The sequence below is a fragment of the Curtobacterium sp. PhB170 genome, from assembly GCF_003752345.1.
Lineage (GTDB): Bacteria > Actinomycetota > Actinomycetes > Actinomycetales > Microbacteriaceae > Curtobacterium.
Genome location: NZ_RJUM01000013.1, coordinates 1 through 110710, shown reverse-complemented (window position 1 = coordinate 110710; position 110710 = coordinate 1). Strand labels below are relative to the sequence as shown.

At 69.6% G+C, this 110710-nt stretch carries 114 protein-coding genes and 1 tRNA gene (1 of these 115 cut by a window edge); 71 read left to right on the top strand and 44 right to left on the bottom strand.

Going from position 1 to position 110710, the window contains the following annotated elements; genetic code table 11:
• The 4 genes from EDF40_RS16120 to EDF40_RS16105 form a co-directional block, all read left to right on the top strand.
• A protein-coding gene (locus tag EDF40_RS16120) for a signal peptidase II (protein ID WP_148053888.1) crosses the window boundary here: on the top strand, nt 1-210 show its end. The gene continues 282 nt to the left of window position 1, outside the view; only the last 210 of its 492 coding nucleotides appear in the window; its start codon lies beyond the left edge, outside the window; its stop codon occupies nt 208-210.
• A complete protein-coding gene (locus EDF40_RS16115) occupies nt 207-944 on the top strand; it encodes a cytochrome c biogenesis CcdA family protein (protein ID WP_099051938.1) in 738 nt (245 codons plus the stop codon). Before EDF40_RS16120 ends, EDF40_RS16115 begins: the two co-directional genes overlap by 4 nt.
• A gap of 131 nt (nt 945-1075) precedes the next feature.
• Nucleotides 1076-1423 (top strand): helix-turn-helix transcriptional regulator, encoded by a 348-nt coding sequence (locus tag EDF40_RS16110; protein WP_056120623.1) that lies wholly within the window; start codon nt 1076-1078, stop codon nt 1421-1423.
• Nucleotides 1420-2058 carry a cation diffusion facilitator family transporter gene (locus tag EDF40_RS16105; RefSeq protein WP_056120626.1) on the top strand — a complete coding sequence of 213 codons (639 nt, stop codon included), beginning with the start codon at nt 1420-1422 and terminating at the stop codon, nt 2056-2058. Before EDF40_RS16110 ends, EDF40_RS16105 begins: the two co-directional genes overlap by 4 nt.
• A gap of 94 nt (nt 2059-2152) precedes the next feature.
• On the opposite strand, the gene EDF40_RS16100 is transcribed toward EDF40_RS16105, so the two are convergent.
• Genes EDF40_RS16100 through EDF40_RS16090 form a run of 3 tightly spaced genes read right to left on the bottom strand, consistent with a single transcriptional unit; the run spans nt 2153 to nt 5119 of the window.
• Nucleotides 2153-2632: a DUF4396 domain-containing protein gene (locus tag EDF40_RS16100; RefSeq protein WP_200938397.1), complete on the bottom strand. Its 480-nt coding sequence runs from the start codon at nt 2630-2632 to the stop codon at nt 2153-2155.
• A 31-nt stretch (nt 2633-2663) separates the two neighbouring features.
• The gene (locus tag EDF40_RS16095) at nt 2664-4865 is read right to left on the bottom strand and encodes a cation-translocating P-type ATPase (RefSeq protein WP_056120631.1); all 2202 of its coding nucleotides are present in this window, start codon (nt 4863-4865) and stop codon (nt 2664-2666) included.
• Complete coding sequence (locus EDF40_RS16090) at nt 4862-5119, bottom strand: heavy-metal-associated domain-containing protein (protein WP_260213519.1); 258 nt, start codon at nt 5117-5119, stop codon at nt 4862-4864. Before EDF40_RS16090 ends, EDF40_RS16095 begins: the two co-directional genes overlap by 4 nt.
• 50 nt (nt 5120-5169) lie before the next feature.
• On the opposite strand from EDF40_RS16090, the gene EDF40_RS16085 reads away from it, so the two are divergent.
• The 7 genes from EDF40_RS16085 to EDF40_RS16055 all read left to right on the top strand — a co-directional run bounded on the left by EDF40_RS16085 (nt 5170) and on the right by EDF40_RS16055 (nt 10387).
• Nucleotides 5170-5889 carry a hypothetical protein gene (locus tag EDF40_RS16085; protein ID WP_148053887.1) on the top strand — a complete coding sequence of 240 codons (720 nt, stop codon included), beginning with the start codon at nt 5170-5172 and terminating at the stop codon, nt 5887-5889.
• Between the two features lie 38 nt (nt 5890-5927).
• Nucleotides 5928-6242: a metal-sensitive transcriptional regulator gene (locus EDF40_RS16080; RefSeq protein WP_056120637.1), complete on the top strand. Its 315-nt coding sequence runs from the start codon at nt 5928-5930 to the stop codon at nt 6240-6242.
• A 95-nt stretch (nt 6243-6337) separates the two neighbouring features.
• Complete coding sequence (locus tag EDF40_RS16075; RefSeq protein WP_056120640.1) at nt 6338-6799, top strand: hypothetical protein; 462 nt, start codon at nt 6338-6340, stop codon at nt 6797-6799.
• Nucleotides 6800-6903: 104 nt separating this feature from the next.
• Entirely contained in the window at nt 6904-7506 is a 603-nt protein-coding gene (locus tag EDF40_RS16070; protein ID WP_111058305.1) for a DUF305 domain-containing protein, read from the top strand.
• Between the two features lie 258 nt (nt 7507-7764).
• Nucleotides 7765-8562: a M23 family metallopeptidase gene (locus EDF40_RS16065; protein ID WP_148053886.1), complete on the top strand. Its 798-nt coding sequence runs from the start codon at nt 7765-7767 to the stop codon at nt 8560-8562.
• Nucleotides 8559-9899 (top strand): peptidoglycan DD-metalloendopeptidase family protein, encoded by a 1341-nt coding sequence (locus tag EDF40_RS16060; RefSeq protein ID WP_185003148.1) that lies wholly within the window; start codon nt 8559-8561, stop codon nt 9897-9899. The genes EDF40_RS16065 and EDF40_RS16060 overlap by 4 nt, the downstream gene beginning before the upstream one ends.
• Before the next feature lie 83 nt (nt 9900-9982).
• Nucleotides 9983-10387: a four-helix bundle copper-binding protein gene (locus EDF40_RS16055; RefSeq protein WP_123340867.1), complete on the top strand. Its 405-nt coding sequence runs from the start codon at nt 9983-9985 to the stop codon at nt 10385-10387.
• A gap of 160 nt (nt 10388-10547) precedes the next feature.
• On the opposite strand, the gene EDF40_RS16050 is transcribed toward EDF40_RS16055, so the two are convergent.
• Entirely contained in the window at nt 10548-10901 is a 354-nt protein-coding gene (locus EDF40_RS16050) for a metalloregulator ArsR/SmtB family transcription factor (protein WP_123340866.1), read from the bottom strand.
• Between the two features lie 116 nt (nt 10902-11017).
• Between EDF40_RS16050 and EDF40_RS16045 the strand changes: the two genes are divergently transcribed.
• From EDF40_RS16045 to EDF40_RS16025, 5 genes are read left to right on the top strand one after another with little or no spacing between them, the layout of a single operon-like run.
• Nucleotides 11018-12421, top strand: a complete 1404-nt coding sequence (locus EDF40_RS16045; RefSeq protein ID WP_123340865.1) for an FAD-dependent oxidoreductase — start codon at nt 11018-11020, stop codon at nt 12419-12421.
• Nucleotides 12421-13824, top strand: coding sequence for an arsenic transporter (locus tag EDF40_RS16040; protein WP_123340864.1), 1404 nt, complete (start codon nt 12421-12423; stop codon nt 13822-13824). Before EDF40_RS16045 ends, EDF40_RS16040 begins: the two co-directional genes overlap by 1 nt.
• Before the next feature lie 20 nt (nt 13825-13844).
• A complete protein-coding gene (locus EDF40_RS16035) occupies nt 13845-14261 on the top strand; it encodes an arsenate reductase ArsC (RefSeq protein WP_123340863.1) in 417 nt (138 codons plus the stop codon).
• A gap of 20 nt (nt 14262-14281) precedes the next feature.
• Nucleotides 14282-15679, top strand: coding sequence for an NAD(P)-binding domain-containing protein (locus EDF40_RS16030; RefSeq protein ID WP_123340862.1), 1398 nt, complete (start codon nt 14282-14284; stop codon nt 15677-15679).
• A complete protein-coding gene (locus tag EDF40_RS16025) occupies nt 15664-16089 on the top strand; it encodes a low molecular weight phosphatase family protein (protein ID WP_260213518.1) in 426 nt (141 codons plus the stop codon). The genes EDF40_RS16030 and EDF40_RS16025 overlap by 16 nt, the downstream gene beginning before the upstream one ends.
• A gap of 505 nt (nt 16090-16594) precedes the next feature.
• Here the strand turns inward: EDF40_RS16025 and EDF40_RS16020 are convergent.
• Together EDF40_RS16020 and EDF40_RS16015 are read right to left on the bottom strand one after the other, a co-directional pair.
• A complete protein-coding gene (locus EDF40_RS16020) occupies nt 16595-17029 on the bottom strand; it encodes an ASCH domain-containing protein (protein ID WP_221180496.1) in 435 nt (144 codons plus the stop codon).
• Entirely contained in the window at nt 17002-18522 is a 1521-nt protein-coding gene (locus EDF40_RS16015) for a GNAT family N-acetyltransferase (RefSeq protein WP_148053884.1), read from the bottom strand. The genes EDF40_RS16020 and EDF40_RS16015 overlap by 28 nt, the downstream gene beginning before the upstream one ends.
• 318 nt (nt 18523-18840) lie before the next feature.
• Between EDF40_RS16015 and EDF40_RS16005 the strand changes: the two genes are divergently transcribed.
• A complete protein-coding gene (locus EDF40_RS16005) occupies nt 18841-19932 on the top strand; it encodes a hypothetical protein (RefSeq protein WP_123340858.1) in 1092 nt (363 codons plus the stop codon).
• A 505-nt stretch (nt 19933-20437) separates the two neighbouring features.
• Here EDF40_RS16005 and EDF40_RS15995 read toward each other — a convergent pair.
• From EDF40_RS15995 to EDF40_RS15965, 7 genes are all read right to left on the bottom strand, one after another.
• Nucleotides 20438-21205 carry a hypothetical protein gene (locus tag EDF40_RS15995; protein ID WP_148053883.1) on the bottom strand — a complete coding sequence of 256 codons (768 nt, stop codon included), beginning with the start codon at nt 21203-21205 and terminating at the stop codon, nt 20438-20440.
• A gap of 266 nt (nt 21206-21471) precedes the next feature.
• On the bottom strand, nt 21472-21723 hold the full coding sequence (locus EDF40_RS15990) for a hypothetical protein (RefSeq protein WP_148053882.1): 252 nt from the start codon (nt 21721-21723) through the stop codon (nt 21472-21474).
• Nucleotides 21720-22583: a hypothetical protein gene (locus EDF40_RS15985; protein ID WP_123340854.1), complete on the bottom strand. Its 864-nt coding sequence runs from the start codon at nt 22581-22583 to the stop codon at nt 21720-21722. Before EDF40_RS15985 ends, EDF40_RS15990 begins: the two co-directional genes overlap by 4 nt.
• Before the next feature lie 51 nt (nt 22584-22634).
• A complete protein-coding gene (locus tag EDF40_RS15980; RefSeq protein ID WP_123340853.1) occupies nt 22635-22943 on the bottom strand; it encodes a hypothetical protein in 309 nt (102 codons plus the stop codon).
• Nucleotides 22940-23971, bottom strand: coding sequence for a hypothetical protein (locus EDF40_RS15975; RefSeq protein WP_148053880.1), 1032 nt, complete (start codon nt 23969-23971; stop codon nt 22940-22942). Before EDF40_RS15975 ends, EDF40_RS15980 begins: the two co-directional genes overlap by 4 nt.
• Nucleotides 23943-24224, bottom strand: coding sequence for a hypothetical protein (locus EDF40_RS15970; RefSeq protein ID WP_123340851.1), 282 nt, complete (start codon nt 24222-24224; stop codon nt 23943-23945). The genes EDF40_RS15975 and EDF40_RS15970 overlap by 29 nt, the downstream gene beginning before the upstream one ends.
• Nucleotides 24225-24255: 31 nt before the next feature.
• A complete protein-coding gene (locus EDF40_RS15965; protein WP_123340850.1) occupies nt 24256-24828 on the bottom strand; it encodes a hypothetical protein in 573 nt (190 codons plus the stop codon).
• A 288-nt stretch (nt 24829-25116) separates the two neighbouring features.
• Between EDF40_RS15965 and EDF40_RS18950 the strand changes: the two genes are divergently transcribed.
• Nucleotides 25117-25959, top strand: a complete 843-nt coding sequence (locus EDF40_RS18950; RefSeq protein ID WP_148061626.1) for a hypothetical protein — start codon at nt 25117-25119, stop codon at nt 25957-25959.
• Here EDF40_RS18950 and EDF40_RS19675 read toward each other — a convergent pair.
• Entirely contained in the window at nt 25890-26078 is a 189-nt protein-coding gene (locus EDF40_RS19675; protein ID WP_395862963.1) for a Helicase associated domain protein, read from the bottom strand. The two genes, EDF40_RS18950 and EDF40_RS19675, sit on opposite strands and share 70 nt — an antisense overlap.
• Before the next feature lie 841 nt (nt 26079-26919).
• On the opposite strand from EDF40_RS19675, the gene EDF40_RS15955 reads away from it, so the two are divergent.
• From EDF40_RS15955 to EDF40_RS15935, 6 genes are all read left to right on the top strand, one after another.
• Complete coding sequence (locus EDF40_RS15955; RefSeq protein ID WP_123340848.1) at nt 26920-27738, top strand: TnsA-like heteromeric transposase endonuclease subunit; 819 nt, start codon at nt 26920-26922, stop codon at nt 27736-27738.
• Complete coding sequence (locus EDF40_RS15950) at nt 27735-29654, top strand: DDE-type integrase/transposase/recombinase (protein WP_148053879.1); 1920 nt, start codon at nt 27735-27737, stop codon at nt 29652-29654. The genes EDF40_RS15955 and EDF40_RS15950 overlap by 4 nt, the downstream gene beginning before the upstream one ends.
• Nucleotide 29655: 1 nt before the next feature.
• On the top strand, nt 29656-30780 hold the full coding sequence (locus tag EDF40_RS15945; protein ID WP_123340846.1) for a TniB family NTP-binding protein: 1125 nt from the start codon (nt 29656-29658) through the stop codon (nt 30778-30780).
• A 404-nt stretch (nt 30781-31184) separates the two neighbouring features.
• Complete coding sequence (locus EDF40_RS15940) at nt 31185-32687, top strand: zinc-ribbon domain-containing protein (protein ID WP_185003146.1); 1503 nt, start codon at nt 31185-31187, stop codon at nt 32685-32687.
• Between the two features lie 9 nt (nt 32688-32696).
• A complete protein-coding gene (locus EDF40_RS18945; RefSeq protein WP_148053878.1) occupies nt 32697-32897 on the top strand; it encodes a hypothetical protein in 201 nt (66 codons plus the stop codon).
• 44 nt (nt 32898-32941) lie between these two features.
• Nucleotides 32942-33670, top strand: a complete 729-nt coding sequence (locus tag EDF40_RS15935) for a hypothetical protein (protein WP_123340844.1) — start codon at nt 32942-32944, stop codon at nt 33668-33670.
• Here EDF40_RS15935 and EDF40_RS18940 read toward each other — a convergent pair.
• Together EDF40_RS18940 and EDF40_RS15925 are read right to left on the bottom strand one after the other, a co-directional pair.
• On the bottom strand, nt 33646-34809 hold the full coding sequence (locus EDF40_RS18940) for a hypothetical protein (RefSeq protein WP_148053877.1): 1164 nt from the start codon (nt 34807-34809) through the stop codon (nt 33646-33648). The genes EDF40_RS15935 and EDF40_RS18940 overlap by 25 nt on opposite strands.
• Nucleotides 34806-35660, bottom strand: coding sequence for a protein kinase domain-containing protein (locus EDF40_RS15925; RefSeq protein WP_123340842.1), 855 nt, complete (start codon nt 35658-35660; stop codon nt 34806-34808). The genes EDF40_RS18940 and EDF40_RS15925 overlap by 4 nt, the downstream gene beginning before the upstream one ends.
• Nucleotides 35661-35962: 302 nt before the next feature.
• On the opposite strand from EDF40_RS15925, the gene argG reads away from it, so the two are divergent.
• The gene (gene argG / locus EDF40_RS15920) at nt 35963-37405 is read left to right on the top strand and encodes an argininosuccinate synthase (protein ID WP_123340841.1); all 1443 of its coding nucleotides are present in this window, start codon (nt 35963-35965) and stop codon (nt 37403-37405) included.
• Nucleotides 37406-37528: 123 nt separating this feature from the next.
• Here argG and EDF40_RS15915 read toward each other — a convergent pair whose 3' ends face one another.
• Entirely contained in the window at nt 37529-38260 is a 732-nt protein-coding gene (locus EDF40_RS15915; protein WP_123340840.1) for an alpha/beta hydrolase, read from the bottom strand.
• On the opposite strand from EDF40_RS15915, the gene EDF40_RS18935 reads away from it, so the two are divergent.
• Genes EDF40_RS18935 through EDF40_RS15910 form a run of 3 tightly spaced genes read left to right on the top strand, consistent with a single transcriptional unit; the run spans nt 38259 to nt 39297 of the window.
• Nucleotides 38259-38477 carry a hypothetical protein gene (locus EDF40_RS18935; protein ID WP_123340839.1) on the top strand — a complete coding sequence of 73 codons (219 nt, stop codon included), beginning with the start codon at nt 38259-38261 and terminating at the stop codon, nt 38475-38477. The two genes, EDF40_RS15915 and EDF40_RS18935, sit on opposite strands and share 2 nt — an antisense overlap.
• Complete coding sequence (locus tag EDF40_RS19315; protein WP_159570266.1) at nt 38474-38641, top strand: hypothetical protein; 168 nt, start codon at nt 38474-38476, stop codon at nt 38639-38641. The genes EDF40_RS18935 and EDF40_RS19315 overlap by 4 nt, the downstream gene beginning before the upstream one ends.
• Before the next feature lie 41 nt (nt 38642-38682).
• Complete coding sequence (locus EDF40_RS15910) at nt 38683-39297, top strand: copper resistance CopC family protein (protein ID WP_123340838.1); 615 nt, start codon at nt 38683-38685, stop codon at nt 39295-39297.
• A gap of 237 nt (nt 39298-39534) precedes the next feature.
• Here EDF40_RS15910 and EDF40_RS15905 read toward each other — a convergent pair whose 3' ends face one another.
• Nucleotides 39535-40974 (bottom strand): MATE family efflux transporter, encoded by a 1440-nt coding sequence (locus tag EDF40_RS15905; protein WP_123340837.1) that lies wholly within the window; start codon nt 40972-40974, stop codon nt 39535-39537.
• Nucleotides 40975-41124: 150 nt separating this feature from the next.
• The gene (locus tag EDF40_RS15900; protein ID WP_123340836.1) at nt 41125-41562 is read right to left on the bottom strand and encodes a MarR family winged helix-turn-helix transcriptional regulator; all 438 of its coding nucleotides are present in this window, start codon (nt 41560-41562) and stop codon (nt 41125-41127) included.
• Between the two features lie 418 nt (nt 41563-41980).
• On the opposite strand from EDF40_RS15900, the gene EDF40_RS19310 reads away from it, so the two are divergent.
• Nucleotides 41981-42148, top strand: coding sequence for a hypothetical protein (locus EDF40_RS19310; RefSeq protein WP_159570252.1), 168 nt, complete (start codon nt 41981-41983; stop codon nt 42146-42148).
• Between the two features lie 40 nt (nt 42149-42188).
• A complete protein-coding gene (gene nadE / locus EDF40_RS15895) occupies nt 42189-43016 on the top strand; it encodes an ammonia-dependent NAD(+) synthetase (protein ID WP_123340999.1) in 828 nt (275 codons plus the stop codon).
• A gap of 70 nt (nt 43017-43086) precedes the next feature.
• Here the strand turns inward: nadE and EDF40_RS19305 are convergent, their stop codons facing one another.
• From EDF40_RS19305 to EDF40_RS15880, 3 genes are read right to left on the bottom strand one after another with little or no spacing between them, the layout of a single operon-like run.
• Nucleotides 43087-43509 (bottom strand): HipA domain-containing protein, encoded by a 423-nt coding sequence (locus EDF40_RS19305; RefSeq protein WP_260213525.1) that lies wholly within the window; start codon nt 43507-43509, stop codon nt 43087-43089.
• A gap of 23 nt (nt 43510-43532) precedes the next feature.
• On the bottom strand, nt 43533-44291 hold the full coding sequence (locus EDF40_RS15885; protein WP_185003143.1) for a type II toxin-antitoxin system HipA family toxin: 759 nt from the start codon (nt 44289-44291) through the stop codon (nt 43533-43535).
• A 50-nt stretch (nt 44292-44341) separates the two neighbouring features.
• Entirely contained in the window at nt 44342-44638 is a 297-nt protein-coding gene (locus EDF40_RS15880) for a helix-turn-helix domain-containing protein (RefSeq protein ID WP_123340833.1), read from the bottom strand.
• A 164-nt stretch (nt 44639-44802) separates the two neighbouring features.
• Between EDF40_RS15880 and EDF40_RS15875 the strand changes: the two genes are divergently transcribed.
• The gene (locus tag EDF40_RS15875) at nt 44803-46260 is read left to right on the top strand and encodes an SPFH domain-containing protein (protein ID WP_123340832.1); all 1458 of its coding nucleotides are present in this window, start codon (nt 44803-44805) and stop codon (nt 46258-46260) included.
• 34 nt (nt 46261-46294) lie between these two features.
• On the opposite strand, the gene EDF40_RS15870 is transcribed toward EDF40_RS15875, so the two are convergent.
• Together EDF40_RS15870 and EDF40_RS15865 are read right to left on the bottom strand one after the other, a co-directional pair.
• On the bottom strand, nt 46295-46684 hold the full coding sequence (locus EDF40_RS15870) for a hypothetical protein (protein ID WP_123340831.1): 390 nt from the start codon (nt 46682-46684) through the stop codon (nt 46295-46297).
• Between the two features lie 85 nt (nt 46685-46769).
• Nucleotides 46770-47729 carry a phosphotransferase gene (locus EDF40_RS15865; RefSeq protein WP_123340830.1) on the bottom strand — a complete coding sequence of 320 codons (960 nt, stop codon included), beginning with the start codon at nt 47727-47729 and terminating at the stop codon, nt 46770-46772.
• A 188-nt stretch (nt 47730-47917) separates the two neighbouring features.
• Here EDF40_RS15865 and EDF40_RS15860 point away from each other — a divergent pair, with 188 nt between their 5' ends.
• The 9 genes from EDF40_RS15860 to EDF40_RS15820 all read left to right on the top strand — a co-directional run bounded on the left by EDF40_RS15860 (nt 47918) and on the right by EDF40_RS15820 (nt 58226).
• Nucleotides 47918-49972 (top strand): MDR family MFS transporter, encoded by a 2055-nt coding sequence (locus tag EDF40_RS15860; protein ID WP_123293332.1) that lies wholly within the window; start codon nt 47918-47920, stop codon nt 49970-49972.
• Nucleotides 49973-50033: 61 nt separating this feature from the next.
• Entirely contained in the window at nt 50034-50618 is a 585-nt protein-coding gene (locus tag EDF40_RS15855; RefSeq protein WP_123340829.1) for a TetR/AcrR family transcriptional regulator, read from the top strand.
• 334 nt (nt 50619-50952) lie between these two features.
• Complete coding sequence (locus EDF40_RS15850; protein WP_123340828.1) at nt 50953-52290, top strand: enolase C-terminal domain-like protein; 1338 nt, start codon at nt 50953-50955, stop codon at nt 52288-52290.
• A gap of 75 nt (nt 52291-52365) precedes the next feature.
• Nucleotides 52366-53604, top strand: a complete 1239-nt coding sequence (locus EDF40_RS15845) for a sugar ABC transporter substrate-binding protein (RefSeq protein ID WP_260213517.1) — start codon at nt 52366-52368, stop codon at nt 53602-53604.
• Nucleotides 53605-53711: 107 nt separating this feature from the next.
• Entirely contained in the window at nt 53712-54689 is a 978-nt protein-coding gene (locus tag EDF40_RS15840; RefSeq protein WP_071292242.1) for a carbohydrate ABC transporter permease, read from the top strand.
• Nucleotides 54682-55599: a carbohydrate ABC transporter permease gene (locus EDF40_RS15835; protein ID WP_123340826.1), complete on the top strand. Its 918-nt coding sequence runs from the start codon at nt 54682-54684 to the stop codon at nt 55597-55599. The genes EDF40_RS15840 and EDF40_RS15835 overlap by 8 nt, the downstream gene beginning before the upstream one ends.
• A gap of 34 nt (nt 55600-55633) precedes the next feature.
• Complete coding sequence (locus tag EDF40_RS15830; protein ID WP_123340825.1) at nt 55634-56959, top strand: alpha-L-fucosidase; 1326 nt, start codon at nt 55634-55636, stop codon at nt 56957-56959.
• Nucleotides 56959-57279 carry an L-rhamnose mutarotase gene (locus EDF40_RS15825; RefSeq protein ID WP_123340824.1) on the top strand — a complete coding sequence of 107 codons (321 nt, stop codon included), beginning with the start codon at nt 56959-56961 and terminating at the stop codon, nt 57277-57279. The genes EDF40_RS15830 and EDF40_RS15825 overlap by 1 nt, the downstream gene beginning before the upstream one ends.
• Nucleotides 57276-58226, top strand: coding sequence for an aldo/keto reductase (locus tag EDF40_RS15820; RefSeq protein WP_123340823.1), 951 nt, complete (start codon nt 57276-57278; stop codon nt 58224-58226). Before EDF40_RS15825 ends, EDF40_RS15820 begins: the two co-directional genes overlap by 4 nt.
• Before the next feature lie 91 nt (nt 58227-58317).
• On the opposite strand, the gene EDF40_RS15815 is transcribed toward EDF40_RS15820, so the two are convergent.
• From EDF40_RS15815 to EDF40_RS15790, 6 genes are all read right to left on the bottom strand, one after another.
• A complete protein-coding gene (locus tag EDF40_RS15815; protein ID WP_123312075.1) occupies nt 58318-58596 on the bottom strand; it encodes a GlsB/YeaQ/YmgE family stress response membrane protein in 279 nt (92 codons plus the stop codon).
• Nucleotides 58597-58692: 96 nt separating this feature from the next.
• A complete protein-coding gene (locus EDF40_RS15810) occupies nt 58693-59370 on the bottom strand; it encodes a FadR/GntR family transcriptional regulator (protein ID WP_111086323.1) in 678 nt (225 codons plus the stop codon).
• Between the two features lie 87 nt (nt 59371-59457).
• Entirely contained in the window at nt 59458-60282 is an 825-nt protein-coding gene (locus EDF40_RS15805) for an SDR family NAD(P)-dependent oxidoreductase (RefSeq protein WP_123340822.1), read from the bottom strand.
• Entirely contained in the window at nt 60282-61151 is an 870-nt protein-coding gene (locus EDF40_RS15800; protein ID WP_123340821.1) for a fumarylacetoacetate hydrolase family protein, read from the bottom strand. Before EDF40_RS15800 ends, EDF40_RS15805 begins: the two co-directional genes overlap by 1 nt.
• 42 nt (nt 61152-61193) lie before the next feature.
• Nucleotides 61194-62033: an amidohydrolase gene (locus tag EDF40_RS15795; protein WP_221180495.1), complete on the bottom strand. Its 840-nt coding sequence runs from the start codon at nt 62031-62033 to the stop codon at nt 61194-61196.
• Nucleotides 62034-62436: 403 nt separating this feature from the next.
• Nucleotides 62437-62712, bottom strand: coding sequence for a glutaredoxin domain-containing protein (locus EDF40_RS15790; protein WP_123340820.1), 276 nt, complete (start codon nt 62710-62712; stop codon nt 62437-62439).
• Between the two features lie 49 nt (nt 62713-62761).
• Between EDF40_RS15790 and EDF40_RS15785 the strand changes: the two genes are divergently transcribed.
• The 6 genes from EDF40_RS15785 to EDF40_RS15760 all read left to right on the top strand — a co-directional run bounded on the left by EDF40_RS15785 (nt 62762) and on the right by EDF40_RS15760 (nt 68961).
• Nucleotides 62762-64450 carry an adenosylhomocysteinase gene (locus tag EDF40_RS15785; protein ID WP_185003141.1) on the top strand — a complete coding sequence of 563 codons (1689 nt, stop codon included), beginning with the start codon at nt 62762-62764 and terminating at the stop codon, nt 64448-64450.
• Entirely contained in the window at nt 64447-65898 is a 1452-nt protein-coding gene (locus EDF40_RS15780; protein ID WP_395862820.1) for an amidohydrolase family protein, read from the top strand. The genes EDF40_RS15785 and EDF40_RS15780 overlap by 4 nt, the downstream gene beginning before the upstream one ends.
• Nucleotides 65895-66401, top strand: coding sequence for a cupin domain-containing protein (locus EDF40_RS15775; protein WP_260213516.1), 507 nt, complete (start codon nt 65895-65897; stop codon nt 66399-66401). The genes EDF40_RS15780 and EDF40_RS15775 overlap by 4 nt, the downstream gene beginning before the upstream one ends.
• Before the next feature lie 82 nt (nt 66402-66483).
• Nucleotides 66484-67305: an ABC transporter substrate-binding protein gene (locus EDF40_RS15770; RefSeq protein ID WP_123340818.1), complete on the top strand. Its 822-nt coding sequence runs from the start codon at nt 66484-66486 to the stop codon at nt 67303-67305.
• Nucleotides 67306-67309: 4 nt separating this feature from the next.
• Nucleotides 67310-68188, top strand: coding sequence for an amino acid ABC transporter permease (locus EDF40_RS15765; RefSeq protein WP_123340817.1), 879 nt, complete (start codon nt 67310-67312; stop codon nt 68186-68188).
• Nucleotides 68185-68961, top strand: coding sequence for an amino acid ABC transporter ATP-binding protein (locus tag EDF40_RS15760; protein WP_123340816.1), 777 nt, complete (start codon nt 68185-68187; stop codon nt 68959-68961). Before EDF40_RS15765 ends, EDF40_RS15760 begins: the two co-directional genes overlap by 4 nt.
• 163 nt (nt 68962-69124) lie before the next feature.
• On the opposite strand, the gene EDF40_RS15755 is transcribed toward EDF40_RS15760, so the two are convergent.
• Complete coding sequence (locus EDF40_RS15755; RefSeq protein WP_123340815.1) at nt 69125-70090, bottom strand: NAD(P)H-quinone oxidoreductase; 966 nt, start codon at nt 70088-70090, stop codon at nt 69125-69127.
• Nucleotides 70091-70203: 113 nt separating this feature from the next.
• On the opposite strand from EDF40_RS15755, the gene EDF40_RS15750 reads away from it, so the two are divergent.
• Together EDF40_RS15750 and EDF40_RS15745 are read left to right on the top strand one after the other, a co-directional pair.
• Nucleotides 70204-70614, top strand: coding sequence for a hypothetical protein (locus EDF40_RS15750; RefSeq protein WP_123293354.1), 411 nt, complete (start codon nt 70204-70206; stop codon nt 70612-70614).
• Nucleotides 70614-71096: a hypothetical protein gene (locus tag EDF40_RS15745; protein ID WP_123340814.1), complete on the top strand. Its 483-nt coding sequence runs from the start codon at nt 70614-70616 to the stop codon at nt 71094-71096. Before EDF40_RS15750 ends, EDF40_RS15745 begins: the two co-directional genes overlap by 1 nt.
• A 74-nt stretch (nt 71097-71170) precedes the next feature.
• Here EDF40_RS15745 and EDF40_RS15740 read toward each other — a convergent pair whose 3' ends face one another.
• From EDF40_RS15740 to EDF40_RS15725, 4 genes are all read right to left on the bottom strand, one after another.
• Entirely contained in the window at nt 71171-72049 is an 879-nt protein-coding gene (locus EDF40_RS15740) for an aldo/keto reductase (RefSeq protein ID WP_123340813.1), read from the bottom strand.
• Between the two features lie 145 nt (nt 72050-72194).
• Nucleotides 72195-73442, bottom strand: coding sequence for an FAD-dependent oxidoreductase (locus EDF40_RS15735; RefSeq protein ID WP_123340812.1), 1248 nt, complete (start codon nt 73440-73442; stop codon nt 72195-72197).
• A gap of 237 nt (nt 73443-73679) precedes the next feature.
• On the bottom strand, nt 73680-74147 hold the full coding sequence (locus EDF40_RS15730; protein WP_111086304.1) for a DUF6264 family protein: 468 nt from the start codon (nt 74145-74147) through the stop codon (nt 73680-73682).
• A gap of 10 nt (nt 74148-74157) precedes the next feature.
• Complete coding sequence (locus EDF40_RS15725) at nt 74158-75030, bottom strand: CoA ester lyase (protein WP_111086303.1); 873 nt, start codon at nt 75028-75030, stop codon at nt 74158-74160.
• 140 nt (nt 75031-75170) lie between these two features.
• Here EDF40_RS15725 and EDF40_RS15720 point away from each other — a divergent pair, with 140 nt between their 5' ends.
• Together EDF40_RS15720 and EDF40_RS15715 are read left to right on the top strand one after the other, a co-directional pair.
• On the top strand, nt 75171-79043 hold the full coding sequence (locus tag EDF40_RS15720) for an ATP-binding protein (protein WP_123340811.1): 3873 nt from the start codon (nt 75171-75173) through the stop codon (nt 79041-79043).
• A 314-nt stretch (nt 79044-79357) separates the two neighbouring features.
• Nucleotides 79358-79942, top strand: a complete 585-nt coding sequence (locus EDF40_RS15715; protein WP_123340810.1) for a CDP-alcohol phosphatidyltransferase family protein — start codon at nt 79358-79360, stop codon at nt 79940-79942.
• 161 nt (nt 79943-80103) lie between these two features.
• Here the strand turns inward: EDF40_RS15715 and mscL are convergent, their stop codons facing one another.
• The 3 genes from mscL to EDF40_RS15700 all read right to left on the bottom strand — a co-directional run bounded on the left by mscL (nt 80104) and on the right by EDF40_RS15700 (nt 81546).
• Nucleotides 80104-80604 carry a large conductance mechanosensitive channel protein MscL gene (mscL, locus tag EDF40_RS15710; RefSeq protein ID WP_123340809.1) on the bottom strand — a complete coding sequence of 167 codons (501 nt, stop codon included), beginning with the start codon at nt 80602-80604 and terminating at the stop codon, nt 80104-80106.
• Between the two features lie 71 nt (nt 80605-80675).
• Complete coding sequence (locus EDF40_RS15705) at nt 80676-80960, bottom strand: FmdB family zinc ribbon protein (RefSeq protein ID WP_123293362.1); 285 nt, start codon at nt 80958-80960, stop codon at nt 80676-80678.
• A gap of 1 nt (nt 80961) precedes the next feature.
• Entirely contained in the window at nt 80962-81546 is a 585-nt protein-coding gene (locus tag EDF40_RS15700) for a 5-formyltetrahydrofolate cyclo-ligase (protein ID WP_123293363.1), read from the bottom strand.
• Between the two features lie 115 nt (nt 81547-81661).
• Here EDF40_RS15700 and galU point away from each other — a divergent pair, with 115 nt between their 5' ends.
• From galU to EDF40_RS15680, 4 genes are all read left to right on the top strand, one after another.
• Entirely contained in the window at nt 81662-82552 is an 891-nt protein-coding gene (gene galU, locus EDF40_RS15695; protein WP_123340808.1) for a UTP--glucose-1-phosphate uridylyltransferase GalU, read from the top strand.
• A gap of 87 nt (nt 82553-82639) precedes the next feature.
• A complete protein-coding gene (locus EDF40_RS15690; protein ID WP_111086296.1) occupies nt 82640-83299 on the top strand; it encodes a GNAT family N-acetyltransferase in 660 nt (219 codons plus the stop codon).
• A 73-nt stretch (nt 83300-83372) separates the two neighbouring features.
• On the top strand, nt 83373-84464 hold the full coding sequence (locus EDF40_RS15685) for a hypothetical protein (RefSeq protein ID WP_123340807.1): 1092 nt from the start codon (nt 83373-83375) through the stop codon (nt 84462-84464).
• 81 nt (nt 84465-84545) lie between these two features.
• Nucleotides 84546-84621 (top strand) — tRNA-Ala (locus EDF40_RS15680).
• 168 nt (nt 84622-84789) lie between these two features.
• On the opposite strand, the gene EDF40_RS15675 is transcribed toward EDF40_RS15680, so the two are convergent.
• Complete coding sequence (locus EDF40_RS15675; protein WP_123340806.1) at nt 84790-85173, bottom strand: hypothetical protein; 384 nt, start codon at nt 85171-85173, stop codon at nt 84790-84792.
• Nucleotides 85174-85283: 110 nt separating this feature from the next.
• Between EDF40_RS15675 and EDF40_RS15670 the strand changes: the two genes are divergently transcribed.
• Nucleotides 85284-86327 carry an amidase domain-containing protein gene (locus EDF40_RS15670; protein ID WP_185003139.1) on the top strand — a complete coding sequence of 348 codons (1044 nt, stop codon included), beginning with the start codon at nt 85284-85286 and terminating at the stop codon, nt 86325-86327.
• An 81-nt stretch (nt 86328-86408) separates the two neighbouring features.
• On the opposite strand, the gene EDF40_RS15665 is transcribed toward EDF40_RS15670, so the two are convergent.
• From EDF40_RS15665 to EDF40_RS15650, 4 genes are all read right to left on the bottom strand, one after another.
• Nucleotides 86409-87638: a hypothetical protein gene (locus tag EDF40_RS15665; RefSeq protein ID WP_185003136.1), complete on the bottom strand. Its 1230-nt coding sequence runs from the start codon at nt 87636-87638 to the stop codon at nt 86409-86411.
• Nucleotides 87639-87789: 151 nt separating this feature from the next.
• Nucleotides 87790-89652 carry a glycoside hydrolase family 2 protein gene (locus EDF40_RS15660; protein ID WP_123338468.1) on the bottom strand — a complete coding sequence of 621 codons (1863 nt, stop codon included), beginning with the start codon at nt 89650-89652 and terminating at the stop codon, nt 87790-87792.
• 87 nt (nt 89653-89739) lie between these two features.
• Entirely contained in the window at nt 89740-90195 is a 456-nt protein-coding gene (locus EDF40_RS15655; protein WP_123293369.1) for a MaoC/PaaZ C-terminal domain-containing protein, read from the bottom strand.
• Nucleotides 90196-90244: 49 nt separating this feature from the next.
• A complete protein-coding gene (locus tag EDF40_RS15650) occupies nt 90245-91705 on the bottom strand; it encodes a CHAD domain-containing protein (protein WP_123338469.1) in 1461 nt (486 codons plus the stop codon).
• Nucleotides 91706-91846: 141 nt separating this feature from the next.
• Here EDF40_RS15650 and EDF40_RS15645 point away from each other — a divergent pair, with 141 nt between their 5' ends.
• The gene (locus EDF40_RS15645) at nt 91847-93202 is read left to right on the top strand and encodes a phosphotransferase (RefSeq protein ID WP_123338470.1); all 1356 of its coding nucleotides are present in this window, start codon (nt 91847-91849) and stop codon (nt 93200-93202) included.
• Between the two features lie 102 nt (nt 93203-93304).
• On the opposite strand, the gene EDF40_RS15640 is transcribed toward EDF40_RS15645, so the two are convergent.
• Nucleotides 93305-93661: a DUF1844 domain-containing protein gene (locus EDF40_RS15640; RefSeq protein WP_173170823.1), complete on the bottom strand. Its 357-nt coding sequence runs from the start codon at nt 93659-93661 to the stop codon at nt 93305-93307.
• Between the two features lie 288 nt (nt 93662-93949).
• Here EDF40_RS15640 and infC point away from each other — a divergent pair, with 288 nt between their 5' ends.
• From infC to tyrS, 15 genes are all read left to right on the top strand, one after another.
• Nucleotides 93950-94645 (top strand): translation initiation factor IF-3, encoded by a 696-nt coding sequence (gene infC / locus EDF40_RS15635; protein ID WP_123293372.1) that lies wholly within the window; start codon nt 93950-93952, stop codon nt 94643-94645.
• Between the two features lie 60 nt (nt 94646-94705).
• Nucleotides 94706-94900 carry a 50S ribosomal protein L35 gene (rpmI, locus tag EDF40_RS15630; protein ID WP_111086286.1) on the top strand — a complete coding sequence of 65 codons (195 nt, stop codon included), beginning with the start codon at nt 94706-94708 and terminating at the stop codon, nt 94898-94900.
• A 27-nt stretch (nt 94901-94927) separates the two neighbouring features.
• Nucleotides 94928-95311 (top strand): 50S ribosomal protein L20, encoded by a 384-nt coding sequence (rplT, locus tag EDF40_RS15625; RefSeq protein WP_111086285.1) that lies wholly within the window; start codon nt 94928-94930, stop codon nt 95309-95311.
• 65 nt (nt 95312-95376) lie between these two features.
• Nucleotides 95377-96240: an RNA methyltransferase gene (locus tag EDF40_RS15620; RefSeq protein WP_123338471.1), complete on the top strand. Its 864-nt coding sequence runs from the start codon at nt 95377-95379 to the stop codon at nt 96238-96240.
• Nucleotides 96241-96307: 67 nt separating this feature from the next.
• Nucleotides 96308-97348 carry a phenylalanine--tRNA ligase subunit alpha gene (gene pheS / locus EDF40_RS15615; RefSeq protein WP_111086283.1) on the top strand — a complete coding sequence of 347 codons (1041 nt, stop codon included), beginning with the start codon at nt 96308-96310 and terminating at the stop codon, nt 97346-97348.
• On the top strand, nt 97348-99840 hold the full coding sequence (gene pheT, locus EDF40_RS15610; RefSeq protein ID WP_123338472.1) for a phenylalanine--tRNA ligase subunit beta: 2493 nt from the start codon (nt 97348-97350) through the stop codon (nt 99838-99840). The genes pheS and pheT overlap by 1 nt, the downstream gene beginning before the upstream one ends.
• Nucleotides 99841-99918: 78 nt before the next feature.
• Nucleotides 99919-101016 (top strand): N-acetyl-gamma-glutamyl-phosphate reductase, encoded by a 1098-nt coding sequence (locus EDF40_RS15605; protein ID WP_123293375.1) that lies wholly within the window; start codon nt 99919-99921, stop codon nt 101014-101016.
• Nucleotides 101013-102221: a bifunctional glutamate N-acetyltransferase/amino-acid acetyltransferase ArgJ gene (argJ, locus tag EDF40_RS15600; protein ID WP_260212487.1), complete on the top strand. Its 1209-nt coding sequence runs from the start codon at nt 101013-101015 to the stop codon at nt 102219-102221. The genes EDF40_RS15605 and argJ overlap by 4 nt, the downstream gene beginning before the upstream one ends.
• Nucleotides 102221-103273, top strand: coding sequence for an acetylglutamate kinase (gene argB / locus EDF40_RS15595; protein ID WP_123338473.1), 1053 nt, complete (start codon nt 102221-102223; stop codon nt 103271-103273). The genes argJ and argB overlap by 1 nt, the downstream gene beginning before the upstream one ends.
• A 50-nt stretch (nt 103274-103323) precedes the next feature.
• Entirely contained in the window at nt 103324-104493 is a 1170-nt protein-coding gene (locus EDF40_RS15590; protein ID WP_260212488.1) for an acetylornithine transaminase, read from the top strand.
• On the top strand, nt 104490-105452 hold the full coding sequence (gene argF, locus EDF40_RS15585) for an ornithine carbamoyltransferase (RefSeq protein ID WP_123338475.1): 963 nt from the start codon (nt 104490-104492) through the stop codon (nt 105450-105452). Before EDF40_RS15590 ends, argF begins: the two co-directional genes overlap by 4 nt.
• Before the next feature lie 9 nt (nt 105453-105461).
• Nucleotides 105462-106658 carry an argininosuccinate synthase gene (locus tag EDF40_RS15580; protein WP_123293379.1) on the top strand — a complete coding sequence of 399 codons (1197 nt, stop codon included), beginning with the start codon at nt 105462-105464 and terminating at the stop codon, nt 106656-106658.
• A 42-nt stretch (nt 106659-106700) separates the two neighbouring features.
• Complete coding sequence (gene argH, locus EDF40_RS15575) at nt 106701-108137, top strand: argininosuccinate lyase (RefSeq protein ID WP_123338476.1); 1437 nt, start codon at nt 106701-106703, stop codon at nt 108135-108137.
• A complete protein-coding gene (locus EDF40_RS15570; protein ID WP_123338477.1) occupies nt 108134-108829 on the top strand; it encodes a DNA-3-methyladenine glycosylase in 696 nt (231 codons plus the stop codon). Before argH ends, EDF40_RS15570 begins: the two co-directional genes overlap by 4 nt.
• 127 nt (nt 108830-108956) lie before the next feature.
• Nucleotides 108957-110270 carry a tyrosine--tRNA ligase gene (gene tyrS, locus EDF40_RS15565; RefSeq protein ID WP_123338478.1) on the top strand — a complete coding sequence of 438 codons (1314 nt, stop codon included), beginning with the start codon at nt 108957-108959 and terminating at the stop codon, nt 110268-110270.
• Nucleotides 110271-110710 lie beyond the last annotated feature (440 nt).

The window sequence follows — 110710 nt, the reverse complement described above, 5'->3', positions numbered from 1 at the left end:
GGTGCCGGAGGCAACCTCTGGGACCGCATCACCCGCGCCGATTCCGGGCCACTCACTGGCGAAGTCGTCGACTTCATCAACATCGACTGGTTCGCCATCTTCAACGTCGCCGACATCTTCGCCACCCTGGGGATCGCCGGATTCGCGATCCGCTTCCTGATGCCGGGCAGTCACAAGGACGAGCCCGCGCCCACGGAGTTATCAGCGTGAACGGCAACCCTTTCGCGGAAGCGATCCTCAGCGGACAGCTCCTGATCGCCGTGCCGGTCGCACTCCTGGCCGGGCTGGTGTCTTTCCTCTCACCATGCGTCCTCCCACTCGTCCCCGGGTACCTCGGCTTCATCGGCGGTGTCGCAGAGCAACGCCGCCGCAGCACGCTCACCCTGGGCGTGCTCCTGTTCATCCTCGGCTTCACCGTCATCTTCGTCGCCTACGCCGCCGCATTCGGCGCCGCCGGCTTCTGGCTGATCCGCTGGCGCGACCTGCTCACGCAGATCCTCGGCGGCTTCGTCATCATCATGGGACTCGTGTTCATCGGCCGCTTCGGGATCCTGCAGCGCACCCTCAAACCACGATGGAAACCGGCCACCGGCATCGCCGGCGCACCCCTGCTCGGGATCGTGTTCGGGCTCGGATGGACCCCCTGCCTTGGCCCGACCCTCACCGCGATCAACCTGCTGAGCCTGCAAGCCGCGAGCACCTGGAACGGCGTCCTGCTCGGCATCGCCTACTGCCTCGGACTCGGCATCCCCTTCCTCCTCCTCGCCCTTGGAACGACCTGGGCCACCACCGCGATCAGCCGCGTCAAACGGCACCTACGGACCGTGAACCTGATCGGTGGTGGCACGCTGATCCTCATCGGTGTCCTCATGGTCACCGGACTGTGGTCATCGCTGATGTACACGGTCGGCGCACACATCGGCCAGTACGTCACGCTCCTCTAACGCCCACGTGCAGCCCGCTACAACGCATGGTCGTCGGTGGCATCCCTATGAGCACGATCGAGCAAGCACCGCCCCAGAACCGGTAGCCCACCTTGAACGCACGAACCGCGCTACGCCGATATCATCGGCATATGCCGATCGTAGAAGCGCGGGGCGATCTTGCCGCGGTATCGCTGTTCCACTCTCTCGCAGACCCGACCCGTCTGCGCATCCTGCGCCGACTCCGCCAAGGGGAAGCTCGAGTGAGCGACCTCGTCACGGAGCTCGGTCTTGCTCAATCGACCCTCTCCGAGCACGTCGCATGCCTCCGCGACTGCGCTCTCGTGGAGGGGCGGGCGCAGGGCCGGCAAGTGTTCTACAGCCTCTCCCGTCCGGAGTTGATGGACCTCCTCGAGTCCGCGGAGACACTGCTGCAGGCCACCGGCTACCAAGTCGATCTCTGCGGCACCTATGGCTCGGACGCGAGGGCTGGCGAATGAGCACGCTCACCGAAACCGAAACGGAGCAGCTCACCCGACGAGGGCTCCGCCTCGCGCAGTTCACCGTCGCATACAACGTCCTCGAAGGAATCGTTGCCATCACGGCTGGGATCGCCGCAGGGCTCGTGTCCGTCATCGGGTTCGGTATCGACTCCGGAATCGAATCGATCGTCGCCGTGCTGGTGGGCATCCGCCTCGCCGCCAGGCTCCGTCACGGCGAAGCGGACGAGGGTAAGGAGCGCCGCACGTTGAAGTTCGTCGCTGTGACGTTCTTCCTCCTCGCCGCCTACGTCGTGATCGATGGCATCCGCAGTCTGATCACCCACGAAGCACCGGAGACCTCCCCGGTCAGCATCGTGCTGCTGGTCCTCTCGATCATCGTCATGCCAGTCCTCGCCGCGCTCAAGACCCGAGTCGGTAAGAAGCTCGGCGACCCGCTCATCCTCGCCGACGCTGCAGAAACTCGAATCTGTGTCCTCCTCAGCGTCGCGACCCTCATCGGACTCCTCCTCTACACCCTCACCGGCGCAGCCTGGCTCGACCCCGTCGCAGGATTCGTCATCGCTCTCTTCGCCATCCACGAAGGACGCGAAGCGTGGGAAGGCGAACTCGTGGAAGACGATGATGACGACTGAAACGACCGCCTCATAGCGACACAGAACGCCGCTCAAAAGCCGACACCAAGCGAAGCTGCTCTAATTTGGCGGGCGCGACGTCCAGTCGCTTCGATCAGTGGTGGCCGTGGACGACGGCGTGGCCGAGGCCGCGGCTGATCATCCACCGGTTCACCGGGGTGGTCACGATGAACGCGATCACCAGGGAGACCGCGAGGGAGCCCCAGAACAGCCAGTCGTTCAGCTGCGCGTCCATGGCGCCGGGAACCGCGACGATGACCGTGTTGTCGATGATCTCCATCACGGCGATCGACACCGTGTCGGCGGCAAGGGCGACCTTGAACGCGGCGGAGAAGCTCAGCCCGGACCGGACGACGCCGCGCATGGTGAGGGCGTAGCCGAAGATGAACGCCAGCACGATCGACAGGATGATCGTGCCGGTGTTGTGCAGGCCGGTCGCGGTGCCGATGACCATGCCAAGAACTTCACCGATCGCGCAGCCGGTGAGGCAGTGCAGGGTCGCTTGCGCGGCCATCGTCCACGTCGTCGTCCCGTGACCGCCGCCATGGTTCTGGTGGTTGTCATGGTTGGTCATGCTGTGGTGTTCATGGGTGTCCATGTCGCTCCTATCGGGTATGGAAGGTGCGGAGGCGGAGGCTGTTGCTGACGACGAAGACCGAGGACAGGGCCATGGCGGCGCCGGCGATCATCGGGTTCAGCAGGCCGGCCATCGCGAGCGGGATGGCGGCGACGTTGTAGGCGAAGGCCCAGAACAGGTTCACCTTGATCGTGCCGAGGGTGCGGCGGGCGAGCGCGATCGCGTCCGCGGCGGCGCTCAGGTCCGCTCGGATGAGGGTGATGTCGGCGGCTTCCATGGCCGCGTCGGTGCCGCTACCCATCGCGATCCCGAGGTCCGCGGCGGCGAGAGCGGCGGCGTCGTTGACGCCGTCGCCGATCATCGCCACGGACCGGCCTTGCTGCTGCAGCCGGGTGACGGTCCGGTACTTGTCTTCGGGGCGCACCTCGGCTTCGACGTTGTCGATGCCGACCTCGGCGGCGACCGTTCGGGCGACGTCTTCAGCGTCGCCGGTGAGCATGATCGTGCGCAGCCCCATGTCGTGGAGGCGTCGGATCGCGTCTGGGCTGGTCGGCGCGATGGTGTCCGCGACGCTGATGACGCCGCGGGCTGCGCCGTCCCATGCGACAACGACCGCGGTCGCGCCGCCCTGTTCCGCGGTCCGGACCGCGTCCGTGACCGCTTCCGGGATGGTGATGGCCCACTGGTCGGTCAACCACGCGGGGCGGCCGACGAGCACGAGGGTGCCGTTGACGACGGCTTGGACGCCGAGCCCGGCGGTGGACTGGAACGTGTCCGCGGTGGGGTGGTCGGTGGCGGCTGCGGTGATGGCGCGGGCGATCGGGTGTTCTGATCCTGCTTCCGCGGCGGCGGCGAGGGCGAGCACTCGGGTGTCGGTTTCCTCGGCGACGGCGGTCACCTGGTGGACGCTCATCTTGCCGGTGGTGACGGTGCCGGTCTTGTCGAGTACGACGGTGTCGATCCGGCGGGTGGCCTCGAGGACTTGGGGTCCGCGGATGAGAATCCCGAGCTGGGAGCCACGTCCGGTGCCGACGAGCAGCGCGGTGGGTGTTGCCAGCCCGAGGGCGCAGGGGCAGGCGATCACCAGGGTCGCGACGGCGGCGGTGAACGCGGCTTGCACGTCGCCGGTGAGCAGCAGCCACCCGATGAGGGTCAGCACCGCCAGGCCCATGACGATCGGGACGAACACGGCGGAGACCCGGTCGGCGAGGCGCTGCACCTCGGCCTTGCCGGTCTGCGCGGACACGACGAGCCGGCCGATGCGGGCAAGCTCCGTGTCCTGGCCGACGCGGGTGGCTTCGACGATGAGTCGGCCGCCGACGTTCACGGTCGCGCCGGTGACGGTGTCGCCGGGGCCGACCTCGACGGGGACTGCTTCGCCGGTCATCACGCTGGTGTCGATTGCGCTCGTGCCATCGGTGATGGTTCCGTCGGTGGCGATGCGTTCACCGGGACGGACCACGAACCGGTCCCAGACCTGCAGTGCTGCGGTCGGCACCTCGGTTTCGGCACCGTCTCGGAGCACCCGGGCAGTGGGTGCACCCAGGGCGAGGAGCGCCTGCAGGGCGGCGCCGGAGCGGTCCTTCGCGCGGGCCTCGAAGTACCGGCCGGCGAGGAGGAACACCGTCACCGCGGCGGCGACTTCGAAGTACGGTTCCGGAGCCGCGCCGGGGTGCGGGAACCAGGAGAACGCCATCCGCATCCCGATGTGCCCGGCGCCGCCGAACGCCAGCGCCCAGACGGACCACACGGTCGCGGCGGCGACGCCGACGCTGACGAGGGTGTCCATCGTCGCGGCCCCGTGCCGGGCGTTGATCGCGGCGGCACGGTGGAACGGCCACGCACCCCACACGGCGACCGGCAGTGCCAGCACTAGGACGGCCCACTGCCATCCTGAGAACTGCAGGACCGGGATCATCGACAGCGCCACCACCGGGACGGCGAGCACCGTGGACACGATCAGGCGTCGCCGCAGCGGCGCGAGTTCGTCGGTGTCCGCACCGGCCGGTTCGGGCAGGTGCGCGCCGTACCCGGCAGCTTCAACGGTCCGGATCGCGTCGTCGACAGCGAGGTCCGCGGGGAGCGTGACGGAGGCGCTTTCGGTGGCGTAGTTCACGCTCGCGGTCACGCCGGGCAGCTTGTTCAGCTTCCGCTCGATCCGGTTCGCGCACGACGCGCAGGTCATCCCCTCGATCGTCAGCTCAACCGGCGGGGTGCTGGTGGTGGTCATGATGCGACCAACGTGTAGCCGGCCTCCTCCACAGCGGCGGAGACTTCCTCCTGCGGCAGGTCGCGGGTGCTGGTCACTCGAGCGGTGGAGACACCGCCAACGTTGAGGTCGATTGTCACGTCCGTGACGCCCGGCACGGCGGCGAGTTCCTCGTTGACGCTCATCACGCAGTGCCCGCACGTCATGCCCGTGATGCCGTACGTGTTCGTCAGCTGCTCGCTCATCGTGGTGATCCCTTCGTCGTTCACGTTCATCATGTACCCTAGGGGGGTACCGTAGGGAGTGTAACGCCGGATGAGCGGATGTGTTCCCGATCCGCTCGACCGGCACCCGGAAAGAGGACGTGATGGCGACAAAGACTGATCGGCGCGAGCAGGCGCGGCAGAAAGCCGCTGACCGCAGAGCGGAGCAGCAGCGCAGCCGTACACGCCGGTGGTGGCTACTGGGCGCCGCCGTGGTCGTCGTCCTCGCCGCGGTCACCACGATCACGGTCACCGCCCTCACCCGTGGCGACGACTCGGCGCCGACGGCGTCCGGGGTGACGGCGGCACCGCCGTGGCCGGCCCCCGCGGATGCGCCGGCGCGGGCGAAGGCTGCGGGACTTGAGGTGGCGGGGATGGAAGGTGCGGCGCTGCACACCCATCAGCATCTGTCCGTATCGGTGGACGGGGAGCCGGTGGCGGTGCCGGCGAACATCGGCGTCGACGTGCAGCGGGGCGGCATGTCCGCACTGCACACCCACGACACCTCCGGCATCGTGCATGTCGAATCCGCGAAGGTGCAGCCGTTCACCCTCGGACAGCTCTTCACCGAGTGGAACGTGACCTTGCGCGACGGGCAGGTCGGCGGGTACGTCGACGGGAAGAACGACCGGCACGTCGCCGTGTTCGTCAACGGCACCCGCACCACCACGCCACTGCCGGATCTGGAACTGCAGGACCAGCAGGACATCGCCATCGTCATCACCCGCGGCGTCGGCACCCCGATCGCGCCGGCCCCGTTCGATTGGTCGACGGCGGCATGAGCGCCGCTACCGTAAACGGTGACCCCCGAGGAGCGTCCATGACCGACACCACCGCACCTGCTGCAGAGCACCACCACGGGTACATCACCGCGAAGGACGACTACCTCAAACGGTTGCGCCGCATCGAGGGGCAAGCCCGCGGCCTGCAGCGGATGGTCGATGAGGAGCAGTACTGCATCGACATCCTCACCCAGGTGTCCGCGATGACGAAGGCGCTGCAATCCGTCGCGCTCGGCCTGCTGGATGACCACCTCGCGCACTGCGTCACCGACGCCGTCGCCGAAGGCGGCGACGCGGCCGCCGTGAAGCTCAAGGAAGCCTCCGACGCGATCGCCCGCCTCGTGCGCGCCTAACCAGCTTCCCGCCCACCAGACGGGGCGGTTGTCCTCTCAGCGCTCGTCCTGCACCATAGAACCCGCACCCCGACCAGCCATCAGTACGGATCCGCATGCTCACCACCGCGAACACCACGCGCCGCCGCCTGCTGCTGCAGGCCACGGCGGTGCTGGCGTTGCTGCTGCTGGTCGGATTCACGGTCCTGATGCACAGCATGCTCGGCCACGCCACCACCGGCGATCACGCCATGACCGCCACGTCGAGCATGACGGCCGAACACGCTCACAGCGAGACGGCCGGGCACGATGCGCACGCTGCCACCCCAGCTGGCGCGGTGGTGAGCGTACTCAGTGACGCCGGCTGCGACGGCGGCCTGTGCGCGCTGATGTGTTCACTGATGGGGATGGCCTGCGCGCTGACGATCGCCCTGTTCGCGTGGGCGCTGCTGCGCACCCGGAACGGCGGGGTCCTCTACGTCCTCGCACGCCTCCTCGCCCTCGGGGACCGTGTCGCACGCCGCGTCGCGGCACCCAAGCCGCCATCACTGACGGCGCTGCAGATCATCCGTATCTGATCCATCCCCGGCGGGAGCGCTCCCTTCGGAAGCTCCCGCATGCCCAGAACACGGGCAGGTATTCGCCTGCCCGGAACACCTGACGCATTCACGGGAACGGATCCATGAACACCACCATCACGCGCACCCTCGCGGCCGCCGCCGCCCTCACCATCGGCCTCACCCTCGCCGGCTGCTCCACCAACAACGCCGGCTCCTCGGACAGCTCCTCCTCGTCGTCCTCGTCGGCGGCGTCGGCACACAACGACCAGGACGTCATGTTCGCGCAGCAGATGCTGCCGCACCACAAGCAGGCCGTTGAGATGAGCGACATGCTCCTCGCCAAGGGCTCCGACGTGGACGCTGACGTTGTCACCCTCGCCAAGCAGATCAAGGCGGAACAGGGGCCGGAGATCACGTCCCTGACCAGCTGGCTGAAGCAGTGGGGTGAGCCCACCGAAGCCTCCAGCATGTCGGGGATGGACCACTCCTCGATGTCGGGAATGATGTCCGACTCCGACATGGACGCCCTCGACAGCGCCTCCCCGGCGGACGCCGGGAAGCTGTTCCTGCAGCAGATGGTCGAACACCACACCAGCGCCGTCGACATGGCGGGGACCGAAGTCGACAAGGGCAAGAACACCGACGCGGTCGCGATGGCGAAGTCGATCGTGTCGAGCCAGACCGAGCAGATCAACCAGATGAAGGACATGCTCGCGTCGATGTGACCCCGGCCGCGGGTCGCGGCGGAGTCCCCCTTCCCTGCCGCGGCGCGCGACCGGCCTTCCCCCTCCCGCTCGAGCACCCCGCCGAGCGGCCCTGTTTCTTCTGACGGGATCATCCCCGTCCGCCGTTTTTCTTGGAGCCTGCCTGTGCCCCAGCAGCACCCCCACACCCCCACTGCCACGCCGCTGACGCGCCGCGAAGCCCTCGCCGCAGAACGCGCCACACCTCCCGCCCCGCGGCCGCCCCGCACCCGCACTGTCGTGAGTCGGCCGCCGCTGCCCGCCGTGACGGTGACCGCGCCGGCACCGACGCGGACGCTCCGTTCCCGGGCGCTGGCGGCAATCCCCCTGACCGGAGCTGCGGCAGCGATGGCGCTGTTCACCGCCGCAGCGCTTCCCGCGCAAGCATCCACCGGCCCCGCCGTCACCGTGCCCGGCGGCACCCCCGCCGCTGCCGGGCAGAGCTTCACCGCGACCGGGCTGACCGTGACGGTCAACCGGGACGGCTACACCGTCACCAAGCCCGCCGTGAAGCCGGTGATCACCAAAACCACCACGAACAGCGCCACGGCATCGGCGGGCAGCACGGCTGCGGTCGCGCCGACCGGGACGATCGTGAACACCGGCGCCGGCGATATCCGCTGGCCTATCGCCGGCAGTATCCGAGTCAGCTCCCCGTTCGGCCCCCGCCTGGCCCCGTGCGCGGCGTGCTCGTCGATCCACCAGGGCGCCGACATCACCCCCGGCGCCGGCACCCCCATCGGCGCCGTCGCCGCCGGCACCGTCCGGATCTCGGGCACCCACCCGGAGTACGGCCAGTACGTCATCATCGACCACCAGATCGACGGGCAGACGATCTCCACCCTCTACGCGCACATGATCTTCGGCTCCTCACCGCTGCGCGCCGGGCAGAGCGTCGCCGTCGGGCAGCTCGTCGGCCTCGTCGGCAACACCGGCGCCAGCACCGGAGCGCACCTGCACCTGCAGGTCATGCTCGGCGGCACCACCCCGATCGATCCCATCGCCTGGCTCACCACCAACGCCGGACGCACCTTGTGAGCGCGCCGCCCACCACACCCGAACAGCGCCGGCAGCACCGCCTCCGCACGGTGGGGCTCGTCCTCGCCGTCGCGGCCGGGTTCATCGTCCCGCTCACCACGCCCACACCAGCTCGAGCAGCGAGCTTTCCCACCTGGGACCAAGTGGAAGCCGCCCGCGGTAGCGAGCAGAGCAAACAAGCGCAGATCAGCACCCTGAACGGGCTGATCGACCAGCTGCAGAAGAAGACCCAAGCCGCCGCCGACCGGGCTGACGCCGCCGGGCGGACCTACCAGGCGGCGCAGGATGACCTCGATCAAGCCACCGCAGCGCACGCGAAACTCGCCGCGAGCACGACTGCCGCGACGACGGAATCCGAAGAGCTCGGCAGCACCGTCGGGCAAGTTGCCGCGGCCCTCACCCGACCAGGCGGCAGCGGCCTCGGTGCCGGCGCGATCCTCGGACAGGACGACCCAGATGCGTTCCTGCAGGGGTTGAGCATGTCGAGCAAAATCGGCGAGCAGGTCGATGGCCTCTACGCCCGCGCGAGCACCGCGGCGAAAACCGCCGGCGCCCTCGCCGCCCAAGCCCGCGTCGCGAAGACCGCCCGCACGAAGCTCGCGGACGCCGCGCAAGACGCCCTCGATGACGCCGTCGCCGCCAGCGACGCCGCGGCAGCGGCGGAGGCGAGCGAGCGGGAGAACGTCAGCACGATGCGTGCCCAGCTGGCGACGCTGCGCGATGATCGGCTCAGCATCGAGCAGGGCTATGAAGCAGGCGTCCGCGCCCGCGCTGCGGCCGCCGCGGCCGCAGCGAAAGCCGCCGCGGAGGCCCGTGCCCGCCAACAGGCAGCCGCCGCAGCCGCAGCTGCGTCGCGCCCTGCCGCGTCAGCGCCCGCACCGGCCGCCCCCGCTGCGGGCAGCACGCGTCCCAGTGGCAGCGGTACAGCGTCCGGGTGGACCCGACCGATCACCTCGTACAGCTTCTACCAGGCGTACGGGTACCGCATCCACCCCGTCTACGGCGACTACCGCCTCCACGCCGGAGCCGACTTCAGCGCCCCCTGCGGCACTCCGCTCTACGCCACCGCCGCCGGCACCGTCACCTACGCCGGACCCTACGGCGGCTACGGCAACATCATCATCATCGACCACGGCGGCGGCATCACCAGCGCCTACGCCCACGTCTACGCCACCGGCATCTACGTCCGCACGGGGCAAACCGTCGCCGCTGGCACCAACATCGCCGGCGTCGGCAACGCCGGCGTCTCCACCGGATGCCACCTGCACTTCGAGATCCGCAACAACGGCGTCGCCACCGACCCGATGGCCTTCCTCGCCACCCGAGGCGTCAGCTAAGCCCAAACCGGCCACCATGGCCCCCACACGTTCGACGTCAACCGACGCCGGCGAAACAGCAGTACCGACGGAAAGGATGACCCATGAGCACCACCACCGACATGCTCCGCACCTACCCGAAGGACCTCGGCGGCATCGACCAGACAGCTCTCGCCGCCTGCATCGACGCGTGCTTCGAATGCGCGCAAACCTGTACCGCCTGCGCCGACGCGTGCCTCGCCGAAGACATGGTCGCCGAGCTCACCAAGTGCATCCGCACCAACCTCGACTGCGCCGACATCTGCGCAACAACCGGCAACGTCCTCTCCCGCCACACCGGCTACGACGCCAACCTCACCCGCACGATCCTCGAGGCGTGCCTGGCCGCCTGCAAGGCGTGCGGAGACGAATGCGCACAGCACGCCGACATGCACGAGCACTGCAAGATCTGCGCCGACGCATGCCGCCGCTGCGAAGAAGCCTGCACCGCACTCCTCGCCCGCGTCTAAGCATTCGCCTCAAAACAGAAGGCCACCTTCGCACCAGGGTGGCCTTCTGCTTGCGTTCAGAGGATTACGGGGCTCGAACCCGATGAGGTCAGCACCGGTGCCAGCGGGGCTTGATCCAAGTCCAACGGCCGCACCAAGCCCGTCCGAAAGGTCGAGCGCGCTACTTCGTCGGTGCGGTGATGAGGCCGGCGAGGGTGTCGAGGGCGCCGGGAACGAGGGAGAAGTACGCCCACGTGCCACGCTTCTCGCGGCGCAGGATCCCGGCGTCGACGAGCACCTTGAGGTGATGCGACACGGTCGGCTGGGACAGCCCGAGCGGTTCCTGCAGGTCGCACACGCACGCCTCCGCACCGTCGTGCGCGGCGACCATCGAGATCAGCCGGAGCCGTGCCGGGTCGGCGATCGCTTTGAGTGACTTCGCGAGGACCTCGGCGGATGCCTGGTCCATGGCCTCGGTGGTGACGGGCGAGCAGCACGCGGTGACGTCCTGGATGGGAAGCAGCTCGATCGTCATGGGCTCATCTTCCCACGGACTTCGACACGCGTCTATATTTGCGTTCATCGATATCGACGTGCTTCGATGTAGGCGCCGGGTTCCGGCTCCCGCTCGATCCGTGAAGGACCAGCCTGATGACTCACCTCCTCGCCGTCGGTGGCAGCGACGCCGGTATCGCCGCGGCGCTCCGCGCCCGTGAACTCGACCCGTCGACGGATGTGACGGTGGTGCTCGCGGACGAGTTCCCGAACTTCTCCATCTGCGGCATCCCGTACTGGGTGTCCGGCGACGTCGCCACGGAAGGGTCCCTCGCGCACCGCACCCGCGCGGACCTCGAAGCCGCCGGCATGACCGTCCGCTCCTCCACGTGGGCTTCCGCCGTCGACGTCGACCGTCGTCGCCTCATGGTTACCTGCCCCGGCGGCGAGGAGGAGATCTCCTACGACGAGCTGCTGGTCGGCACCGGCGCCGAGCCGGTGCGCCCGGCTGGGGTCCCGTTCGGTGAACCGGGCATCCACCTACTGCACTCCATGACCGATGCGGAACAGGTCGTCGCTGCCCTCGAGCTGCTGCCGGCAGGGAGCCCGGTCGCGGTCGTCGGCGCCGGCTACATCGGCCTGGAGATGACCGAAGGGCTCGTCGCCCGTGGGTTCGACACGACACTGATCCAGCGCGGCCCGGAAGTGCTCTCCACCCTCGACCCGGAACTCGGTTCCCTCGTCACCGCGGAAGTCCGCCGCCACGGCGCAACCGTCCTGACGGGTTCCACCGTCACTGGGATTACCCCGGCAGGCGGTGGGCAGTGGCGCGTCGCCACCAGCTCGACCTCCGGTGACGCGGAGGGCACGTTCGCGCTCGTCGTGGTCTGCGTCGGTGTCCGCCCGGTCACGGACCTCGCCGTCGCCGCCGGCGCCCGGCTGGGCCACGCCGGCGCGATCGTCGTCGACGAGTCCATGCGCACCGGGGTGCCGCACGTGTGGGCTGCCGGTGACTGTGTCGTGACGCACCATCGCCTCCTCGGCACCACCTGGTTGCCGCTCGGGACGACGGCGCACAAGCAGGGCCGCGTCGCCGGGGAGAACATGCTCGGCGGCAGCAAGGTCTTCGCAGGTTCCGTGGGGACGCAGGTGGTGAAGGTGTTCGACCTCGTCGCCGCCCGCACCGGCCTCCGCCAGCACGAGACCGGCCCACTGGACGTGTCTCCGCTGACGCGGGTGACGGTGGCGGATGACCACAAGCGGTACTACCCGGGCGCCGTCCCGCTGACGATCAGCGTCACCGGCGACCAGGCCACCGGTCGGCTCCTCGGCGCGCAGATCGTCGGGCAGCGCACTGCGGAGATCAGCAAGCGCATCGACACGTTCGCCACCGCCCTCCACGCGGAACTCACCGTGGACGACGTCATCGACCTCGACCTCTCCTACACGCCGCCGCTCGGGTCCCCGTGGGACGCTGTGCAGGTGGCCGCGCAGGGCTGGGAACGCGCCGCCGCCGCGGCGAACCAGGCTGCAGTGAATCAGGCCGGGGTGACCGCCTGATGGTGTTGGCTGTGGTCGCGGCGGCGATCTTCGTCGCGACGCTCGTGGTGGTGATCTGGCAGCCCAAGGGCTTCCCGATCGGGTACACCGCGCTCATCGGCGCCGTCATCGCCCTCGCCACCACCGTCGTCGGCCTCTCCGACATTCCGACCGTTGTCGGGATCGTGTGGAACGCGACGTTGACGTTCGTCGCGGTGGTGTTGATCTCGTTGATCCTCGACGAGGCCGGGTTCTTCGAGTGGGCAGCGCTCCACGTCGCCCGCTGGGGTCGCGGCAACGGCTGGCTGTTGTTCGTCCTGATCGTCGGCCTCGGCGCGGTCATCGCGGCGGTGTTCGCCAATGACGGTGCCGCGTTGATCCTCACCCCGATCGTCGTCGGGATGCTCCGGGCACTGAACATGCCGCAGAAGGCGGCGCTCGGGTTCATCCTCGCCACGGGGTTCATCGCGGACACCGGCAGCCTGCCGCTGGTGGTGTCGAATCTGGTCAACATCGTCTCCGCTGACTACTTCCACCTCGGCTTCGCCGAGTACGCCGCCGTCATGATCCCCGTCGGCATCGTCTCCGTCTTGGCCTCCCTCGGCATGCTGCTGCTCTACTTCGGTAGGAGCATCCCGAAGCGGTACGACGTCCTCGCCCTCACCAGCCCCGCCGCGGCTGTGAAGGATCGGGCGACGTTCCGTGCAGGCTGGGTCGTCCTCGCGCTGCTGCTCGTCGGCTACTTCGCCGCCGACCCGCTCGGTGTGCCCCTCGCGGCCGTCGCTGGCGTCGGGGCGGTCGTGATCGTCGCCGTGGCGGCCCGGCAGCCCGCGTTCCTCTTCGCCCGCGCCCAGGCCGCACCGGTCCTGGTCACCACCGGCGGCACCGCCACCGTCCGTGACGCCGGTGGCGGTGCAGGGGCGCCGTTGGGGCGGGTGATTCCGGTGTGGAAGACGATCCGGGAGGCGCCGTGGCAGATCGTGCTGTTCTCCATCGGCATGTACCTCGTCGTCTACGGCATCCAGAACCAGGGCCTCACCGACCACCTCGCGACGCTGTTCGACGTGTTCGGTGACCACGGGGTCCTCGTCACCGCGCTCGGCGTCGGGTTCACCATCGCGATCCTCGCGTCCCTGATGAACAACATGCCCACCGTCCTCATCGCCGCCCTCGCCATCGGCGGAGCCGGAGCGACCGGGCTGACACACGAGGTGATGGTCTACGCCAACGTCATCGGCTCCGACCTCGGCCCGAAGATCACCCCCATCGGCTCCCTCGCGACCCTGCTGTGGTTGCACGTGCTGGAGAAGAAGGGCATTCACATCGGGTGGGGGCAGTACTTCCGCACCGGCATCGTCCTCACCATCCCCGTCCTCGCCATCACCCTCGCCGCCCTCGCCGGCTGGCTCACCCTCATCCACTGAACCCGAAAAGAGACACACCCATGAGTGACAAGCCCACGATCCTGTTCGTCTGCGTCCACAACGCCGGACGCTCCCAGATGGCCGCCGGCTACGCGCAGGCCCTCGGCGGCGACCGCGTCGAGGTCCTCTCCGCCGGCTCCGAGCCGAAGGACCAGATCAACCCGATCGCGATCCAGGCCATGGCCGAAGACGGCATCGACATCGCCGGCAACCAGCCAAAGATCCTCACCACCGACGCCGTCCGCGAATCCGACGCCGTCATCACCATGGGTTGCGGTGACGCGTGCCCGATCTTCCCCGGCAAGCGGTACGAGGACTGGGACCTCACCGACCCCGCCGGCCGCGGCATCGAGGACGTCCGCCCCATCCGCGACGACATCAAGCACCGCGTCCAGACGCTCCTCGCCGAGCTGCTGCCCACCGAAGCAACCGCGTAACGACCAGGAAGCCGCAGACCATGACGCTCACCCTCACCGTCCCACCCCGCACCGACGCGGACCGCCTCACCGGACTCCCCGTTGCGGTCATCGGCGCCGGCCCCGTCGGCCTCGCCGCCGCAGCGCACCTCCTCGAGCAGGGTCTCGACGTCGTGGTGTACGAAGCCGGCCCCAGCGTGGGCACGGCTGTCCGCGCCTGGGGACACACCCGCCTGTTCTCCCCGTGGCAATACGTCATCGACCCCGCCGCCCGCCGCCTGCTCGAACCCACCGGATGGACCGAGCCGCGGCCGTCATCGCTGCCGACCGGGCATGACCTCGTCGCGCAGTACCTCGAACCCCTCGCCGCCACACCCCAACTCGCGTCGGTGATCCGGTACGGCACCTGGATCGACGCGGTCTCCCGGCAGGGCATGGACCGCACCCGCTCCACCGGCCGCGCCGACACCCCGTTCCTGCTTCGCCTGCGCACCGGTGACACCACCAACACCGTCACCGCGCGCGCCGTCATCGACGCCTCCGGCAGGTACACGACCCCGAACCCCCTCACCGCGGCAGGGCTCGAACCCACCGGCATGCTGGGAACCCGGATCACGTCCGCCCTGCCGGACGTCCTCGGAGCGGATCGTGCCCGGTTCGCCGAGAAGCGAGTCCTCGTCGTCGGTGCCGGCCACTCCGCCGCCAACACCCTCATCAAGCTCGCCGCCCTCGCGAAAGAAGCACCCGGCACCGAAGTGCTCTGGGCTATCCGTAACCCGGGCACTGCACGGCTCGGCGCGGACGCCGCTGACGGGCTCGCCGCCCGCGGGCAGCTCGGGTCCACCGTCCACGGGCTGGTCGAGTCGGGACAGGTGCAGCAGATCGCGTCGTACGGGATTGACGACGTCCAGCCCACTGGTGGCCAGGTCACCGTCACGGGCCGCCGTGCCGGGGAAGTCTTCGCGATGACCGTCGACGTGATCGTGAACGCCACCGGGTTCCGGCCCGACCTCGACATGCTCCGCGAGATCCGCCTCGGCCTCGACGACATCGTCGAAGCACCCCGAGCGCTCGCACCGCTCATCGACCCGAACCTGCACTCCTGCGGCTCCGTGCCCCCGCACGGTGTCGCGGAGCTGGCGCATCCGGAGCCGAACTTCTTCATCGCCGGCATGAAGTCCTACGGCCGCGCCCCCACCTTCCTGCTCCTCACCGGCTACGAGCAGGTCCGCTCCATCGCCGCTGAGCTGGCCGGCGACCACCAGGCCGCCCGCGACGTCCAGCTCGTCCTCCCCGAGACCGGCGTCTGCTCCACCGACATCGGCGGGACCTCCTGCTGCACCACCCCACCCGCTACCGCCACTCCTGCCGCTGAGGATGCGGCCTGCTGCGCTACGCCCGAGCCGACCGCAGACAGCACCTCGTGCTGCACCAACTGACCGGACTCGCACCCGTGACCACGAAGCCGACCGTCCTGTTCATCTGCAAGCACAACGCCGGACGCTCCCAACTCGGCGCCGCCCTCCTCGAAATCGCGGCCCCCGACCGGTACACGGCCACCTCCGCCGGCATCACCCCGGCCGACGAGGTGAACCCCTCGATCGCCGCGGCCGTCGGCGAGCTCGGCCTCGACATCACCGGACGCGTCCCCCGGGGAGTGACGCCCGACCTGCTCGAACAGGCGGACATCGTCGTGCTCATGAAGCCCGACCTCGAACTCCCCGCCGACCCGCGCGGCACGGTCCTCGAGTGGTCGTTCCCCGACCCCACCTCCTGGTCACCAGAAGACGTGCGGCCGATGCGGGACGCCGTCGCAGAACGCATCGAGCGAGAGCTCCTGCAGCCGTAGCGACCGGCTTACCCGACACGAAGCGAAATCAGAAGCACGACACAGAGCGAAGCTGCTCACAAACCGATCAGCGCGACCCGACTCGGTCAGCGGCGCGCCAGGCCACGATGACGACTCGCGCGACGACTCTGGGCTGGCGGACCAAGCAGAGTCCCGGTACGCCTCCGCTCTCGGCCGCCTTCGGGCGGCAGCGCGCTCCTGCGTCAGGCGCAGGATTCGACTTCAGCGAACGGGACTGTGACCACGAACACCGAGATGCGTGTTGCTTGACGATCTGGCGCCGTTCGCGTCAGTGCTTTCGTTCCCCAGCCAGCTCGGGACGAACTTGGACACGCTCGACGAGTGCATGTCGTTACTGCACTGACATTGGCACTTGGCCGGACTGGTGACAAGCGGCTGCTTAAGTACGTCAAGTCGTTGATCCGCTCAGAGCTCAGCGCCGAACGCGTGCAGTGGGCTGAAGATCTTGCACACACCGGTCGAAGCGAACGTCTTCGCCGGGGTTCTAGGCGATCGCCATCGCCGCGCCGTGTGCCACCTGCGTGGGGCTTTCGCGGTGCACATAGTAGAAGCTCTGCGGAATCGAGCGAGCCAGTTCGGACAGCGGACGCGGCTGAACGTACCGAATGGCCTTGTCCACGACGAACGCGACCGCGTTCACCGTGGAGGCGTAGTACTCCCCGAAGCTGTGCCGGTCGATGACGCCTACGGCTCCGTATCGAGCCCAGATCCTCTCAGGAGCATCGACGACGGTTTCCCTGATGCGGAATTCGCCGACGATCTTCTGGACAGGCGCGGTGGCGTAAATGACGATCGTTTCGACGTCATCAGCAAGCTTGCGCTTGCGGAATTCGACTTGTTTTGTCCCCCGAAGAATTGCGTCGGCATATTCCGGGTGAATCGCCATAACCGCTACCCGCTCAATTGCTGGAGTACCCACGCTCGCCCTTCTTTGCTCGCAGCCTGTGTGATCGTCTGTGGCGGACCGTTCAGGACGCCCATCGCCACGAGTTCGTCGAGTGACCACGCCTCGTCCAGGAACCGGTCCTGACGGAACAGAACCGCGATGACGCCACTCTGACACATGCGGCTGACTTCCTCAGCCGTGTACACGGTGCGCCGTCCGACAAAGGAGAGCACGACTGACGGGTCGCTGCTTCGAAGGGTTTGCTCCACAACGCCGATCGCTCGGACCGCTCCGTGGCCGCCTCGGGCCCCTGCCGATCGGTAGAACAAGATGACCGAACCAGCAGGGAGGGACTTCCGGGTGGAGTTGCTGAGGTATGCCTTCCTGAGCGCGTTGCCGAACGGTCGTATCTCGACGTCGGAGAACCCTGGAAGGGTGAGGGTGCCATCTAGGCTCGGGCTGTCGGGGAACAGCCCCTCGTACCAGGTCGGCCGGATGGGAATGACGAACACGTCACTCGCACTCGCGACGGCTGGAGGGCCGTACCGGACGTGGTATGCCAGCGGGTCCGTTCGTGCGTCGGCGCCCGGCGTGAGGTTCTTTTCGAGGACCCACTCATCGTCGGTGCCAGGCAGCCGCCCCACGTTGACGAAGCCAAATGTGTCAAGGAAACGCATCAGCACCTGCTTGGCGTCGTCATTGATGACCGTCACGAAGAGCGCGTCGACGCGCTGAACATGTGCCCACTGGAGCACCGTCTTGAGGAGGAGCTCCCCGAGCTTCTCTCCCTCTGCACGGTCGTCGACTTTGAACGTGGAGATTTTCGTGAGTTGCCGTCCGGCCTGCAGCGGGTGGTCATCGTCTCGTTTGACGATCGCGATAGCTCGGTAGCCCCCGGATGCGTCTTCGACGATCCACACTCGACGAGATGGATCCGGAGCTACCTTGTTCCTAATCCAACTGTCGAACCCCGGGTAATCGCGACGAAGCGAGTCGAAAATCGGCTCATCGAGTCTCAGCTCGGCTGCCATCACCATCCGCACCTGCGGCGGCGCCGGCGGATCGTCTGGATGCAGCGTCCGGAGCAGCGCGAGCGCCTCCGCCGGCCGGAGGACCTGCTCCTCGAAGCCGAGCCGGGTAGCCCGTCGTATCAGGCGGCCGTCATTGGTCACAAAGTGCGTCGCCGCCCCGGCGGTCACCGCAGCGAGGAGCCGGACGTCTCGGAGGTCGTTCGAGCCGGGCTGCGGGTTCCCTGCCGCCTCAATGAGCTCGTCGGGGAGAGGAGGTTCGCCGATCCGTTCGTACTTCTCAAGCGCACGCAGGTTCGCTGCGCGGTGCTCGGGGTTGACGGTTTCCCGGAGGTCGTCGAAGTTCGCCGGATGAACGACAACATGATGCGCGTGTTCGCGAGCGAGGCGAAGAAACTGCGCGAGCGTGGACCGGTTCGCCTCCTCGCTTCCGTTGAAGGGCTCGAGAGTGATCACCGCGTTCGTGTCGAGGAGGAACCGCAGTCGTGGCGCAGCCATGCCCGTTCCCTCCGTCTGGACCTGATCTGAACGTAGCCGATCTGAGCACATTCTTGATGATCCTCCGTGGTGCGAGTTGCAAAGCCGCAGCAGCACTATCGTCGAACGAGAATCGGAGCCGCTTGCGATCACGTCGGTGCGACGCGAGCTAGCGACCGGTCACCCTCCTGCCTCGAACTCCTCACACAAGGGTCGTCATTGACGCTGCCGTTACAGATTTGGTGTAGCCATGACCCACCGATCCGATGTCGTCAAGTTCGCTCTATAGTGCGAGCGGAAAATCGCCCGGTCGCTTTCGATCCGATGTAGACTAGACGGATGTATCTCGGGATACGACCGGAAGGCGTTGCGCTCACGCCGGAGCAAGCGAAGTTGCTCGATGATGAGTTCTTCCTCGCAAATCCGCTTGAGCACTTTACCGCCAGGATTCATCTCCTCCTCGGCTCGGAGTTGACTGCCCCGACGAGGGACACCCATCCCAAGTTCTTTGAGGCCCTTGGGCTGGCGGGCGTCGACACCCTCCCCACCGCTGTGAAGCAGCGCGAGGACGTGCACCGCGCCATCGACGCTGTCGTGCTCCGCCACCAGTGCGCGGAAGCGCTGGAGCGATTCCTCTACGCTCTCACCGCTGCTCGACCACGAGGAGACGATGCCCCGTGCACCTGGTTAGCGATCGCCGATAGCCCCACCGGGATTCACGCCGTTGCTACAGCGACCAAACAGGCGTTTGATGAGGACGAGCAGCTCCTCCTCAAATTTCTATACCCCGCCGGGACGGTGATCACCGAAGACCTCGCATCCAGTTGCACAACGGCGCTGGCCTGGATCAACCACGCAACTCACCTTCTTCTCGACGACGAACTACCCGTCAACGCCGCATACAACAAGCTCAAGCACGGTCTCGCGGTCACAACACGAGACGACGTTCGGATTCAACTCATCTCCACTCAGCCCAACGCGGACGGGACCGTACCGCTCAGCGCCTTCGGCGAAGGCCGGTCTACGCCGATTTTCGACCGGCCGCTGGTCACTTACCTCACCCGGCCACGCACCAAAGGCAAGCAGCCACAGCCAGGTGTCGAAGCCGTCACGTTGCGAATCGACGTCCCGACGGTCCTCGCCGAGACCTGGATGATGGCGAACGTCTACGCTGCCCTCTTCCACGTGGCAGCGGTCAAGCATCACAACGGCGCTCCGCCCGACGGGATTGCGCCGCGACCCGCTCTCGTCGTCGATCGCACCCCCGACCGGGTTCTGCGAGGTCAACCACTCGGCTACCGCAGCCCGGTCACCCTGCCTAGCGAAGCGACAGGGTCCACTCGACCGGAAGGCCTCGCCCTCGCCGGGCGGTTCATCCCGATGAGAATTGACCTGAGCAGTCGACGCCGTGGGCGCATCGTGGAGGGCTAGAAGCCGTACCCGCGGCGCCCGCAGCTCGCCCGGTCAGCCGAGCGCCCCGCCGTGAGTAGTGATGACGTTCCTGCCGGCCCTCGCTTCGATGTCTCGGAGCATTCGGAAGCACCGCCCTGCGAGGCGCAGAGATGCTCCGTCGCACATAGGTGGTCCGAACCGAATATCAGTGCGGGTGCGCCATACGGGCGGACCGCCAGCGTCAGTCCTCGCTCGTACGATCCGTCCCGTGGGTCGTCGTCGTTCGAATGGTTGGGTGCCGCCGCAGCCGTTCTCGCCTCAGGAAGAGGCGCGAGGCGCGGACGTGCGGGAGCTTGAGCAGCCGATGCCGGTGTATGCCTGGTTCCAGCTGCCGGACAGGCTCATTCGCCGGGATGACGCGGTCGCGAGAAGCATGACGCACGACGCGGTCTGGGTGGAAGCGGGTCGTGGCGAGACGAAGCTTGCGGCGTGGGTTTGGAGGAGTTCGGTGAGGCATAGAGCTCCGGGGTGAGCGTGAGTGTCGTCAGCTAGGAAGGTTCCATCGGAGGTCGTACCCGGTGTCGGCGAGGAACCAGAGCCGGTTCCGAACCTCCTCGAGCGCGGCCGTGTCGTCGTCGGTGCGGGTGTCGGCGCGGAGGAGTGTGTTGGCGGTGATGATGTCGTCGGTGCGGTCTCGGTATCCGGCGGCGGTCGCGGTGGCGAAGATGCTTGGGTCGGCCGGGAGGATGAGTTCGGTCCCGGTAAGGTCCACGTTTTCGGGTTCGAATCCGAGGCTCGTCATGTCGATTAGTTTCGCGGTGAAGGCGACGAGCCGGTACGGCGTCGTCTTCCCGACGGTGATTGCCGGGTAACCGGGGCGACTCGAGATCCCTCGCCCGGAGATCAGACAGCCAGCGCTGATGAGTCGGTCCGCCTGCTCTGCAAGCGGCAGGTCGGACCGCCATCGAGACCGAATTCCGCCTGGACCCGGATAGCACGCGATGCAAAAGTCCACGAGCCCGCCGACTTCGCGGGATTCCCATCCGATGCTGGTGCGGTGCACGCGTTTCCCGAGCCGCGCGAGCGCGTCGTCCACCTGCCCGGGCGTGAATCCTCCACGCTCGACGAGCCCGTCGAAGGTTGCGCCGTTGACGGCGAGCATCCGTGCGACGGCGAAGGTGATGTAGATCGGTGCGGCGTCCTTCCACCGGTCGTGGACGCCGAGCACCTGTTTCCCGTCGATCCAGACGCGTCGGCGGTCGACGTCGACGAGCAGGACCGTCTCGGTCTGTTCCGCGAGCGCGATCTGCATCTGCATCACCGTGCGAGGAGCGAGCAGGAGCAATTCTGCCGGTGTGTCTGGTTCGCCGCGCGGGTTCCGGGTCGATGTCGGGAGGCGGGCGCGGCGGCCGTCGGCGAGGCGGATCGTGTCGTGCGACTCGACGACCGCGTGCAGGCCGGCGAGTTTGAGGACGGCGAGGGCGTCGGTGAGGTCCGCCGTCTCCCCGAGCCCATACGGGAGCGTGATTTGCGGGCGGCCGGCGTAGGCGTCGGCGACCCATTGCAGTGCGGGTCCCATCAGCGGCGCTCCTCGGGGGTGTCGGGGCGGATGAGGGCGATGAGCCAGCGGGCTTCGGTGAGGAACGGCTCCCAGCCGTCGCGGGTGTCGCCGTGTGCTGGTTCGCAGCGGTAGCCGCCGTCGCTGTCGGTGCTACTGACGACGACCTGCCGGAGCTCGGAGTCCGGTGGGTCACGGAAGTACATGTGTCCGTGCGTGCCGGCCATGTCGAACGCGACGGTGAGGAGGAACAGCTCTGGTCGGGTGGTCACCACCGCCACCGCCGTCCTCGGAACAGGGCGATGACGGTCGCGAGGGGCCGCCCTTGCCGCATCCAGTCCAGCGGTGTCAGGGGTACGTCGTCGACGCTGAGGAACTGCCGGGCTGTGGTCATGAACTCGGTCATCGCTGCCGCGTCGAGGAGCCGCTGCGGCGCTGCCGCGAAGAGGACGTCGAGGCCAGGCAGCAGGCTGGATGGGTCGCCGAAATCGGGCAGGGCGGGTTGGACGAGTTGCCAGTTGGGGATGCGTTCTTCACCGTTGAGGTCGAAGCTGGTCAGCCGGTTCGACCCGAACAGTTCCCCGACGTCGTCGACGCTGATCTGCAGGGCGGTGGCGGCTTCCGCTTCGGTGAGAGTCGTGTCGAGCAGGTGCCGGCGGATGCGTGCCTGCGTGGCCTGCCACCATTGCTCGGGCACGTCAGCACCATCAGTAGGAGCAACGCCGGGTGTGCGTGCGATTTGTTGGCCTTTGTCGGTGTAGGCCTGGAGCTGGTCGATGCTGACCTCACCGCGGGCGTACAGCCACAACTGGACCTGCCAGGGCATGTCGTCCGGGAACCCTTCGAGGTAGCCGGAGTGGATGACTTCCCGGACCGCTTTCTCCCGCTTCGCGACCTCGGACCCCGGGATCAGGAGGGTTTGGACGATGCGGTTCGCTTCCCGTGCCGCGGGGACGGTCAGGTCGGTGAGACGACGCCGGTTCCGGTCAACGAGCTCGTAACCGGGCTCCTTCTCAATGTGTTCGATCATGATCCGCGCCATCGACGCTTCCGGATGCTCGGTGTCCTCGAGGAGGACATGCCCCCACAGGATCCGGTCGTTCGAGAGGTGCAGGGAAACCAGACGCATCATCAGCAGTACCTCCAAGAAGTCGTAAGTGAGCGGGCCGGATCGGGGTGCGGGTCAGCTCGCCGGTGAGGTGGGTCGGGTCCGGCCGATGCGTTCCGGATGGTGGGTCAGGATGAACCGCATCAGACGGTCCGTTTCCGCCATCGCCGCATCCGACACGTCGCTCCCGGACGGGTCGGTGGTGGTAAGGCGAAACCATGGCTCCTCGCCTGCGTGATCGACCAGAACGGTCGCCCACAGCCCATCGGGATCGTTCGCGTCCGAGAAGATGGCGGCACCGAAAAACCGGACGTCGTCAAACGCCAACGTCAGAGACACCAACCGCAACACCACGGAACGGCTCTCGTTCGCTTCGTCGGTCATCGGACGTGCATCCAGCGGAGGTCATAAGCGGTGTCGGCGCGGAAGTGCAGCAGCGACCGCAGCCCGTTCACCGCATCCGTGTGCGTGTCCGTGTAGCCGTCCTGCCAGATGACGGACGCGGTGATGAACTCATCCGTGCAGCAGCCAAGGTTCGGCGGCGACAAGATCGTCGTGTCCTGCGGGACGAGGACCTTCACCGTCGCTTCGTCCACGCCGGCGGGCTCGTACCCGAGCGCTCCCATGTCGGGGTGAGTGGCGAAGAACGCCGTCAACCGGTTCGGCGGCACCTCAGCCCACGACAGGTGCGCCGCCCACCGGTCCGACATCACCCCGCCCAGTCCGATGAGCTCATCCGCCTGCTCGTCGAACGTCGCATCTCGCCTCCAGCAGGTGCGGATCCCGCCCGCACCCGGATACGCCGCAAGGACCCAGTCGATGAGATCGGTCAGGTTTTGGGCTTCCCAACCCAGGGGCGTGCGGACCACGTGCTCGCCGAGCGCCTCGAGCGCTGCGCGAACCTGCTCGACCCGGAGTCCGGTGCGGTCTGCGACGTCGTCGGTGCTGCCGCCGTCGACGGTGATGGTGCGGGCGATGGCGAACACGTTCCGCCAACCCGGCGTCGCATCCCGCTGCATCGATGACCCGGACACCTGCCGACCGTCCGCCCACACGCGTTGCCGTTTCCCATTCACCACCACCAGGTCCGGGTAACGCCGAGCCAGGGACAACACACCTCCTTCTGATCCGCCGGGCAAGACGATCAGATCCGCGTCGCGACTGTCCGGTACGCCGTCGGTGATGGTGGTCGTCGGGTCCGGTGTCGATAGGAACCCGGTCCGGCCGTCCTCGAACCGGAGCCGGTCAAACGCCTCCACCTTTGCCGGCATGCCGGCGGCGGCCAATGCGGTCAGTGTGTGAGTGATGTCGATCGTCCACCCGAGCCCGAACGGCAACGACAGAATCGTCTGCTCGTGTCGGATGTCCTGAACCCACTGCCGCTCATGCATCGTTACGCCCCGATTCGCCATCGGTTCGGCCGACCGCAGGAAGTTCTTTCAGTAGGCGCATCACTTCGGACGCTGGCCTCATCAGCGGACCCTTGACGTCCCCAAGAACCGTTCCGCTCAGCGAGGAAGACACCCACACGTCAGGGTCATCCTCGACGCGAACTTCGACGTGCCGCTGCAGGACCGCCGACTCCGTGATGTTCGCGAGGCTCATCCCCATCAAAACCGACGACACGACGGCGTCGAACCGCGCCGACAACGACAGCAGCCGCAACGGCGCCGGCTCGAACCGTGGCGCTCGACGGTTAGGCATCGCGGGCCAGCCGCGGGTCGTCCTCCGCCAGCCGTTCCAGGCCAAGACCGGACGCTTCGAGAATCGCGTCCTCAGACTCTTCCGTCGCCACGAAGGAGCCGATCTGGGCGTTGGCTGCGACAAGAACCCCGATACGGCTCCGTGCATCCAGCACCACTACGTCGACTTCCTCGTCACTGCAGTCCGAGGTGAGCTCTGGCTTCGACGGATGCAACGCCGGGAACTCGAGCTGCTGAGCCGGAGGGTGCCACTTCACGCCGACGCGCAGCACACGGCCGTCGGCATCGTTGCGGTAGAATATGGACCCAAACGGGTGCCCCATGTCGAGGGTGAGGTCCGCGCCGTACAACGTCCACCCGGCCGCGGCGTAGGACGAGTCCCATCGCTGCACGGTGAGCGCGCCAATGCCCATCCTCAAGCCCGGGATGAGGGCTTGCCCATCCTGCACGTCGGCGTAGAGCTCTTGCACGTTTGGGGGACTTTGATCGCGCATGCTCGACAGCGGGATGCGCCTCAGGCGTGGCTCGTACCCGGGTTGCGATTCGTGTTTGTGCGTGAACGTCATGTCGGTGGCTCCTTATCAGTTCGGTCCCGGTCTGCGCGGGTTCCGCGCTCTAGGCACTGTTTCGAGGCGTGATCCCCGCGCACCGGGTGTCGGAACTGCACTCCGTCACTCGGCGCTCGTCCAAGCGAAGATCGAACAGGGCACGAGCACAGCTCGCGATCAGTCGTGCGTGCTGCCGACGCTAGGGGCCCCTGGCGCGGTGCGACGGAGATCTCGCACGGTTGCGTCCGAAACGAGGAAAACCGGTGCCTGCGTGGAGGCCTTGCCGTGCAGCGGTATCGTCGGATCATGCGCGAGGAGGGCGACGTCGTCATCGGCGGGATGCGGTTCACGCGTGGCGACCTCCGTCAGACGGAGATGCGCCTCGAACAGTGGCTGTTCCAGACTGCGCCGGCCCTCTTCGCACATCGCCGAGGCAGCGCGACGTACTTGCTGTCTCATCCGCAGATTGGATCGTTCGCTCCGACAGCAGTGGTGATGACTGCAGCGCCACAATTGCTGGCCCAATACCAGCACGTGCCGGATCGCATCGAATCTCTCGAAATGGCGCAGGACGCGATGGAACCAACCTGGAGCTTGGCGCCAACAATAGGGATCAGCGAACGAGTCTTGATGACTCACCTAGCTGCGAGTGTGGAACGGTCCGTTGCAATACAAGTCGCCGCGATCGATCCGACTAAGGCAGCGGAACGAACGAACGGGGTAGTCGACCTCGTGGAGCAACGCGCAGTGTTGACAAGCGCACTGCTCCGACAGGTCCCTTGGGCGGAGGAGATTTCGCAATTGCTTGAAAGCCAGCAAATGTGGTGGTTGGTAGACGACCTTGAAGACTGGACTGTCGACCGCCCCTGGGAGCCGGCCGCTCCTGATCCCTACTTTGGTATCGGCACCAGATACGGCGCGCGTCTATGGCTGGTTGAACTCCTCTCTAGGGGACTGCGCTCCGGGACGGCTTGGCGGATGCCTGCCCAAGATCGTCGGCTCTCCGCGGCGCAACGGCATGAGACGGCGCGTCAATTCGCTGTCCTCCCCGCTCAGGAGAAGTATTGGGAAATGACCGGTCAAAGTATGCGGACCGTCGCGCCGCGCAACAGGCGTAGACGATACGGGCGCAATTCACCCGAGCGATAGGCCGCGCGCTGCTCCGCAGCCCATCGACCCAGAGACGCTTCCGATCGATCGAACGAACGTCGCTGCGGAGGTCGTCCGTTCTCCTCCCAGAACTCTTGATACGCCGCGAACTGCGCCATCCACCGGTCGTGCTGCGGCCGCCACACGAACCCCGGAATGCCCTCGAGACGTCGGATCTGATAGCTGCAATGGGTGGCCCGGATGGCTGCCCGCCGCTGGTAATTCAACCGGTCGATTAGTCTCTGCTCGATGTCTCGCGGCCGCGGGGACCTCGAAGACGGAACCGGCATCCGGCCTTCCTTCTGCACGAACGAATCGAGTCCGTGCACGAACTGCGTCCACCCCGCGATCGTGAGACTTGGCGCTGGACCGCCGATGTCTGCGAGGTAGTAGTCAAGACCACGCCGCTGATCGACGGAGAGGTCACTCCACGCGCGAGTGTGTAACTCCTCGTACTCGCTCTGCAGCGCTTGAACTTTTACGAACGGCTGACTGTGCGTCACTCGACGACTCCTCCCGGAGCCGCATCTCGGCTCCGGGATGCTTATGCGCGGATGTGCCGGCGCAGCGCTCGCTCGGGTCGCGACACGCCGAGATCGTCCAAGCGGTCGTCATCATCAATGCCCCCAGAACGGGACATCACGATTCAGTAACTGCGTGCGCAACCAAATCGATATGCCCCTTACACAGGGGGCCTGCAGGCATCACCGAGGACGAGCGAGCGCTGAGAAGAGCGTCGGGCAGGCCCGGCGGAGCACCTCGCGCCGAAACGAGGAACTGCGTGCCTGTCGTTCGACTTATCGTGTTTGACGCGCCGGAACGCGGACCTGAGTCACCGTGCCCGGCCGCTGACTCTCTCCCCGACGGCCGCACCGATGGCGGCCGTCCTCCGCCCGCACACTCGTTCGGTCCGCTCCCCCTCGCGGTCCGTTTCGTCGTGCCCGCTGACTGGATCGGAAGATGAGCCCACAACCCTTCAACTACGCAGGGATGCGTCCCACTGGCGTCGACAAAGCGCGCACCGGACGCCCACCACAGCGCGTGTTTGACGCCGCCTTCACGAGCGGACGACCGCATATTGCGTGGATGATCGGCGAGCGTTGGCATGCCGCCGTAGCGGACCCCGAAGCGCTCGAACGTGAGCTGTACAGCTCACGCCGCGTTCGCACCCCTCGCCGCTACACGAGCAAGCGCAGCCTCTCCGGCTTCTACTGGTTCTCCGGCAACGGCGACCACGTCTGGCACGAGAGCCTCAACGAGTCCAAAGTGCTCCGCAACCTCGACCATCGTGGCGACATCATCGCCATCGGCGCACAGCCTGCAACGGTCGTGTTTCCTGACAAGCACTGGCACGTACTCGACTTCATTGGACTGAACGGCTCCGGTCAGCAGATCGTCATCGACGTCAAGCTTGAGACCGACCTGACGAAGCCAAAGGTCGCTCTGCAGCTAGCGTCCACTGCAGCGATGTGCGAAGCCGTGGGTTGGGGCTACGAGGTACACGTCGATCTGCCTGTTCAGCACGAGCAGAACATGGAGTGGCTGGAACAGTTCAAACTGCCACGGCTCGCCCCACCGTTCGATGCGGTCGAGCGGCTTGAAGAGATCGCGCGTCCAGGAGAGCCGCTGATCGTCATCGAGGCGGCGCGTGCTCTGTCCCCGGGGTCGGACAAGGTCGGTCGAACCTGGATGTACAACCTCGTCTGGCGGCGCGTGCTCGATATGGACCTCACCGTCGCTGTTGGCGACGCATCGCCCGTGTGGATGGCTGCCGCATGAGGCCGACATTCAACATCGAGGACGACATCGAACTCGACGACGGCTTCTACCGCGTCCTTCAGCGCTCATCCTCGCTGGTGAAGCTTCTGCACCTGAAGCTCAAGCACGTCATCACCATCTCGCTCGCTGAGCTTCGGCTTCGCGCCGTGAACCTTGCCGCTCGAATCGTTTCGCGACCGGACAAGCTCGACGTGATGACGGACCTGGAGAAGATCCAGGTGTCGGAGCGCACGCGCCACATCGTCGAGCTCCTCACCGGAGTGTTTCCCGGAAAAGCGAAGCGAAACCCCGCGTACGACCCCGCAACGAATCTTGCTGACCGCGTCACGCGGAAGGCAGCCGAACTACACGTCTGCGAGCGAACTATCTGGCGTTGGAAGCGCCAGTTCGAGGAAGATCCGGAGACCGGGCTCGTCGACAGGCGGTGGTTTCGGCGCGGTCACGCCTACGCCAAGCTCACGCCTGCACTCAGCAAGGCCTTTGCCGCGGTTCTTGTCGACTACCCGGAGGAACCGACCGTTCCGCTGGCTCAACTCATTGAACAGACGAAGGCGAAGTACGTCGAGCTTCACCACCAGCTCGCCCCCAAGTTGGCGCCGGCAACTTGGTACAAGTACCTCAACTTCATGCGAGGCCGCACCAACCTCAAGGCCAGCGCCAAAGCTCGCCGATCAGAAGCACGTCGCCCGACTCGTCCCATGCTCACCCGCGTGCCAACCCGGCCTGGGGAACTCGTCGAACTGGATGCGACCCGCCTCGACGTCGAGTGCATCCTGCCTTCCGGTAGGGCGGGATTCCTCACCGTCTCCACGGCAATCGACGTCTGCTCCAGCGGTGTTCTCGCGTTCACCGTTGGCGCCTTCGGCACGCGTGGTACCGATCAAGTGGCGCTCATTGCGCAGATGGTCACGATGCCGGAAAGCCGGCACGGGCTCCTCGAAGCCCGCAGGCGACTGATGCAGGACCACCCCGACGCAGGGCTGCTTCCACCAGACGAATTCGAACGCCTCATCCTGCACAAGCCGTTCGTGTACCCGTCTCAGATGACGATGGACAACGGATCTGACTTCCAGAGCAACACCGTCTACAACGCCTCCCGCGCTCGCGGCATCAGCATCGTGTTCGCCTCACCCGGTCAGCCGACGACAAAGCCCCATGTCGAGCGGTTCAACGGGGAGATGAACAGAAGCTTCGCGGCAACCCACGCTGGGTACGCAGGGGACAGCGCTGTCAACAAGGGGCGCCGTAAGCACGACCTCCTCCCGTGGGATCTGCTCCTGCACCTCCTGTTCGACTGGATCTACGGCACCTACAACGCGACGCCAAGCAAGGGGCTTCACCCACTGCAGCCGGGGCGCAAGTTCTCGCCCTACGAGGTCATGGAGCAGGCGGAGGACATCGCTTCCTCGATCGTCGAGACGGCGCTCCCGTTGACTCCCGACGAGTTCGTTCGCAGTCTGCCGTCCGACACCCGGATTCTGTCGGATGCCGGTATCCGATTCGCCAACCATGACTACTGGAACGACGATCTGAATCCGCTTCGGACTGTGCAGACGATCACGCAGGGCCTGTCCGAGGGCGAGATCCGGTTCCATTTCGACCCGGACGTCCGGGACCGGATCTGGGCGATTGGTGCTGCCGGCGAACTCATCGAGTGCCGGATCCGAGGCATTGAGCTCTACGAGGCGCTACCGCACTCGACCGAGCGCGCCGCTGCGGCCCGACGCGCTCAGGACAAGGTCATCACCTCGACCATCACCAACCTCGTAACAGGCGGACCAGTCCGCCCCTGGGTCGCTCCGAAGGTGAGCCCAGACATCTACGAGGACGCGACCATCGGCGAGCTCGAGATCGAACTCGCCGCCATGAACCCCGGTGAGACCGGCCTGTTCGACCCCGACGAAGACCCGCTCTGACATGAAGGGAACCAAGCCAATGACAACAACACCTGCCTGGGTCAGGCCCGGCCGCAACTGGCGACGGGTCGACGGCCTCCTCGAGCACCTCCAGAGCCCGCCCCAGCGCCCGATCATCCTCGACGACGAAGCATTTGACGCGCTCTCGCCCGATGAACTCGCCCGGTACGACGCCGCGCGGATTCGGTTCATCTCCTCCGGGATCACTATCAAGACCAACGCCGCCGCGGAAGCGACCAAGTACGTCCGGATCGCTGGCGACTGCAATGACGGTGGTCGCTTCGGACTCCTCGTGAGCGGTCAGGCAAACACAGGGAAGACCACCCTGTGCGACGGCATCATGCGGTCGGAGTTCAACCGATTCGTCCGCCTGTTCCCGGGGGCAATCGACGAGGGGGCGATCCCAGTCGTCTTCGTCGAAGTACCGGCCGGCTCGAACGGGAAACAGTTCCTGCATGTCTTCCTCGACTTCTTCGGCCTTCACTATCGTGCGACCGAGACGCAGGTGCAGCTGCAGACTCGCGTGATCGATGCCCTCCAGCAGGCAGGCACCATCCTGGTCATCATCGACGAGATTCACCGCCTCAAGGGCAGGACAGCAGGACTGGGTGAGTCGATCGACGTGCTCCGCAGCATGACGCAAAGCGTCGACGCGACCTTCGTCCTCGCCGGCATCAAGCTCAACGATAACGCCCTCTTCCAAGGAGACCGCGGCGAGCAACTCGCCTCGCGCTTCAGCATGCTGCAGCTCGCACCAGCGGGTTACGCCGACCCGGACGAGAAGCGAGCGTGGGCCAATCAGATCCGAGACATCGAACAGGCGCTTCCACTTCGCCACCACAATGTCGGCGCTATGGCGAAGATCGCCGGCGAACTCCACAAGCGCACCAGCGGTTCCCTTCCAGCGCTGACACGCCTGCTCTACGCAGCCGCCACCGAGGCCATACGAAGCCGCAAGATCACCACCGAACAGATCGACCCGGACCTCCTGATGTCGCAGAAGCTCGACTACGCAAACCAGGCCGCTCGCGCAGCACGCAGCGCGAAGAAGAACGCACCGCTGACCCTGGGCTCGTACCTCGACGTGTACACCAGCGCTCCGGACGAAGCGGAAGCAGCAGCCTGATGATCGTTGAATCGGTGCGGAGGCTGCCGTTCCCGGTGCGACCTCGGCGTTACGAAACGCGGGACAGCTACTCCCGTCGTCTCCTCGCTCGGAACCTCGAATCAGAGGAACACCGACGAGAACGCATCCGGGATGCACGCCTCGGAACAGACCTCAGCGCGGAAGACACTTGGCGGGACCTCCTTCCCAGGCTCGCTGGACGCGACCTGCGTCACCTCGAACCGGGAGACAAGAGCACTGCGGATGGCGTTTACCTCCCGTCACGTGTCATGTGTGTGCTCTGTGCGCACGGCGCGTTCGTCGAGCAGCTGCCGCACTTCGATTCCCCCGTGTGCGTGAGGCACCGGCGCTGGGTCGGAGTATTCGGGGATCGTGAACACCAACGGCACGTAGGAGGCGACGCAGTGCACGCTGCCGTCCGGCTCGGTCGACTCATCCGTCGCCGTCGGGTCGATGCCCGGCTCTACAGAACGGTCGCTGCTGCCCTCACGACCGCGACCGGCACAGAGGTGGCAGGAGAGCACGAACGCGAAGTCTTCGAGGACGCTGTTGGACTGATGGCTGCAGTCACGACGAAAGACTTTGCCCTCAAGTTCTTCGACCCCGCGCAGCCGTGGCACGCGGCATACACCGAGCTCCAAACGGTCGTCGAGAGCATCTTGCAGCGGCCGGCAGCCCGACAGGTTCGGATCCTGTGGCTCTACCTTCGCCCCACCGCCGCCCACCTTCGCGCTCGGATCCTTCAGCAGGAGGCGAATACCGGAGCCGGGCGATTCGCGCACGACTACCCGCTGACTCCGTGGGTGCTGGCCCGCTACGGCGACTGGCGCGATCTGCCGCAGCCACACAGCAGCTACCTCGTCGCCTCGCGAGACACTGTGCATACCGCGTACGAGACGGGACTCGAGGTCGAACGCATTGTTGCGAGCGAAGACGGCAAGCCCGTCGTCGAAGTGATCTGCGCACGAGGTCACATCTGGGCGCGCCACCGTACCGTGCGCGCCAGCCTCCGTAAGGCTCCCCGATGCCCTTCGTGCCCAGTCCACCTGCCGACGCCAGGCAAGACTGACCTCGCCACCACCCACCCAGGGCTCGCATCGTCCTTCGACTACCGCGGTAACAACGGGCTCAGCGCCTGGGACATCAAAGCGGGCTCATCCGAGACCTACTGGTGGATATGCGCGAGCGGCCACCGATTCGACACGACAGCCTCCAACCGCACGTCCGCCGGCGTGAGCTGCCGATACTGCAACGGACGCGACGTTCTCCCTGGCTACAACGACCTCTGGACCACCGCCCCACACATCGCAATCGAATGGCATCCGGAGAACCTCGACAAGGTCTCGCGAACGTCCTCGGGCAGCAACCGGCCGGAGCGCTGGCTCTGCAGCCGCGGCCACGACGAAATCGACCGAGTCCGCGTCCGCGTGAACCGCGGCGGCTGCGACACCTGCCGGAAGTCAGTCCGTGCCGTACCGAAGAACAACCTCGCGGTCACGCACCCGGAAGTCGCTGCACTTTGGCACCCCACGGAGAACGGCGATCTGCTTCCCATACATATCACCCACGGCTCGCGCGAGCAAGTTGTCTGGATCTGCGACCAGGGGCACGCATGGAAGGGCCGCATCGACCGGAAGGTCGCGGGCTACAAATGCGGCCCGTGTTCGCATCGCGAGCTGCGGGTCGGCGTCAACGACATCGCCACCTTGCACCCGGTCCTGGCCACCGAATGGCACCCGTGGCGGAACAACCTGAAGGAACCGGCCGACTTGATGCCCGGCACCGACTTGCACTGGTGGCGGTGTACGGCCGCTGGCCACGACTACCGACAGTCGGTCCCTAATCGCCTCAAGGCAGGTGGCTGCCCCGACTGCCCGCGGGACATCCGAATCCTCCCTGCCCGATAAGGAGTTCCAATGCCGAAACAAACCGTCGTGCAGAAAGCAGCACGCATTCTGCAACGCTCGGAACCGGAACGGTGGACCTACACCGCCGCGCTTCGCGAGGTACAGGTGCGGAACGAAGCCGAGCCGGGCTATGCCTGGCGGCTCCATCGCCTTGACCTCGACGCCCGAGCGCGCGCGCGTGCGCGGGAGCCGCAGGCGCTGGACGAGTGAGGCGGCGGGCATCCCGCTCGATTGAGTCCCGGTATCGTCGGGGGATGACCGTCCAGTCGCTCGAGGTGCCCGCGCGCGTGCGCCCTGGTCGGCCGTTCCTTCCTATACGTGAGCGGGAGCTCGACGGCACCTTGCGAACGGTTGCTTCGCGGCTACCCGGGGCCGAAGCGGGGCTCCTGCTCGGCCCCGAATTCGCCGGTCCAATCGGCGTTGTCGACCTACTGGCCGTCACGCGCGTCAGCGGGGCCTTTGCGATGCGGTCCAGCCTCAAGCTTCCTTACATCACTACTGAGATCGAAGCGACGGTAGTGGCGGCGACCTATGAAGCGAAGACTCGGACCGTGGACAGGGTCGCTCTGGATCTCGGCATGTCGGTCGCGTCCGTTGGGCGGAGGCTGCGAGAGCTAGAGGTTAGAGGAGTTGTGCACAGGGTGGGCGGCGGTTACCGGCGGGCCCCGGGCATTCAACCGATCGGTCGCGCTTACGCTCTTGAAGCGAAAGTCTCCGATTGGCGGCGCGGGTTAGCGCAAGCGCTCAAGTACTCGTCGTGGTGCGATGCCGCTGGTGTTGTGCTTCTGGAGGCGCCCAGCTCGCTTGAGCAGGCAAAGGAACGGTTTCGCGACTTCGGGCTCGGCCTCGCCGTGCGGGAACACTGGCTTGTGCGGCCCCGGATCGGGAAGCCGCTCGCCGGGCGGCGGCTGGCGCTGTCGGAGCGCCTGAGTGCCGCACTGGCTGAAGCAGCCGCTGATCAAAGCCCTTCGGCGCCGGCATAGGCCTCGAGGACGGCGAGCGGACTGCTTGCCCACGCGCTCTTCTCCGCCCGAGTCACCTGCCCAGGGATCTCATCCAGAATCCGGTCAAAGGCACCTGACGCGCTCGAGTATGCGGACCGCAGGCGTCCAACTCGGGTCGATCGGTCTGAGCTGGTCACCAGGGACTGAACGGCTCCAGTGAGGCGGGCAAGGTGGTGGAGTCGCTCGGCGGCATCGCTCGGCGGCATCGGACCGCCACGCCACACGGCTGCGAGGTCCCGATCCCACCGCTCAATCGCGTCGGCGACGCTGCGCTTGAGCACGGCGTGTAGCGCTCCCTGCGTGACGTAGGAGGCGGGGATGCGCGGCGCGTCGTTCGAACTCACGTGGAAGGCGAAGGGGTCGAAAGTGCGCTGAGCGCGGTCCCAACCCGAGCCGAGCGTGTCAGCGCCGGCCGCAATCGCGGGCAGCCCGGCAAAGTCGCTATGCGCGACGATGACGCGCGAACGGAGCGATAGCGAGTGCACTGTGCGGCAGAATCCGGCGAAGGCGTCCACATTGCTGAGGTCAGGGGTTCCGTTGAGCACCACTTCGTTCGTCATTGTGAGAACCCAAGTTGGAGCTCGAAGCGCGGCCAATGCGCCGATGAACGCGTCAAGCGCCTGTCCGGACGACCAGAAAGTTCGATCGCCAGCCAGTGCTTGCGCGCTCTCTGGATCGATGGAAGAGGCTAGCTGAGCGGTCGCAGCAACATTTCGGGCGGCTTCCGATGCCGGGCTCGTCAGCGCCTGAGTAGGCGCGAGCGGTGAAGCGCTAAGAGTGGCTTGGACCGCAAACACTCGCTCGACGTGTTCGAGCCGCTTTTGATCGGAGTCGAGACCCTGTCCGCTGGGGCCCCAGAGCTCCCACTGATTGTAGAAATCAAGCTTGTCGGAGCCCGGAAGGAGTGCCGCGTGAGTCATCGGGTCGAAGAAAACTTCACCGCCAGCTGCTCGGACGTCCTCGGCAACAGCGAGCGCGTTGGGGTGACGCGGAGCCGAAACTCGAGGCGTTGCAAACGGCGAGAGAATCGTGCCGCTAGCAGCGCGTGCCCGTATCGCGTCGACGGTCCAAAGCCGCTGACCCGGACGTCGCCCGTCGTGGATGAGGACGCCGGTCACGAGCGACGTCCTTCTGTCGCTGCAAGGTTCTCAAGATGAGCCAGCAGTTCTGTGCCATCCAGGAACCTGCGCGCTGGTTGGCGTTGTAGACACCGGTCGACGAGAGCGGACAACTCGAGCGAAACGTCTGTCCGGATCTCTCCGACAGGACGAGCCTGAGTTGTCACGAGCGCGCGGTCGTACGCGACGTCGTCGACGGTCGGATCGATTGGGAACGTTGAGGTAAGGGCGTAGTAAAGGATGATCCCGAGAGAGAAAACGTCGGAGGCGGGAACAGGTTCTCCGCCTGGGACGTGCTCGGGCGAACGCCATCCTGCGGTGCCTGGCTGGTAGTAGCCCGTAATTGTTGCCTTCGTCAGGTGGCGCGCCAGACCGGGATCCATCAGCACGAATCGTCCGTCGGGAAGCGCTCGCACGTTCTTCGCGGAGAGATCCCGGTGAACGACGTCTAGCGTGTGGCACGCAGCAAGGGCGGCGGCTAGGTCCCGTGCAAGATCCCAAACTGCGCCCTCTTCCCAAGGAGCACCCAAATGGTCGGACAGGTCATCGCCGTCGAGTCGTTCCTCGACCCAACAGACTGCGCTCGTCGGTTCCCCGATCTCGACAGCGTCGCTGAGCACCTTCACCACCGCGGGCGAGTCGACCGCTGCTAGAAGCTCGACCTCCCGATGGGAACGTTCGATGACAATCAAGCCTTGCGGCCCATCTGGCACGGGCACGATCTTCGCGATGGCAGGGCTACCTGCAAGCGTCGCGGTCAGTACGACTTTCTGGCCGCCCCTTGTCAAGATCGCCGGATCCTCTAGCCCGAGCGCGGTGGTGACGGCGTCGAGCAGATCGGTGATGTTCATGGTCCCAGTTCCCCCGGCGAGTTCGCCCTGACCGTACCGTCATGCACGGCGCTTTCGCTTACCCTCGAATAGGGGTGCCGTGATACGCAGTCGTGTTAGAGGAGCCCGCGATCAGGGCTTTCCTCTTGGGATGGATGCGAAAACTGCCAGTCTTGAATGAATCCGGACGCCCCTGCGGTGACCTCAGTCCGCGCAGTCAGCACTGACACGAAGCCTTATAGGCTGACGTGTTGGTTAGTCCCTCGACAACAACCGTCGCGCTGGACGGTAGCGACCCCCGGTCTCCCCGTACGATTGACCCCGTGTCCAAGGTCCTGAGCAGTCTCCCCGTCGGCGAACGAGTCGGCATCGCGTTCTCAGGGGGTCTCGACACCTCCTGCGCCGTTGCCTGGATGCGCGAGAAGGGGGCGATCCCCTGCACGTACACGGCCGACATCGGTCAGTACGACGAGCCGGACATCGACGCCGTCCCGAGCCGCGCGCACGAGTACGGTGCCGAGATCGCCCGCCTGGTCGACGCGAAGAGCGCCCTGGTGGAAGAGGGCCTCGTCGCCCTGCAGACCGGCGCGTTCCACATCCGTTCCGGCGGCAAGACGTACTTCAACACGACGCCCCTCGGTCGCGCGGTCACGGGCACGATGCTCGTCCGCGCGATGAAGGAGGACGGCGTCGACATCTGGGGCGACGGCTCCACCTACAAGGGCAACGACATCGAGCGGTTCTACCGCTACGGCCTGATGGCCAACCCGCGTCTGCGCGTCTACAAGCCGTGGCTGGACTCCGAGTTCGTCGAGGAGCTCGGCGGCCGCAAGGAGATGAGCGAGTGGCTCGTCGCCCGCGGCTTCCCGTACCGCGACTCCACCGAGAAGGCGTACTCGACCGACGCCAACATCTGGGGTGCCACGCACGAGGCGAAGAGCCTCGAAGAGCTCTCGAGTGGCCTGGACATCGTCGAACCGATCATGGGCGTCGCCGCCTGGCGTGACGACGTCGACGTCGCCACCGAGGTCGTCAGCATCCGCTTCGAGGCCGGACGCCCCGTCGCGATCAACGGCGAGGAGTACACGGACGCCGTTGCTCTCGTCTACGAGGCGAACGCGATCGGCGGTCGTCACGGCCTCGGCGCGTCCGACCAGATCGAGAACCGCATCATCGAGGCGAAGAGCCGCGGCATCTACGAGGCACCGGGCATGGCCCTGCTGCACATCGCCTACGAGCGTCTGCTCAACGCGATCCACAACGAGGACACGGTCGCGTCGTACCACAACGAGGGCCGCCGACTCGGGCGCCTGATGTACGAGGGCCGCTGGCTCGACCCGCAGTCGCTCATGCTCCGCGAGTCCCTGCAGCGCTGGGTCGCCTCGGCCGTCACCGGCGAGGTCACGCTGCGCCTGCGTCGCGGCGACGACTACACGATCCTCGACACCACGGGTCCGGCGCTGTCGTACCACCCCGACAAGCTGTCGATGGAGCGGGTCGGCGACGCCGCGTTCGGTCCGGACGACCGCATCGGTCAGCTGACGATGCGCAACCTCGACATCGCGGACTCCCGCTCACGGCTCGAGCAGTACGCGGCCGCCGGTCTCATCGGCGGTGCGACGGCCGAGCTCGTCGGTGAGCTCGAGGCGGGCGAGTCCGAGGAGATCCTCGGTGGCGCCGTCATCGCCTCGGACGCCGAGGATGCACTCGGACGCCGGACGGACCTCGCCTCCGAGGGCGCAGCCTTCGACTCCGGCACCGACTGACGAGCGCAGCGCCACGGGACCAGTACCACGCGGCCGGTCACGCGCGGTGGACGCGCGAAAGGCCGGACGGGAGGCGCGGTGCCAGCTGGCACCGCGCCTCCCGTCCGTCGTCCTGCCGCCGACTCAGGCCGCGGCGCCTCCGAGCAGCAACTCCAGCTGCTCGACGACCAGGTCTGGTCGCGTGATGAACGGGTGGTGCCCGGTCGGCACGTCGACGCTCCGCGTCGCCCGCACCGCGTGCGCACGCTGCAGCCCCACTGTGGTGCTGCGGTCCTCGGTGCAGACGAGGGAGGTCGAGTCGACGCCCTGCCACCCGGCTGCCGTCGTCGGTGTCACGAACGCCCCCGCCGACTGGGCGGTCACCCGGTCCCAGGCGGCCTGCTGGGTGCTCGTGTCGGCGTCCTGCAGGAAGCGGGCACCGAAGGACGCCGCGTCGTACCCGGCGACGGCGAGGACACCTTCACCGGCCGGGCCGATCGACACGGGATCGGGCTCGTCGGCCATGATGCCGGCCTGCGCGGAGCCGACGTCGGGCAGGTACGAGGACACGTACAGCAGGTGAGCGACGGCGTCGTGCCGTCCGGCCTCGGCGATGACGGTGCCGCCGTAGGAGTGCCCGACGACGATCGCCCCGTCGCTGTCGTCGAGGGCGGCGCGCAGGGCGGCTGCGTCCTCGGCGAGCCCACCGTCGGGGTGTCCCGACGGCCCCTCGCCGCAGGACGGCAGCGCGACCGCCCGACTGCGGATGCCGGTGCGGCCGCGGGTTCCGGTGCGACTGTGCAGCAGGTCGGCGGTGGGCTGCCACCACCAGGCACCGTCGCGGACCAGGGCGCCGTGGACGAACAGGATCTCCATGCCCCGACGCTACGGCGATCCGCGCGGCGGCGTGCGATCGGCCGAGAAGCGCACCGCGCTCGACGGCGTCGGGCGCAACCCCTACCGTGGAGGAACTGGATCGGTCATCAGGGACCCGTCGTCACGATGCTCCTCACAGATGTGGGGTCTGGCACAGCGGGTCGATCCGGACGAATCCGAGATGCGCATCATCTCGACGAAGGGCTGGTCGTCATGACCGCCAGGATGCAGCACGATTGGCACCGCCACGGCCTCCGGTCGCCGGAGGACCTCGAAGCCCTCGTGGCCGAGCGCCTCGAAGGAACGGGCCATGCTTCCACCAGCACGGGCGACGCACGGCGCGAGCCGTCCTACGCCGACTTCCTCGGCGAGCAGATCTGACCCGTTCCGGTCCGCTGCTCTACGGCTTGTAGAGTCTGTGCATGCGGACAGGACGAACGACGGCAGCTTCCCTCGCGATCGTCGTCGGAGGGCTCCTGGCGCTCGTCGGGGTCCAGCCGGCTTCGGCGCACTCGGCCCTCACCGGCAGCTCGCCCGCTGACGGCGCGGTCATCACCGAACCGCTCGACCGGGTCGACCTGACCTTCAGCGAGGCGCCGCTCGCCGGTCTCGACGCCGGACTGCGGATCCAGGTCACCGACGCCGCAGGCACCGACGTGTCGACGGGCGAGGTGACCGTCTCCGGCATGACGATGGCCAAGGCCGTCGACCTCGAGAACGGCGCGTACACGGTGCTCTGGCGGTACGTGTCGCCGGACGGGCACCCGATCGACGGCACGTACCGGTTCGAGTACCGGGCCGCGGTCGCGGCACCATCCGCGACGACTCCGGCGACGGCGGTGCCGACGGTGCCGACATCGGGCCCCGTGACGCCCACTCCGACGTCGACCGCGACGGCCACCGGGGCCTCCGACGGTGCGCCCGACTCGGCGCCCGGCATCGCCCCGGGGGTCTGGGTCGCGCTCGGCGCCGGCACGGTGCTCGCCGCCGGGGCCGTCGTGGTGCTCCTCCTGCGCCGCACCCGACGCACTTCGTGAGCAGAAATGGTCGGGTGGCCGAGATCCACGCGACCATTGCTGCTCACCATGCGCCGCGCCCGCGACCCGGACACGTGCCGGACGGGAGGCCCGCCACCCGGCCGCCACGGGCCTCCCGTCCGACGCCGGCCGCGTTCACCCCCGCTTCGTGAGCAGAAGAGGTCGGGTCCTGGAACGGGACCCGACCTCTTCTGCTCACCATGCGAGCGCGCCGCGCACCGCGCACCGCGCACCGCGCTACGCGGCGGCGGGTGTCTCCTCGAGCGCGGCGTCCGCCCGCTCCTCGCTGCCGGCGGCCAGGCCGCGCGCGATCTTCCCGCGCGACGCCAGCCACAGCACCACCGCAGCGGCGAACACGATGACCTCGGTGACGGTCAGTGCCCAGATGATCCCGGCGAGTCCGAACCACAGGTTGCCGACGATGACGATCGGGATGAACAGCACGCCCTGCGCCAGCGACAGCACCATCGCGGGGAGCACCATGCCGGTCGCCTGGAACAGCGAGGTGAGCAACCCCGTGAACCCGTTCACGATGGCGGCGACGAGCTGCGCCGTCAGGATCGTCAGGCCGATCGCGAGGACCGAGTGGTCGCCGGAGAAGATCGTGAACACCTGCTCGCGGAAGGTGAAGACCGCGCCGGAGAACACGAGGACGATCGCGCCGACCGTGAAGGCGGCTCCGCGCAGGGCGGCCCGGAGGCGCGCGGCGTCGCCCTTGCCGAACGCGTAGGCGAGCAGGGGCAGTACGCCGATCGTCACGCCCATCACGAGGAACTCCGGCACCTGCGCGATGCGGACCGCGACGCCCATGGCGGCGAGCGGGTCGTCGCCGTAAGCGGCGGCGAGGTTGTTGAGCACGAGCGTCGTGACGATCAGGAAGGCGGACTGCAGCAGTTCGCCGACGCCGATGCCGAAGACGGGCTTCAGGATGTCGGCGCGGAGCGTGAACCACTTCGGCGCGAAGCTGACGTTCTCGCTGTTCCGCTGCAGCCAGGTCACCCAGTAGGCGATCGACACGACGTTCGCGAGTCCGACCGCCAGTGCTGCACCGCCGACCCCCCAGTGCAGCACGAGGATGAACAGCACGTCGAACGCCAGGTTCCCGATGGTCGACAGGACCAGGCCGATCATCGCCTGGCGTGCGGCACCCTCGGAGCGGACGATCTGCTCGAGGGCGAACGACGAGGCGAGCACCGGGACGAACGCGAGCATCACGGCGACGTACTCGCTCGTGGCGGGGACGGCTGCTGCGTCGGCACCGAGCACGGCGACCAGGGGGCGGAGGAACACGAGCCCGACGACGGCCAGGACCGCACCGGTGACGACGGCTCCCCACAGCGCGAACGAGGCGACGTGCTTGATGTCCTGCGCCTTGGCGGGGTCGTGCTCCGAGGCGCCGAGCAGGCGGGACATCAGGGCACTGCCGCCGACGCCGAACACACCGCCGACGGCCATGACGATGCCGAGCAGCGGGGTGCCGAAGGTGATCGCGGCGAGCAGTGACGTGTCGTGCTGCGAGCCGATGAAGCCGGCGTTGATGACGTTGTACAGGGCGCTGACGACCATCGCAGCGGCCATCGGCACACACAGGTGCACGAGGGCCCGGGCGATCGGTGCGGCGGAGAGGTACCAGCGGTTGGTGGCCGCGGCGGTGTTCTCGGGGGTGGTGGTGGTCATGACTGCCTCCTCGTGGGCAGGGCTGAGGGCGCGACGGGGTGCCGTCGCGTGCGGGGGTGGGGCCGGGAGGCCCGTGGCGCGTCGAGCGCGCCGGTGACGTCGGTGCCGGGGCGGCGCTACCGCGTCGGCGGCGTCACCGGGTCCGCGGCGCTACCGCGTCGGCGGTGCGAGCTCCGCGGTCACCTTCTGCAGCAGGTGCCGCAGGGTGGCGCGTTCGTCCGTGTCGAGTGGTGCGAGCAGGGTGTCGTCGAGGGCGACCATCGCGTCGGTGAAGCCGGCGATGAGGTCGATGCCCGCCGGGGTGGCGTGCACCGTCTTCGTCCGACCGTTCGTGGCGTCGGGTCGTCGTTCGACGAGGCCGCGCCGCTCGAGGCCCTGCAGGAGGCTCGAGACGCTGGCCGCGCTGGTCCGGGTGATCTCGGCGATGTCGCGTTGGATCGCTCCGGGGTTCTGCTGCAGGTACCCGAGCACGAAGCTCTGCTCGCGGGTGAGGTCCCGATCACGGACCCACTCGTCAGCCGCCTTGCGTTGTGCCCATCCGATCCACCGCATGAGTTCGAGCGGGGTGGTGAGATCCGGTGCCTGCATGATCAGAACTCTAACTGTTCGATCTCTAACTGTCAACGAGGGTCTGACCCGTGGTCACCCGTGGTTCGGCCCCGGAACGGGGGTATGGCCTCGGGGTGTGCCGCTGGTACCTTGCACAGGAAGACGGCCTCACCAGCCGTCGTCCTCGGTCCGGTGCCGGACCGTTCGGGTCTCCCGTCGCACGGCGGGGGATGGATCAGCAGTGGCGGACCTCCGCCCGGGAAGGGACCCATGACTCGCACTGCGCTCCGAGCGCGACGCCGCCGGCGTCCATGAACTCCGACGCGCGCCGGCGGGTACCGGCGTGCGTCTCCACGGGGCCGCGGCGTTCGGGTCGCCTCGGGCCCTCCGGTGCGGTGGCGGTTCGGACCGCCACCGCACCGGACATCCGCACCACCACGAGTCAGTGAGGACCACCGTGCACGATCACGACACCCACCCGCTCGACCGTCGAGTCGGCCCGCCGCACGTCGAGCGGTTCCGGCTGACGCAGAGCGCCGAGACGCTCGGCGTCGTCTGCACCTGCGCGATCGGCGTCGACCACGACAACACGATCCGGCCGGTGCACGCAGAACCCGTCCGCTGAACGCTGTGCACACCGGCGGGTGCAGCGGGATACTGGGGTGGTGCGTGAACTCCAAGCCGCCATCGCCGCGGACCTCAACGTCCAGCCGACCATCGAGCCGGAGCAGGAGATCGCCCGCCGTGTCGGGTTCCTCCGTGACTACCTGCTCACGACCGGCGCGAAGGGGTTCCTGCTCGCGATCAGCGGCGGCCAGGACTCCACGCTCGCCGGGCGCCTGACCCAGCTCGCCGTCGAGTCCCTCCGTGCCGAGGGGCACCCCGCCGAGTTCACGACCGTCCGCATGCCGTACCGCGTGCAGGCCGACGAGGACGATGCCCAGCTCGCCCTGCAGTTCATCGCAGCCGACCCGGGCATCACCGTCAACATCGAGCACGGCGTCGACGGCGTCATGCAGGACACCGCTGCCTCGGGCGTCGAGCTGAGCGACTTCGTCAAGGGCAACGTCAAGGCCCGGATGCGCATGGTCGCCCAGTACGCCGTCGCCGGCCAGCGCGGGCTGCTCGTCGTCGGGACCGACCACGCGGCCGAGGCGGTCACCGGGTTCTTCACGAAGTACGGCGACGGCGGCGTCGACCTGACGCCGCTCACCGGCTTGTCGAAGAGCCAGGGACGGCAGCTGCTCGAGCACCTCGGAGCACCCGCCCGCCTGTACGAGAAGGCCCCCACCGCGGACCTGCTCGACGAGACGCCCGGCCAGACCGACGAAGCGAACCTCGGGCTGTCCTACGCCGAGATCGACGCCTACCTGCAGGGGCACGACGTGCCGCTCGAGGTCGCCGAAGCGATCGAGTCGCGGTACCGCGCGACCGAGCACAAGCGCCAGGTGCCGGCGACGCCGTTCGACGACTGGTGGCGTGCGGGCGCGTAGGCGCTGACGCGACCACAGACAGGAGGCGCGGTGCAGGTGATCCTGCACCGCGCCTCCTGTCCGTCCTGGTCTAGAGCCCCAGCGCCCAGTCCAGGTGGGGCGAGTCGAAGGCCACGCGCATCGCTTCCCGCTCGTCCCCACCGATCCCGACGCCGGCCGCGACCCGGTCCCACCCCGCCACCGCGCCCGCGACACGCTGGAGCACCTGCTCCGCGTCCGGGCGCCGGAGCCGGAAGGCGTCCGCGATGTCGAGCAGGTTCCGCGGGTCGCGGGACCTGGGGTCGTCCGACGGGGAGATCGCCCGGGAGTCGATCACCCCGCGCTGTCGGCTCGGGTTGACGTCGAAGACGGGCGAGAGCCGCCACCCGGTGGGCGTGTGGAGGAAGGCGTGGTTCCGCCAGTGGTCGTCGACGTTGTTCACGAGGACGGACAACGCGATCCGGCCGAACATCTCGCGGAGGTCCGCTGCGGGAGCCGAACTCCAGTGGTCGATGACGTCGGTGAGGTCCTCGTAGGTCAGTCGTGACCCGTCGTCGTGGCGCCGAGCTCGAGCGCCGTCCGTGCCGACATGTACCCGAGTCGGTCCCCGGAGCCGTCTCGGTCGAAGCGCTCGGAGAGCAGGACGGCACGTCCGGACTCCGGTCCAACGAGTGACCACGCCGGCGCCCTGAGCCCGGCATCCGTCGCGAGGGTGAGCGCGACTCCTTCCCAGCGCTCGACGTCGAAGCGGCCGTCCTTCGAGTGCGGCAGCTTCGCGATCGCGAGCGTCCCACGCGGGGTGAGGACGTTCGCCTTCGGCCGAGCGCCGCCGGGAGAGGTCGCGACGTCACCGAGGTACGCGATGTCCTCGTCGGTCGCCTCGTCGTCCTCGTACCGAGCGGCAGCGGCGAGGATCCGGGCGAGGTCGTGGAGGTTCGCGACCCCGGTCTCCGCAGACGACCAGGAGCCACCCACCCGGAACCGGAGCGCTCCGATCCTGGTGTGGTCCGCGACGCCGAGGAGGTAGTCGAACTCGCCGAGCCGAGCGGCCAGTGACGGGTCTCGCTGTCGTCGCGCGGCGTGGTCCGCGCGCATCAGCTTCTGTCCCCACTCGTCCGGAGCCGCGTCGCTGAACGCACCGGGCAGGGTCTGGCTGTCAGCGGTGTACGTCCGACCGGGGCGGAGTGGGAGGTCGGGGGAGACCTGCCAACCGTGTCGGAGGAAGTCGTCGTCGTACTCGAACGACGACGAGGCCAGCGTCCGCAAGCCCTGGAAGGACGGGCGCAAGGTACCCACGCGACGTGGTTCCGCGGACTCGCCGGTCCAGACCTCGACCGATTCGTCCATCACAGGGCGCCGCCGCTGCGGAGGATGTCATCGATCCGAGCACGCGCTGTCTCGCTCCGGAACGGGTCGATCGCCTCGATCGTGGTGTCTGCGATCCCGAGTGCGCCGAGGACGGCGAAGAGGGAATCGATGCGCCCACCGGTGCCGGTCTCGATCGCTCGCAACGTGTCGCGCGTCACCGCAGCCCGTTCGGCCAACTCCGCAGCGGACATGCCGTTGACGGACCGCCATCGGCGGATGTTCTCACCGAATGACACGAGCTGCTGCCGGCGGCGGGGCGACGATCGCTGAACCATGGGACCTCCTGGCAGGAAAGTCTGTCACAAAAGGGTCAAACTGACCGGAAAAGCTGCCAAACACGCACCTCCGGCTGCGACGCGTCACCGACCGCTCGTAGGATGGGACCCAACGGAACAACAGATGCGGAATCCAGGCTGCTGCCTGGTCCGGAGGGGGAGTCATGGAAGTCCTGTTCGCGCTCGGAGCCATCCCGCTGATCATCGTGGGGATCATCGTCCTCGCCGTGATCGCGCTGATCTACGCGAAGGTCGTGTACCGCAACGCCGGCGCCGACGAAGCGCTCATCATCACCGGCAAGCGCTCACGCAAGGTCAAGAACGACGACGGCACCGAGACCGTCGAGTCCGGCATCAAGGTCGTGCTCGGCGCCGGCGTCCTCGTCCGACCCTTCTTCGAGAAGGTCGCGAAGCTCTCGCTCAGCTCCCGGGCGATCGACATCAACGTCAACGCGCAGGACTCCCGCGGCGTGACGATCGACGTCGAAGCGGTCGCGCTGGTCAAGGTCGGCGAGACCGACGCCTCGATCCGGGCGGCCGCGCAGCGGTTCCTCGGGCAGGAGAAGAAGATCGACGACTTCGCGCGCGAGGTCCTGTCGGGATCGCTCCGTGCGTCGATCGGTGCGACCGACGTGTCCACGATCATCCGCAACCGCGACCAGCTCACCGTCGCGGTGCTCGACGTCGCGAAAGAAGCCCTGCACAGCCAGGGCCTCGACGTCGACTCCTTCGAGATCAAGGGCATCTCGGACCGCAACGAGTACATCAGCGACCTCGGTCGTGCCGAGCGCGCCCGCGTCCGGCTCGAGGCGGAGAACGCCGAGGCGCAGGCCGATCGCGAAGCGCGAGAAGCCCGTGCCACCGCCGACCAGGCCATCGCCGAGGCCGAGAACACCCTGGCGATCCGACGTGCCGCGCTGCAGCTCGACGCCGACCGGGCATCGGCCGAGGCCGCAGCCGCCGGTCCGCTCGCCCAGGCCCGTGCGGCGCAGGGCGTCGTCGAGCAGGAGCAGATCACCGCGCAGAAGCGTGCCGAGCTCCGCCGTGCCGAGCTCGAGTCCGAGGTCTCCGCCGTCGCCGAGGCGCAGGCGCGCAAGACCCGTGTCGAGGCCGAAGCGGCCGCCGGTGCCCAGGTGGAGACGGCCCGGGCCCAGGCCGAGGCCCGTCGGATCTCCGCCGAGGCGATCGCCGCCGAGGCGAAGGCCGAGTCCGAGGCGCGCAAGCTCGCCGCCGACGCCTCCCGTGCCGAGGGTGAGGCAGCGGCCGACGCGATCCGCGCCAAGGGTCAGGCCGAGGCAGACGCCACGAAGGCCCAGGCCGACGCACTCGCACAGCACTCCGAGGCAGTCTTGCGGGTCAAGGCCATCGAGACCCTGCCGAGCATCGCCCGCGAGCTCGCGGCGCCGATGGGCAACATCGACAAGCTGACGGTGGTGTCCTCCGACGGCGCCGGCGCCCTGTCGAAGAGCATCGTGAGCCAGTTCAGCGAGGTCGACGCCCTGCTCGGGACGACCGCCGGGTTCACCCTGAGTGACATCGTCAAGAGTTCCACGACGGGGCAGGCTGCCGCTCGGGCCGTCGTGCGCGAGCAGTCCACCGCTGTCGCGGAGCCGATCGAGTAGTTCTCAGCGGCACCCGGGGCGGGCGTAGCGAGGATCAGTCCTCGTCGCGCCCGTTCTCGTCGCGGCGCTCGCGCTGCTGGCCACCGGCGTCCTCGCGCTGGTCGGCGAGCCGCTGCTGCCACACGACGCTGCGCGCCGCACCCTCGAGGATGTCGTCGACGCTCCGTCCGGTCTGCGCTGCGAGCGCACCGCTGAGTCCGGCGGTGAGGGTCCCGCCGGCGGATGCCAGACGTTCGATCACCTGCTCCTGGCGTGGGGTCAGGGGCTCGTCGACCATCTCGTCGATGGTGTCGCGGATGTTCTGTTCGCTCGCGTCCAGTGCCGCCTCGTCACCGGAGTGCAGCGCTGCTGCTTCTCCGACGACGACGAGACCGAGGCGCGCTGCGTCGTCTTCGGGACGCGGAGTGCGGTGCTCATCAGTCATGCGGGGGACCGTACGCTCCGGGGCGCCGCGCTTGCTGGACAGACGGGGTACCCGACGCCTGTTGCTCGTCGCCCGTCGCCCGTCGTCAGTGCGGTGTCGTGTCCCACCGGCGGAGCAACCACTCCGCAGCGGCCAGACCCTCGCGCCGTTGGAAGTCACGGATGGTCGGCATGTTCGGCGGTGCCGGCGGCAGCGCGTGCTCGAAGAACAGACCGGCGAGACCGGCGAGCACGGCGTCGATGGTGGTGGCAGGCACACCGGCGAACACCGGGTGGGTGGCGAGGTGGTGCTCGACGTCGCTGTCCTCGCCGCGGACGAGTGTGTCGATCAGGTAGGTCAGCGGGTCGAGCCAGTGCGCGCCGATGCTCGCCCACGGCCAGTCCACGACCCAGACGACCCCGGAGCCGTCGACGAGCAGGTTGTCGGCACGGCAGTCGGCGTGCACGAGGTGCTCGCCGTCGACGAGGGTCGCTGCCCGGGCGGCGGTGCTGGCGAACGCGGGGCCGGCGGCGAGGACGTGTGCCGGCACGACCTCGGCCACCCGGTCGGCCAGGGTCGGGTCGCCGAGCATCCGGTCCCAGGCGCCGAACTCGTGGCGCAGGTCGTCGGCGATCCGGGGGAGCGTGCCGAGGTCGCCGGTCGCCGGCGGCAGGGTGTCCAGCGCATCGAGCACCGCCGCGGTGTCGCTGCCGTCGAGTGCTGCCCCGGGGTGCTTGCCCTCGATGTCGTCGAGGACCAGGACGACCCACTCGTCGCCGTCCACGCTGGCGTCGAAGGCGTCCAGCAGGGGTGGTGCCTGCACGGTCGACGGCAGCTGCGCCACCACGCGGGCTTCCCGGCGGTGCAGGGCGAAGGCATCGGCGTTCCGCGATCGCGAGACCGTCTTGACGAACGCCCGTCGCCCCGTCGCCGTGACCACACGGTCGGCACTCCCCGGCGACCACCCGGCGGTCTGGGACTCGGTGGTCGTCACCGCTCCGCCGAGGATCTGTTCCACCCGGTCGCGCAGGATCGCCGGCACGTCCGTCCACGCAGTTCGCCCCATGGCCGACGACGCTACCTGAGAAGCCGTTCACGAACGTGCACGGACGGCAAGTTTGCGTTGGCAGCAAACGTGCTGATGATGTAAAGTTGCAGCGTCTGCAAGGTTGACCCGCCGTTCGACGGCCCGCCACACACGCTCCGGCGTCCATTGCCCGCACGACGACCACCACGCACCCCTGAAGGACCCCCATGTCTACTGCCACCGCACCCGTCGAGGTGTCGCGCGGACGACACGACTCCCCGGCCAGCACGCCGGGCAAGCCGATCATGTCGCACCGTCAGATCCTGCTCGTCATCTACGGCCTCATGGCCGGCATGTTCCTGTCGTCGCTCGACCAGACGATCGTCGGCACCGCGATCCGCACCATCGGCGACGACCTGCACGGCCTCGACCAGCAGGCGTGGGTCACGACCGCGTACCTGATCGCGTCGACCATCACGACGCCGATCTACGGCAAGCTCTCCGACGTCTTCGGGCGCCGCCCGCTCTACATCTTCGGCATCGCGGTCTTCATCCTCGGCTCGCTGCTCTCGACGATGTCGACCTCGATGATCATGCTCGCCGCGTTCCGTGCCTTCCAGGGCATCGGTGCCGGTGCGCTGATGTCGCTGCCGCTCGCGATCATGGGTGACATCCTCGCCCCGCGTGAACGTGCCAAGTACCAGGGCTACTTCCTCGCGGTCTTCGGCATCTCGTCCGTCATCGGGCCGCTCATCGGTGGCCTGTTCGCCGGCGCGAGCACGATCCTCGGTGTCACCGGCTGGCGCTGGGTCTTCCTGATCAACGTGCCGATCGGCGTCGCGGCGCTCCTGATGGTCATCGCCTTCCTGCACCTGCCGAAGTTCGGTGACGCCAAGGCGAAGCCGCGCATCGACTGGTGGGGTGCCACCTCGGTGATCGCGACGCTCGTCCCGCTCCTGCTCGTGGCCGAACAGGGCCGCACCTGGGGGTGGGGTTCGGCCGGCGCCATCGCCTGCTACGTGATCGGTGCGCTCGGGCTCGTCGCCTTCCTGGTGATCGAGACCCTGATGAAGGACGACGCGATCATCCCGCTCAAGCTGTTCCGCTCGGGCACCTTCTCGATGGCCACGATCCTCGGGTTCCTGGTCGGCTTCGCGATGTTCGGCGCCATGCTGACCATCCCGCTGTACCTGCAGATCGTCACGGGGCTGACCCCGACGGAGTCCGGCTTCGCGACCCTGCCGATGATCGGTGGTCTGATGATCGCCTCGATCGCCTCGGGGCAGATCGTCGCCCGCACCGGTCGCTACCGGATCTTCCCGGTGATCGGCACGGCCCTGGTCTCGGTCGGCTACGTCGTCCTGACGTTCATGACGATCGACAAGCCGCTCTGGTTCCTGATGATCGGCATGTTCCTGATCGGCCTCGGCCTCGGGCAGCTCATGCAGAGCATCACCCTCGCCTCGCAGAACTCCGTGCAGCCGCGGGACATGGGTGTGGCGACGTCGTCCGCCACGTTCTTCCGCCAGATCGGTGGAACGCTCGGTACGGCGGTGCTGCTCAGCATCCTGTTCTCGATCATGCCGGCGAACATCCTGCACGCCACCGCGGACCAGAAGAACCTGTCCGGTGCGCTCGACGCCGCTCTGAACCCGACCGTCGCCACGGCGAAGGCGAACGCGGGCGTCATGGAGCAGATCTGGAACCCGATCGTCACCCCGGTGAAGTCGCAGGTGCAGTCCGGCCTCGACCAGGCCACCGCGCAGGTCACCGCTGCGACGACCGGCGCCCCGGAGGCCGTGCAGCAGCAGGCCCTCACCGCCGCAGCCGACAAGGCGCACGCCAGCGTGCAGGACGGCAAGCTCGTGGTCGACTGGTCCGACGCCTCGCAGCGCTCGTACTGGGTCGGTGAGCTCGCCCCCGAACTGTCGAAGCAGATCGACAAGGGAGCCGGCGACGGCAGCAGCTCGAGCAGCGAGACGAGTGACACGTCCTACCTCAACGGTGCGACCCCGGCGCTGACCAAGCCGTTCATGACCGGCTTCAACGCGTCGGCCGTGACCGTCTACTGGGTCGGCTTCGCCGTGATCCTGCTGGCGTTCATCCTCAGCTGGTTCTTCAAGGCGCCGCCGCTCCGCAAGAGCTCGGCCCTGCAGGAGCAGGCCGACCAGGCCGGCACCGCCGACGACCTCGAGGTGCAGGCCGTCAAGGCGGCCGACACGATGGGGTCGCCCACGGCGCCCGTCACCGGATCGATCCCCGTGCAGCGGGACCGCGCGTAGGACCGGCCACCGGGGTCTCTCGTCACCAGACGGGAGGCCCCGACCCGCACCAGGAGCAGCAGTGAGCACGATCGAATCGCACCCGGCAGGCGACAGTGGCCTGCGGGAACGCAAGAAGCAGCAGACCCGGCACGCGATCCACCAGGCCGCGCTGGGCCTGGTCTCCGACCGGGGTCTGGCCGGCGTCACGGTCGAGGAGATCTGCGCCGACGCCGGCGTCTCACCCCGCACCTTCTTCAACTACTTCCCGTCGAAGGGTGACGCGGCACTCGGGCTCCCCGAGAGCTCGGTGCCCGAGGCGGCACGGCAGGCGTTCCTGACCGCGGAGGGCTCGCTCGTGTCGGACCTCTGCGACCTCGTCGCCCGCACGGTGACACTGCCAGCGGACCGCCGGCGCATGAAGGAACTCGTGCAGGCGCGACCGGAGATGGTGCCCGCGATGCTGCAGTGGATGGCGCGTGCCCGGCTCGCCGTGTTCACCGTCGCCGCCGAGCGCACCGACGTGGACTCCGCACGGACCGCGGTGACGCTCGTCATGGCGGCGCTCATCGAGTCGGCACACCGCTTCGCCGACGGCTCGCGCGACGAGCTGGCGGACCGCCTCCGCGGCGTGGTGGCCGAGATGGGCCGACTCGCCTCCGCCTGACACGCGACCACGGACGGGAGGCGCGGTGCGGGTCCGACTCGCACCGCGCCTCCCGTCCGTGGTCCGGTCGCCCCCCCGCCGAAGCGACAGATGCGCGCGCTCCACTGTCGACGGTTCCGCGAAAGCGACAGATCTCCGCGAACAGTTGGCGGGGATCTGTCGCTTTCGCGGATCGGCCACGCCGCCGCAATCCACGCCGACGCGACGCGCAGCCATCCGACGACTCGGCCCCGTTCGAGACCAGAACGTGACGAAGAGTTCTCTTGACGCGCGAGACATCCGATGTTTTGATTACCTCGTTCGGTCGACGGAGACCGGACGGCAGGAGACACGAATGAGCCGCATCACCGGTCTGCACGTGCGCGACATCCGCTTCCCGACCTCTCGGGAACACGACGGATCCGACGCCATGAACCCCGCGCCCGACTACTCCGCCGCATACGTCGAGATCACGACCGACGCCCTGGACGGACACGTCGGCACGGGCTTCGTGTTCACGATCGGCCGCGGCAACGAGGTGCAGGAAGCCGCGATCGCCGCCCTGCGCGGGCACGTGGTCGGCGCCGACGCCGAAGCGGTCCTCGCCGACATGGGCGGCACCTGGCGCGCGATGGTCCACGACTCGCAGCTGCGCTGGCTCGGCCCGGAGAAGGGCGTCATGCACATGGCGATCGGCGCCGTGGTGAACGCGCTCTGGGACCTTCGGGCGAAGCGCGCGGGACAGCCGCTGTGGGCGCTGCTGGCGGACCTGAGTCCCGAGGAGCTCGTCGACCTGGTGGACTTCCGGTACCTCACCGACGCGATCACCCCGGACGAGGCGCTCGAGCTGTTCCGGGCCGCCGAACCGCACCGCGCGACCCGTCGGGCTCGGCTCGAAGCGCGGGGCTACCAGGCGTACACGACGACCCCGGGCTGGCTCGGCTACGACGACGAGAAGCTCGCCCGACTCTGCCGCGAGGCCGTCGACGAGGGCTTCGAGCAGATCAAGCTCAAGGTCGGCGGCGACCTCGACGAGGACGTCCGCCGGATGGGCATCGCCCGCGCCACGGTCGGCCCGGACATCCGGATCGCGGTCGACGCCAACCAGCGGTGGGACGTCGACGAGGCCGTCACCTGGATCGAGCGGCTCCGCCCGTTCGACCTCGCCTGGGTCGAGGAACCCACGAGCCCCGACGACGTCCTCGGGCACGCCGAGATCGCCCGGCGCATCGCCCCGATCCCGGTCGCGACCGGCGAGCACATGGCCAACCGGGTGATCGCGAAGCAGCTCATCCAGGCCAGGTCGATGAGCGTGCTGCAGATCGATGCCACCCGGGTCGCGGGGGTCAACGAGAACCTCGCGATCCTGCTGCTCGCCGCGAAGCACGGCGTCCGGGTGTGCCCGCACGCCGGCGGGGTCGGCCTGTGCGAGGCGGTGCAGCACCTGTCGATGTTCGACGCCGTCGCGCTGACCGGCGACCTCGACACCCGCTGCATCGAGTTCGTCGACCACCTGCACGAGCACTTCGTGACCCCGGTGGACGTCCACGACGGCCGCTACTGGCCGCCGACCGCTCCGGGAGCCGGTACCGAGATGCTCGCCGACTCCCTCGACGCCTACGCGTTCCCGGACGGCCCGGCCTGGGCCGTCGTCGACGCGGAGACGGTCCCCGACGCGGTCCGCGTCGCCTGATCCAGCAAGCCAGCAAGCCGACAAGCCAGTAATCCACCCCACACACCCCATCACCACGACGAAGTGGAGACTCCGATGCAACGACGACGCATCATCACCGGGCTCGCGGCAGCAGCTGCCGCAGCCCTCGTGCTCACCGGCTGTTCCTCCGGCAGCAGTGCCGGTGGAAGCCAGTCGAAGGACGCCCTGACCTGGTCCATGTGGATCGCCGGGAAGGAGGACAAGGCCGCCTGGCAGAAGGTCGCCGACACCGTGAAGAGCGAGGACGACATCACCCTGACGATCCAGGGCGCGCCGTTCGAGAACTACTTCACGAAGCTCAGCACGCAGTTGAGTGCCGGCGGCGCCCAGTGCGTCGTGAGCATGCAGTCGCTCCGCACCGCGAACTACACGTCGTCGCTGCTGCCGCTCGACGACCTCGCGAAGCAGGACGGCACCGACCTGTCCGCGTTCGACAGCACCGCGCTCGACGGCATGAAGGTCGACGGGAAGCTCTACGGCCTGCCCTACGACACCGGGCCCATCATGATGTTCTACAACAAGGACGTCTTCACGAAAGCCGGCGTGGCCGAGCCGAAGCCGGGATGGACCGTCGACGACTTCGAGGCGGCGGGCGCCGCGCTCAAGGCGAAGGGCGTCACCATGTTCGGTTCGACGGTGGGCGACCTCAACCTCGAGTCCCTGGTCTACGGCTACAACGGTGGCCGGGTGATCACGTCCGACGGCGAGCTCGACGCGTCCAACGCGAAGTTCGCGGACGGCCTCGACTGGCTCTCGACACTGGTGAAGAAGGGCTACGCGACGCAGGCGTCGTCGGACTCGTCGACGCCGGGCAACGACTTCGCCGCCGGCAAGGTCGCGATGTACACCGACGGTCCGTGGTCGCTCATCAGCCAGAAGGCCAAGGTGAAGTTCGACCTCGGGGTCACGACGCTCCCCGCGGGGACGTCCGGTCCGTCGACCTTCGCCGCCGGCTCCGGCTTCGGTGTCTCGAAGCAGTGCAAGTACCCGGAGCAGGCGTTCAAGGCCGTCCAGACGATGACCAGCGAGAAGGTCCTGACCTCGCTCGCCGAAGCGGGACGAGCCTTCCCCGGCCGCACCGCGGCCCAGTCGGCGTGGTACTCCAGCGCCGGCATCGACGGCGCCGAGGCCGCGCTCAAGGCAGGACTCGCGAAGTCCTCGCCGCTGCTCGGGAACAAGCAGAGCGACCAGCTGTCCCAGCTGTTCACGCAGTACGCGCTGCAGGCGGTGAACGGGCAGACCTCCGGCAAGGAGTCGATGTCCTCCATCGCCGGCCAGCTCGGCACGCAGTGACCAGCTGAACCAGTGAGCGGACTGGAGGCCCGTTGCAGCCCCGCCACGGGCCTCCCGTCCGATCCATCCCCTGTTCAGGACCGCGCGAACGACGAGGAGGTCGTCGCATGACCACCATCCAGGACCCACCGGCCGAAGCGGCCGTCCCCGCGGTCGCGACCGCGGTCGCGGTCGGAGCCGCCACCCCGCGGCGGAAGGACGGCGAGGACACGAGCGCACTCGGGCGCCGTTCCTGGTGGGGTGCCGCGTTCGCGGCACCCCACTCGATCGGACTCGTCGTCTTCACGGCGTTCCCGATCATCGCCTCACTCGTCGTCAGCTTCATGAACTGGCCCATGCTCGGCGAGCGCAGCTGGGCCGGCATCGAGAACTACGCCCGGCTCTTCGCAGACCCGGTCTTCCGCACCGTCGCCCTCAACACGGCGCTGTTCGTGGTGCTCTACGTGCCCCTCAACCTCGTCGTGTCGCTCGGGCTCGCCGCCTGGCTGACACCGCGGATCGCCGGCCGGCACGTCTTCCGCGTCCTGTTCTTCATCCCGACCATCACGCCGATCGTCGCGAACGTCGTGGTGTGGCGGATGCTGTACCAGCCCGGGGGAGCGATCGACGCGTCACTGCAGTCCACCGTGGGCGTGCACGCGCCGAACTTCCTCGCCGACGAGCACTGGGCGATGCTCGCCATCGTCGCGATGAGCGTCTGGCAGGGCTTCGGCTACAACATGCTGATCTTCTCGGCGGCGCTCGACGCCGTGCCGGAGAACCAGATCGAGGCGTCGCAGCTCGACGGCGCGAACGCCTGGCAGACCTTCTGGGCCATCAAGTTCCCGCTCATCTCGCCGTCGGTGTTCTTCGCGACGATGATGACGCTGATCACCTCGTTCCAGGTGTTCGTGCAGCCGTTCGTCCTCACCAAGGGCGGCCCGGGCACCGCGACGGAGACCCTCGTGCAGTACATCTACAACACCGGCTTCCAGAACCAGCAGCTCGGTCTTGCCTCGGCCGGTGCCTGGGTGCTGTTCGTCATCATCCTCGGGATCACGGCCGTCCAGTTCCTCGGGCAGAAGCGGTGGGTGCACTATGAGTGAAGCGGTCCGCGGGCACGTCGGTGCCACCACGTCGAACCGGACGGTCAACCCCCGTGCCGTCGCCAGGACGAAGTCCGCGCCACGACCGGGGCGGGTCCGGCACGCGATCGGGTACGCCCTGCTCTGCCTCGTCACGCTCCTGTTCGTCTCGCCGCTCATCTACATGGTCGCGACGAGCCTCAAGCCCGCCGACCAGGTGTTCACCACCCCGCCGACGCTCTGGGGTCGCTCGCTCGAGTGGAACAACTACGTGCAGGCGTTCACCTACCTGCCGTTCGCCCGCTTCATCCTCAACGGCGTGTTCGTCGCGGCGGTCGGGACGGCGATCAACGTCGCCGTGGCCGTGCTCTCCGGGTACGCGTTCTCACGGTTGCGCTGGCGCGGCCGGAACACGGTGTTCCTGCTGTTCCTCGTGACGCTGATGATCCCGCAGGACGTCCTCGTCATCCCGATGTACGTGATGATGCAGGGCTTCGGCTGGGTCGACACGTTCCAGGCACTCATCATCCCGTGGGCGTTCACGGCCCTCGGCGCGTTCCTGGTCCGGCAGTTCTTCCTGACCGTGCCGCAGGAACTCGACGACGCCGCCCGGGTCGACGGGGCCGGCGCGATCCGGACCTTCTTCTCGGTGATGATGCCGCTCGCCCGACCGACCATGGCCGTCCTCGCGGTGTTCTCGTTCATCTCGTACTGGAACTCGTTCCTCTGGCCCCTCGTCATCGTCAACGACGTCGAGGCCCGGGGCACCATCCCACTCGGCCTGCAGCAGTTCTTCGGCCAGCAGGGCTCCGAGTGGAACCTCGTGATGGCGGCGTCGGTGATCTCGATGCTGCCCACCGTGATCCTGCTCGTCCTGTTGCAGAAGCACCTCGTCAAGGGCATCGTCACCAGCGGCCTCGGCGGCCGGTGACACCTCTCCCCCCTCTGAAAGGAACACTGGCCTCATGACCATCACCGCACCTGCAGAGCCGCAGACCGCGACCGACGCGAGCGGCCTGCCCGCCTGGTTCACCCACGACCGGTTCGGCATGTTCATCCACTGGGGGCTGTACGCCCTGCCGGCACGGCACGAGTGGGTGAAGAACCGCGAACGGATCACCGACGCCGACTACCAGAAGTACTTCGACCACTTCGACCCCGATTTGTTCGACGCCGCCGACTGGGCCCGCCGTGCTCGCGAAGCCGGCATGAAGTACGTCGTGCTCACCACGAAGCACCACGAGGGCTTCTGCCTCTGGGACAGCAAGCTCACCGACTACAAGTCCACGAACACCCCGTTCGGCCGCGACATCGTGCGCGAGTTCGTCGACGCCGTCCGGGCCGAGGGACTGCGGGTCGGCTTCTACCACTCGCTCATCGACTGGCACCACCCGGACTTCACCGTCGACGGCGTGCACCCCCGGCGCGACGACTCGCCCGAGGAGATCGAGGCGTTCAACCAGGGCCGCGACATGTCGCGCTACCGGGAGTACCTGCACGGGCAGGTCGAGGAGCTGCTCACCGACTACGGGCAGGTCGACTACCTGTTCTACGACTTCTCGTACCGGGACAACGACCACGAGGACATCTGGGGCGGTAAGGGTCGCGACGACTGGGGATCCGGGGAGCTGCTCGAACTGACCAGGCGGCTCCAGCCCGGCATCATCGTCAACGACCGGCTCGACCTGCCGGGCGACATCGTCACCCCGGAGCAGTACCAGCCGGACAAGCCGATGGAGGTCGACGGCGCCCAGGTGCCGTGGGAGGCCTGCCAGACACTCAACGGGTCGTGGGGCTACGACCGCGACAACGTGAACCTCAAGCCCGTCGACCTGCTCGTCCGCATGCTCGTCGACGGCGTCTCGAACAACGGGAACATGCTGCTCAACATCGGCCCCACCGGCCGTGGCGAGTTCGACGGGGTCTCGCGTCAGACCCTCGACGGCATCGGGACGTGGATGCACCAGCACGCCCGCTCCGTCTACGGCGCCGGACCGTCGTCGTTCGTCGCACCGCGAAACACTGTGTACACGCAGAACGGCAACCGCCTGTACCTGCACCTGTTCGCGTGGCCGTTCGAGCACGTGCACCTGCCCGACCTGGCCGGTCGTGTCGCCTACGCCCAGCTGCTCAACGACGCGTCGGAGCTGCACTTCCGCGAGATCCCGCCCGGGACCCGTGCGCAGAACACCGGGCTCGGCGGGCAGCCGGCGGGGACGCTGACGCTCACGCTGCCGATCGTGCGACCCGACGTCGCCGTGCCGGTGGTCGAACTGTTCCTGCGCGACTGATGCAGCGCATCCTGTCGAGGACCCGGCTGCGGGCGGGGAACGAGGCCGCGTACGAGCGCGTGCACGCCGCCGTCCCGCCCGCGCTCGTCGACCGACTGCGGACTGCCGGGGTGTCGAACTGGAGCATCTGGCGCGACGGCCAGGACCTGGTCCACCTCATCGAGGTGTCCGACTACCGGGCGATGCGACGCTCACTGGCGGACGACCCGGTCAACGCCGAGTGGCAGGAGACCATCAACCCGCTGCTCGAAGCCGACGACGACTACTCGGGGAACGACGACGGGATCCCGCTCGTCTGGACCCTGGAAGGACAGGGATGACCGACCTCGACCGCGGTCCGTTCTGGTTCGGCGGTGCCGGCATCGGCAACCTGCTGCGCCCGGTGTCCGACGACGACGCCCGTGCCACGGTCGACGCGGCGTGGGATGCCGGCGTGCGCGGGTTCGACACCGCGCCGCACTACGGCCTCGGGCTGTCGGAGCGGCGGCTCGGGGTGGCGCTCGCCGACCGTCCCCGCGACTCGTTCCTGGTGTCGACGAAGGTCGGGCGGCTGCTCGTCCCCGGGCGTGGTGACGGGGACGACCTGGCCTCCGGCGGGTTCGCGGTGCCGAACGACACCGTGCGGCAGTGGGACCCCTCACCGTCGGGTGTTCGGAGGTCGTTGGACGAGTCGCTCGGGCGGCTCGGACTCGACCACGTCGACGTCGCGTACCTGCACGACCCCGACGTGTACTCGCTCGAGGACGGCCTGACGCAGGCGTTGCCGACGCTCGCCGAGCTGCGGGACGAGGGCGTGGTCCGTGCCGTCGGCGTCGGGTCGAACTCGGTCGAGGCCCTCGACGCCGCGGTGTCCACCGGGCTGTGCGACGTGGTCATGCTCGCGGGGCGGTACACGCTCCTGGAGCAGCCGGCGGCGGAGCTCGTCGCCCGGTGCGCCTCGCTCGGCGTCGCGGTCGTCGCGGTCGGGGTCTACAACTCGGGACTGCTCGGGCGGGACCGGCCGGACGCCACGGCGACGTACGACTACGCCACGGCACCGGCGGCACTCGTCGCGCGGGCGAACGCGATCGCCGACGTCTGCGAGCGGCACGGGGTCACGCTGCCCGAGGCGGCGCTGGCGTTCCCGCGGCGTGCGGCTGCGGTGGCCGCGATCGCCCTCGGCGCGCAGTCCGCCGAGCAGGTGCGCTCGAACGTCGAGCGGGCGGCGGCCGTGGTGCCGGAGGCTCTGTGGGACGACCTCCGCGCCGCGGGCCTGCTCACCGCCTGAGCCCCGCACAACCAAGATCACCCCGAACCGCACGGATGCGCGGTTCGGGGTGACTTTGGTTGTGCAGCGAGTCGTGCTCGCCGAGACCTGCCTAGCGGGTCTTGGCGCTGCGACCCGAGAAGCGGATGTAGATGATCAGCACGATGATGGCGCCGATGATCGAACCGATGATGCCGGCCGGCTGGAAGAAGCCGTCCATCGGGTCGTGCTGGAAGATCAGGAACCCGAGGAACCCGCCCACGAACGAGCCGATGATGCCCAGCAGGATGGTCATGGGGATCGAGATGTTCTGCTTGCCGGGGACGACGAGCCGGGCGATGGCGCCGGCGATGAGTCCGACGATGATCAAGCTGATGATGAGACCGAGCACGGTTTCCTCCTCGTGGGTGCGGTTGCCGCGGCATGGTTGCCGGAGTCAGGGCCGACGACTGACACAACACCCACCCGGCTGCACGCGTTCTCGGTTTCAGTCGAGGGAACGCCGCAACCAGCGCTCGACGCCCTCGACGTGCGACACCACGAGTGCCTGCACGAGCTGCGGATCCCGGCGTCGGATGGCGTCCACGATGGCGGCGTGCTCGTCGAGGGTGCGCTGCACCGAACCGTTCTGCGTCAGCCCTCGCCAGACCCGCACCCGCACGGTCTTGCTCGACAGGGCGTCGAGCAGTCCGGACAGGTACTGGTTGCCGCCGATGCCCGCGATCGTCGAGTGGAAGAGCAGGTCGTGCGCGACGAGGTCCTCGACACCGGTGTCCTCGCCGACGGACTGCATCAGCGTGGCGAGCTCGTCGATCTGCTGCTCCGAGGCCCGCGCGGTCGCCAGGACGGCGGACGCGGGCTCGAGGATGCGGCGGACCTCGAGCAGGTCGACGAGGGACCGGTCGTGGTGCATGTCGACGACGAACGACACCGCCTCGAGCAGGACGCCCGGTTCCAGCGACGTCACGTAGGTGCCGTCGCCACGACGGACGTCGAGCACGCGGATGAGCTCGAGGGCCTTTACCGCCTCGCGCAGGCTGTTCCGGGACAGGCCGAGCGACTCGCTCAGTTCCTTCTCGGGCGGGAGGCGCTGCCCGGGTTGGAGCTCACCGCTCACGATCATCTGCTGGATGCGTGCGATCGCATCGTCGGTCAGTGACGCCACGTCACCACCTCCTGATCCCGGCCCGCTCGCGGACGCGAGCCGACAGGTCGACGATAGCCGGGCCTCCCGGTCGTCACGGCCGGACCATCAGGCGGGCCGCAGCCGGAGGGCCTGCATCCCGCCGTCGACGGCCAGGTCGACGCCCGTCGTGGACCGGGCGAGCGGGCTCGTCAGGTAGGCGACCGCCTCGGCGACCTCCTCCGCCTGCACGAGCCGACCGTGCGGCTGCCGGGCCTCGAGGGCAGCGCGCTCGGCGGCCGGGTCGCCCGCGGTGGACAGCAACCGCGCGACCCACGGAGTGTCGGCCGTACCGGGGTTGACGGCGTTGACGCGGATGCCCTCGCGGATGTGGTCGGCGGCCATCGCGCGGGTCAGGGCGGCGATCGCACCCTTGGTCGCCGAGTAGAGCGCCCGCTGGGGCAGCCCTGCGGTGGCGGCGATCGAGCAGGTGTTCACGATGCTCGCGTTGCCCGATGCCCGCAGGTGGGGGAGCGCAGCCCGCGACAGCCGGACGGCCCCGAGGACGTTGACCTCGTACACGCGGCGCCACTCGTCGTCGCCGTTGTCCTCGACCGTGCCCTGGGCGCCGATGCCGGCGTTGTTGACCAGGACGTCGAGGCCGCCGAGCTGCTCGACGGCGGTGGCGACGGCGGTGCGGACCGAGGCGTCGTCGCTGACGTCGCACGTGATGGAGAGGAACCCCTCGGCGGTCGACGGCTGGAGGTCGAGCACGGCGACCGTCGCACCGCGGTCCTGCAGGGCGGCGGCGATCGCCGCGCCGATGCCGGACGCGCCCCCGGTGACGATGGCCCGGACGCCGTCGTGGCTGCCGGAGCGGCCGGAGCCGGTGCCGCCGGTGCCGCTGCTGCCGCTGCTGCCGGTGCCGCCGGTGCCGCCGGTTGCGTCCGCCATCAGGCTGCTCCGACCGTCTGGCGCTGTGAGCCGAGCCCGTCGGCGGTGAGCTCGACGACGTCGCCGGGTTGCAGGTAGGGCGCGTGTCCGGCCAGCGCGACGCCCGCCGGGGTCCCCGTGCTGATGACGTCGCCGGGGTACAGCACCATGAACTGCGACAGGTACCGGACGATCTCCACAGGACGGAAGATCATGTCGGCGGTGGTGCCGTCCTGCCGGACCTCGCCGTTGACGGTCAGTCGGAGCGCGAGTGCCGCGGGGTCGAGGCCGGCGGCGGTGAGCGACCCGGGCGTCACCAGCCACGGCCCGAGCGGGTTGAAGGTCTCGCAGGACTTCCCCTTGTCCCACTGCCCACCGCGTTCGAGCTGGAACGCCCGCTCGGACACGTCGTTCGCGATCGCGTAGCCCGCGATGGACGCTTCGGCCTCCGCATCGGTCTCGCAGTACCGAGCCGTGCGGCCGATGACGATCGCGAGCTCGATCTCCCAGTCGGTCTTCGTGCTGTTCCGGGGGATCAGGACCTCGTCGTCGGGGCCGATCACCGTCATCGGGTCCTTCATGAACACGATCGGTTCGGTGGGGATGTCGGCGCCGGTCTCGGCGGCGTGGTCGCGGTAGTTCAGGCCGATGCAGACGACCTTGCCGGGGCGGGCGATCGGCGCTCCGCGCCGCATGCCGTCGGCCCGGTCCCGGCCGATGATCGTCAGGTCGCCGGCGCTGCGCGCGTGGTCGACGCGGCCGACCGGGTCCGAGGCGAGGAAGGCCCCGCTGATGTCACTGGTGATCGAGCGGAGGTCGAAGACCTCGCCGTCGGTGTCGATGGCCACGGGGATCTCGCTCCCCGCCGGGCCGAGTCGTGCGAACTGCATCGTTCCTCGCTCTCCGGCTGCGCCAGTGCAGCCAGAAACATCCTATGTCTGCGTGGTCCTCGGGACAAGGTAGATGCGCTCCGCGGTACCGCCGAAGACGGCGTCGCGCTCGGTCGTCGACAGGTCGGCGAGTGCGTCCGCCGTCCGCCGCACGACCTCGGCGTACCCGGTCGCCAGGGTCGACACCGGCCAGTCCGAGCCGAACAGCGACCGCTCGGGACCGAACTGCTCCACGACCTCGCGGACGTACCGGTCGACCGGGCGGTCGCGCCAGTCGGGGCCGGCCTCGGTGAACAGGCCGGAGACCTTGCACGTGACGTTCGGGCGTGCAGCGAAGTCGGCCATCCGTCCGAGCCAGGCCGGGTCACCCGTGTCGATCGAAGGTTTGCCGGCGTGGTCCAGCACGAACGATGCGTCGGGGACGGCGTCGACCAGGGCCAGCCCGGCCGAGTGCTCTCGGGCGCGGACGAGCAAGTCGAACACCAGGCCGGCACCGGCGAGGGCTCGCACCCCGCGGGCGACGTCGGGGCGGCCGAGCCAGCCGGGGTCCGGTTCATCCTGTGCCAGGTGCCGGATGCCGACCAGGCGATCACCGCCGGGGAGCGCACGGACGGCGGTAATCCGGTCAGCCACGTCCGGCGCGGTCAGGTCCACCCAACCGACGACGCCGGCGACGGGGGCGGGCTGCTCGAGGAGCCAGACGGTCTCGCCCGGATCGTGCACGGCCTGCACCACGATGGTCCGTGTCACGCCGGTGTCCTGCGTCGCTGCGCGGAGGTCGTCCACGTCGAACCGGCGGCGGATCGGGGCGACGGAGTCGTCCATCCAGGGGTACGGCCGGTCGGCGGGGTCCCAGAGGTGGTGGTGAGCGTCGATGATCACGCCCTCATGATGCCCGATTCATCCGATGTCCGCCCGGTGCTCGATGTGCTTGGTGCGAAAGCGACAGAAGTTGCAGTCATCTGCCGGTCCGGTCCGCCAGAGCGACAGTCTGCCGCCGATGTTCGGCGGCACACTGTCGCTTTCGCGAAAGCGTCACCCTCGCACGACCACGACAGGTGGGCTCGGGGCTCGGGACACGACCACGGCCGGGAGGCACGGTGCGCGTCGGGCGCGCACCGCGCCTCCCGGCCGGGTTGATCCCAGAGCATCCCGCAAAGGCGACAGATCTCGTCCCGTCGCACGGTCGGTGCCGCCAGCGCGACAGTCTGCCGCCGATGTTCGGCGGCAGACTGTCGCTTTCGCGAAGGCGGCCAGCCGAGCGGCAAGCCGAGCCAGCCGCGGCTCAGACGGCGCCGGAGGCCTCGAGCTCGGCGCGCAGCTCGGCGTCGGACGGCTCGACGAAGTGCTTGCCGTTCGGCAGCACCACGACGGGGATGTTCTTCCGGCCGCTGATCGCCTCGGCTCGGTCGGCCGCCGACAGGTCCTGCTCGACGTCGACGTACTCGTAGTCGACGCCGAGGGTGTCGAGCAGCGCCTTGGACCGGCGGCAGTCGCGGCACCAGTCCGCACCGAACATCGTCACCTTGTCGAACACTTCGGTCGTGGATGCATCGCTCATGCCCAGAGAGTACGTCGGCGGACCCCCGCACATTCCCTACGATTGGGGCATGCCGCCAGGACCCGACCCCGAGACGCGATCCTGGGCGTCGGCAGCAGTCCGACGCTTCGCCGCGGTCACGAACCTGCTCGTCGCAGCCCGCCGGTTCCGCATCGTCGGTGGCGACCCCCGCGACGCCGCGGCGCTGCTCGGCCTGCTCACCGGACTCGGTGCTCGCCCGGCCGCGGACCACGAGCCGATCGACCAGCTCTGGTGCCTCGGTTCCCCCGACGACTCCACCCCCGTCATCGAGCGTGAGGCGGACCGCCCCCGCGGCGCCACGCTCATCGTGATCGACGCCGGCCGGCGCCTCCCCGCGGTCGACGAAGACGCCTTCGGCCCCGTCGTCACCGCCCGCCCTGGCGTGCTCGGCGTCCCGATGCTCTCCGACGACGTCTTCCTCGTCTCCACCGGCCGCGACCCCGAGGACGACCCGGCCGCCGACGCCCGCCTGCGCTGGGCGCGACGCTCGATGCCCGTCTCGCGCGCGGTCGCCGCCGAACTCCGCGACGGCGGACTGCTCCGCGGCACCCGCATCGGCGTCGCGATGTTCCTCGAGCCGAAGACGGCGGTGCTGAGCCTGCTCCTCCGCGACGCCGGTGCCGAGGTCGTCGTCTACGCGCACGCCGACGAGACCGACGACGCCGTGGCCGCGTCGCTCCGGGCGGCGGGGCTCACGGTGCACGCGAGCAGCACGGCCTCGCTGCCGGAGCAGAAGGCGCTCGCCCTCGCGATGCTCGACACCCGGCCGCACATCCTGCTCGACGACGGTTCCCACGTCATCCGGCTCGCCCACCAGGAGCGTCCGGACCTGCTGCCGACGATGCTCGGCGCGGCCGAGGAGACCACGAGCGGCCTCCGACCCCTGCGCGTGATGGCGTCGCGGGGCGAGCTCGGCATCCCGGTGGTCGCCGTCAACGACGCCCGCACCAAGACGTTCTTCGACAACCGGTACGGCACCGGGCAGTCGACGGTGTTCGCCGTGCTCGACCTGGTCGACGGCCTCCCGTCCGGTACACACCGAGTGATCTCGGGAGGCGCGGCGGTCGTCGCCGGGTTCGGGCACGTCGGCGAGGGGGTCGCGTTGGTGCTCTCCGCCCTCGGGTTCCGGGTCACGGTCGCCGAGACCGACCCGGTGCGCGCCCTGCAGGCGCTGTTCGCCGGCCACGCCGTCGCGCCGCTCGCCGAGGCCGTGCAGGCCGCCGACCTCGTGGTGAGCGCCACCGGGGTCGCTGACACCATCGACCTGCGCGTGCTGCGCTCGTGCGCGGACGGGGCCGTCGTCGCCGTCGCGGGTGGGGTCGACCACGAGGTCGCGCTCGACGACGCCCGCGCCGCCGGAGCCGGACTGCGGCCAGTGGGTCCGAAGGCCGAGCGCCTCGTGTTCCCCGACGCCGAGGGCGGACCGATCGTGCTCGATCGCGGCGGCTGCATCAACATCACGGCGGCCGAGGGCAACCCGATCGAGATCATGGACCTGTCCTTCGCCGCGCAGCTCGGGGCCGTCCGCATGCTGCTGGAGCGCGGCGACGAACTGGAGCGAGCCGTCGTGCCCCTCGATCCCGCGGTCGACGACGCGACTGCACGCGTGGCGCTCGCCGCGTTCGGAGCGCGCCCCGTTCCTCCCGTCCGCCTTGCCGAACACCCGGCGGACCGCGACCCGGACGTCCGGACGCGCCGTTTCGGAGACCCCGCATGAGCGACGTGCACCCGAGCGCCGCGCACCCGAGCGACGTGCAGCCGACCGCCGCGCACCCGCGTGCCGACCACTCCGTCGTCGTGCACTCGGCGCGCGTCGTCGTGCCGATGACCGCGCCCCCGATCGCCGACGGCGCGGTCGCCGTGCAGGACGGCCGCATCCTGCACGTCGGCGACCGGTCCTGGGTCGTCGACCAGCTCGCCGGCTCGGGTGCGACGTTCACCGAACGGCAGTGGCGCGGAGCCCTCCTGCCGGGCCTCGTCAACGCGCACTCGCACCTGCAGTACACCGGCATGGCCAGTGTCGGCCGAGGCCAGTACGACGGTTTCGAGGACTGGGCGTCCGCGTTCAACCAGGACTACGCCGAACCGCACGACTGGCGGGCCGAAGCAGCCGCTGGTGCCGCCGCCTCGATCCGCGCGGGCGTCACGAGCATCGCGGACATCGTCACCGACATCGAGGCGTCCACCGCGCTCGAGGACGCCGGGCTCGGTGGCATCGCCTACTGGGAGGTCATGGACTGGGAGAACGACGCCTGGCAGTCGCACGGCCGCGACCAGGTGCTCGACGAACTCGCCCGGATCCCGACGAACCCCGGCGCCGGTCTGTCGCCGCATGCGCCGTACTCGCTCGAGGTCGCGCCCCTCCTCGAACTCCCCGACATCGTCCGGCAGCGTGGGCTGCGCCTGCACCTGCACCTCGGCGAGGCCGCCTTCGAAGGGGAGCGCATTGCCCTCGGACCGGTTCCCGGACTCGACGGCGTCGACGGCGTCGGCCACGGCAACGACTGGCACCTGGCGAACGTGCCCTCGTTCCGGGCGCTCCGGGCACTCGGGTTCGGGGCGAGCGCCACCGCGTTCGTCGACCGGCTCGGGGTGCTCGGCCCGGACTGCCACATCGCGCACGGCGTCTACATGACCGCTGCCGACCGGGCGCTCCTGCGTGCTCGCGGCACCGCAGTCGCACTGTGCCCGCGGTCGAACGCCGTCATCGGACTCGATCCGCCACCGGTCGCCGACTACCTGCGCGAGGGCAGCCCGATCGCCATCGGCACCGACTCGCTGTCGTCGTCACCGTCCCTCGACCTGATGGCCGACGTCACGGCGTTGCACCGGATCGCCCGTGCCCAGGGGTACGGCCACCGCGACCTGCACGAGCGGCTCCTGTCGGCGGCGACCCTCGGTGGTGCGCACGCCATGGGACTCGCCGTCGGCCCGGACCGCATCGGCCACCTCGCCGTGGGCGCCCGCGCCGACCTGGCCGTCTTCGACGTCGACGCCCGGACCGTGCCCGACGCACTCGCCGAGCTCGTCGAGGACGGTGCCGGGCGTGCGTCCGCCACCGTCATCCGCGGGGTCGTCCGCGCCGTCGACGGAACACTGACCGGCGTGCCCACGTCGTCGCCCGACCGCCCCGCTCGCCCTGTCATCCCTGTGGAGGAACCATGACCGAGACCGCACCCCGCCCCGGCATGGCCGCCCGTCGCACCGTCGACGGCGAACTGATCGAGTGGCTCGACGTGCCGAAGCGTGCCATCGCCCTCGGCATGGAACCGCACCCCGAGGGCGGTTGGTACGTCCGCACCTGGACCTCGCCGGCCACGGTGACGACGCCCGCGGGGGACCGCCCCGCCGCGACCCTGATCCACTTCCTGCTGCCCCCGGGCGAGGCCTCGGCCTGGCACCGGGTGACGAGCGACGAGATCTGGATGTGGCACGGTCCGGACACCGTCGAGCTCGAACTCGGCGGCTCCGGTGATGTTCCCGAGCCCGGCGCGCGGATCACCCTCGGGCCCGACGCCGGTCGCGACCGGGTGAACGACGCGCAGGCGTTCGTGCGCGGTGGCGTGTGGCAGCGGACGATCCCGAACGACGGTGAGGTGCTGCTGAGCTGCCTGGTGTCGCCGGGCTTCTCGTTCGAGGACTTCACGATGGCCGACGAGGCCGAGTAGTACCGCGACACCGTTTCGCGTTGGTATCCCACCGCGAAGTACACTTCGACCTGCCCCCACCCCCTCGCACGAAGGCCCGACCGTGACCCGATCCCTCCGCCTCACCCTCGCCGTCGCAACAGCCGCGGTCGCCGCCCTCGCCCTGACGTCGTGCGCCGCCGGCAGCGGCAGCAACGAAGACGGCACCGTCACCGACGGCAAGCTGACGATCGCCACCGGCGAGCCGGCGTACTCGCCGTGGATCGAGGACAACAAGCCGGAGTCCGGCAAGGGCTTCGAGTCCGCCGTGGCCTACGCGGTCGCGAAGGAGATGGGCTACGCCGAGTCCGACGTCGTGTGGAAGCGCAGCACCTTCGACAGCGCGATCGCACCGGGCCCGAAGGACTGGGACCTCAACGTCCAGCAGTTCTCGATCGACGCGAAGCGCAAGAAGGCCGTCGACATGTCGAGCGCGTACTACACGACCACGCAGGCCGTGGTGACGACCAGCACCTCGAAGGCCGTCGACGACACGAGCATCGCCACGCTCAAGAAGGACGCGATCGGCGTCGCCACCGGGTCCACGTCGATCGCCAGCGTGAAGAGCGTGCTGGGGATCACCCCGCAGGTCTTCAACTCGAACGACGACGCCGTGCTCGCGCTGAAGTCGGGCCAGATCGACGCGATCGTCACCGACCTGCCGACGGCGTTCTACATGGCCGCAGCGCAGCTCGACGACGGCACGGTGTCGGCGCAGTTCCCGTCCGACGGCACGGGCGACCAGTTCGGCTTCGTCCTGCCGAAGGGCTCGGAGCTCACGAGCAAGGTGGACAAGGCACTCAAGTCGCTGACGGACGACGGCACGCTCGAGGACCTGCAGACCAAGTGGCTCTCCTCGGAGACCAACACCCCGGTCCTGAAGTGACCGCATGACCGTGCCAGCAGGCGCCGGCACCCCGGTGGCCGCAGCAGCGCCGAGCCAGGTCGAGCTCGAACGTCGGCTCTACCGCCGGCAGCGTGGACGCCGGTCGATCGTGGTGTCGGTGGTGTCGACGCTCGTGGTGATCGCGATCGCCTACTTCGGCGTCGTGAACACTCCCGGCTGGGCAGCGGTCCAGCAGTCGTTCTTCGACCCGCAGACCGCGATCGACACGTTCCCGGACATCCTGCTGGGCCTCTGGCTGAACGTCCGGATCCTGTTCTTCAGCGCCATCGGCGTCGCCGTGTTCGGCACGCTGCTCGCAGTGGTGCGGGGGCTGCGGAACCCGGTCTTCTTCCCGCTGCGGATGCTCGCGACCGGGTACACGGACCTGTTCCGCGGCCTGCCGCTCATCATCGTGCTGTACCTGGTCGGCTACGGGATCCCGGGCCTCGGGGTGTTCCCGCGGTTGCCCGCCGAGGTCTGGGGCACCCTCGCGATCGTCCTGACGTACTCGTCGTACATCGCCGAGGTCCTGCGTGCCGGCATGGAGGCCGTGCACCCCTCGCAACGTCTGGCCGCCCGGTCGCTCGGGCTCTCGCACGCCAAGACCCTGCGGCTCGTGGTGCTGCCGCAGGCGATCCGCAAGGTCACGCCGGCACTGATGAACGACTTCGTCTCGATGCAGAAGGACGTCGGCCTGGTGTCGATCCTCGGCGCCGTCGACGCGGTCCGTTCGGCGCAGATCGCGCAGGCGGAGACCTACAACTTCACGCCGTACTTCGTCGCGGGGCTGCTGTTCGTGGTGATCAGCCTGCCGCTGATCCGCGTCACGGACGCGATCGCGCGCCGCCAGCAGCGGCGCGAGCAGATCGGAGGGACCGTATGAGCGAGGTCGGCCAGGAGGCCCGTGGCGCGTCGGGTGCGGACGCTGCGGTCCTCGAGCTGCGCGGGTTGCGCAAGGCCTTCGGCGAGCACGAGGTCCTGCGCGGCATCGACCTGACGCTGCACCGCCACGAGGTCATCTGCGTCATCGGAGCGTCCGGCTCGGGCAAGTCGACCCTGCTCAAGACGGTGAACCTGCTCGAGGGCATCGACGACGGCGAGATCCTGCTGCAAGGGACCGACATCGCCGATCCCCGCATTGCCGTCGACGGCGTCCGGGCGCGGATCGGCGTGGTCTTCCAGCAGTTCAACCTGTTCCCGCACATGCGCGTGCTCGACAACGTGACGCTCGCCTCGCGGCAGGTGCACGGCGTCGGCCGGGCCGAGGCCGAGGCGACCGCGCGTCGGCTGCTCGAACGGATCGGGCTCGCGGAGTTCGCCGACGCCTACCCGGACCGGCTCTCCGGCGGCCAGCAGCAGCGTGTGGCCATCGTCCGGGCGATCGCGTCCGACCCCGAGCTCCTGCTGCTCGACGAGGTCACGAGCGCCCTCGACCCCCAACTCGTCGGCGAGGTGCTCGACCTGGTCACCGAGCTGAAGCGGCAGGGGTCGACGATCCTGATGACCACACACGAGATGCACTTCGCGCGGAACGTGGCCGACCGGATCGTGTTCCTGCACCGGGGCGAGGTCGTCGAGCAGGGCGTCCCCGCCGAGGTCCTCGACGCCCCGCAGCACCCGGCGCTGGTCGAGTTCCTCTCCCGCGTCCACGCCTGACCGTTCCGGCGGAGCCGTGGCAGCCGTGGCAGCCGAGCGCCGAGCGCCGCGCCCCGCGCCCCACGCCGGCCATCGCGCCCCGGTGTGCGGGGGCGCAGTGTCCGCAGCGGGGCGCGACGTCGACCGGCCAGCTCCGCGACCCGGGCGCAGCCCGCCCACGCGCCTAGAGCGTCAGCAGCACCTTCCCGACGACCTCGCCGTCGCGGACCTTCCGGTGCGCCTCCTCGACCTCGGCGAGCGGCAGGACGGTGTCGATCACCGGTCGGACGCTGCCGTCGGCGACGAAGGGCCAGACGTGCTCACGGACGGCGGCGACGATCGCGGCCTTCTCGGCGAGCGGCCGGGCGCGCAGGGTCGTCCCGCTGATCGACGCCCGCTTCCGCATCAGCGCGCCGAGGTCGAGCTCGGCGGTGCTGCCGCTGCCCGAGGCGATGACGGCGATGTGCCCGTTGGGTGCGAGCGCCTGCAGGTTCCGCGCCAGGTAGGACGGTCCGACGACGTCGAGCACCACGTCGACCCCGACGCCGTCCGTGAACGCGAGGACGCGCTCCACGAAGTCCTCGGTGCGGTGGTCGACCACCAGATCGGCACCCAGGTCACGCGACGCCTGGACCTTTCGGTCACCGCCGCTCGTCGCGATCACCGTGGCACCGAGGGCCTTCGCCCACAGGACGGCGTGCGAGCCCATGCCGCCTGTGCCACCGTGCACGAGCAGGGTCTGCCCGGGGCGGAGTCCGGCGAGCATGCCGATGTTCGAGTACACGGTGCAGGCCGCTTCGGGCAGGCCGGCAGCCTCGACCAGGTCGACCGAGTCGGGGACCGGCAGCACCTGCGTCGCGGGAGCGACGACGAGCGAGGCGTAGCCGCCGCCCGACAGCAGGGCGCACACGCGGTCGCCGACGGACACCGAGGTCACCCCGTCGCCGAGGGCCCGGACGGTGCCGGAGACCTCGAGCCCGAGGACCTCCGAGGCCCCGGGCGGCGGCGGGTAGTTCCCCGCACGCTGCTGCAGGTCGGCGTTGTTCACCCCGGCGGCGGCGACCTCGATGAGCACCTCGCCCGCGGCGGGCACCGGGTCGGGCAGGTCGGTCACGGACATGGTGGTGTCGTCGAACGTGATGGCGCGCATGCCTCGACGGTACGCCGGGCGGCCGGTCATCCTGTGAGTGCCCCATGTACGCTCGATGACGGATCTGCACCTCATCCGGGGGAGTGCGGACCGATCGAGGGGGACTCTCCACCATGCCGAAGAACAAGCTCATCGCGCTCGCCACCGCCGGCCTCGCGCTCACCCTGCTCGCCGGTTGCTCGACCGGGCCGTCGAAGGCCGACCAGTGCACCCAGTTCGAGAAGACGGTCAAGTCCGCCGCCGAGGGCGTGCAGTCCGAAGCCGCGAACCTGCAGTCCGACCCGGACGCCGCCGTCACGAAGCTCAAGGAGCTCGACGAGAAGATCTCCGACGGCGTCGACGACCTGTCGGACGACGCCCTGCAGGACAAGGGCGAGGCCTTCGAGGACGCCTACGGCGACCTCGTCGACCAGATCGAGGACATCGCGAAGGACCCGCAGTCGGCCGACGTCTCGGCGCTCACGAAGTCCAGCACCAAGGTGCAGGACGCCGGCAACGCCTTCCAGAAGGAGTGCAACTCCTGATGCGCCGCACCCTCACCGCGGTGACCACGGCGCTCGTCGCCGTGGCGATGCTGGCGGGCTGCTCCGGCGGCTCGTCCGGCGACGGCGGCTCGTCCGACGGCGGCGCCTCGACGGAGACGTCGAAGACGTCTGCCCCGTCGAGGACGTCGGCCGCCGCCGCGCAGACGAAGACCGAGGCGTGTGCCCTGGTCGAGAACGAGCTCAAGTCGTTCATCGCCGAGCAGACGTCGTCCTCAGCACCGGCGGACCCCGCAGCACGGGCGAAGCTCGTCGGCGAGTTCACCGACCGTCTCGACGCGGCGCTGCCGAAGGTCACCAACGACGACGTCCACGACGCCTTCGAGGACTTCACCGAGGACGCGAAGGAGTACGCCTCGGCGCTCACCTCCAGCGGCTCGAGCGACTCCGCCGAGGCGAAGGGCGCCCAGACCGACGTGCAGTCCTCGCTGAACGAGGTCTCGGCGGTCTGCCCGAGCAACTAGTCGCCACACCAGGTCCCGACACCACGACGCCCCGCAGCTCCGACCGGAACTGCGGGGCGTCGTCGTGGGACTGCTCAGACGGCCGCCGGCTGCGACGCGTCCAGACGGGCGACGTCCTCCGGTCGCAGCTTCACGGTCGGTGCGGTCAGCGAGTTGAGGATCGACTGCGGCCGCGAGGCCCCGGGGATCGGGACGACCACGTCGCTCTTCTGCAGCTCCCACGCGAGCGCGATCACCTGCGGGGTCACGCCGCGGTCGCGTGCGATGTAGGCAAAGTCCTCATAGGCGGTGCCGAGGTCGGCGGCGTTCGCGATGCCCCCGAGCGGGCTCCACGGCAGGAACGCGATCCCGAGCTCGTCGCAGAGCTGGAGTTCCGGCTCGCTCGACCGGAACTTCGGCGAGAACTGGTTCTGCACCGAGGCGAGTCGGCCGTCGAGGACCTCGTTCGCCGTCCGGATCTGGTCGGGGTCCGCGTTCGAGATGCCGGCCATCCGGATGACGCCCTCGTCGAGCAGCTCGCCGAGCGCGCCGACCGACTCGGCGTACGGGACGGCGGGGTCCGGACGGTGGAACTGGTACAGGCCGATCGCCTCGACGCCGAGGCGCTTCGCCGATGCCTTCGCCGCCTGCTTCAGGTACTCGGGGTGGCCGTTCTGCGCCCAGGCGCCGGCCTCCGGTCGCAGGTGTCCGCCCTTCGTGGCGATGAGGATCGACTCGGTGTCGCCGTGGAACTCGCGGACCGCCCGGGCGATGAGCTCCTCGTTGTGCCCCACCTCGTCGTGGGCGGCCAGGTGGTACGCGTCCGCGGTGTCGATGAGCGTGACACCGTTCTCGAGCGCGGCGTGGATGGTCGCGATGGACTGTCGTTCGTCGGGTCGGCCCTCGATCGACATGGGCATCCCGCCCAGACCGATGGCGCTGACCGACACGTCTCCGATGACTCGTTGCTTCATGGCCCCAGCATGCGCCGGGGGTGCGCGGTCGCGCACAGGGTGCGTCGCGCAGTGGTGGTGACCGCCCGCCGACCGGGAGGCCCGTGGCGGCCCCGCCCCGCGCCTCCCGTCCGCCGTCCGGCCCCGTCCACCGCGCCCGCTCCGTTCAGCGCCGCGCCCAGCTGGGCGCGTGCTCCGGCAGCGGCCCGAAGGCGATGCCCCGGGCGTAGAGGCCCCGCGACGGCGGCACGTACCGGGCGAGCAGCACGGGCAGCAGCGGTGGCCCGTCCTGCAGCCGTCCGGCGAAGGCCCGCTCGAACACGACGCGGTGCAGCACAGCCTGCGCCGACTGGACGATCACTGCGGGCGGCCTCCGACGACGCTGCACCGCGGCCAGCGCACCGTCCAGCCCCGCACCACCGAGCCCGTGCCGCAACGACGGAACCAGGATCGCGGCCGTCGCCACGGCGTCCTGCACCGCGAGGTTGATCCCCACCCCACCCGCGGGCGACATCGCGTGCGCCGCGTCGCCGATGCACAGCAGCCCCGGCCGCCACCACCGCCGCAACCGGTCCATCCGGACGTCGAGCACGTGCACGTCGCCCATCGACCCGATCGTGTCGACCCGGTCGGCGAAGTCCGGACGGAGCCGGGCCACCCGCTCCCGGAAGGCAACCACGCCCTCGGCCCGCAGCGTCGCGTCCGAGCCCTTCGGGGCGAAGTAGGCGACCTGGTGGTAGTCGGGCCGCGGGAAGCTCAGCAGCACGTCCTTCCCCGAGAACGCGGGGGTCAGGGCGCTCGCCGCGTCGCCCGACCGCCGGGGGAGCCGGAACCACCAGGTGTCGAACGGCACCGGGAACGCCCGCGGCACGAGCCCCGCTGCCCGGCGCAGGACCGAGTTCCGTCCGTCGCACGCGATCACGACGTCGGCGCGGAGCTCCTCGGGTTCGCCACTGCCGTCGCGCGTGCGGAGGTGGACCCCGGTGACGGTGCCGTTCTCCTCGATGAGCCCGGTCGCCGCGCGGCCCATCGCGATGTCGAACGACGGTTCCTGCCGGGCAGCGGTCACGAGCAGGTCGAGCAGGTCCCACTGCGGCACCATCGCCACGTGGTCGTACGGAGGATCGAGCCGTGAGAAGTCGCCGAGCAGCAGCCGTGACCCGTCGGGCATCGGCAGGGAGAAGTCGTCGAGCCGTGACTGCGGCAGGGCCCGGAAGCGCTCGCCGAGGCCGAGCTCGTCGAGCAGCCGGATCGTCGAGGCGTGCACGGTGTCGCCCCGGAAGTCCCGGTTGAAGTCGTCGTGCTGCTCGACGACGCGCACGGCGATGCCGGCCCGGGCGAGCAGCAGCCCGAGGACGACCCCGGCGGGGCCGCCACCGACGACCGCGACCGTCGTCCGCGACACCGTCACCATGCCGTGGACGCTACGCCGTGTCGGACGGGAGGCCCGTGGCCGTGTCCGCCACGGGCCTCCCGTCCGTCGCCGCGTCGCCTCTGCCCACGCGACGCGGTGCGACACCGTCGACGTCGACGATGTCGCTGCTGCGCGCGCGCAACTGGTTGCGGTCGCAACGAACGACGAACTCGTTGTCGTACGACGTCGATGGTGTCGTTCGGAGTCGGTCCGGCGAGGCGCGGGTGCGCGACGGGGCTAGGCGCTCGCGGACACCGAGGACGACGCGGTCTCGTCGTCGGCGGCGTTCGCGAAGACGACCCCGCCCCACGTGATGACGGCGATCGCGAGCACGAAGCCGACCGCGGCGATCCACCACGACGACTTCCGACGGATCCACGCGCCGATCGCCAGCACGATCGTGGCGACGCCGATCACGAACGCGCCGCCGACGGCGATGGCCGTGCCGCCGATGTACCCGCCGGGCGAGCACCCGGCCGAGGCATCGCAGGTCGCGGTCGCCGAGATGACCGCGATGATGCCGACGACGGCGGTGACGATCGTCATCACGGCACCGAAGGCCAGCAGCAGCACGGTGGAGATCCGGTCGGCGAGCTTCGCCGGCGGGAACAACGTGGTGCCGCTGCGCTCCCAGGCCGCGCGCTGCGGGTCCTGGGGGCCGGGCGAGGACTGCGGCGGACCGCCGGGGACGTTGGACCAGGTCATGGGAGCAGTCCTACCGCGCTTCGACGCCGAACGCCTGTGCGAGCCGCTGGATCTTCTGCGCCCGACCCAGGCGGGGCAGGTCGGAACCGTCGCGGATGACCTTGCCGCGGGCCTCGAAGTCGTCCAGGAAGTCCTGCGCCCAGGCGACGTCGGTCGGGGTGGGGGAGATGACCTCGTTGATGACGGGCAGCTGCTCGGTGTCCAGGCAGAGCTTGCCGGTCAGGCCGAGTGACACCGCGACCTGGGACTGCTCGCGCAGGATCGGGTGCGACGACCCCACCGTCGGGCCGTCGATCGGGCCGGGCAGGTCGCCGACGCGCGAGGCGACGACGAGCTTCGACCGCGGGTACGCCATCGCCAGGGTGTCGGCGCTCGTGCCGGTGTCGCGGCGGTAGTCGCCGGAGCCGAACGCGAGCCGGAACGCGCCCTGGGCCCGCGCGATCGAGACGGACTCCTCGATGCCGAGCGCCGACTCGACCAGGGCGATCACCGGGGTCTGGCCGCCGAGCCGGTGCCACGTGTCGGTGACCTGGGCCGGGGACTCGGTCTTCGCGAGCATCACGCCCTGCAGCCCGGGCAGGCCGCGGAGCTCCTCGACGTCGTCGGCCCAGAAGTCGGTCGTGACGTCGTTGATCCGGACCCAGGCTTCGCCGCCTCCGGCCAGCCACGCGGCGACGCCCTGCCGTGCCGAGGGCTTGGCGGCAGGGTCGACGGCGTCCTCGATGTCCAGGATGATCTGGTCGGCGCGGGACCGCTGGGACTTCTCGAACCGGTCGGTCGCGGTGCCGGAGACGAGCAGCCACGAGCGGGAGATCTCGGCGGGGACCGATCGACGCCGGTTCGGCGTGGGGGCGGACGGGGTGGTGCGGTCGTCGATGGCCATGCCCCGTTGGTACCACATCGGGCGGGTCGGGCGCGGACCGGAGTGCTTCACCGTGCACCGGAAACCCCGAAACCTCGGTTCATTGCCAGAGAGGGCGCTCGTTCCCGCCTACAGTGTCGGATGTGTGGCGAGCGGACAGGGTGACCGACGGTGAGGACGACGTGAACGACGACGTCCCCGTCGAGGGTGCCCACGAGCGCCCGGATGACGAGCGAGACGACCGCGGCCAGCGAGACCACCGCGACGAGCGAGACGACCGAGACGAGCAGCAGGACGTGGACGAGGACCGGACCGACGACGAACCGGACCGCACGCTCCGCCCGGAACTGCAGCTGACCAGCCCGCAGGCGATCAGCCTCGGCGACCCCCGGCTGCAGGCGGGCAACGCGGCCGAACCGACGTGGGACGGCTGGCGCGGCCAGCTCACCGGCGTCGGCGGCACGAGCCCGCTCACCCACTTCAGCGACCACCCCCGCGCGCGCATCGAACTGTCGACGACGCACCCGGGCGGCCTCGCGCAGTTCATCACCGGCAAGACCACCCTGCTGTCCAGCCTGATCCGCGACGAGGTGGCGCTCCGTGCGGCCCGCGTCGCGGCCGGCCAGGTCGAGGCGAAGGGCACCGAGCTCGCCACCGTGCGCGGGATCGACGCCGTGAAGCTCGGCATCGGCATGGCGGACTGGAAGCACGGCGACGAGCAGTTCCGCGGCCCGGTGCTCCTGCGCCCGCTGGCGATCCGCCGCCACGGCCGTGACTTCGAGGTCCGGCTCCTCGGCGAACCCGTGCTCAACCCGGGTCTCGCCGATGCCCTGCACGAGCAGTTCGGCGTCATCCTCGACGCGCAGTCCTTCGTGGCGCTCGCGCAGCAGGACGGCTCGTTCACGCCGAACCCCGTCATCGACCGGCTGCGTGGCCTGACCGCGCACATCCCCGGCTTCTCCGTGCACGCCCGGCTCGTGGTCTCCACGTTCGCCGAGGTCGCGACCGGCCTGGTCGAGGACACCGGTGACCTGTCCCACCCCGTGCTCGACGCCCTGGCCGGCAACCCGAGCGCCAAGTGGCAGGTCGAGCAGTCGTACCACCCGGTCGAGCAGACCCCGTCGGACGAGCGCAGCCCGGAGACCGACACCCTGCTGCTCGACGCCGACGACGAGCAGGAGAACGTGATCGCGCAGATCGCGGCCGGCAACTCCATCGTCGTCAAGACCCTGCCCGGCACCGGTGGAACCCAGACGATCGTGAACGCCCTGGGCGGCCTGGTCGCCGCCAACAAGCGCGTCCTCGTCGTGAGCCCGCGCCGTGCGACCCTGCGGGGCATCGCCGCGCGCTTCGGCGAGGTCCAGCTGCCCGGCGTCGCGGTCACGCCCTCGACCCTGCGCCGTGACGTCGTCCGTGCGATCGCCCGGAACGAGAAGGCGGCTCGTCCGAACCTGCGCGAGGTCGACGACGCCCTGGTCCGGCTCCGCAAGGTCCTGAAGGACTACCGCGGTTCGCTCACCCGCAAGGACGCCGACTTCGGCGTCTCGGTGCTCGACTGCCTGGTCGAGCTCTCGCGCCTGTCGCTCCTGCCTGTCCCGCCGTCGACGACCGCGCGGCTGTCGAAGCGGTCCGTGGCGTCCATGGTCGAGGGGCGCTCGCGCGTCGCCGAGACGATGGTCAGCGCGGCCAACCTCGGCGAGTTCCGCTACGGCCCCGACGACTCGCCCTGGTACGGCGCGAAGTTCTCCACCAGCGACGGCGCCCAGCGTGCCCACCGCATCGCGAAGGACCTCGACTCCGACGGGCTGCCGACGCTGCTCCGCCGCGCGCACGACCTCGTGAGCTCGACGCACATGCGCCAGTTCACGACGATCAACGAGCTCGGCATCTACCTGCGCCTGCTCACCGAGATCCGTGACACCCTCGACCGCTTCCTGCCGGTGGTCTTCGACCGCTCGGTGTCGGAGCTCGTCGCCGCCACCGCCCCACGTGGCGAGGGCGCTCCGATGTCGTCGACGAACCGCCGTCGCCTGAAGAAGCTCGCTCGTGAGTACGTCCGCCCCGGCGTGCACGTCTCCGACCTGCACGAGGCCCTGACCCGGGTGCAGCAGCAGCGCGTGCTGTGGCAGCGCTACGTCGCGGCCGGCGTGAACCCCGAGGTGCCCACGGGGATCGCGGACGTGCAGGTGCTGTTCTCGAACGTCGCCGAGGACCTCGCGCGGCTCGACGAGCCGCTCGGCCGGACCGAGCGCGACCGTCAGCTCGCGAACACCCCGGTCGACCAGCTCGTCCCCACCATCGCCGAGCTCGCGGCCGAGTCCGACGTCCTGCACAACCTGCAGGAGCGCACCGAGCTCATGCAGACCCTGCGCGACCTGCAGCTCGAGCCGCTCATCACCGACCTGGCGAACCGCCACGTGCCGGACCTGCAGGTACCGGCCGAGCTCGAGCTCGCCTGGTGGCAGTCCGCCCTCGAGACGATGCTCGAGTCCGACCGGGCGCTGCTCGGCGCGAACACCGACATGCTCGACCGGGTCGAGGCCGACTTCCGCCTCGTTGACGACGCCCACGCGGCCGGGGTCTCCCAGGGCCTGGCGTGGCAGCTCGCCGAGAACTGGAAGGTCGGACTCGTCGACTGGCCGGAAGAGGCCACGGCGCTGAAGACCCAGCTGCGCGAGGGTGCGATCACCTCGCGGCTGCTCCAGGACTCCGCACCGCACCTGTCCCGGTCGATCGCACCCGTGTGGCTCGCGAGCCCGTACGAGGTGTCGCAGATCGCCGACACGATGCCGTTCGACACCGTGATCCTGGTCGACGCCGGCGCCGTGACCATCGCCGAGACCGTCGGAGCCGTCCGCCGTGCGCGCCAGACCGTCGTCTTCGGTGACCCCGTCACGCAGACGCCGTCGCCGTTCCGCATCGCGGTCGACCCCGAGCACCGTGCGCTGCAGGTCGACGAGGGCACCCTCGACGCCTTCCACGCCGACTCCGCCCTGGCGAAGCTCTCCACGCTGCTGCCGACCCTGTCGCTCTCGCGGTCGTACCGCGCCGGCGGCGAGGACCTGGCCGAGCTCGTGAACCGTCGCTTCTACGGCGGCAAGATCGAGTCGCTGCCGTGGGCCGGCTCGTTCCTCGGGCACGGCTCGATCGCGCTCGACTACGTCAGCGACGGCAAGGCCGTGCCGGACCCCGAGTCCGGCGCCGTCGAGAGCGTCGACGCCGAGGTGGACCGCGTGGTGCGCCTCGTCATCGACCACGCCCGCACCCGCCCGTCCGAGTCGCTCATGGTCATCACCGCCTCGGCGAAGCACGCCGTGCGCGTCGAGCAGGCCGTGCTGACCGCGGCGCAGGGCCACAAGGACCTGACCGAGTTCGTCATCGGCGACCGCGCCGAGCCGTTCATCGTGGCGACGCTCGAGCAGTCGGTGGCGCAGAGCCGCGACCGCGTCGTGTTCTCCATCGGCTACGGCCGCACCCCGCACGGCCGTGTCCTGCGCGACTTCGGTCCGCTCGGCAAGCCCGGCGGCGAGCGGCTGCTGGCGGTCGCGATGACCCGTGCACGCCGCTCGATGGTGATCGTGACGTGCTTCCAGCCGTCCGACATCGAGGCCGAGCGCATGGGCCACGGCACCGTCGCCCTCGCCGAGATCCTCGCCGAGGTGCGTGCGCGCACCACCGCCGAGTACGTGCCGGACGACTCCGACCCGCTGCTCGTCGACCTGGCCCGCCGACTCGAGATGCGCGGCATCCCGGTCGCGCTCGGACATCGCGGCAAGCTCGGCCTGGTGGCCGCGCACGGCGGGGTCTGCGTCACGATCGAGACCGACGCGTCGCTGGTCAAGGGGTCGCTGCGCGAGTCGCTCCGCCTCCGCCCGGAGGTCCTGCGCCGACTCGGATGGCACTACGTCCGCGTGCACGCGTTCCAGCTGTTCTCCGACCCGGACCGCGTCGCGAACACCGTCGCAGCCGTGCTCGGTGTCGACCGTGGCGCCACGCAGGAGATCTCGATCCCCCCGATCCCCGCACGCCGATGACGGACCGGCCGAGCCGGCGGGCCTCCCGGCCCGCCGGTCCGGTCACGCCGGAGACGGACCAGCTGGTGGGCACGTGGACGCGAGCCGACGACGCGTCGTCAGCCGCGCCTCCCGTCCGGTCAGCGTCTCCGGAACGCGACACGGACGCCCTGTCGGGAGGCCCGGTGCGGCGCCGCAGACGCGTCACCACCCAGCCGGTGCCGGGTTCGGACCCCACCCCCGCACCGGAGCCGGCGCGGCACGGAACCGGCGAGAACGATGTCCGTCTCCGGGCGGACGTCCCGCCCCACTGGTAGCAGGTAGCCTGGCCTGCGATGACTGACACCGTGCGGGAGCGCCCCGACTGGCAGACCTGGCCGAACCTGATCTCGCTGTTCCGGCTGCTGCTGATCCCGGTCTTCGTGTGGCTCGTCGTCGCCGGACACCCGGGCTGGGCGTTGGTCGCACTCGTCGTCATCGGCGTGAGCGACTGGGCGGACGGCTTCATCGCACGCAAGTTCGACCAGGGCTCGAAGCTCGGCAAGGCGATCGACCCCGTCGCCGACCGACTCGCCATCATCGCGATCGTGCTGTCGCTCGTGCTGACCGGCCTGCTGCCGTGGTGGGTCGTCGCCGTCGTCGTGCTCGTCGACCTGGTGCTCGTGGTGCTCTCCAGCGTGCTGTTCCACGGCAACCCGGACCTCGACGTCACGTGGACCGGCAAGACCCGCTCCGCGCTGCTCTTCGTGGGCCTGCCGGTGCTGCTGTTCTCGGCCGTGCACGCCGTCGACGAGAACGCGCCGTGGGTGCGGGTCGTCGCGCTGGTCTTCGTCTACCTCGGCACCGTGGGCCACGTCCTGGCGGGCATCCAGTACGCGACGGCGATGTTCGCCAAGCGCCGCCGCGTCACCGCCGCCTGACGGCACCCCTGCCGCCCCGTGACGCCGGCTGCGGCCGGTAGCGCACGATCGCACCCGGTAGCGCACGATCGCGCCCGCGAACGGGCATCGCGCCCCGAAGAGTCGGGGCGCGATGACCGTGGAGGGGCGCGATCGCGGCGCCGTCGGCGGGGACGACCCTGCTAGAGCTTCGTCGAGCCGCCGATACCGGGTCCCTCGGGAGCGGTGCTCGGCGCGATGTGTGCGCCGGTCCCCGTGCTCGTCGGGACACCGTTCTGGGAGCGCAGCAGGTCGCGGATCTCGAGCAGCACCTCGACGTCCGTCGGGGGCACGTCCTGCGGGGTCTGCTCCTCGTCGTTCTTGACGCGCTCGAACGCCACCTTCTTCAGGTGGTTCACGGGCACGACGAGGGCGAAGTACACGACGGCGGCGACGATCACGAAGTTGATGACCGCGCCGATGATCGCGCCGAACAGGATCTTCGCGCTTCCGCCGGAGACCGTCGGGATGGACCAGACGAGCGCCTTGTCGAGGCTCGACGCGTTGAAGACCGCGCCGATCAGGGGGTTGATGAGGCTGGTGACGATCGCGGTGACGATCGCGGTGAACGCAGCACCGATGACGACTGCGACGGCCAGGTCGATGACGTTGCCGCGGAGCAGGAACTCCTTGAAGCCCTTCACGGGACTCCTTCCGGTCGAGGACAGTCGCCGGACGGCGACCCCAACAACCTATCGGCGAGGAGTGCTCGTGGTCAGGAGGCGCTGGGCTTCGGCGTGCTCGGCTTCGACTCGGTCTTCGCCGGGGTGGACTTCGTCTCCGACTTGGCCGGCGTGCTCGACGAGCCCTCGGACTTCGGCGCCGGGCGGGAGTCGGTGCGGTAGAAGCCGCCGCCGTTGAACGTCACGCCGACGGGGGAGAACACCTTGCGCAGGACACCGCCGCACACCGGGCACTCGGTCAGGGTGGCGTCGGAGAACGACTGCTTGATGTCGAACGCGTTGTCGCACTCGGTGCAACGGTACGAGTAGGTGGGCACGTCAGCTCCGGAACGTGATGATGCGCGACGGCGTGATGATGCCGTCAACGGGTTCGTCGTGGGGTTCGCGCGGGACCTCGTCGAGGTACTCCGCGTCGAAGATCACAGCATAGACGGGCGGGCGCTTCGCCATTGACCCGAGGGTCTTGTCGTAGTAGCCGCGACCCCAACCCATCCGGACGCCGTCGTGCCCGACCGCGGCCGCGGGGGCGAGGATCGCGTCGACGTCGTTGATGGCGATCGGGGACAGGACCTCGCCGACGACCTCCGGCATGCCGAAGATGCCCTCGGTCTCGCTCTCACCGTCGCCGACCGCCCAGTCGAGCAAGCCGTCCTCGCGCGTGACCGGCAGGAGCACCCGGATGTCGTGCGCGAACGCCCAGTTCAGGAACGGCCGGACGTTCGGCTCGTCCGACGCCGACAGGTACAGCGCGAGCGAGGTGACCTGGCGCTCCTCGGCGAAGCGCTGCAGGGTCGCGGTGAGCGCCGCACTGTCCGCGTCGCGTTCCGTCGTGGTCCGGGTGCGCCGCCGCTGCCGGAGTTCGGCTCGCAGGGCGCGCTTCTCGTTCCCGAGATCAGCGATCATGCGCAGGAGTCTACCGAGCGCATCCGTTGCGGCTTCCCGCCGGGAAACGCGCTGATGCCGTGTCCCCAGTAGCGATGACATGCCCCGGAAACCCGGATCGGATACGGTCTGGGGCATGGGCTTCCAGATTTCCAAGGCGGTGATCCCAGCGGCAGGGCTGGGCACTCGCTTCCTCCCCGCGACCAAGGCGATGCCGAAGGAGATGCTCCCCGTCGTCGACAAGCCAGCGATCCAGTACGTGGTGGAAGAGGCTGTCGGCGCAGGACTCACCGACGTCCTGATGATCACGGGCCGCAACAAGAACGCACTCGAGAACCACTTCGACCACGTGTCGGAGCTCGAGGAGACCCTCAAGAAGAAGGGTGACCACGAGAAGCTGCAGAAGGTCAACCAGTCGACGGACCTCGCCGACATGCACTACGTGCGCCAGGGTGACCCGCTCGGCCTCGGCCATGCGGTGCTCCGCGCGAAGATGCACGTCGGGCGCGAGCCGTTCGCCGTGCTCCTCGGTGATGACATCATCGACGCCCGCGACCCGCTGCTCAAGCGCATGATCGAGGTCCAGGGCGAGAAGAACGCCACGATCGTGGCGCTGCTCGAGGTCCCCGAGTCGCAGACCCACCTGTACGGCATCGCCACGGTCGAGCCGACCGACACCGACGACGTCGTGAAGATCACCGGGCTCGTCGAGAAGCCCCCGCAGGGTGAGGCGCCCTCGAACCTGGCCATCATCGGCCGCTACGTCATCCGCCCCGAGGTCTTCGACGTCCTCGAGAAGCAGGAGCCCGGCAAGGGCGGCGAGATCCAGCTCACCGACGCACTCATGAAGATGGCGAGCGCCGAGGAGTGGACCGGCGGCGTGTACGGCGTCGTGTTCCGTGGACGCCGGTACGACACCGGTGACAAACTCGACTACATCAAGGCGATCGTGCAGCTCGCCTCGGACCGCGAAGACCTCGGCCCCGACCTCAAGTCGTGGCTGAAGGAGTTCAACGCGGGCGAATGAGTCGGCCATCCCGCCCGGGACCGTGCACACGGACCCGGGCGGGACACCCCGTCCCGCACAGCGGCGGGATCCCGGAGGAACCAAGCGATGACGACGATCCCGACCCTGTCCCACGGGCGGGTCACCATCCGGCCCCTCCGGCTCCGTGACACGCGCGACCTCGACCTCGCGCTCGCGTCGAACCGTTCGTGGCTCCGCACTTGGGAGGCCACGAACCCCTCAGGACACGTCTCCACCGACGTCCGCGGCAGCATCCGCGCGCTCCAGGCCAACGCCCGCGCGGGACTCGGACTGCCGTTCGCGATGGAACTCGACGGTCGGTTCGTCGGGCAGCTCAACGTCTCCGGCATCACCTACGGGTCACTGGCCAGCGCCTCGATCGGCTACTGGGTCGTCGAGGACGCCGCCGGACACAACGTGACCCCGATCTCGGTCGCCCTCGCCGTCGACCACTGCTTCCGCGCGGTCGGCGTGCACCGCATCGAGATCTGCATCCGGCCCGAGAACGCCCCGTCCCTGCGGGTCGTCGAGAAGCTCGGGTTCCGGTACGAAGGGCTGCGTCGCCGGTACATCCACATCAACGGGGACTGGCGCGACCACTTCTGCTTCGCGCTCGTCGCCGAGGAGGTCCGCGAGGGCGTCCTCGAGCGCTGGGTCCGCGGGCAGGTGCCACCCGGCCTCGGTGCCGTGCCGCTCGCCGCCCGCGACGAAGCCGCCCTGCCGATCACCACCACGCCCCGGCTGTAGATTCCGCCGCGACACGCGCAACACGCGTTCCGCAATCACGCGACGGGGATACCCCCGCCCCTACCGTGTCCCCATGGCAGGAATCGGCTCGTGGGGTGGCGGCATCGTCCTGCTCGTCGCGGCCGTCCTCTGGCTCGTCTACCTGATGCCCTCGTGGGCCGCCCGACGCCAGTACCTCGCCACCGAACGCAACGCGATCCGGTTGCAGCAGACCCTGCGGATCCTGGCGCAGACCGCTGAACTGCCCGACGAGGTCCGTGTCGAGATGAACGCGAAGTCCCTGGCCGAGGCGCAGCGCGTCGCCCGGTCCGAAGAGGCCAAGCGCACCGCGATCGTCCGCGCCCACGAGGCCGCACGCCAGCGCGAGATCACCCGCCGGCTCGCCGAGCAGGCCCCCGTCCTCGAGCGTGCGTCGTCGGTGCCCGCACTGACCGCGATGCGCATGCGACGCTCCCGGCTCGGAGCCACCCTGTTCGGCACGCTCGGCGTCGTCGTCGCACTCGTCGTCTTCGTCGCGTCACCCGCCCTGTGGCTCGTCGGTGTCGCGGGGCTCCTCGCCGCGGGTGGGTCCGCAGCGGTCCTGGCCCAGCTGCACCAGGTGGCGACGGCACGGAAGACCCGTGTCGCGGCGGCCGAGGCGGGCGCGACCCGTGCCTCCCGGCCCGCGAGCACGTGGACGGACCCGGCGCCGCCGCTGTCGACCGATCAGTCCGCAGAACCCGCGCAGGACCGCAGCTGGACCCCGAACCGGGTGCCGAAGCCGCTGTACGTGGAGCGTCCGACAGCGCCCGCTGCCTCGCCGGAGTCGTCGGCCGAGCTCGCCGCGCGACTCAAGGAGCGCGTTGCCGAGGCCAAGGCCGAGGCCGAGGCGGAAGCTGCTGCCATCCGCGCAGGCGAGGCCGACCCGTCACTCGCCACCGTGTCCCGGATGCGTCCGGAGCTCGAGGACGCTGCCGCGTCGCTGTCCGCCCACGACCAGGGGCGTCTCGCCGAGCGGCTGGGGCTGCGTGCTCCCGCCGTCCCGGAGCTCGTCGCCGAGACGCCGGACGAGCCGACCACGCCGCCGGGCCCGCCGAGCAAGTGGGCCGGCATGGGCGTCCTGGACGACGACGCGTACCAGCAGGCCGATCTCGACGCGATCATGCGCCGGCGCCGCGCGGTCTGACCCGCGGCATCAGCGGCACGCCGAACGGCTGTCCACGATTTCGGATCGGCCGAACGGTGGTGCTAGTGTGATCGAGCACTTGGGGCTATGGCGCAGTTGGTAGCGCGTCTCGTTCGCAATGAGAAGGTCAGGGGTTCGAATCCCCTTAGCTCCACCAGGTAGCAACACGAACGGCCCGGAACCCACAGGTTCCGGGCCGTTCTGCGTTCGGGGCCGACGGGGCCTGACGAGCACGCGTTTCGCGACGATCCACGAGTCGTTCGTCGCGTGTCCTGTCGGAGAACGGGTGCGGACGGGCCGGACGCGTGCCGGTGACGCGACCGTGTCAGCTCGCGAAGCTGTCCGTCAGGACACCCGCCTGCGCGAAGGACGTGTGGATCGCGTTCGCGGCCTGCTCGAAGGCGCGGTTGCCACGCGAGATCCCGATCGCCCCGCCCTTGATCGCGGACTTGCCGGAGCCGCGCAGCAGTCGAGCGACGGTGCGGCCGTCCGCGGTGACCATGATCTGCACGTCGAGCCGGGTGTGGAAGGTGCGGTCGTTCGCGAGCCCGCCGATGAGCAGCGTCAGGCCCATGCTGCCGCGCGTGGCCCGGAGTGCGCCCTGTTCGGCGTCGTCGACGGTGTAGCCCTCGCGGGCGAGGGCCTCGCGCACCCGTGCTCGGGCGGTCTCGGGGTCGGTGGCGACGAAGAAGTCGTGGCTCTCGGGCATGGTCTGTGATCCTCTCGAACGTGTCCGTGCGGACACGGAGGACGCTCGCCCCCCCGGAGACGATCATGCCGTGTCGGAACGTCAGGTGCGTCGCTTACGCTGGCTGTGTCATGACTGCCTCGATGAACCGCCGCGCACTCCTGTCCCTCGCCGGTGTCGCCGGGATCGGCCTCGCGGTCGCTGCGTGCTCGTCCGGCAGCGACGATGCCGGCAAGAAGGACGGCAGCAAGGGTCCGGCCGGCGGCGAGACGACGTCGGCCCCGTCCGCGAAGCCGGTGGCGAAGTCCCTCACCCCGGCGCAGGTCCCGCTCGTCGGCGGCGTCACGGTCACCGTCGCGGGGACCGGCCTCGCCGCGGTCAAGGGCGTCACGGTCGGCGGGGTGGCCGCGCGCGACGTCACGGCCACGGGCACGAAGGTCACCTTCACGGCCCCGCACCAGGCGATGTACACCGCTGGTGACGCCGCCGTGGCGCTCTTCACCGAGTCGATCGAGCCGAGCCCGTCCGCCAACCAGTCGTCCGACGGCAACGGCAGCGCCGCGAACGACGGGCAGACCGGCGCGACGCAGGACTCGGCCACGGCGACACCGACCCCCACGGCTGCGCCGGTGCCCGATGCGTCCACCGCGGTGGCGACGTCGTCGATGGCCTACGCCGCGCTGACCGACGTCGACCGGCAGCTCCAGTACGCGATGGCGCACTGGAAGGACTACAACCTGTCCGAGTACGGCACCATGAACCCGATCGGCGGTGACTGCGCGAACTACGTCTCCCAGACGCTCATCGCCCGCGGTTGGGAGCAGCGCTCCGACTGGTACAACCGGGCCGCCGGCGCGGAGCACAGCGCCACGTGGACGTACTGCCCGACGATGGACCCGTGGCTCGAGACGAACGCCGCGGAGTTCGGTCTGACGCGTCGGAGCTCGGACGAGCGCGACAAGGTCAAGGTCGGCGACATCGTGTTCTACGACTGGAACGCGAACGGATCGCCGGACCACACCACCATCGTGTCCGAGGTCTTCACCGAGTCCGACGGCACCATCCGCATCAAGTCGGCGAGCCACAACCAGGACGGCCCGTACCGCGACCTCGACGAGATGATCACGGTGCAGCACCCGGGCGGGACGGCCTGGTTCCACACCTTCGACGCGTAGCCCGATGGGCCCGCGCAGCGCTCAAGCGCACCGCGAGCAGCTCAGGCGCACCGGGAGCAGCTCAGGAACACCCCGAACAGCTCAGGGGTACCCGAGGAACCAGAGCAGCACGATCGCAACGGGCTGCAGGCACACCCCGACCACGAGCCACGTCACCGCTCGCCGCCGCGTCCGGACGAACACGTCCGACCCGAGCAACGGCGCCATCGGCATGAGCAGCCGCGGCAACGACTGCTGCGGCAGGAACACCGCGACCAGGTACAGCCCGTACGACGCCGTGAACGCGAGGACGTCCGGCCCGAGGGCCCGGGTACTCCTGCGCGAGAAGAACCACACCGCCCCGACGAGCACCGCGACGACGAGCACGATGCCGAGCGGTCCGAGCCACGTCGAGGCCATCGTGAACCACGGCGTCAGCGGCGCGAAGTGCTGTCGCCCGACGAACCCCACCCACCACGACAGTTCGGTGTCCAGGTAGGCGTTCGGCCGCCCGGTCACCGCCGAGGCGATCACCGGCCACGCCAGACCCGCCGCCGCGACGACGAGGCCGGACGCCACGATCGTGATGCGGTCACGCCACGGGAACACCTCGGCAGGTCGAGCAGACCGGCGGGACCCGACCCACCGGACGACCAGGTGCACGGCCAGCGCCACCGCCAACGCGAGGACCCCGGGTTTCGTGAACGCCGCGACCACCCCGAGCGGCGCGATCAGCCAGTACCGACGCCGCACCAGCGCCAGCAGCGCGCCGAACAGCAGCACGAGCAGCAGGCTCTCGGCGTAGGCGACCTGCAGCAGGAACCCGGTCGGCGCGAACGCGAACAGTGCCGTGGCCCAGCGGGCCCGGTGCGAGCAGCCCACCGCGAGCACGAGCCGGTACAGCAGGACGCAGGCCCCGGCGCCCGCGATCGTCGCGACGAGCACGCCCGCGACCCAGAACGACGCCCCCGTCAGGGCCATGACGGCGCGCACGATGGCCGGGAACACCGGCAGGAACGCCCAGGCGTTCGGCGCGACGTGGCCCGCGTCGTCGAGGGGGAGTGTGGCCGGGTACCCGTGCTCCGCGATCGTCCGGTAGAACGAGGCGTCCCACGATCCGGAGAACGTGAAGAACGACGGGTCCTGCCGGTACGACGCGAACGTCCAGTCGTTCGCGGTCGCCAGCACGTACATGGTGGCGAGCAGCAACGTGCTCACCAGGCGCGAGGCGGCCCAGATGAGCAGGGGCGCGGTCCACGCGCTGCGGGGTCCGGTCAGCAGGCTGCGCACCCCCGACCGGGAGGCCCGGCTCGTCTCCGCCACGCTCGTCACCCGCCCGATCCTCGCAGACCAGGGCACGTGCCCGCGCCAGCGGGCGGCCGTGCGTCGGGCCGCGCGCCGACCTGCGTGCATCGTGAGCAGCGGTGGTCGGGTCCGCCTGCCGGACCCGACCACCGCTGCTCACGAAGTGCGGGCCTCCCGGCTAGCGACCGGTGACCGCGCGACGGATCTGCTCGATCGGGACCTTCGGGGAGCGGTCGGCGTTGAGCAGGCCGTTGGTCTCCTGCATGGTGTCGGTCAGCTGTGTGTAGCAGGAGCCGGCCAGGAACGAGCTCGCCCGGATCGCGTCGTACAGCGCCGTGATGCGGGTGACCCAGTCGTCGCCGTCGCTGGCCGAGGTGTAGCCCCAGCCGTCCTCCCGTTGTGCACCCGGCTGGTAGTTCACGCCACCGAACTCGGTGAGCATCACCGGCTGGCCGAGGTTCTGCGCGCCAGCCACGAGCACCCAGCGGTCCGCCGGGCCGAAGTGGGTGAACAGCGCCGTGCGCGCGGCATCGTCCGCGTAGGTCTTCGCGAGGGCGTCGCCGGCACCCTCGTAGTCGTGGACCGTGACGATGTCGGAGTTGGTGTGCTCCCACCCGTCGTTCGAGATCACCGGACGCGTCGGGTCGATCGCCCGTGTGACGTCGGCCAAGGACCGGGCGTAGGCCTGCTGCGCCGGGTCGGTGGCGATGTGCTGCACGCCCCAGCTCTCGTTCGCCGGTACCCACGTGACGATCGACGGGTGCGAGGCATCACGCTCGACGGCGTCCATCCACTCACGCATCAGGCGCTGGACGGCACGCGGCGAGAAGGCGTAGGCGCCGGGGGCCTCGCCCCAGACCAGGATGCCGAGCCGGTCCGCCCAGTACAGGAACCGGGGGTCCTCGATCTTCTGGTGGTTGCGGGCCGCGTTGAAGCCGAGCTCCTTGATGAGCTCGACCTCGCGGCGCAGCGCCTCGCGCGACGGTGCGGCGATGTGCGAGTCCGGCCAGTAGCCCTGGTTCAGGACGCTGCGGACGTCGTAGCTGCGGCCGTTCAGCAGGAAGGTGCCGCCGTCGACGCCGACGGTGCGGAGGCCGAAGTAGGACGCGACGGAGTCGATCGGCGTCGCGCCGGTACGGGGGAGCAGCGAGACCGTGGCGTCGACCAGGCGCGGGGCGTCCGGGGTCCAGTGCAGTTCGTCCTCGGCCTGCCCGTTCGTCTGGCGCGAGATCGGCACGACCACGTCGAACTCGTCCGACGTGTCGCCGAGCGTGGCCTCGACGGTGGCGAGGTGCTCGTCGCGCTCGTCCCACCGGGCGACGACGCGCAGGCGCTCGCCGCCGGTGCGGTGGCCCGCGATCCGGACCGTCAGGCGGACGGTGGCGTGGTCGACGTTCGTCCAGCGCAGGTACTCGATCGAGGTGGTCGGCACGGCTTCGAGCCACACGGTCTGCCAGATGCCCGTGGTGCGGCGGTACCAGATGGCGTGCGGGTCCTCGTGCCAGTCCTGCTTGCCGCGGGGCTGGGTCAGGTCGTGCGGGTCGTCCTCGGCGCGGACGACCAGGGTGTGGACGGCGTCGGGGTCGGTGGCGAGGGCGTCGGTCACGTCGAAGGAGAACGGCGTGTGGCCGCCCTCGTGCTCGCCGACGAACTGGCCGTCGATCCAGACGCGGGCGCGGTAGTCGACGGCGCCGAAGTGCAGGACGAGTCGGGGTGCGGCGGTGCCGTGTCCGGCTGCCTCGAGGTCGGCGCGGGTGATCGCACGGGAGTACCAGACCACGGGGTGGAAGCCGGGCTCGTCGATGCCCGAGGCGACGGACTCGGGCGGGAACGGCACGACGATGTCGCGGGCGTCGGGGAACCCGGTGCGCCAGGCGGTGTCGTCGCCGTCGTTCCGGAAGGACCATGTGCCGTCGAGGTCGGCCCAGGCGGTGCGGAGCATCTGCGGCCGGGGGTACGTGCCGTCCTGCCGCGAGGCGAGGGGGAGTGCGGGAGCGGATGCGGTGTCAGGTGCGGCCACGGTGCCGTCGAGCGTGCTCATGGGTCCATGCTCCCGCGCCGGTACATCGTTGTAAAGAGCGTCGCAACGATTGCCATCCGGGGAACTCGGCGGGTGCTCGGGGCGACGTCAGGCGATCGCGGCGTCGCGCGTCAGGACCATCACGTCCATGCGTCCCTGCTGCACGACGTCGCCGCGCTGGTTCCGCAGCGAGACCGTCCGCTCGACGATGCCTGTCGTGCCGGAGCTCGTCAGGCGCGTCGACAGGATCTCGACCTCGCAGGTCACGGTGTCCCCGATGAACACCGGCGCGGTGAACCGCCACTGGTCGATCCCGAGCAGTGCCACGGCCGACCCCTCGAACACCCCGGTCCGTGCGATCAGCCCCAGGCAGAGCGAGGTGCCGAGCAGCCCGTGCACGACCCGCTGGCCGTACCGGGTCTTGCCGGCGAACTCGACGTCGGTGTGCACCTGGTTGTTGTCGTTCGTCCACGAGGCGAACGACACGACGTCCGCCTCGGTGATCGTGCGACCCGGGGTCGTGAAGGTCTGTCCGGCGGCGAGGTCCTCGAGGTAGTGGGGCACGCCTGCGATTCTCGCAGAGCAGCCCGACGAGCAGCAGGCCGAGCCGCGCTCACAGCCGGGCGAGCACCTTCCGCGATCGTCGCAGCCCCCGCTCGAGCACGGCGTGCTCGGCCGTCGCCAGCGCCCCGTACCCGAAGGTGTCGGCGCCGTCCCGAGCCGCGGGCCCGGACAGCCGCCGGTAGGCCTCTGCTGCGTGGGCCGCGTCGAGGGCGTCACCGAGTGTCTCCTGCACCCGCCGCAGCCGGCCGAGCCGCCGCTTCCCGAGCTCGGCGACGTGACCGGCTGCTTCCAGCGCGTACCGCAGGCGCCGTGCTGCCTTCCGGATCTCGTGCAGGACGTCGAGGCCCCCTTCCCCACCGTCGACCAGTCGTCGGACCCGAGCACGCTCGCGGTCGATGCGCTTCGCCACGAAGGCAGCGGCCGCGTCGTCGGCGTGCGGTCCGGCCGGGGCGCGGAGCAGCAGCTGGTCGAGCGCGTCGAGGGTGCGGAACCAGTCGTCCGAGCGCAGCGCCTGGCGGAGTTCCGCTGCGGCCGCACTGCGGAGTGCCGCCGCCTGCGCGCCGATCCGGTCCAGCGTCGGCGCGTCGACGAAGCCGTCGGGGGCCCGTGCCGCCGACCGGAACAACCCGCCGTGCAGGACTTCGGCATCGCGGGCGACACCGGCGACGCGTCCGGCCTCGGCGAGGGCGGCCCGCAGTGCCTCGGTCGCCTCACGGTCGAGCGCCCCGCGGTACGCCGCGAGCACGCTCCGCAGTCGACGGACCACCTTCCGGAAGTCGTGCACCGACTCGTGGTCGTCGGCGCGGACCCGGGGGTCGACCGCGACGAGGTCGGCGCGCAACGACTCGAGGACCCGCAGCACGAACGCCGCAGCGGTGCCCGAACGTGGTCGCTTCGCCCGGTTGCCGCGCCGCTCCGGGGAGACCACGGGAACGGGCGGGACCGCGATCGCCGAGGTCGACGGCGGCTCGGTGGCCGCGTCGTCCAGCGCTCGCTCCGCGGCCCGTGCAGTGGTGCCGTCCCGCCCGTCGTCCGACAGCGCCCACCACCGTGCGGACCGCAGCACGGAGGTGTCCGGGTCGCCGTCGTCCACCCGGACGTCGGCGATCTCGGCTCGGACCCGACCGTCCTTGCCGCGCAGGGTCACGAGCGTGGTCGTGGTGTCCCGGAGGCGGACCGTCGCCACCGCCCGCCCGCGCAGGAACACCTCGACCCCGTCACGCGGGGGCTGCTCGCCGTCCGGTCGATCGAGGTCCGCGCCCACCGGTACCGGGCCGTCGCCGTGGTCGAGGTTCCAGGAACCGTCCTGGGCGCGGGTGAGCGTCACCCCTTCGGCCGCGAGCACGCGCTCGTCGGAGTCCCACACGGTCTCGCGGAGCGTCACGGGCTCGTGCCGTTCGACGGCGGATGCGAGGGGCTCGAGTGCCGGCAGTCGGCGGTCGTCGGGGACCCGCCAACTCCGGCGGGGATCGGTGCGGGCGGTGTCGGGGGCGGGGTGCTGGCTCGGCATGTCCGCAAGTGTCGTCCGCTGGCGCCCGTGCGGTCCGAGCGCGGGCGCGTTCTGTGGACGGGCGGCCCAGAACCGCGAGCTGTGCAGGGATGAGTGGCGGACTCGGCACCTCGCCAGCACTCGGCGCGTACGGTCCGCTGCATGAGCGACGGAGCCCGCCACCCCCGCGACACCGCACCCGACACCCGCGACACCGCACCCGACACCCGCGACACCGCACCTCCGAGCGGTACCGCTCCGAGCGCCACCGCCCCGAGCGACCACGACCTCGAGTCCTGGATCGCCGACCGCCGGTGGTACGCCTCGAAGGGGTCCGTGCCGCGCCTCCGCACCCTCTCCACCGCCGACGGCACCCGGCTCGTCCTCGACGAAGCCCCAGCAGCACCAGCGGCTCCGGTCCTCTACCAGTCACCCGTGACCAGTGGCCCCGACGGCACGATCGCCGACGCCACCACCGACCACACGTGGGTCACGGCGCTCGCCGCACGCATCGACGCGGACCCGCAGAGCCTCCGCCCCATCGGCACCGTCACCGCTGCCCGCGTCCTGACGGGCGAGCAGTCCAACACCTCGGTCATCTGCGACACCGAGTCCGGCGCCCGGGTCATCATCAAGGTGTTCCGCGTCCTGCACCACGGCGACAACCCCGACGTCACGACGCAGCTCGCGTTGTCCGCAGCCGGCAGCGCGCGCGTCCCGCAGGTCTACGGCGCACTGCGGGGCAGCTGGCCCGACGTCGGGCAGGGCAGCGGCACCGCGACCGGTCACCTCGCGTTCGCGCAGGAGTTCCTGCCGGGTCTCGAGGACGCCTGGCGCGTGGCCCTCGGGGAAGCACACGCCGGCACCCCCTTCGGCGACCGGGCCGAGCAGCTCGGGGTGGCGCTCGCCGACGTCCACCGCACCCTCGCCGAGGCTCTGCCGTCCGAGCCCGCCGACGAGACCCGACGCGCCACGGCCGTCGGGACGATGCACGAGCGGCTCGACACCGCCGCGCGCGAGGCCCCGGCCGTCGCCGAGCACGCAGACGCGATCCGTGCGGTCTACGCGGCGGCGACGGCGACGCCCTGGCCGGACCTGCAGCGCATCCACGGCGACCTGCACCTCGGGCAGGTGCTCGCCGCCCCCGAGCCGCGCGGCTGGGTCTTCCTCGACTTCGAGGGGGAGCCGCTCCGCCCCCTGGCCGAACGCTCGTTGCCGGACGTCACGCTCCGCGACGTGGCCGGCATGCTCCGGTCGTTCGACTACGTCGCCGGAGCCCTGGCACACGACGCGGAACCGGTCGACGCAGCGGGATGGGCGGACGAAGCACGCGTGCGGTTCCTCGACGGGTACCAGCGGGGGACCGGCGCGGACCTCCGCGCGCACCGTGAGCTCCTCGATGCGTTCGAGCTCGACAAGGCCGTCTACGAGGTCGTCTACGAGACCCGGAACCGACCCGACTGGGTCGGCATCCCGCTCGCGGCCGTCACCCGCCTGGTCGGCCGCCACGCGTCCTGACCGCACACCCCGAGGCAGACGGGAGGCCCGTGGCGATCCCGCCACGGGCCTCCCGTCCGCCGCCGTGACGGACAGTGCCCGTCGCGCGTCGGCTGCCAGCCGTCAGTTGACGGGGCCGGTGTACTTCTCCCCCGGCCCGGCGCCCGGCGCGTCCGGGATCGCCGACGCCTCGCGGAACGCGAGCTGCACCGAACGCAGCCCGTCGCGCAGCGGACGGGCGTGGTGGTCGCCGATCTCCGTCGCCGCAGCGGTGACCAGGCCGGCCAGCGCGGTGATGAGCTTGCGCGCTTCGTCCAGGTCGGTCTGCTCCTGGGGGTCGTCGGCCAGGCCGACCTTCACGGCGGCGGCACTGAGCAGGTGCACGGCCACGGTGTTGATGAGTTCGACGGCCGGCACCTCCGAGATGTCCCTGGCGGCGTCGATGCCGCTGCCGTCGTCGTCGATCGGGGTGTCGGTCACGGTGCTCCTCTGCTAGACTCGCTCGCGGCAGATGCTGTCCGTATGCCATCAGGTTCTCCTGAAGCATTCGGACGGTGTCACGAAAGAGGAGTCTCTCCCACCCGCGGCCGCGTTCCACCAGGCTACCGGGTCACCACCGCTCCACGAGTGCACAGCAACTGGGTGCACACGTCGGTCGGGTCCACGGATCCGACGCAGGGCGGCTGCCGAACGGGTTCCGATCCGTGCGTCAGATCTCCTCTCTCGTGCTGTCGTCCAGGGCAAACGTCCCGGACGACCACCACCTGATTGAAGGAGCTCCGCATCACCGATCCCCGTACCAACGACCGAATCCGCGTTCCCGAAGTCCGACTCGTCGGCCCGCAGGGTGAGCAGGTCGGCGTTGTCCCGATCGCCATGGCACTGCGCCTCGCGCAGGAAGCCGAACTGGATCTGGTCGAGGTCGCGCCGAACTCGAAGCCGCCCGTGGCCAAGATCATGGACTACGGCAAGTTCAAGTACGAAGCCGCTCAGAAGGCCAAGGAAGCCCGTCGCAACCAGGTGAACACGGACCTGAAAGAGGTCCGTTTCCGCCTGAAGATCGACGTGCACGACTACGAGACGAAGCGCAAGCGCGCCGAGGGGTTCCTCCTCGGTGGCGACAAGGTGAAGGCGATGATCCTCTTCCGTGGCCGCGAGCAGTCGCGTCCGGAGCAGGGTGTCCGTCTCCTCCACAAGTTCGCGGAGGAGATCGCCGAGTTCGGCGTCGTCGAGTCCCGTCCCACCCAGGACGGCCGCAACATGACGATGATCATCGCCCCCCTGAAGAACAAGTCCGACGTCAAGGGCGAGCAGAACGCGAAGCGCGCTGCACAGAAGGCCGAGCGTCGTGCCACCGAGCACGCTGCGAAGGACCACTCTGACGCCGAGACGGAGACCGAGGCCCCGGCCGAGGCTCCCGCGCAGGACACGGCACCGGCCAAGAGCGACGCTCCCGCCGAGTAGGTCACCCAGACCGACCCCGCAACGACGCGGCTCCCATCCATCCCACGGAAAGGCACCACCATGCCCAAGCAGAAGACCCACTCCGGGTCGAAGAAGCGCTTCAAGATCACCGGTACCGGCAAGGTCATGAAGCAGCAGGCCGGTATGCGTCACAACCTCGAGGTCAAGAGCTCCAAGCGCAAGGCCCGCCTGAACGAGGACCAGGTCCTCTCCAAGGCAGACGCGAAGAACGTCAAGAAGCTCCTCGGCCACTGAGCCCCCGGATCGTAAAGGAATAGTGCAATGGCACGAGTAAAGAGAGCGGTCAACGCCGCCAAGAAGCGCCGCGTCATCCTCGAGCGCGCCGAGGGTTACCGCGGCCAGCGTTCGCGTCTGTACCGCAAGGCCAAGGAGCAGGTCACCCACTCCCTGGTCTACGCGTACCGCGACCGTCACGCGAAGAAGGGCGAGTTCCGTCGCCTGTGGATCCAGCGCATCAACGCTGCGTCCCGTGCGAACGGCCTGACCTACAACCGTCTGATCCAGGGTCTGGGTCTGGCCGGTGTCGAGGTCGACCGTCGCATCCTCGCCGACCTCGCGGTGAACAACCCCGAGACCTTCACCGCGCTCGTCGAGACCGCGAAGAAGGCCCTCCCGGCCGACACCTCGGCCCCGAAGGCTGCGTAGTCAGTTCTTCTGCTCGCGAAACCCCCGCCGCACGGCGGGGGTTTCGTCGTTCCTAGACTTGGGTCGTGAGCGAACTCCTCGAGAACCCCCGTGCCGGACGCGTGAAGGCCGTCGCGGCCCTGTCGAAGAAGGACGTCCGTGCCGAAACGGGCCTCTTCCTGCTGGAGGGGCCGCAGGCGGTGCGTGAAGCACTCGAGTACGCCCCGGAGCTCCTGCGCGAGCTCTACGTGACGCCGACTGCCGCAGCCCGTTACGGGCTCGACGACGCGCCGGTCGACACCTGGTTCGTCACGGAGCAGGTCCTCGACGCGATGGCCGACACCGTGACGCCGCAGGGCGTCATCGCCGTCTGCCAGCAGTTCCCGACGTCGGTCAAGGACGTCTTCCCGGACCGTCGCGTCGGTGCCGCTGCCGCTGCCGTCGACCTGGAGGCCCGTGGGGACGCCGACGAGCCGGCCGCGTTGCCGGGGCTGGTCGCCATCCTCGAAGAGGTGCGGGACCCGGGGAACGCCGGCACGATCATCCGCGCCGCCGACTCCGCCGGCGCCGACGCGGTGGTCCTCACCGGGCGGTCCGTGGACCCGTACAACCCGAAGGTCGTCCGGTCGACCACGGGCTCGCTGTTCCACGTGCCGGTGTCGGTCGGCGTGACCCTGGCCGACACGATCGCGCGGGCGAAGGCACTCGGGTACACCGTGCTCGCGGCCGACGTCTCGGGCGACGACCTGCCGGTGGTCCGGGCCGAGGGCATGCTCGACGGTCCGACCGCGTGGGTGTTCGGCAACGAGGCCCGTGGGCTCACCACCGAGGACCTCGCGCTCGTCGACCGTGCGGTGAAGGTGCCGATCTACGGCCAGGCGGAGTCGATGAACCTGGCGACGGCGGCCTCGGTCTGCCTCTACGAGTCGGCGTTCGCACTCCGGAGCTGACCCCTCCTCTCCACAGTCCGACCGGTGCAGGCGGGTGGTATCCCGACGGCCGGTAGGCTTGGGTCTCGTGTCAGAACCTCTCGAGATCAGCGAATCGGCCGTCGCCGACGCCGTGGACGCAGCACTCGCCGCCGTCCGCGCCACGACGACGGTCGCCGAACTGAAGCAGGCCAGGGCCGAGCACACCGGTGAGCAGTCGCCGCTGGCTCGGATGAACGCGTCGATGCGCAGCGTCCCGCCGGAGCAGAAGGCCGCGGCGGGCAAGCTCGTCGGTCAGGCCCGCGGGCGGCTGAACGCGGCGATCGCGGAGCAGGAGTCGGTCCTCGCCGTGGCCGAAGAGCGCGCGCGGCTCGAGGCCGAGCGCGTCGACGTCACCGCGTTGCCGACCCACCGCCCGACCGGCTCGCGCCACCCGCTCTCGCTGCTCAACGAAGCCGTCGCGGACATCTTCGTCGGCATGGGGTGGGAAGTGGCAGAGGGCCCCGAGCTCGAGCACGAGTGGTTCAACTTCGACGCCCTGAACTTCGACCAGGACCACCCGGCCCGGGCCATGGCGGACACGATCTTCGTCGAGCCCGTCGACCGCCACCTGGTCATGCGCACCCACACGTCGCCCGTGCAGGTGCGGTCGCTGCTGTCCCGCGACCTCCCGCTCTACGTCATCGCCCCGGGCCGCGTGTACCGCGCCGACGAGCTCGACGCCACGCACTTGCCGGTCTTCACCCAGGTCGAGGGCATCGCGATCGACAAGGGCCTGACGATGGCACACCTGCGTGGCACGCTCGAGCACTTCGCCCGCCAGGTCTTCGGCGCCGAGGCGCAGATCCGTCTGCGCCCGAACTACTTCCCGTTCACCGAGCCCAGCGCCGAGATGGACGTCTGGCAGCCGAACGCCAAGGGTGGCGCCCGGTGGGTCGAGTGGGGCGGCTGCGGCATGGTCAACCCGAACGTCCTGCGTGCCGCCGGCATCGACCCGGACGAGTACCAGGGCTTCGCCTTCGGCATGGGCATCGAGCGGACGCTGCAGTTCCGCAACGGCCTGAACGACATGCGTGACTTCCTCGAGGGCGACATCCGCTTCTCGCAGCAGTTCGGAACGGTGGTCTGATGCGCGTCCCACTCCGCTGGCTCGGCGAGTCCGTCGACCTCCCCGAGGACGTCACCCTCGAGCACGTCCACGCGGCGCTCGTGTCGGTCGGCTTCGAGGAAGAGGACGTCCACACGTTCGACCTGACCGGCCCCGTCGTGGTCGGCCGGGTGCTCGAGCGCGTCCCGGAACCGCAGAAGAACGGCAAGACGATCAACTGGTGCCAGGTGGACGTCGGTGAGCCCGAGCCCCGCGGCATCGTCTGCGGTGCGCACAACTTCGACGTGGGCGACCTCGTCGTCGTGACGCTGCCCGGCGCCGTGCTGCCCGGACCGTTCCCGATCGCAGCCCGCAAGACCTACGGCCACGTCTCCGACGGCATGATCGCCTCGGCACGCGAGCTCGGTCTCGGCGACGAGCACGAGGGTATCCTCCGCTTCGCCGACCTCGACATGGAGCCCGACGTCGGCCAGGACGCCATCGCGCTCCTCGGCCTCGACGACGCGGCGGTCGAGATCAACGTCACGCCGGACCGCGGGTACGTGCTGAGCATGCGCGGTGTCGCGCGTGAGTACGCCCACGCCACCGGCGCGAGCTTCCACGACCCCGTCGACCGGGTCGCACCCCGCACGGCCGAGGGCTTCTCGGTCACGATCGACGACCAGGCCCCGATCCGCGGTCGAGTCGGCGCGAGTACCTTCGTCACCCGCGTCGTCCGTGGCATCGACCCCACGGCGAAGACACCGGCCTGGATGGTGTCACGTCTCGCGCTGGCAGGCGTTCGTTCGATCTCGCTGCCCGTCGACATCACGAACTACGTCATGTTCGAGCTCGGCCAGCCGCTGCACGGCTACGACCTGTCGACCGTCCGCGGCGGCCTGGGTGTCCGTCGTGCGGCTGCCGGCGAGACGCTCGAGACCCTCGACGGCGCTGTGCGGAAGCTCGACCCCGAGGACCTCGTCATCACCGACCACGACGGCCCCGTCGGGCTCGCCGGCGTGATGGGCGGTGCCCGGACCGAGATCTCGGCGAGCACGACCGACGTCCTGATCGAGGCCGCTGGCTTCGACCAGGTCTCGATCGCGCGGACCGCTCGACGCCACAAGCTGCCGAGCGAGGCCTCCCGTCGGTTCGAGCGCGGCGTCGACCCGCTCGTGGCCGAGGCTGCTGCGAACCGCGCCGTCGACCTCCTCGTCGAGCTGGCCGGCGGCACGGCCGATGCTCTCGGTTCCACGCTCGTCGACACCGAGCCCCGTGCAACGGTCGCCATGCGGACCTCGCGTCCGGCCGAGCTCATCGGCGTGGACTACAGCGACGCCGAGGTCGTGGACACCCTCCGTGCGATCGGCGCGACGGTGCAGGTCGACGGTGCGCAGCTCGCCGTCACCCCGCCGACCTGGCGTCCGGACCTGACCGACGACACCACGTTGGTCGAAGAGGTCGCGCGGATCGTCGGGTACGACCGCATCCCGAGCGTGCTCCCCGTGGCCCCGCCCGGACGCGGACTCACCCCGCACCAGCAGGCGCGCCGTCGGGTCTCCGCGGCCCTCGCCGCCGCGGGTCTGGTGGAAGCGGTGACGGCGCCGTTCGTCTCCGCCGCGACGCAGGACGCCTACCCGGGGATCGACCCGGAGGGCGGCCCGAGCGTCGTCCTCGCCAACGCCCTCGACAGCGAGCAGAACCTGCTCCGCCGCAGTGGTGTGCCCGCCCTCGTCGACGCCGCCCGCCGGAACGTCTCGCGCGGCCTGCTCGACGTCGCGCTCTACGAGACCTCGCGGGTGTTCCTGCCGGTGACGGGCGTGACGCTCGGTACCGACGAGGTGCCGGCCGGTGCCGCGCTGCCCGACCGCGCGACGCTCGAGGCGCTCGACGCGTCCCTGCCCGCACAGCCGTTCCACGTGTCCGCCCTGCTCACCGGCAACCGCGTCGGCAAGCAGGCGGGCGTCGCGGCCGAGCCGTACGGCATCGCCGATGCGATCGACGCGGCTCGCCAGGTCGCGTGGGCCGTGGGCGTGGAACTGCGCGCCGCGCAGACCACCCACCCGTCCCTGCACCCGGGCCGCGCGGCGTCGCTGCTCGTGGGCGACACCGTCGTGGGCGTCGCCGGCGAACTCCTGCCGGAACTGTCCGCCGCCGCGGTGCTGCCCCGCGTGGTGGCCGTGGTCGAGCTCGACCTCGACGCCATGGTGGCCGCGGCCCCCGACCTCGTCGCGGTCGCGCCGATCGTGTCGTACCCGGCGGCGACGCAGGACCTGTCCCTGGTCGTCGACGCCGGAGTACCGGCCGGTGACGTGTTGGATGCGGTCCGCTCTGGTGCCGGAGACCTGTTGGAGTATGCTCGGTTCGTGGATGACTACCGGGGCTCCGGCGTGGACGAGGGACAGAAGTCCCTGACGTTCGCCCTGCGCTTCCGTGCCACGGACCGCACGCTGACCGCTGCCGAGGCCACCGAGGCCCGTGACGGCGCAGTCCGACGTGCCGGTGAGCGATTCGGGGCGACCCTGCGCGACTGACCCACGACGGGATCAGCACCGCCCGGGGTCGCCGCCTCCGACTCTCTCGACGACCAGTCCGACCAAAGGTGGAATCCCATGTCCGTATCCGTCGCCGTGGCGGGAGCCTCCGGCTACGCGGGTGGTGAGCTCCTGCGCGTGCTCTCCGCCCATCCCGAGTTCGACGTCAGGACGGTGACGGCGTTCTCGAACGCCGGACAGCCGTTGATCGCGACCCAGCCGCACCTCCGGTCGCTGTCGCACCTGACCCTCGAGAAGACGACGGCCGAGACGCTCCGCGGGCACGACGTCGTGTTCCTGGCGCTGCCGCACGGTCAGTCGGGGGCGATCACCGAGGAACTCGGCGACGACGCCCTCGTGGTGGACTGCGGCGCGGACCACCGTCTGACGGATCCCGCGGCCTGGGAGCAGTTCTACGGCGGCGACTACCACGGCGCCTGGACCTACGGCCTGCCGGAGCTCCTGCTCGCCGCCCCGACCCCGGGTTCGGCCGACGAGTGGCGCGAGGTCGAGGACATCGCGTCGCAGGGCAAGCAGCGTTCGGCCCTGGTCGGCACCAAGCGGATCGCGGTCCCCGGGTGCAACGTCACCGCGGTGACGCTCGGCATCCAGCCGGGCATCCAGGCCGGGCTCGTCGAGTCGGACGACATCGTCGCCGTGCTGAGCGTCGGCCCGAGCGGTGCCGGCAAGAAGCTCGCCAACACCTACCTGGCGTCCGAGATCATGGGTTCCGCCAGCGCCTACGCGGTGGGCGGCACGCACCGGCACGTCCCGGAGATCCAGCAGAACCTGGTCGTGGCGGGTGCTGCCGACGTGACGATCTCGTTCACGCCCGTGCTCGTCCCGATGTCGCGGGGCATCCTCGCGACGACGACGGCCAAGCTCACCCCGGGTGTCAGCGCCCGCGACGTGCGGCTCGCCTGGGAGCAGGCCTACGCCGACGAGCCGTTCGTGCACCTGTTGCCCGAGGGCGAGTTTCCCCGGGTCGCGGACACGATCGGCGCGAACACCGCGCTCGTCGGCATCGCGGTCGACGAGGCCGCAGGCCGCGTCGTCGCCGTGACGGCACTCGACAACCTCGCGAAGGGCACGGCGGGTGCCGCCGTCCAGTCGACCAACATCGCCCTGGGTCTGCCGGAGACCCTGGGCCTCAGCGTGGACGGAGTCGCACCGTGACCGACCTCACCGACGTGAGCGAGCCCACCCAGGGCGAACCGGGCCTCCAGGGCGTCACCGCGGCAGCGGGTTTCCGCGCTGCCGGCGTGACCGCCGGTCTCAAGACCAGCGGCAAGCCGGACGTGGCCCTCGTCGTCAACGACGGCCCCGACTCGGCCGTGGCCGCGGTGTTCACCAGCAACCGTGCGCAGGCGCACCCGGTGATCTGGTCCCGCCAGGTCGTCGGTGACGGCGTCGCGCGCGCCGTCGTCCTGAATTCCGGCGGTGCCAACTGCTTCACGGGCCCCTTCGGCTTCCAGACCACGCACCTGACCGCCGAGGCCGTCGGTGACGCCCTCGGCATCGGTGCGGGCGACGTCGTCGTCTGCTCCACCGGCCTCATCGGGGTCGGCGACCAGACGTTCCGCGACAACGTGCTCCGGGGCGTCGACCTCGCCGGCGCTGCGCTCACCGCTGATGGCGGCCCGGACGCGGCCACGGCCATCATGACGACCGACACCAGGGCGAAGCAGTCCGTGGTGACCGAGGACGGCTGGACCGTCGGCGGAATGGCGAAGGGTGCGGGCATGCTCGCACCCGGACTCGCGACGATGCTCGTCGTGATCACGACCGACGCCGTGCAGACCCCGGACCAGCTCGACCAGGCGCTCCGCGCGGCCACCCGGATCACCTTCGACCGCGTCGACTCGGACGGCTGCATGTCGACGAACGACACCGTCGTGCTGCTGTCGTCGGGTGCGAGCGGGGTGACGCCCGAGGTCGGCGACTTCCAGGAAGCCCTGACCGCGGTCTGCGCCGACCTGGCCCGCCAGCTGCAGCAGGACGCCGAGGGCGCCAGCCACGACATCGCGATCGAGGTCGTGCACGCCGCGACCGAGGACGACGCCGTCACCGTCGGCCGGAGTGTCGCGCGCAACAACCTGTTCAAGGCGGCCGTCTTCGGCAACGACCCGAACTGGGGCCGGGTCCTCGCGGCCATCGGCACCACGGACGCCGACTTCGACCCGTACGCGGTCGACGTCAGCATGAACGGTGTCCGGGTCTGCCACGCCGGCGCCCCGGACCAGCCGAGCGACACCGTCGACCTGACGCCGCGGGACACCCACGTGCGCATCGACCTCGGCGTCGGGACGCACTCGGCGACGATCCTGACCAACGACCTCACGCACGACTACGTGCACGAGAACAGCGCGTACTCCAGCTGATGGCGAACGACACCGAAGGGGCCGGGACGCCCCTCACGAAGGAAGAAGAGCACGAGTTCGCCGCCGTCAAGGCCGCGACCCTGATCGAGTCCCTGCCATGGCTCAAGCGGTTCTCCGGCAAGGTCGTCGTCGTCAAGTTCGGCGGCAACGCGATGGTGAACGACGACCTCAAGCGTGCGTTCGCCGAGGACATGGTCTACCTCCGCTACGCCGGGTTGCACCCCGTCGTCGTGCACGGAGGGGGTCCGCAGATCTCGGCCGCGCTCAAGGAACAGGGCATCGAGTCCGAGTTCCGTGGCGGCTACCGCGTCACCACGACCGAGGCGATCTCGGTCGTCCGCGACGTCCTGGCTGGCGAGGTCAACCGCGAGATCGTCGACCTGATGAACGAGCACGGCGAAGGCCTGGCCGTCGGCGTGTTCGGTGACGGCGGGTCCCTGTTCACCGGCGAGCAGAAGGGTGTGGTCGTCGACGGGCAGGAGTACGACCTCGGGCACGTCGGTGACATCACCCACGTCGACCCGTCAGGGGTGCTCGCCGCGATCGAGGCCGGCCGCATCCCGGTGGTCTCGAGCATCGCGATCGACGACGCCCACCCGGACCAGGCGCTCAACGTGAACGCCGACGCAGCCGCCGGTGCCCTGGCGATCGCGCTGCGTGCGTCGAAGCTCATCATGCTCACCGACGTCCCCGGCCTGTACCGCAACTGGCCGGACCGTGACTCGCTCGTCGACCTCATCGCCGTCGAGGAGCTCCGCGCGCTCCTGCCCTCCCTCGAGTCGGGCATGATCCCGAAGATGACCGCGTGCCTCGACGCCGTGGTCGGCGGGGTCGGCGGCGCGACGATCATCGACGGCCGGATCCCGCACTCGATCCTGCTCGAGGTCTTCACCCTGCGCGGTGCGGGCACCGAGGTGATCCCGGACCCGAGCCGACGCACCGAGAACCAGATGACCCACGCTGAGATCGGCCGACGCGTCGCAGCACCGTCGACGAGCACCAGCACCGGCCAACACGTGGCCAGCACGACCGAGAAGGGGCAGCAGCCGTGAGCAGCGAGACGCAGACCGAGACCTGGAACGACCGGTTCGGGGCGTCGCTCATGCGATCCCTGACCCCGCCGAAGATCATGCTCGAGCGAGGACAGGGCTGCCGTGTCTGGGACGTCGAGGGCAACGAGTACCTCGACTTCCTGGCGGGCATCGCCGTGAACTCGCTCGGCCACGCGCACCCCGTCCTGGTCGAGGCGATCGCCGACCAGGCCGCGAAGCTCGTGCACGTGTCGAACTACTTCGCGACGCCGCCCCAGCTCGAGCTGGCGGAGCGTCTCAAGCGCATCACCGGTGCGGGCGACGCCGGACGGGTGTACTTCGGCAACTCCGGCGCCGAGGCGAACGAGGCCGCGTTCAAGCTCGCGCGCCTGAACAAGGGCGCCGACGGGCAGAAGACCCGCATCCTCGCGCTGAAGCAGGGGTTCCACGGCCGGACGATGGGGGCACTCGCGCTCACCGGCAAGCCCGCGCTGCAGCAGGACTTCCTGCCGATGGTCCCGGGCGTCGAGCACATCGACTCCACCGTCGCTGCGCTCGAGGAGTCCATCGACGACACGGTCGCGGCGATCGTCATCGAACCGATCAAGGGCGAGGCCGGCGTCGTCGACCTGCCCGAGGGCTTCCTGCTCGCCGCGCGCCGGCTGACCGAGGAGCACGGTGCGCTGCTGATCCTCGACGAGATCCAGACCGGTGTCGGCCGGACGGGCAACTGGTTCACCTACCAGGGCCACGGCTTCACCCCCGACGCCGTCACGGTGGCCAAGGGCATCGCCGGCGGCTTCCCGATCGGTGCGCTCGTGACCTTCGGGTGGGCGTCCGACCTGTTCTCGGCCGGCCAGCACGGTTCGACCTTCGGCGGCAACCCGCTCGGCACCCGCGTGGCGAACGCGGTGCTCGAGGAGATCGAACGCGCGGACCTCGTCGCTGCCGCCGTGGTCAAGGGCGAGCGGATCCGGACCGGCATCGCCGGCATCGGCTCACCGCTCGTCGAGGAGGTCCGCGGCACCGGTCTGCTCATCGGCGTCGGGCTCACCGGCCCGATCGCGGCCGCGGTCAACGCCGCCGCCCTCGAGCGTGGCCTCATCATCAACGCCCCGAACGAGTCGAGCCTGCGCCTCGCGCCGCCGCTCATCGTGTCCGACGCCGAGATCGACGAGTTCGTGTCGATCCTCGCCCAGAGCCTCGCGGCCGTCGCGGCCGCCCAGGAGACCTCCGCATGACCCGCCACTTCCTCCGGGACGACGACCTCAGCCAGGCCGAACAGTCCGCGATCCTCGACATCGCCGACCAGATGAAGGCCGACCGTTGGGGCGCGAAGCCCCTCGCCGGCCCGCAGAGCGTCGCGGTCATCTTCGACAAGTCGTCGACCCGCACCCGGGTGTCGTTCCACGTCGGTATCTCCGACCTGGGCGGCAGCCCGCTCATCATCTCGACGGCGAACAGCCAGCTCGGTGGCAAGGAGACCCCGTCGGACACCGCCCGCGTGCTCGAGCGCATGGTGTCGGCGATCGTCTGGCGCACCTACGGGCAGGCCGGTCTCGAGGAGATGGCCGCCGGCACGACCGTCCCCGTCGTCAACGCACTCTCCGACGACTTCCACCCCTGCCAGCTGCTCGCCGACCTGCTCACCATCCGCGAGCACCGTGGCACGCTGGCGGGCCAGACCGTGGCGTTCATCGGCGACGGCGCGAGCAACATGGCGCAGTCGTACCTGCTCGCCGGCGCGACCGCGGGCATGCACGTCCGCGTCGCGGCTCCCGCCGAGTTCTCGCCGTCCCCGCAGGTCGTCACCGACGCCGAGCACCGTTCGGCCGAGACCGGCGGCTCCGTCCTGGTCGTGACCGACCCGGTGGCAGCGGTCGCCGGTGCCGACGTCGTGGTCACCGACACCTGGGTCTCGATGGGCAAGGAGTCCGAGAAGCAGTCGCGCCTCGACACCTTCTCCGGGTACCGCGTGGACGACGCCCTGATGGCGCACGCTGCCGACGATGCGGTGTTCATGCACTGCCTGCCCGCCGACCGTGGCTACGAGGTGACCGCCGACGTCATCGACGGGCCGCGCAGCATCATCTGGGACGAGGCGGAGAACCGTCTGCACGCCCAGAAGGCGCTGCTGGCCTGGCTCCTCGCCGCGAATGGCGCGACGACGGCAACGGCGAACGCCGTGGCGACCGCGTAGGCGCACCGCATGGCTGACCGCGTCGTCCTCGCCTACTCCGGCGGCCTCGACACCTCCGTCGGGATCGGCTGGCTGCGTGACGCCACCGGCAAAGAGGTAGTGGCACTCGCGGTCGACGTCGGCCAGGGCGGCGAGGACCTCGACGCGATCCGACAGCGCGCGCTCGACTGCGGGGCCGTGGAGTCGATCGTGGTCGACGCCAAGGACGAGTACGCCGACGAGTACATCGTGCCGGCCCTCAAGGCCAACGCGCTGTACCAGAAGCGCTACCCGCTGGTGTCGGCGCTGAGCCGCCCGCTCATCGCGAAGCACCTCGCGCTGACCGCGAAGCAGCTCGGCGCCGACAGCGTCGCGCACGGCTGCACCGGCAAGGGCAACGACCAGGTCCGGTTCGAGGCAGCGGTCGCGGCGATCGCTCCGGACCTGCGGAGCGTGGCACCGGTGCGTGACCTCGCCCTGACCCGGGACAAGGCGATCGCGTACGCCGAGCAGCACGCCCTGCCGATCCAGCAGTCGCAGCGGTCGCCGTACTCGATCGACCAGAACGTGTGGGGCCGTGCGGTCGAGACGGGTTTCCTCGAGGACCCGTGGAACGCCCCGACCGAGGACCTCTACGCCTACACGCAGGACCCCGCCGTCCCGCGCGACCCGGACGAGGTGACCATCACGTTCGAGCGCGGCGTCCCGGTGGCGCTCGACGGGCAGCGCTTCAGCGTGCTGCGGATCGTGCAGGAGCTGAACGCCGTGGCCGGCAAGCACGGCGTCGGTCGGATCGACGTCGTCGAGGACCGCCTCGTCGGCATCAAGTCGCGCGAGGTGTACGAGGCCCCTGCGGCGATCGCGCTCATCACGGCGCACGAGGAGCTCGAGCGCCTCACCCTCGAGCGCGACGTGAACCGCTACAAGCGCGGTGTCGAGTCGGAGTGGGCCGACCTGGTCTACGACGGCCTGTGGTTCGGCGGGCTGAAGCGCAGCCTCGACGCCTTCGTCGACCACACCCAGCAGCACGTCTCCGGCGACGTCCGCCTCCAGCTGCACGGCGGTCGGGCGACGGTGACCGGCCGTCGCTCGGAGCAGAGCCTCTACGACTTCGACCTCGCCACGTACGACACCGGCGACACGTTCGACCAGTCCCTCTCGAAGGGCTTCATCGAACTCTGGTCGCTCCCCAGCAAGATCTCCGCCCGCCGCGACGCGGCGAACTGACACCCGCCGCCACCCGGCCCGACGACAACGACGCAGGACGACATGACCGACGAGAAGACCGACGCCACCAACACCGGAGCCCTCTGGGGCGCCCGCTTCGCCGACGGCCCGAGTGCGGCCCTGGCAGCGCTCTCGAAGTCGACGCACTTCGACTGGCAGCTCGCCCCGTACGACATCGCCGGCTCCCGCGCGCACGCCCGGGCCCTGCACACGGCCGGGTACCTGACGGCGGACGAGCTCGAGCGCATGCTCGCCGGACTCGACCGGCTCGAGGCCGCGCACGCCGACGGCACGCTGCAGCCCGATGAGTCCGACGAGGACGTCCACGGTGCCCTCGAGCGTCTCCTCATCGCCGACCTCGGTCCGGAACTCGGCGGCAAGCTCCGCGCCGGCCGCAGCCGCAACGACCAGATCGCGACGCTCGGCCGCATGCACATGCTCGACCACGGGCGGCGCATCGGCCGACTCGTGATCGACCTGGTCGACGCGATCACCCAGCAGGCCAACGAGCACCCGTCGGCGATCATGCCGGGTCGCACGCACCTGCAGCACGCGCAGCCCGTCCTCCTCGCGCACCACCTGCTGGCGCACGCGTGGCCGTTGGTCCGCGACCTCGAGCGCCTCCGCGACTGGGCGGGCCGCGCGAGCGTGAGCCCGTACGGCGCCGGTGCCCTCGCCGGCAGTTCGCTCGGCCTCGACCCCGCCGCGATCGCCGCGGAGCTCGGGTTCGACCGCCCGGCCGAGAACTCGATCGACGCCACGGCCGCCCGCGACGTGGTCGCCGAGTTCGCGTTCGTCCTCGCGCAGATCGGCATCGACGTCTCGCGTCTGTCGGAAGAGGTCATCCTCTGGAACACGAAGGAGTTCGGCTTCGTCCGGCTCCACGACGCGTTCTCGACCGGCTCGAGCATCATGCCGCAGAAGAAGAACCCCGACATCGCCGAGCTCGCGCGCGGCAAGTCCGGTCGTCTGATCGGCAACCTGACGGGCCTGCTCGCGACCTTGAAGGGACTGCCGCTCGCCTACAACCGCGACCTGCAGGAGGACAAGGAGCCCGTCTTCGACTCGGTCGCCACGCTCGAGGTCCTGCTGCCGGCCTTCACCGGCATGATCGCGACGCTCACGTTCGACACGGACCGGATGGCCGAGCTCGCGCCGCAGGGCTTCTCGCTCGCGACCGACGTGGCCGAGTGGCTGGTCCGCCAGGGCGTCCCGTTCCGCGATGCGCACGAGGTGTCCGGTGCGCTGGTCCGGTACTGCGAACAGCGCGGCATCGAGCTCGACGACCCGACCGACGACGAGTACCGGTCCGTCTCCGAGTACCTGACCCCCGGGGTCCGTGCCGTGCTCACGATCGAGGGCAGTGTCGCGTCCCGCTCGGGTGTCGGCGGGACCGCTCCGGACCGTGTGGCCGAGCAGCTGGCGTCTGTCACGCGTCGCGTCCACGACCTGGCCGAGGGCGCACCCTTCACGCGATGACCGAGGCGCTGCTCGCGATGCTCGCCGAGCCGGCGCCGCGCATCGCCCCGGCGCTGCTCGGCGCGACGATCGCGGGCCGTGGCGTGACCCTGCGCATCACCGAGGTCGAGGCCTACTTCGGCCCCACCGACCCCGGCTCGCACGGGCACCGCGGTCCGACCGAGCGCAACCGCCACCTGTTCGGGTCGCCGGGCACCCTGTACGCGTACCGCTCGTACGGCATCCACACCTGCGTCAACGTCGTGAGTGCACCGGCCGGCACCTCCTCCGGTTCCCTGCTTCGCGGTGCGCAGGTGATCGAGGGCGTCGACACCGCACGCGGACGACGTGGCCCGTCGGTTGCCGACGTCGCGTTGGCGCGTGGCCCCGGCAACCTCGGTGGCGCCCTCGGCGCGGTGCTCGGACACGACGACGGCACCTCGCTGCTCGACGGGTCCGGTCCGTTCGTGCTCACGTTGGCACCCGGCCTGGAGGCGCGGCTCGCCTCCGCCTCTCCGGCCCGCGTCGTCGAGGAACTCCTGACCGAGACCGCACCCGGCCCCGGCGGGACGGGTCCGGTCCCGCGCATCTCGCGCGGACCGCGCACCGGCGTCGGCGGCATCGCCGGCGGTGCGCAGTACCCCTGGCGCTTCTGGTTGACGGGCGACCCGACGGTCTCGACGTACCGACGGCACAAGGGTGCTCTCGACTGATCCCCACCGGCACGGCCGGCCCGCCGCTGGCGCGTCGCGCCGGAACCGGCGGCGTGGGCCCAGACGCACCACGGGCCTCCCGGTCGACGGCGCGCTGTCGGTGGTGCGCCGCCGCTACGATGGCGGGGTGTCCAGTGATACCGCTCAAGACGTCCTGACGCGCCAGCAGAACGACCCCACCTTCGCCTCGGTGTGGGACGAACTGCGCTGGCGCGGTCTGGTGCAGGTCTCGACCGACGAGACCGCACTCCAAGAGGCCCTCGACGGTGATCCGATCACGTACTACTGCGGCTTCGACCCCACGGCACCGTCGCTGCACTGCGGCAACCTGCTGCAGCTCCTGACCATGCGTCGGTTGCAGCTCGCCGGGCACAAGCCGCTGGCGCTCGTCGGGGGATCGACGGGGCTCATCGGCGACCCGCGTCCGACGGCGGAGCGCACGCTGAACACCCGCGAGACCGTCGCCGAGTGGGTGGCGCGTCTGCAGGGACAGGTGTCGCGGTTCCTCAGTCCGGACGGTGACAACGGCGTCCGGCTGGTGAACAACCTGGACTGGACGTCGCCGATGTCCGCCATCGACTTCCTGCGCGACGTCGGCAAGTACTTCCGGGTGAACTCGATGCTCAAGAAGGACGCCGTCGCCGCGCGGTTGAACTCCGACGCTGGGATCAGCTACACGGAGTTCAGCTACCAGATCCTGCAGGGCCTCGACTACCGCGAGCTCTTCCGGCAGTACGGCTGCACGCTGCAGACGGGTGGCTCGGACCAGTGGGGCAACCTGACCTCGGGGACGGAGCTCATCCGTCGTGCCGAGGGTGCGACGGTGCACGCGCTCGGGACACCCTTGATCACGAACTCGGACGGCACGAAGTTCGGCAAGAGCGAGGGCAACGCGATCTGGCTCGACGCCGAGATGACGTCGCCGTACGCGCTGTACCAGTTCTGGCTCAACACGGCGGATGCCGACGTGATCGCCCGGTTGCGGGAGTTCACGTTCCTGTCCCGTGCCGAGATCGAGCGACTCGAGCAGGCGGTCGCCGACGAACCGTTCCGACGCGAAGCGCAGCGGACCCTCGCATTCGAGGTCACCTCGCTCGTGCACGGGGTCGACGCCACCCAGGCCGCGATCGACGCCGCGGCTGCGCTGTTCGGCAACGGGGACCTCGGTGCCCTCGACCCGGACACCCTGCGGTCGGCGATCGCGGAGCTGCCGGGGTCGGTCACCATCGAGGCCGGCGCCGACGTGGCCCGGGCCCTCGTCGAGACCGAGCTCGTGAAGTCCCTCGGCGAAGCCCGGCGGGCGATCGACCAGGGCGGCGTGTACGTGAACAACGTCCGAGCCGAGGACGCCACCGCACCGCTGTCGGACCTCGCCCTGCCCGGGGGAGTCCTCGTGCTCCGCCGCGGCAAGAAGACCCTCGCCGGTGTGACGCTGGCCTGATCGCCCCGGCACCCGGGCGACGCGTGTTGCACAACGCGACACGCCCGGGATTGGGCCTGGCTTGGCACACTCGCCCAGGCCTGCGTAAAGTTCCTACTCGTCACCCCAAAGGTGCGGCGGAGCGGCTGGAGCGAAAGCCCAGAGCACGTCGGCCCTCAAGCGGGACCATCCTCCACTGAAGATCAGATCTGGCCTTGTGCTCGATCGCTTCGACGCCTAGGATGACAAGCCCACCGGTTCTCTCCCCTCGGGGATGAGCCACAGGACCTCCGAGTCCGACGACACACCGGTGGCAAGCCAAGTACACAAGCCTCGTGGCTGGAGCTCGAACCTGAGCCGAAGAGCGAGTGCGTCTGGTCCTTGAGAACTCAACAGCGTGCACATTGTCAATGCCAATTTATTGATTGACCTCGTGCCTGGGCAGCTTCGGTTGTTCAGGT

What these genes read in the sequence shown, in the direction of transcription:
- EDF40_RS15650 (WP_123338469.1), bottom strand. Translation starts at nt 91,705, where the DNA reads ATGCCGAGCCAGCACCCCGCCCCCGACACCGCCCGCACCGATCCCCGC.
- argF (WP_123338475.1), top strand. Translation starts at nt 104,490, where the DNA reads ATGACCCGCCACTTCCTCCGGGACGACGACCTCAGCCAGGCCGAACAG.
- EDF40_RS15580 (WP_123293379.1), top strand. Translation starts at nt 105,462, where the DNA reads ATGGCTGACCGCGTCGTCCTCGCCTACTCCGGCGGCCTCGACACCTCC.
- galU (WP_123340808.1), top strand. Translation starts at nt 81,662, where the DNA reads ATGGGCTTCCAGATTTCCAAGGCGGTGATCCCAGCGGCAGGGCTGGGC.
- EDF40_RS16090 (WP_260213519.1), bottom strand. Translation starts at nt 5,119, where the DNA reads ATGAACGTGAACGACGAAGGGATCACCACGATGAGCGAGCAGCTGACG.
- EDF40_RS15975 (WP_148053880.1), bottom strand. Translation starts at nt 23,971, where the DNA reads ATGGCGAATCGGGGCGTAACGATGCATGAGCGGCAGTGGGTTCAGGAC.
- EDF40_RS16015 (WP_148053884.1), bottom strand. Translation starts at nt 18,522, where the DNA reads ATGGCTGCGCCACGACTGCGGTTCCTCCTCGACACGAACGCGGTGATC.
- argH (WP_123338476.1), top strand. Translation starts at nt 106,701, where the DNA reads ATGACCGACGAGAAGACCGACGCCACCAACACCGGAGCCCTCTGGGGC.
- EDF40_RS15825 (WP_123340824.1), top strand. Translation starts at nt 56,959, where the DNA reads ATGCAGCGCATCCTGTCGAGGACCCGGCTGCGGGCGGGGAACGAGGCC.
- EDF40_RS15685 (WP_123340807.1), top strand. Translation starts at nt 83,373, where the DNA reads ATGGCAGGAATCGGCTCGTGGGGTGGCGGCATCGTCCTGCTCGTCGCG.
- EDF40_RS15870 (WP_123340831.1), bottom strand. Translation starts at nt 46,684, where the DNA reads ATGACTGATGAGCACCGCACTCCGCGTCCCGAAGACGACGCAGCGCGC.
- EDF40_RS16080 (WP_056120637.1), top strand. Translation starts at nt 5,928, where the DNA reads ATGACCGACACCACCGCACCTGCTGCAGAGCACCACCACGGGTACATC.
- EDF40_RS15780 (WP_395862820.1), top strand. Translation starts at nt 64,447, where the DNA reads ATGAGCGACGTGCACCCGAGCGCCGCGCACCCGAGCGACGTGCAGCCG.
- EDF40_RS15805 (WP_123340822.1), bottom strand. Translation starts at nt 60,282, where the DNA reads ATGGCGGACGCAACCGGCGGCACCGGCGGCACCGGCAGCAGCGGCAGC.
- EDF40_RS15670 (WP_185003139.1), top strand. Translation starts at nt 85,284, where the DNA reads ATGACTGCCTCGATGAACCGCCGCGCACTCCTGTCCCTCGCCGGTGTC.
- EDF40_RS16040 (WP_123340864.1), top strand. Translation starts at nt 12,421, where the DNA reads ATGGTGTTGGCTGTGGTCGCGGCGGCGATCTTCGTCGCGACGCTCGTG.
- EDF40_RS15840 (WP_071292242.1), top strand. Translation starts at nt 53,712, where the DNA reads ATGACCACCATCCAGGACCCACCGGCCGAAGCGGCCGTCCCCGCGGTC.
- EDF40_RS16045 (WP_123340865.1), top strand. Translation starts at nt 11,018, where the DNA reads ATGACTCACCTCCTCGCCGTCGGTGGCAGCGACGCCGGTATCGCCGCG.
- EDF40_RS16095 (WP_056120631.1), bottom strand. Translation starts at nt 4,865, where the DNA reads ATGACCACCACCAGCACCCCGCCGGTTGAGCTGACGATCGAGGGGATG.
- EDF40_RS16050 (WP_123340866.1), bottom strand. Translation starts at nt 10,901, where the DNA reads ATGACGATCGAGCTGCTTCCCATCCAGGACGTCACCGCGTGCTGCTCG.
- EDF40_RS16055 (WP_123340867.1), top strand. Translation starts at nt 9,983, where the DNA reads ATGAGCACCACCACCGACATGCTCCGCACCTACCCGAAGGACCTCGGC.
- EDF40_RS15965 (WP_123340850.1), bottom strand. Translation starts at nt 24,828, where the DNA reads ATGACGTTCACGCACAAACACGAATCGCAACCCGGGTACGAGCCACGC.
- rplT (WP_111086285.1), top strand. Translation starts at nt 94,928, where the DNA reads ATGGCACGAGTAAAGAGAGCGGTCAACGCCGCCAAGAAGCGCCGCGTC.
- EDF40_RS15570 (WP_123338477.1), top strand. Translation starts at nt 108,134, where the DNA reads ATGACCGAGGCGCTGCTCGCGATGCTCGCCGAGCCGGCGCCGCGCATC.
- EDF40_RS15645 (WP_123338470.1), top strand. Translation starts at nt 91,847, where the DNA reads ATGAGCGACGGAGCCCGCCACCCCCGCGACACCGCACCCGACACCCGC.
- EDF40_RS15605 (WP_123293375.1), top strand. Translation starts at nt 99,919, where the DNA reads ATGTCCGTATCCGTCGCCGTGGCGGGAGCCTCCGGCTACGCGGGTGGT.
- EDF40_RS15955 (WP_123340848.1), top strand. Translation starts at nt 26,920, where the DNA reads ATGAGCCCACAACCCTTCAACTACGCAGGGATGCGTCCCACTGGCGTC.
- EDF40_RS15735 (WP_123340812.1), bottom strand. Translation starts at nt 73,442, where the DNA reads ATGGTGACGGTGTCGCGGACGACGGTCGCGGTCGTCGGTGGCGGCCCC.
- argB (WP_123338473.1), top strand. Translation starts at nt 102,221, where the DNA reads ATGGCGAACGACACCGAAGGGGCCGGGACGCCCCTCACGAAGGAAGAA.
- EDF40_RS15835 (WP_123340826.1), top strand. Translation starts at nt 54,682, where the DNA reads ATGAGTGAAGCGGTCCGCGGGCACGTCGGTGCCACCACGTCGAACCGG.
- EDF40_RS15790 (WP_123340820.1), bottom strand. Translation starts at nt 62,712, where the DNA reads ATGAGCGATGCATCCACGACCGAAGTGTTCGACAAGGTGACGATGTTC.
- EDF40_RS16030 (WP_123340862.1), top strand. Translation starts at nt 14,282, where the DNA reads ATGACGCTCACCCTCACCGTCCCACCCCGCACCGACGCGGACCGCCTC.
- EDF40_RS18950 (WP_148061626.1), top strand. Translation starts at nt 25,117, where the DNA reads ATGCGCGAGGAGGGCGACGTCGTCATCGGCGGGATGCGGTTCACGCGT.
- EDF40_RS15750 (WP_123293354.1), top strand. Translation starts at nt 70,204, where the DNA reads ATGCCGAAGAACAAGCTCATCGCGCTCGCCACCGCCGGCCTCGCGCTC.
- EDF40_RS15700 (WP_123293363.1), bottom strand. Translation starts at nt 81,546, where the DNA reads ATGATCGCTGATCTCGGGAACGAGAAGCGCGCCCTGCGAGCCGAACTC.
- EDF40_RS16070 (WP_111058305.1), top strand. Translation starts at nt 6,904, where the DNA reads ATGAACACCACCATCACGCGCACCCTCGCGGCCGCCGCCGCCCTCACC.
- EDF40_RS15660 (WP_123338468.1), bottom strand. Translation starts at nt 89,652, where the DNA reads ATGAGCACGCTCGACGGCACCGTGGCCGCACCTGACACCGCATCCGCT.
- EDF40_RS16110 (WP_056120623.1), top strand. Translation starts at nt 1,076, where the DNA reads ATGCCGATCGTAGAAGCGCGGGGCGATCTTGCCGCGGTATCGCTGTTC.
- EDF40_RS15675 (WP_123340806.1), bottom strand. Translation starts at nt 85,173, where the DNA reads ATGCCCGAGAGCCACGACTTCTTCGTCGCCACCGACCCCGAGACCGCC.
- EDF40_RS15880 (WP_123340833.1), bottom strand. Translation starts at nt 44,638, where the DNA reads ATGGTTCAGCGATCGTCGCCCCGCCGCCGGCAGCAGCTCGTGTCATTC.
- EDF40_RS15900 (WP_123340836.1), bottom strand. Translation starts at nt 41,562, where the DNA reads ATGCAGGCACCGGATCTCACCACCCCGCTCGAACTCATGCGGTGGATC.
- EDF40_RS15740 (WP_123340813.1), bottom strand. Translation starts at nt 72,049, where the DNA reads ATGAAGCAACGAGTCATCGGAGACGTGTCGGTCAGCGCCATCGGTCTG.
- EDF40_RS15935 (WP_123340844.1), top strand. Translation starts at nt 32,942, where the DNA reads ATGACCGTCCAGTCGCTCGAGGTGCCCGCGCGCGTGCGCCCTGGTCGG.
- EDF40_RS15860 (WP_123293332.1), top strand. Translation starts at nt 47,918, where the DNA reads ATGTCTACTGCCACCGCACCCGTCGAGGTGTCGCGCGGACGACACGAC.
- EDF40_RS15760 (WP_123340816.1), top strand. Translation starts at nt 68,185, where the DNA reads ATGAGCGAGGTCGGCCAGGAGGCCCGTGGCGCGTCGGGTGCGGACGCT.
- EDF40_RS15830 (WP_123340825.1), top strand. Translation starts at nt 55,634, where the DNA reads ATGACCATCACCGCACCTGCAGAGCCGCAGACCGCGACCGACGCGAGC.
- EDF40_RS15875 (WP_123340832.1), top strand. Translation starts at nt 44,803, where the DNA reads ATGGAAGTCCTGTTCGCGCTCGGAGCCATCCCGCTGATCATCGTGGGG.
- EDF40_RS15590 (WP_260212488.1), top strand. Translation starts at nt 103,324, where the DNA reads ATGCGATCCCTGACCCCGCCGAAGATCATGCTCGAGCGAGGACAGGGC.
- EDF40_RS16035 (WP_123340863.1), top strand. Translation starts at nt 13,845, where the DNA reads ATGAGTGACAAGCCCACGATCCTGTTCGTCTGCGTCCACAACGCCGGA.
- EDF40_RS15765 (WP_123340817.1), top strand. Translation starts at nt 67,310, where the DNA reads ATGACCGTGCCAGCAGGCGCCGGCACCCCGGTGGCCGCAGCAGCGCCG.
- EDF40_RS15995 (WP_148053883.1), bottom strand. Translation starts at nt 21,205, where the DNA reads ATGCAGATCGCGCTCGCGGAACAGACCGAGACGGTCCTGCTCGTCGAC.
- EDF40_RS18945 (WP_148053878.1), top strand. Translation starts at nt 32,697, where the DNA reads ATGCCGAAACAAACCGTCGTGCAGAAAGCAGCACGCATTCTGCAACGC.
- EDF40_RS15945 (WP_123340846.1), top strand. Translation starts at nt 29,656, where the DNA reads ATGAAGGGAACCAAGCCAATGACAACAACACCTGCCTGGGTCAGGCCC.
- EDF40_RS15725 (WP_111086303.1), bottom strand. Translation starts at nt 75,030, where the DNA reads ATGGCCATCGACGACCGCACCACCCCGTCCGCCCCCACGCCGAACCGG.
- EDF40_RS19315 (WP_159570266.1), top strand. Translation starts at nt 38,474, where the DNA reads ATGACCGCCAGGATGCAGCACGATTGGCACCGCCACGGCCTCCGGTCG.
- EDF40_RS15910 (WP_123340838.1), top strand. Translation starts at nt 38,683, where the DNA reads ATGCGGACAGGACGAACGACGGCAGCTTCCCTCGCGATCGTCGTCGGA.
- EDF40_RS15950 (WP_148053879.1), top strand. Translation starts at nt 27,735, where the DNA reads ATGAGGCCGACATTCAACATCGAGGACGACATCGAACTCGACGACGGC.
- EDF40_RS16100 (WP_200938397.1), bottom strand. Translation starts at nt 2,632, where the DNA reads ATGACCAACCATGACAACCACCAGAACCATGGCGGCGGTCACGGGACG.
- EDF40_RS15745 (WP_123340814.1), top strand. Translation starts at nt 70,614, where the DNA reads ATGCGCCGCACCCTCACCGCGGTGACCACGGCGCTCGTCGCCGTGGCG.
- EDF40_RS19675 (WP_395862963.1), bottom strand. Translation starts at nt 26,078, where the DNA reads ATGGCGCAGTTCGCGGCGTATCAAGAGTTCTGGGAGGAGAACGGACGA.
- rpmI (WP_111086286.1), top strand. Translation starts at nt 94,706, where the DNA reads ATGCCCAAGCAGAAGACCCACTCCGGGTCGAAGAAGCGCTTCAAGATC.
- EDF40_RS15755 (WP_123340815.1), bottom strand. Translation starts at nt 70,090, where the DNA reads ATGCGCGCCATCACGTTCGACGACACCACCATGTCCGTGACCGACCTG.
- EDF40_RS15800 (WP_123340821.1), bottom strand. Translation starts at nt 61,151, where the DNA reads ATGCAGTTCGCACGACTCGGCCCGGCGGGGAGCGAGATCCCCGTGGCC.
- pheT (WP_123338472.1), top strand. Translation starts at nt 97,348, where the DNA reads ATGCGCGTCCCACTCCGCTGGCTCGGCGAGTCCGTCGACCTCCCCGAG.
- EDF40_RS15905 (WP_123340837.1), bottom strand. Translation starts at nt 40,974, where the DNA reads ATGACCACCACCACCCCCGAGAACACCGCCGCGGCCACCAACCGCTGG.
- EDF40_RS15775 (WP_260213516.1), top strand. Translation starts at nt 65,895, where the DNA reads ATGACCGAGACCGCACCCCGCCCCGGCATGGCCGCCCGTCGCACCGTC.
- EDF40_RS16075 (WP_056120640.1), top strand. Translation starts at nt 6,338, where the DNA reads ATGCTCACCACCGCGAACACCACGCGCCGCCGCCTGCTGCTGCAGGCC.
- EDF40_RS15845 (WP_260213517.1), top strand. Translation starts at nt 52,366, where the DNA reads ATGCAACGACGACGCATCATCACCGGGCTCGCGGCAGCAGCTGCCGCA.
- EDF40_RS15985 (WP_123340854.1), bottom strand. Translation starts at nt 22,583, where the DNA reads ATGATGCGTCTGGTTTCCCTGCACCTCTCGAACGACCGGATCCTGTGG.
- EDF40_RS15820 (WP_123340823.1), top strand. Translation starts at nt 57,276, where the DNA reads ATGACCGACCTCGACCGCGGTCCGTTCTGGTTCGGCGGTGCCGGCATC.
- EDF40_RS18935 (WP_123340839.1), top strand. Translation starts at nt 38,259, where the DNA reads ATGCCCCGACGCTACGGCGATCCGCGCGGCGGCGTGCGATCGGCCGAG.
- EDF40_RS15850 (WP_123340828.1), top strand. Translation starts at nt 50,953, where the DNA reads ATGAGCCGCATCACCGGTCTGCACGTGCGCGACATCCGCTTCCCGACC.
- EDF40_RS16005 (WP_123340858.1), top strand. Translation starts at nt 18,841, where the DNA reads ATGTATCTCGGGATACGACCGGAAGGCGTTGCGCTCACGCCGGAGCAA.
- EDF40_RS15730 (WP_111086304.1), bottom strand. Translation starts at nt 74,147, where the DNA reads ATGACCTGGTCCAACGTCCCCGGCGGTCCGCCGCAGTCCTCGCCCGGC.
- EDF40_RS15915 (WP_123340840.1), bottom strand. Translation starts at nt 38,260, where the DNA reads ATGGAGATCCTGTTCGTCCACGGCGCCCTGGTCCGCGACGGTGCCTGG.
- EDF40_RS16105 (WP_056120626.1), top strand. Translation starts at nt 1,420, where the DNA reads ATGAGCACGCTCACCGAAACCGAAACGGAGCAGCTCACCCGACGAGGG.
- EDF40_RS15925 (WP_123340842.1), bottom strand. Translation starts at nt 35,660, where the DNA reads ATGAACATCACCGATCTGCTCGACGCCGTCACCACCGCGCTCGGGCTA.
- EDF40_RS15865 (WP_123340830.1), bottom strand. Translation starts at nt 47,729, where the DNA reads ATGGGGCGAACTGCGTGGACGGACGTGCCGGCGATCCTGCGCGACCGG.
- EDF40_RS15785 (WP_185003141.1), top strand. Translation starts at nt 62,762, where the DNA reads ATGCCGCCAGGACCCGACCCCGAGACGCGATCCTGGGCGTCGGCAGCA.
- EDF40_RS15715 (WP_123340810.1), top strand. Translation starts at nt 79,358, where the DNA reads ATGACTGACACCGTGCGGGAGCGCCCCGACTGGCAGACCTGGCCGAAC.
- EDF40_RS15690 (WP_111086296.1), top strand. Translation starts at nt 82,640, where the DNA reads ATGACGACGATCCCGACCCTGTCCCACGGGCGGGTCACCATCCGGCCC.
- EDF40_RS15980 (WP_123340853.1), bottom strand. Translation starts at nt 22,943, where the DNA reads ATGACCGACGAAGCGAACGAGAGCCGTTCCGTGGTGTTGCGGTTGGTG.